General features: G+C 45.9%; 116 protein-coding genes, 2 tRNA genes, 1 other RNA gene and 2 pseudogenes (1 of these 121 cut by a window edge). 76 read left to right on the forward strand and 45 right to left on the reverse strand.

Annotated features, from left to right (window positions below):
• From BOQ04_RS01750 to trxA, 3 genes are all read right to left on the reverse strand, one after another.
• Positions 1 to 196, reverse strand: the 5' portion of a protein-coding gene (locus BOQ04_RS01750; protein ID WP_076023042.1) for a type B 50S ribosomal protein L31. Its footprint begins 152 nt before the window's first position; 196 of the gene's 348 nt are visible here — the first part of the coding sequence; its start codon is at positions 194 to 196; its stop codon lies beyond the left edge, outside the window.
• A gap of 153 nt (positions 197 to 349) precedes the next feature.
• Positions 350 to 1612 carry a transcription termination factor Rho gene (gene rho / locus BOQ04_RS01755; protein ID WP_076023043.1) on the reverse strand — a complete coding sequence of 421 codons (1263 nt, stop codon included), beginning with the start codon at positions 1610 to 1612 and terminating at the stop codon, positions 350 to 352.
• A 235-nt stretch (positions 1613 to 1847) separates the two neighbouring features.
• Positions 1848 to 2174, reverse strand: a complete 327-nt coding sequence (gene trxA, locus BOQ04_RS01760) for a thioredoxin TrxA (protein WP_076023044.1) — start codon at positions 2172 to 2174, stop codon at positions 1848 to 1850.
• A gap of 132 nt (positions 2175 to 2306) precedes the next feature.
• On the opposite strand from trxA, the gene BOQ04_RS01765 reads away from it, so the two are divergent.
• The 8 genes from BOQ04_RS01765 to BOQ04_RS10975 all read left to right on the forward strand — a co-directional run bounded on the left by BOQ04_RS01765 (position 2307) and on the right by BOQ04_RS10975 (position 13271).
• Entirely contained in the window at positions 2307 to 5288 is a 2982-nt protein-coding gene (locus BOQ04_RS01765; protein WP_076023172.1) for a PD-(D/E)XK nuclease family protein, read from the forward strand.
• Between the two features lie 35 nt (positions 5289 to 5323).
• A complete protein-coding gene (locus BOQ04_RS01770; protein WP_076023173.1) occupies positions 5324 to 8887 on the forward strand; it encodes a UvrD-helicase domain-containing protein in 3564 nt (1187 codons plus the stop codon).
• A gap of 82 nt (positions 8888 to 8969) precedes the next feature.
• Positions 8970 to 9773, forward strand: coding sequence for a tetratricopeptide repeat protein (locus tag BOQ04_RS01775; protein WP_076023045.1), 804 nt, complete (start codon positions 8970 to 8972; stop codon positions 9771 to 9773).
• Between the two features lie 88 nt (positions 9774 to 9861).
• On the forward strand, positions 9862 to 10365 hold the full coding sequence (locus BOQ04_RS01780) for a DUF1993 domain-containing protein (RefSeq protein WP_076023046.1): 504 nt from the start codon (positions 9862 to 9864) through the stop codon (positions 10363 to 10365).
• A 278-nt stretch (positions 10366 to 10643) separates the two neighbouring features.
• Positions 10644 to 11201 (forward strand): phasin family protein, encoded by a 558-nt coding sequence (locus BOQ04_RS01785; protein WP_076023047.1) that lies wholly within the window; start codon positions 10644 to 10646, stop codon positions 11199 to 11201.
• 82 nt (positions 11202 to 11283) lie between these two features.
• Positions 11284 to 11781 carry a LexA family protein gene (locus BOQ04_RS01790; RefSeq protein ID WP_198929264.1) on the forward strand — a complete coding sequence of 166 codons (498 nt, stop codon included), beginning with the start codon at positions 11284 to 11286 and terminating at the stop codon, positions 11779 to 11781.
• Positions 11778 to 13091 carry a Y-family DNA polymerase gene (locus BOQ04_RS01795; RefSeq protein ID WP_076023048.1) on the forward strand — a complete coding sequence of 438 codons (1314 nt, stop codon included), beginning with the start codon at positions 11778 to 11780 and terminating at the stop codon, positions 13089 to 13091. The genes BOQ04_RS01790 and BOQ04_RS01795 overlap by 4 nt, the downstream gene beginning before the upstream one ends.
• Before the next feature lie 48 nt (positions 13092 to 13139).
• Entirely contained in the window at positions 13140 to 13271 is a 132-nt protein-coding gene (locus BOQ04_RS10975; protein ID WP_269844380.1) for a hypothetical protein, read from the forward strand.
• Between the two features lie 91 nt (positions 13272 to 13362).
• Here BOQ04_RS10975 and BOQ04_RS01800 read toward each other — a convergent pair whose 3' ends face one another.
• From BOQ04_RS01800 to ffs, 4 genes are all read right to left on the reverse strand, one after another.
• Positions 13363 to 14022, reverse strand: a complete 660-nt coding sequence (locus BOQ04_RS01800) for a putative quorum-sensing-regulated virulence factor (RefSeq protein WP_076023049.1) — start codon at positions 14020 to 14022, stop codon at positions 13363 to 13365.
• A gap of 85 nt (positions 14023 to 14107) precedes the next feature.
• Positions 14108 to 14395: an XRE family transcriptional regulator gene (locus tag BOQ04_RS01805; RefSeq protein ID WP_076023050.1), complete on the reverse strand. Its 288-nt coding sequence runs from the start codon at positions 14393 to 14395 to the stop codon at positions 14108 to 14110.
• Positions 14392 to 14739 (reverse strand): type II toxin-antitoxin system RelE/ParE family toxin, encoded by a 348-nt coding sequence (locus BOQ04_RS01810; protein WP_076023051.1) that lies wholly within the window; start codon positions 14737 to 14739, stop codon positions 14392 to 14394. The genes BOQ04_RS01805 and BOQ04_RS01810 overlap by 4 nt, the downstream gene beginning before the upstream one ends.
• A 143-nt stretch (positions 14740 to 14882) precedes the next feature.
• Positions 14883 to 14981: signal recognition particle sRNA small type (ffs, locus tag BOQ04_RS01815), an RNA gene on the reverse strand.
• A gap of 33 nt (positions 14982 to 15014) precedes the next feature.
• Between ffs and dnaX the strand changes: the two genes are divergently transcribed.
• The 6 genes from dnaX to BOQ04_RS01845 all read left to right on the forward strand — a co-directional run bounded on the left by dnaX (position 15015) and on the right by BOQ04_RS01845 (position 20635).
• The gene (gene dnaX, locus BOQ04_RS01820; RefSeq protein ID WP_076023052.1) at positions 15015 to 16673 is read left to right on the forward strand and encodes a DNA polymerase III subunit gamma/tau; all 1659 of its coding nucleotides are present in this window, start codon (positions 15015 to 15017) and stop codon (positions 16671 to 16673) included.
• A 49-nt stretch (positions 16674 to 16722) separates the two neighbouring features.
• On the forward strand, positions 16723 to 17046 hold the full coding sequence (locus tag BOQ04_RS01825) for a YbaB/EbfC family nucleoid-associated protein (protein WP_076023053.1): 324 nt from the start codon (positions 16723 to 16725) through the stop codon (positions 17044 to 17046).
• The gene (gene recR / locus BOQ04_RS01830; RefSeq protein WP_076023054.1) at positions 17046 to 17669 is read left to right on the forward strand and encodes a recombination mediator RecR; all 624 of its coding nucleotides are present in this window, start codon (positions 17046 to 17048) and stop codon (positions 17667 to 17669) included. Before BOQ04_RS01825 ends, recR begins: the two co-directional genes overlap by 1 nt.
• A 96-nt stretch (positions 17670 to 17765) precedes the next feature.
• Positions 17766 to 18812, forward strand: coding sequence for a phosphate ABC transporter substrate-binding protein PstS (gene pstS, locus BOQ04_RS01835; protein ID WP_076023055.1), 1047 nt, complete (start codon positions 17766 to 17768; stop codon positions 18810 to 18812).
• Position 18813: 1 nt separating this feature from the next.
• The gene (locus tag BOQ04_RS01840) at positions 18814 to 19236 is read left to right on the forward strand and encodes a hypothetical protein (RefSeq protein ID WP_076023056.1); all 423 of its coding nucleotides are present in this window, start codon (positions 18814 to 18816) and stop codon (positions 19234 to 19236) included.
• Positions 19237 to 19354: 118 nt separating this feature from the next.
• Positions 19355 to 20635, forward strand: coding sequence for a carbohydrate porin (locus BOQ04_RS01845; protein WP_076023175.1), 1281 nt, complete (start codon positions 19355 to 19357; stop codon positions 20633 to 20635).
• 18 nt (positions 20636 to 20653) lie between these two features.
• On the opposite strand, the gene BOQ04_RS01850 is transcribed toward BOQ04_RS01845, so the two are convergent.
• Positions 20654 to 22207 (reverse strand): HAMP domain-containing histidine kinase, encoded by a 1554-nt coding sequence (locus BOQ04_RS01850; protein ID WP_076023057.1) that lies wholly within the window; start codon positions 22205 to 22207, stop codon positions 20654 to 20656.
• Between the two features lie 79 nt (positions 22208 to 22286).
• Between BOQ04_RS01850 and BOQ04_RS01855 the strand changes: the two genes are divergently transcribed.
• The 9 genes and pseudogenes from BOQ04_RS01855 (at position 22287) to BOQ04_RS01895 (ending at position 30467) form a co-directional block, all read left to right on the forward strand.
• Positions 22287 to 22898 carry a response regulator transcription factor gene (locus BOQ04_RS01855; RefSeq protein ID WP_076023058.1) on the forward strand — a complete coding sequence of 204 codons (612 nt, stop codon included), beginning with the start codon at positions 22287 to 22289 and terminating at the stop codon, positions 22896 to 22898.
• A gap of 44 nt (positions 22899 to 22942) precedes the next feature.
• Positions 22943 to 23716 carry a 5'/3'-nucleotidase SurE gene (surE, locus tag BOQ04_RS01860; protein ID WP_076023059.1) on the forward strand — a complete coding sequence of 258 codons (774 nt, stop codon included), beginning with the start codon at positions 22943 to 22945 and terminating at the stop codon, positions 23714 to 23716.
• Positions 23717 to 23745: 29 nt separating this feature from the next.
• Positions 23746 to 24369 (forward strand): annotated as a pseudogene (locus tag BOQ04_RS01865) (protein-L-isoaspartate(D-aspartate) O-methyltransferase); the annotation flags it as partial.
• Complete coding sequence (locus tag BOQ04_RS01870) at positions 24366 to 25175, forward strand: LysM peptidoglycan-binding domain-containing M23 family metallopeptidase (RefSeq protein WP_083657466.1); 810 nt, start codon at positions 24366 to 24368, stop codon at positions 25173 to 25175. The pseudogene BOQ04_RS01865 and the gene BOQ04_RS01870, both read left to right, overlap by 4 nt.
• Before the next feature lie 15 nt (positions 25176 to 25190).
• Entirely contained in the window at positions 25191 to 26018 is an 828-nt protein-coding gene (locus tag BOQ04_RS01875; RefSeq protein WP_076023061.1) for a 3'-5' exonuclease, read from the forward strand.
• Positions 26011 to 27468, forward strand: coding sequence for a 23S rRNA (uracil(1939)-C(5))-methyltransferase RlmD (rlmD, locus tag BOQ04_RS01880; protein ID WP_076023062.1), 1458 nt, complete (start codon positions 26011 to 26013; stop codon positions 27466 to 27468). The genes BOQ04_RS01875 and rlmD overlap by 8 nt, the downstream gene beginning before the upstream one ends.
• A 95-nt stretch (positions 27469 to 27563) precedes the next feature.
• Positions 27564 to 28685 (forward strand): NADH:flavin oxidoreductase/NADH oxidase, encoded by a 1122-nt coding sequence (locus BOQ04_RS01885; RefSeq protein WP_076023063.1) that lies wholly within the window; start codon positions 27564 to 27566, stop codon positions 28683 to 28685.
• Between the two features lie 9 nt (positions 28686 to 28694).
• Positions 28695 to 29354, forward strand: coding sequence for a SprT family zinc-dependent metalloprotease (locus BOQ04_RS01890; RefSeq protein ID WP_076023064.1), 660 nt, complete (start codon positions 28695 to 28697; stop codon positions 29352 to 29354).
• 21 nt (positions 29355 to 29375) lie between these two features.
• Positions 29376 to 30467: a tartrate dehydrogenase gene (locus BOQ04_RS01895; protein WP_076023065.1), complete on the forward strand. Its 1092-nt coding sequence runs from the start codon at positions 29376 to 29378 to the stop codon at positions 30465 to 30467.
• An 8-nt stretch (positions 30468 to 30475) separates the two neighbouring features.
• Here BOQ04_RS01895 and dnaQ read toward each other — a convergent pair whose 3' ends face one another.
• The 3 genes from dnaQ to BOQ04_RS01910 all read right to left on the reverse strand — a co-directional run bounded on the left by dnaQ (position 30476) and on the right by BOQ04_RS01910 (position 32549).
• A complete protein-coding gene (gene dnaQ, locus BOQ04_RS01900; protein ID WP_076023066.1) occupies positions 30476 to 31186 on the reverse strand; it encodes a DNA polymerase III subunit epsilon in 711 nt (236 codons plus the stop codon).
• A 73-nt stretch (positions 31187 to 31259) separates the two neighbouring features.
• Complete coding sequence (gene rnhA / locus BOQ04_RS01905; RefSeq protein ID WP_076023067.1) at positions 31260 to 31715, reverse strand: ribonuclease HI; 456 nt, start codon at positions 31713 to 31715, stop codon at positions 31260 to 31262.
• A 21-nt stretch (positions 31716 to 31736) separates the two neighbouring features.
• On the reverse strand, positions 31737 to 32549 hold the full coding sequence (locus tag BOQ04_RS01910; RefSeq protein WP_083657467.1) for a class I SAM-dependent methyltransferase: 813 nt from the start codon (positions 32547 to 32549) through the stop codon (positions 31737 to 31739).
• Between the two features lie 6 nt (positions 32550 to 32555).
• On the opposite strand from BOQ04_RS01910, the gene gloB reads away from it, so the two are divergent.
• From gloB to BOQ04_RS01945, 7 genes are all read left to right on the forward strand, one after another.
• A complete protein-coding gene (gene gloB, locus BOQ04_RS01915; RefSeq protein WP_083657468.1) occupies positions 32556 to 33365 on the forward strand; it encodes a hydroxyacylglutathione hydrolase in 810 nt (269 codons plus the stop codon).
• Positions 33365 to 34807, forward strand: coding sequence for a transglycosylase SLT domain-containing protein (locus tag BOQ04_RS01920; protein ID WP_076023068.1), 1443 nt, complete (start codon positions 33365 to 33367; stop codon positions 34805 to 34807). Before gloB ends, BOQ04_RS01920 begins: the two co-directional genes overlap by 1 nt.
• A gap of 23 nt (positions 34808 to 34830) precedes the next feature.
• Positions 34831 to 36717, forward strand: a complete 1887-nt coding sequence (locus BOQ04_RS01925; protein WP_076023069.1) for a propionate--CoA ligase — start codon at positions 34831 to 34833, stop codon at positions 36715 to 36717.
• A gap of 229 nt (positions 36718 to 36946) precedes the next feature.
• Entirely contained in the window at positions 36947 to 38131 is a 1185-nt protein-coding gene (carA, locus tag BOQ04_RS01930; RefSeq protein WP_076023179.1) for a glutamine-hydrolyzing carbamoyl-phosphate synthase small subunit, read from the forward strand.
• Positions 38131 to 41394: a carbamoyl-phosphate synthase large subunit gene (gene carB, locus BOQ04_RS01935; RefSeq protein ID WP_076023070.1), complete on the forward strand. Its 3264-nt coding sequence runs from the start codon at positions 38131 to 38133 to the stop codon at positions 41392 to 41394. Before carA ends, carB begins: the two co-directional genes overlap by 1 nt.
• A gap of 63 nt (positions 41395 to 41457) precedes the next feature.
• Positions 41458 to 41934, forward strand: coding sequence for a transcription elongation factor GreA (gene greA / locus BOQ04_RS01940; RefSeq protein WP_076023071.1), 477 nt, complete (start codon positions 41458 to 41460; stop codon positions 41932 to 41934).
• Positions 41935 to 41941: 7 nt separating this feature from the next.
• Complete coding sequence (locus tag BOQ04_RS01945; protein ID WP_076023072.1) at positions 41942 to 42430, forward strand: DUF4149 domain-containing protein; 489 nt, start codon at positions 41942 to 41944, stop codon at positions 42428 to 42430.
• 64 nt (positions 42431 to 42494) lie between these two features.
• Here the strand turns inward: BOQ04_RS01945 and BOQ04_RS01950 are convergent, their stop codons facing one another.
• Positions 42495 to 43121 carry a YhbY family RNA-binding protein gene (locus BOQ04_RS01950; RefSeq protein WP_076023073.1) on the reverse strand — a complete coding sequence of 209 codons (627 nt, stop codon included), beginning with the start codon at positions 43119 to 43121 and terminating at the stop codon, positions 42495 to 42497.
• 129 nt (positions 43122 to 43250) lie between these two features.
• Between BOQ04_RS01950 and BOQ04_RS01955 the strand changes: the two genes are divergently transcribed.
• The 11 genes from BOQ04_RS01955 (at position 43251) to phoR (ending at position 54899) form a co-directional block, all read left to right on the forward strand.
• Positions 43251 to 43934: an RlmE family RNA methyltransferase gene (locus tag BOQ04_RS01955; RefSeq protein ID WP_076023074.1), complete on the forward strand. Its 684-nt coding sequence runs from the start codon at positions 43251 to 43253 to the stop codon at positions 43932 to 43934.
• Between the two features lie 125 nt (positions 43935 to 44059).
• Complete coding sequence (gene ftsH / locus BOQ04_RS01960; protein ID WP_076023075.1) at positions 44060 to 45940, forward strand: ATP-dependent zinc metalloprotease FtsH; 1881 nt, start codon at positions 44060 to 44062, stop codon at positions 45938 to 45940.
• 6 nt (positions 45941 to 45946) lie between these two features.
• Positions 45947 to 46798, forward strand: coding sequence for a dihydropteroate synthase (gene folP / locus BOQ04_RS01965; RefSeq protein ID WP_076023180.1), 852 nt, complete (start codon positions 45947 to 45949; stop codon positions 46796 to 46798).
• Between the two features lie 23 nt (positions 46799 to 46821).
• The gene (gene glmM / locus BOQ04_RS01970; RefSeq protein ID WP_076023076.1) at positions 46822 to 48165 is read left to right on the forward strand and encodes a phosphoglucosamine mutase; all 1344 of its coding nucleotides are present in this window, start codon (positions 46822 to 46824) and stop codon (positions 48163 to 48165) included.
• Between the two features lie 122 nt (positions 48166 to 48287).
• Positions 48288 to 49316, forward strand: coding sequence for a phosphate ABC transporter substrate-binding protein PstS (pstS, locus tag BOQ04_RS01975; protein ID WP_076023077.1), 1029 nt, complete (start codon positions 48288 to 48290; stop codon positions 49314 to 49316).
• A 73-nt stretch (positions 49317 to 49389) separates the two neighbouring features.
• A complete protein-coding gene (gene pstC / locus BOQ04_RS01980; protein ID WP_076023078.1) occupies positions 49390 to 50376 on the forward strand; it encodes a phosphate ABC transporter permease subunit PstC in 987 nt (328 codons plus the stop codon).
• Positions 50373 to 51239, forward strand: a complete 867-nt coding sequence (pstA, locus tag BOQ04_RS01985) for a phosphate ABC transporter permease PstA (RefSeq protein WP_076023079.1) — start codon at positions 50373 to 50375, stop codon at positions 51237 to 51239. The genes pstC and pstA overlap by 4 nt, the downstream gene beginning before the upstream one ends.
• A gap of 5 nt (positions 51240 to 51244) precedes the next feature.
• Positions 51245 to 52084 (forward strand): phosphate ABC transporter ATP-binding protein PstB, encoded by an 840-nt coding sequence (gene pstB, locus BOQ04_RS01990; protein ID WP_198929265.1) that lies wholly within the window; start codon positions 51245 to 51247, stop codon positions 52082 to 52084.
• Positions 52085 to 52096: 12 nt separating this feature from the next.
• Positions 52097 to 52804, forward strand: coding sequence for a phosphate signaling complex protein PhoU (phoU, locus tag BOQ04_RS01995; RefSeq protein ID WP_076023080.1), 708 nt, complete (start codon positions 52097 to 52099; stop codon positions 52802 to 52804).
• A 24-nt stretch (positions 52805 to 52828) separates the two neighbouring features.
• On the forward strand, positions 52829 to 53542 hold the full coding sequence (gene phoB, locus BOQ04_RS02000; RefSeq protein WP_076023081.1) for a phosphate regulon transcriptional regulator PhoB: 714 nt from the start codon (positions 52829 to 52831) through the stop codon (positions 53540 to 53542).
• A gap of 58 nt (positions 53543 to 53600) precedes the next feature.
• Positions 53601 to 54899 (forward strand): phosphate regulon sensor histidine kinase PhoR, encoded by a 1299-nt coding sequence (gene phoR / locus BOQ04_RS02005; protein WP_076023082.1) that lies wholly within the window; start codon positions 53601 to 53603, stop codon positions 54897 to 54899.
• A 17-nt stretch (positions 54900 to 54916) separates the two neighbouring features.
• Here the strand turns inward: phoR and BOQ04_RS02010 are convergent, their stop codons facing one another.
• From BOQ04_RS02010 to BOQ04_RS02025, 4 genes are all read right to left on the reverse strand, one after another.
• Positions 54917 to 55120 carry a hypothetical protein gene (locus BOQ04_RS02010; RefSeq protein ID WP_076023083.1) on the reverse strand — a complete coding sequence of 68 codons (204 nt, stop codon included), beginning with the start codon at positions 55118 to 55120 and terminating at the stop codon, positions 54917 to 54919.
• 79 nt (positions 55121 to 55199) lie between these two features.
• A complete protein-coding gene (locus BOQ04_RS02015) occupies positions 55200 to 55682 on the reverse strand; it encodes an MgtC/SapB family protein (protein WP_076023084.1) in 483 nt (160 codons plus the stop codon).
• A gap of 89 nt (positions 55683 to 55771) precedes the next feature.
• Positions 55772 to 56743, reverse strand: coding sequence for a hypothetical protein (locus BOQ04_RS02020; protein ID WP_083657469.1), 972 nt, complete (start codon positions 56741 to 56743; stop codon positions 55772 to 55774).
• On the reverse strand, positions 56744 to 57610 hold the full coding sequence (locus tag BOQ04_RS02025) for a hypothetical protein (RefSeq protein ID WP_076023085.1): 867 nt from the start codon (positions 57608 to 57610) through the stop codon (positions 56744 to 56746).
• 242 nt (positions 57611 to 57852) lie between these two features.
• On the opposite strand from BOQ04_RS02025, the gene BOQ04_RS02030 reads away from it, so the two are divergent.
• From BOQ04_RS02030 to ppx, 6 genes are all read left to right on the forward strand, one after another.
• Entirely contained in the window at positions 57853 to 58035 is a 183-nt protein-coding gene (locus BOQ04_RS02030; protein ID WP_076023086.1) for a hypothetical protein, read from the forward strand.
• 20 nt (positions 58036 to 58055) lie between these two features.
• On the forward strand, positions 58056 to 58559 hold the full coding sequence (locus tag BOQ04_RS02035; RefSeq protein WP_076023087.1) for an arsenate reductase ArsC: 504 nt from the start codon (positions 58056 to 58058) through the stop codon (positions 58557 to 58559).
• 47 nt (positions 58560 to 58606) lie between these two features.
• Complete coding sequence (locus BOQ04_RS02040) at positions 58607 to 60085, forward strand: DUF2252 domain-containing protein (protein ID WP_083657471.1); 1479 nt, start codon at positions 58607 to 58609, stop codon at positions 60083 to 60085.
• A 14-nt stretch (positions 60086 to 60099) separates the two neighbouring features.
• The gene (locus BOQ04_RS02045) at positions 60100 to 60816 is read left to right on the forward strand and encodes an MgtC/SapB family protein (RefSeq protein WP_076023088.1); all 717 of its coding nucleotides are present in this window, start codon (positions 60100 to 60102) and stop codon (positions 60814 to 60816) included.
• 43 nt (positions 60817 to 60859) lie between these two features.
• Positions 60860 to 61072 (forward strand): GDCCVxC domain-containing (seleno)protein, encoded by a 213-nt coding sequence (locus BOQ04_RS11050; RefSeq protein WP_425338947.1) that lies wholly within the window; start codon positions 60860 to 60862, stop codon positions 61070 to 61072.
• A gap of 98 nt (positions 61073 to 61170) precedes the next feature.
• Positions 61171 to 62730 carry an exopolyphosphatase gene (gene ppx, locus BOQ04_RS02055; protein ID WP_076023089.1) on the forward strand — a complete coding sequence of 520 codons (1560 nt, stop codon included), beginning with the start codon at positions 61171 to 61173 and terminating at the stop codon, positions 62728 to 62730.
• A gap of 31 nt (positions 62731 to 62761) precedes the next feature.
• Here ppx and BOQ04_RS02060 read toward each other — a convergent pair whose 3' ends face one another.
• Genes BOQ04_RS02060 through BOQ04_RS02075 form a run of 4 tightly spaced genes read right to left on the reverse strand, consistent with a single transcriptional unit; the run spans position 62762 to position 65954 of the window.
• Positions 62762 to 63694, reverse strand: a complete 933-nt coding sequence (locus BOQ04_RS02060; protein ID WP_342394101.1) for a GNAT family N-acetyltransferase — start codon at positions 63692 to 63694, stop codon at positions 62762 to 62764.
• An 8-nt stretch (positions 63695 to 63702) separates the two neighbouring features.
• A complete protein-coding gene (locus tag BOQ04_RS02065; protein ID WP_076023090.1) occupies positions 63703 to 64107 on the reverse strand; it encodes a diacylglycerol kinase in 405 nt (134 codons plus the stop codon).
• Positions 64108 to 64119: 12 nt separating this feature from the next.
• Positions 64120 to 65148 carry a glycosyltransferase family 4 protein gene (locus BOQ04_RS02070; RefSeq protein WP_076023091.1) on the reverse strand — a complete coding sequence of 343 codons (1029 nt, stop codon included), beginning with the start codon at positions 65146 to 65148 and terminating at the stop codon, positions 64120 to 64122.
• Positions 65145 to 65954: a UDP-2,3-diacylglucosamine diphosphatase gene (locus BOQ04_RS02075; protein ID WP_076023092.1), complete on the reverse strand. Its 810-nt coding sequence runs from the start codon at positions 65952 to 65954 to the stop codon at positions 65145 to 65147. The genes BOQ04_RS02070 and BOQ04_RS02075 overlap by 4 nt, the downstream gene beginning before the upstream one ends.
• A gap of 86 nt (positions 65955 to 66040) precedes the next feature.
• On the opposite strand from BOQ04_RS02075, the gene BOQ04_RS02080 reads away from it, so the two are divergent.
• The 5 genes from BOQ04_RS02080 (at position 66041) to BOQ04_RS02100 (ending at position 69738) form a co-directional block, all read left to right on the forward strand.
• Positions 66041 to 66814, forward strand: coding sequence for a lysophospholipid acyltransferase family protein (locus BOQ04_RS02080; RefSeq protein ID WP_076023093.1), 774 nt, complete (start codon positions 66041 to 66043; stop codon positions 66812 to 66814).
• 77 nt (positions 66815 to 66891) lie between these two features.
• Positions 66892 to 67797, forward strand: a complete 906-nt coding sequence (ppk2, locus tag BOQ04_RS02085; RefSeq protein WP_076023094.1) for a polyphosphate kinase 2 — start codon at positions 66892 to 66894, stop codon at positions 67795 to 67797.
• 32 nt (positions 67798 to 67829) lie between these two features.
• Entirely contained in the window at positions 67830 to 68657 is an 828-nt protein-coding gene (locus tag BOQ04_RS02090) for a CYTH domain-containing protein (protein WP_076023095.1), read from the forward strand.
• 8 nt (positions 68658 to 68665) lie between these two features.
• Positions 68666 to 69217 carry a chromate transporter gene (locus BOQ04_RS02095; RefSeq protein ID WP_076023096.1) on the forward strand — a complete coding sequence of 184 codons (552 nt, stop codon included), beginning with the start codon at positions 68666 to 68668 and terminating at the stop codon, positions 69215 to 69217.
• Complete coding sequence (locus tag BOQ04_RS02100) at positions 69214 to 69738, forward strand: chromate transporter (RefSeq protein ID WP_083657472.1); 525 nt, start codon at positions 69214 to 69216, stop codon at positions 69736 to 69738. Before BOQ04_RS02095 ends, BOQ04_RS02100 begins: the two co-directional genes overlap by 4 nt.
• Here the strand turns inward: BOQ04_RS02100 and BOQ04_RS02105 are convergent.
• Both BOQ04_RS02105 and BOQ04_RS02110 read right to left on the reverse strand, forming a co-directional pair.
• On the reverse strand, positions 69735 to 71798 hold the full coding sequence (locus BOQ04_RS02105) for a TonB-dependent receptor (RefSeq protein WP_076023098.1): 2064 nt from the start codon (positions 71796 to 71798) through the stop codon (positions 69735 to 69737). The genes BOQ04_RS02100 and BOQ04_RS02105 overlap by 4 nt on opposite strands.
• A 77-nt stretch (positions 71799 to 71875) precedes the next feature.
• Entirely contained in the window at positions 71876 to 72244 is a 369-nt protein-coding gene (locus BOQ04_RS02110) for a hypothetical protein (protein WP_076023099.1), read from the reverse strand.
• A 61-nt stretch (positions 72245 to 72305) separates the two neighbouring features.
• On the opposite strand from BOQ04_RS02110, the gene BOQ04_RS02115 reads away from it, so the two are divergent.
• A tRNA-Pro gene (locus BOQ04_RS02115) sits at positions 72306 to 72382 on the forward strand.
• A 39-nt stretch (positions 72383 to 72421) separates the two neighbouring features.
• Positions 72422 to 72498, forward strand: a tRNA-Arg gene (locus BOQ04_RS02120).
• Between the two features lie 330 nt (positions 72499 to 72828).
• On the opposite strand, the gene BOQ04_RS02125 is transcribed toward BOQ04_RS02120, so the two are convergent.
• From BOQ04_RS02125 to BOQ04_RS02140, 4 genes are all read right to left on the reverse strand, one after another.
• A complete protein-coding gene (locus BOQ04_RS02125) occupies positions 72829 to 73986 on the reverse strand; it encodes an HPP family protein (RefSeq protein WP_076023100.1) in 1158 nt (385 codons plus the stop codon).
• 186 nt (positions 73987 to 74172) lie between these two features.
• Positions 74173 to 74583: a group III truncated hemoglobin gene (locus tag BOQ04_RS02130; protein WP_483414144.1), complete on the reverse strand. Its 411-nt coding sequence runs from the start codon at positions 74581 to 74583 to the stop codon at positions 74173 to 74175.
• Complete coding sequence (locus tag BOQ04_RS02135) at positions 74580 to 75008, reverse strand: PAS domain-containing protein (protein ID WP_076023102.1); 429 nt, start codon at positions 75006 to 75008, stop codon at positions 74580 to 74582. The genes BOQ04_RS02130 and BOQ04_RS02135 overlap by 4 nt, the downstream gene beginning before the upstream one ends.
• A 26-nt stretch (positions 75009 to 75034) precedes the next feature.
• On the reverse strand, positions 75035 to 76798 hold the full coding sequence (locus tag BOQ04_RS02140; RefSeq protein WP_076023103.1) for a chloride channel protein: 1764 nt from the start codon (positions 76796 to 76798) through the stop codon (positions 75035 to 75037).
• A gap of 78 nt (positions 76799 to 76876) precedes the next feature.
• Here BOQ04_RS02140 and BOQ04_RS02145 point away from each other — a divergent pair, with 78 nt between their 5' ends.
• Together BOQ04_RS02145 and BOQ04_RS02150 are read left to right on the forward strand one after the other, a co-directional pair.
• Positions 76877 to 77287: a MarR family winged helix-turn-helix transcriptional regulator gene (locus BOQ04_RS02145; protein WP_076023104.1), complete on the forward strand. Its 411-nt coding sequence runs from the start codon at positions 76877 to 76879 to the stop codon at positions 77285 to 77287.
• Between the two features lie 243 nt (positions 77288 to 77530).
• Positions 77531 to 78739, forward strand: a complete 1209-nt coding sequence (locus tag BOQ04_RS02150; protein ID WP_083657475.1) for a tyrosine-type recombinase/integrase — start codon at positions 77531 to 77533, stop codon at positions 78737 to 78739.
• A 61-nt stretch (positions 78740 to 78800) separates the two neighbouring features.
• Here the strand turns inward: BOQ04_RS02150 and BOQ04_RS02155 are convergent, their stop codons facing one another.
• The 3 genes from BOQ04_RS02155 to BOQ04_RS10875 all read right to left on the reverse strand — a co-directional run bounded on the left by BOQ04_RS02155 (position 78801) and on the right by BOQ04_RS10875 (position 81426).
• On the reverse strand, positions 78801 to 79844 hold the full coding sequence (locus BOQ04_RS02155) for a hypothetical protein (protein ID WP_076023105.1): 1044 nt from the start codon (positions 79842 to 79844) through the stop codon (positions 78801 to 78803).
• Positions 79845 to 80094: 250 nt separating this feature from the next.
• Positions 80095 to 80661 (reverse strand): tyrosine-type recombinase/integrase, encoded by a 567-nt coding sequence (locus tag BOQ04_RS02160; protein WP_071467238.1) that lies wholly within the window; start codon positions 80659 to 80661, stop codon positions 80095 to 80097.
• Positions 80662 to 80967: 306 nt separating this feature from the next.
• Positions 80968 to 81426 (reverse strand): hypothetical protein, encoded by a 459-nt coding sequence (locus BOQ04_RS10875; protein ID WP_233126603.1) that lies wholly within the window; start codon positions 81424 to 81426, stop codon positions 80968 to 80970.
• A gap of 343 nt (positions 81427 to 81769) precedes the next feature.
• Between BOQ04_RS10875 and BOQ04_RS02170 the strand changes: the two genes are divergently transcribed.
• Genes BOQ04_RS02170 through BOQ04_RS10780 form a run of 3 tightly spaced genes read left to right on the forward strand, consistent with a single transcriptional unit; the run spans position 81770 to position 82596 of the window.
• The gene (locus tag BOQ04_RS02170; protein WP_342418064.1) at positions 81770 to 82240 is read left to right on the forward strand and encodes a DUF6641 family protein; all 471 of its coding nucleotides are present in this window, start codon (positions 81770 to 81772) and stop codon (positions 82238 to 82240) included.
• A gap of 45 nt (positions 82241 to 82285) precedes the next feature.
• Positions 82286 to 82432 carry a hypothetical protein gene (locus BOQ04_RS10775; RefSeq protein ID WP_189241313.1) on the forward strand — a complete coding sequence of 49 codons (147 nt, stop codon included), beginning with the start codon at positions 82286 to 82288 and terminating at the stop codon, positions 82430 to 82432.
• A 2-nt stretch (positions 82433 to 82434) separates the two neighbouring features.
• Positions 82435 to 82596, forward strand: coding sequence for a hypothetical protein (locus tag BOQ04_RS10780; protein ID WP_189241312.1), 162 nt, complete (start codon positions 82435 to 82437; stop codon positions 82594 to 82596).
• A gap of 6 nt (positions 82597 to 82602) precedes the next feature.
• Here BOQ04_RS10780 and BOQ04_RS02175 read toward each other — a convergent pair whose 3' ends face one another.
• Positions 82603 to 82917 (reverse strand): hypothetical protein, encoded by a 315-nt coding sequence (locus BOQ04_RS02175; protein ID WP_071467235.1) that lies wholly within the window; start codon positions 82915 to 82917, stop codon positions 82603 to 82605.
• Positions 82918 to 83094: 177 nt separating this feature from the next.
• Here BOQ04_RS02175 and BOQ04_RS02180 point away from each other — a divergent pair, with 177 nt between their 5' ends.
• Both BOQ04_RS02180 and BOQ04_RS02185 read left to right on the forward strand, forming a co-directional pair.
• Positions 83095 to 83322, forward strand: coding sequence for a hypothetical protein (locus BOQ04_RS02180; protein ID WP_071467234.1), 228 nt, complete (start codon positions 83095 to 83097; stop codon positions 83320 to 83322).
• A 56-nt stretch (positions 83323 to 83378) separates the two neighbouring features.
• The gene (locus BOQ04_RS02185) at positions 83379 to 83654 is read left to right on the forward strand and encodes a hypothetical protein (protein WP_071467233.1); all 276 of its coding nucleotides are present in this window, start codon (positions 83379 to 83381) and stop codon (positions 83652 to 83654) included.
• 339 nt (positions 83655 to 83993) lie between these two features.
• Here BOQ04_RS02185 and BOQ04_RS02190 read toward each other — a convergent pair whose 3' ends face one another.
• Entirely contained in the window at positions 83994 to 85631 is a 1638-nt protein-coding gene (locus tag BOQ04_RS02190) for an amidohydrolase (RefSeq protein ID WP_076023107.1), read from the reverse strand.
• A gap of 19 nt (positions 85632 to 85650) precedes the next feature.
• Positions 85651 to 86487 (reverse strand): hypothetical protein, encoded by an 837-nt coding sequence (locus tag BOQ04_RS02195; protein ID WP_143742134.1) that lies wholly within the window; start codon positions 86485 to 86487, stop codon positions 85651 to 85653.
• Positions 86488 to 86612: 125 nt separating this feature from the next.
• Between BOQ04_RS02195 and BOQ04_RS02200 the strand changes: the two genes are divergently transcribed.
• The gene (locus BOQ04_RS02200) at positions 86613 to 87131 is read left to right on the forward strand and encodes a hypothetical protein (RefSeq protein ID WP_112204223.1); all 519 of its coding nucleotides are present in this window, start codon (positions 86613 to 86615) and stop codon (positions 87129 to 87131) included.
• 677 nt (positions 87132 to 87808) lie between these two features.
• The gene (locus tag BOQ04_RS02205; RefSeq protein ID WP_076023110.1) at positions 87809 to 88636 is read left to right on the forward strand and encodes a hypothetical protein; all 828 of its coding nucleotides are present in this window, start codon (positions 87809 to 87811) and stop codon (positions 88634 to 88636) included.
• On the opposite strand, the gene BOQ04_RS02210 is transcribed toward BOQ04_RS02205, so the two are convergent.
• A complete protein-coding gene (locus BOQ04_RS02210) occupies positions 88633 to 89349 on the reverse strand; it encodes a response regulator transcription factor (protein ID WP_076023111.1) in 717 nt (238 codons plus the stop codon). The two genes, BOQ04_RS02205 and BOQ04_RS02210, sit on opposite strands and share 4 nt — an antisense overlap.
• A complete protein-coding gene (locus BOQ04_RS02215) occupies positions 89346 to 91250 on the reverse strand; it encodes a sensor histidine kinase (protein WP_076023112.1) in 1905 nt (634 codons plus the stop codon). The genes BOQ04_RS02210 and BOQ04_RS02215 overlap by 4 nt, the downstream gene beginning before the upstream one ends.
• Positions 91251 to 91413: 163 nt before the next feature.
• On the opposite strand from BOQ04_RS02215, the gene BOQ04_RS02220 reads away from it, so the two are divergent.
• The 4 genes from BOQ04_RS02220 to BOQ04_RS02235 all read left to right on the forward strand — a co-directional run bounded on the left by BOQ04_RS02220 (position 91414) and on the right by BOQ04_RS02235 (position 95159).
• The gene (locus BOQ04_RS02220) at positions 91414 to 92202 is read left to right on the forward strand and encodes a hypothetical protein (protein WP_076023113.1); all 789 of its coding nucleotides are present in this window, start codon (positions 91414 to 91416) and stop codon (positions 92200 to 92202) included.
• An 18-nt stretch (positions 92203 to 92220) separates the two neighbouring features.
• A complete protein-coding gene (locus tag BOQ04_RS02225; protein ID WP_143742135.1) occupies positions 92221 to 92646 on the forward strand; it encodes a hypothetical protein in 426 nt (141 codons plus the stop codon).
• A gap of 120 nt (positions 92647 to 92766) precedes the next feature.
• Entirely contained in the window at positions 92767 to 93729 is a 963-nt protein-coding gene (locus BOQ04_RS02230) for a CsgG/HfaB family protein (protein WP_158025469.1), read from the forward strand.
• 221 nt (positions 93730 to 93950) lie between these two features.
• Positions 93951 to 95159, forward strand: a complete 1209-nt coding sequence (locus tag BOQ04_RS02235; protein WP_083657477.1) for a tyrosine-type recombinase/integrase — start codon at positions 93951 to 93953, stop codon at positions 95157 to 95159.
• A gap of 38 nt (positions 95160 to 95197) precedes the next feature.
• Here the strand turns inward: BOQ04_RS02235 and BOQ04_RS02240 are convergent, their stop codons facing one another.
• Positions 95198 to 95476, reverse strand: a complete 279-nt coding sequence (locus BOQ04_RS02240) for a hypothetical protein (RefSeq protein WP_076023116.1) — start codon at positions 95474 to 95476, stop codon at positions 95198 to 95200.
• Positions 95477 to 95626: 150 nt separating this feature from the next.
• On the opposite strand from BOQ04_RS02240, the gene BOQ04_RS02250 reads away from it, so the two are divergent.
• A protein-coding gene (locus BOQ04_RS02250; RefSeq protein ID WP_143742136.1) for an IS3 family transposase occupies positions 95627 to 96762 on the forward strand; the annotation gives its coding sequence in 2 pieces (ribosomal slippage) (positions 95627 to 95888 and positions 95888 to 96762; 1137 coding nt in all).
• A gap of 114 nt (positions 96763 to 96876) precedes the next feature.
• Here BOQ04_RS02250 and BOQ04_RS02255 read toward each other — a convergent pair.
• Complete coding sequence (locus tag BOQ04_RS02255; RefSeq protein ID WP_143742137.1) at positions 96877 to 97191, reverse strand: hypothetical protein; 315 nt, start codon at positions 97189 to 97191, stop codon at positions 96877 to 96879.
• A 38-nt stretch (positions 97192 to 97229) separates the two neighbouring features.
• Here BOQ04_RS02255 and BOQ04_RS10785 point away from each other — a divergent pair, with 38 nt between their 5' ends.
• Together BOQ04_RS10785 and BOQ04_RS02260 are read left to right on the forward strand one after the other, a co-directional pair.
• Positions 97230 to 97400, forward strand: a complete 171-nt coding sequence (locus tag BOQ04_RS10785; RefSeq protein WP_198929266.1) for a hypothetical protein — start codon at positions 97230 to 97232, stop codon at positions 97398 to 97400.
• Positions 97401 to 97536: 136 nt separating this feature from the next.
• A pseudogene (locus BOQ04_RS02260) lies at positions 97537 to 98127 on the forward strand (amidohydrolase family protein); the annotation flags it as partial.
• A 68-nt stretch (positions 98128 to 98195) separates the two neighbouring features.
• Here BOQ04_RS02260 and BOQ04_RS02265 read toward each other — a convergent pair.
• Positions 98196 to 99989, reverse strand: a complete 1794-nt coding sequence (locus tag BOQ04_RS02265) for an amidohydrolase (protein WP_083657478.1) — start codon at positions 99987 to 99989, stop codon at positions 98196 to 98198.
• Between the two features lie 200 nt (positions 99990 to 100189).
• Here BOQ04_RS02265 and BOQ04_RS10790 point away from each other — a divergent pair, with 200 nt between their 5' ends.
• From BOQ04_RS10790 to BOQ04_RS02290, 6 genes are all read left to right on the forward strand, one after another.
• A complete protein-coding gene (locus tag BOQ04_RS10790; RefSeq protein ID WP_198929267.1) occupies positions 100190 to 100414 on the forward strand; it encodes a hypothetical protein in 225 nt (74 codons plus the stop codon).
• A gap of 11 nt (positions 100415 to 100425) precedes the next feature.
• On the forward strand, positions 100426 to 101010 hold the full coding sequence (locus BOQ04_RS02270; RefSeq protein WP_198929268.1) for a hypothetical protein: 585 nt from the start codon (positions 100426 to 100428) through the stop codon (positions 101008 to 101010).
• Positions 101011 to 101027: 17 nt separating this feature from the next.
• Positions 101028 to 101900: a hypothetical protein gene (locus BOQ04_RS02275; RefSeq protein ID WP_083657479.1), complete on the forward strand. Its 873-nt coding sequence runs from the start codon at positions 101028 to 101030 to the stop codon at positions 101898 to 101900.
• Between the two features lie 21 nt (positions 101901 to 101921).
• A complete protein-coding gene (locus tag BOQ04_RS02280) occupies positions 101922 to 103031 on the forward strand; it encodes a linear amide C-N hydrolase (RefSeq protein WP_076023120.1) in 1110 nt (369 codons plus the stop codon).
• 128 nt (positions 103032 to 103159) lie between these two features.
• Positions 103160 to 103357, forward strand: coding sequence for a hypothetical protein (locus BOQ04_RS02285; RefSeq protein WP_076023121.1), 198 nt, complete (start codon positions 103160 to 103162; stop codon positions 103355 to 103357).
• Between the two features lie 81 nt (positions 103358 to 103438).
• The gene (locus BOQ04_RS02290; RefSeq protein ID WP_158025470.1) at positions 103439 to 103936 is read left to right on the forward strand and encodes a PqiC family protein; all 498 of its coding nucleotides are present in this window, start codon (positions 103439 to 103441) and stop codon (positions 103934 to 103936) included.
• Here the strand turns inward: BOQ04_RS02290 and BOQ04_RS02295 are convergent.
• The 8 genes from BOQ04_RS02295 to nirB all read right to left on the reverse strand — a co-directional run bounded on the left by BOQ04_RS02295 (position 103933) and on the right by nirB (position 113503).
• On the reverse strand, positions 103933 to 105189 hold the full coding sequence (locus BOQ04_RS02295; RefSeq protein WP_233126604.1) for a chloride channel protein: 1257 nt from the start codon (positions 105187 to 105189) through the stop codon (positions 103933 to 103935). The two genes, BOQ04_RS02290 and BOQ04_RS02295, sit on opposite strands and share 4 nt — an antisense overlap.
• 91 nt (positions 105190 to 105280) lie before the next feature.
• A complete protein-coding gene (locus BOQ04_RS02300; RefSeq protein ID WP_076023122.1) occupies positions 105281 to 105709 on the reverse strand; it encodes a PAS domain-containing protein in 429 nt (142 codons plus the stop codon).
• Positions 105710 to 105749: 40 nt separating this feature from the next.
• Positions 105750 to 106370 (reverse strand): nitroreductase family protein, encoded by a 621-nt coding sequence (locus tag BOQ04_RS02305; RefSeq protein ID WP_076023123.1) that lies wholly within the window; start codon positions 106368 to 106370, stop codon positions 105750 to 105752.
• On the reverse strand, positions 106336 to 106803 hold the full coding sequence (locus BOQ04_RS02310) for a nuclear transport factor 2 family protein (protein ID WP_420875812.1): 468 nt from the start codon (positions 106801 to 106803) through the stop codon (positions 106336 to 106338). Before BOQ04_RS02310 ends, BOQ04_RS02305 begins: the two co-directional genes overlap by 35 nt.
• 148 nt (positions 106804 to 106951) lie before the next feature.
• Entirely contained in the window at positions 106952 to 107872 is a 921-nt protein-coding gene (ybiB, locus tag BOQ04_RS02315) for a DNA-binding protein YbiB (RefSeq protein ID WP_076023125.1), read from the reverse strand.
• A 7-nt stretch (positions 107873 to 107879) separates the two neighbouring features.
• Positions 107880 to 110720: a nitrate reductase gene (locus BOQ04_RS02320; RefSeq protein WP_076023126.1), complete on the reverse strand. Its 2841-nt coding sequence runs from the start codon at positions 110718 to 110720 to the stop codon at positions 107880 to 107882.
• Positions 110713 to 111060: a nitrite reductase small subunit NirD gene (nirD, locus tag BOQ04_RS02325; protein ID WP_076023127.1), complete on the reverse strand. Its 348-nt coding sequence runs from the start codon at positions 111058 to 111060 to the stop codon at positions 110713 to 110715. The genes BOQ04_RS02320 and nirD overlap by 8 nt, the downstream gene beginning before the upstream one ends.
• Positions 111053 to 113503, reverse strand: coding sequence for a nitrite reductase large subunit NirB (gene nirB / locus BOQ04_RS02330; RefSeq protein WP_076023128.1), 2451 nt, complete (start codon positions 113501 to 113503; stop codon positions 111053 to 111055). The genes nirD and nirB overlap by 8 nt, the downstream gene beginning before the upstream one ends.
• Between the last annotated feature and the right edge of the window lie 33 nt (positions 113504 to 113536).

Below are 113536 nucleotides of genomic sequence, written 5' to 3' on the forward strand. Positions count from 1 at the left end.
CCATAATCTTCTGGGTACCGGTGTAGAAAGGGTGAGATTCAGATGAAGTCTCGATCTTGGCCAATGGATATTCATTGCCATCCTCCCACTTGATTGTCTCTTTAGTGGACATGGTGGAGCGAGTCTTGAAGCTGAAGTTATTAGAAACGTCTACAAAGACGATTTCACGATATTCGGGGTGAATGCCAGGTTTCATTGTTAGTCCTATTAGCGAGCAGCCGTTTAAGTTAATCAAAGGATTAAGCTAAATACTTACCCAAGTTAAAAGCAAATTAGTAAAGCGTTAAAGGCGAAATTATGCCATGAAATCAATGGGAAAGAGCGCTTTTGCTACTTCCCCAAGGGTAAATTAGCCGCCTTTACGCATTAAATCGAAGAATTCACCGTTATTTTTAGTTGATTTGAGCTTATCGACGATAAAGTTCATTGCTTCAATATCATCCATGTCAGCCAATAATTTGCGTAAAACCCAGATTTTTTGTAGGTTTTCCGCTTTAACCAGCAATTCCTCACGGCGGGTACCGGATTTATTGAGGTTAATCGCAGGGTAGACACGGCGTTCAGCCAAACGACGCTCTAGGTGAACTTCCATATTGCCAGTTCCCTTGAACTCCTCATAGATCAAATCATCCATACGGCTACCAGTTTCGATCAAAGCGGTTGCCAAAATCGTGAGGGAGCCGCCTTCCTCAACATTACGTGCCGCGCCGAAGAAGCGTTTTGGGCGTTGCAATGCATTGGAGTCCACACCGCCTGATAGAACTTTTCCTGATGATGGAATTACGGTGTTGTAGGCACGCGCCAAACGGGTAATAGAGTCGAGCAAAATAATCACGTCTTTGCCCATCTCTACCAAGCGCTTGGCTTTTTCGATGACCATCTCAGCAACTTGTACGTGACGCACGGCTGGCTCATCAAAGGTTGAGGCAACTACTTCACCGCGAACCGAGCGCTGCATTTCAGTAACTTCTTCTGGGCGCTCATCCACGAGCAGAACAATCAAAATAGCATCTGGATTGTTGGCAGAGATTGCATGGGCAATATGCTGCATCATCACGGTCTTACCGGATTTGGGTGAGGACACAATCAAACCACGCTGACCAAAACCAATGGGCGAGATCATGTCAATGATGCGGCCAGTTAAATTCTCTTCAGCTTTGATATCACGCTCTAAATGAATAGTGCGATTTGGGTGCAGCGGCGTTAAATTCTCGAACATGATGCGGTTCTTGAGAGCCTCTGGAGCTAAGCCGTTGATCTTGTCCACTTTCACCAAAGCAAAGTAACGCTCGCCATCTTTGGGGGTACGTACTTCACCTTCTACGCTGTCACCAGTGTGCAAGTTAAAGCGGCGAATCTGCGCAGGGGAGATGTAGATATCGTCTGGAGAGGCCATGTAAGAGGCTTCAGGAGAGCGCAAGAAACCAAAGCCGTCAGGCAATACTTCTAATGTGCCATCACCAAAAACAGTCTCACCGCCCTTAGCGCGTTTTTTCAAAATCGCAAACATCAATTCTTGTTTGCGCATCCGTTGGGTATTTTCAATCTCCAAGCTGGCTGCCATTTCAAGCAGGGCGGATACGTGGAGGGCTTTGAGTTCGGTTAATTGCATATGGTTCTCGGGTATTAATTAAAGGTGTAGGTGTGCTGAACGCTTGTTTGGGGATATGGCCGTCATGAAGAAAATCAGACGGATTGGGAAAAACAGAATTTGGGGGATTTTGCTAAAAAGAAGGGGGGTAGATTACTGGAAATTGGGGCACTTCAAGTGCGCTGAATAACTTATTAACGCCATACTACACTAAAAAACCACAGGCTCAACTGGCGAACCTGTGGTCGAGGACTATTTACAGATGACTATCGATAAATGCAGTCAGCTGGGATTTAGCAAGGGCGCCTACTTTTTGAGCGGCAACCGTGCCGTTTTTGAACAAAATCAGAGTAGGAATGCCGCGAATATTGAATTGGGCGGGTACGCCTTGGTTCTCATCAACGTTCATCTTAGCGATTTGGAGCTTGTCACCGTAATCAGCAGAGAGCTCTTCTAGGATAGGGCCAATCATTTTGCAAGGACCGCACCACTCCGCCCAGAAGTCGAGCAACACAGGTTTGTCAGATTTGAGGACGTCCTGCTCGAAAGAGGCGTCAGTTACGTGTTTAATGCCGGCACTCATGAAAATTCCTTATTTAGGCTTATTTAGTTATTGCAATACAACGCTTATATTAGCAATAAGCCACACTTTCTGCCTAAAAATCAAAATTTACCTCAAATAAACTCAAAAGAACCCAAGCTAACCCAAGCCCTCATGTCTGCCCCATTTCCTCAAATCACCCCGCAAGATGGCCCAATTGCCTGGGCAATTACGCCTGATGCTTCTGCTCTGGAGCAGTTGGCAAAGGGAATTTGGGATTGTGCCAAGCAAACGGGGCAGCGTCCCTTGGTCGTCTTGAGTACCGCAGGTCCTCTCATGGGTGTGAGATCGGCCCTGGAGAAGTATCGCCCCCCACTTGGCGAACTGAATCCAAAAAACGCCTTCTTACCGCAAGTGATGAGCTTCAATGATTGGCTTGAGGCGGCGCCAGGCGCTTGGAGATTTCCTAAGAAGCAAACGGATTTAGAGCGTTGGTTAGGTGTCTTTGCTGCTATCCAAAAAGAAAAGGATCTGCGAGTTTGGTTCAAGGCGGAGAGTGAGGCGGGTGCTTGGGGATTGGCGCAAGCCATTATTGAAGCTTGCAACACCTTATCCGAAGCCCTGAGCCCACGTTTGCAAAAACAAATTCATGCGCTCATGGAGCAGGGTGCTCAATTCGCAATCGGTGAGGCTTGGATTGATCAAGTCAAAGAATTGCTTGAGTTGAGCATCTACCAGGTCTATCCGGAGCTATCTCGTAAAGTAGTGGATAGGGAGGCTAAGGTCTTATTAGCATTCTGGCGCTTCATTGCAAGTGCAAGTGATCCAGCCTTTCGTAAACAGTTTGCGATGTTTGCCCACCTTGATGCGGCTGCTCAGGCTCATCGGGCCGGTGAGCTTAGGCCCTTGATTTGGGTTGAGACGGCAGACCCAACGCCAATCGATCAAGAGATCGTGAGTTCACTCTTGCGGCAATATGCGCACTATGCACCCGTAGTTGAAGTCAAAATGAATTGGGAGACAGTGGGTCTTTGGGCTGAAGCGATTGGCGGTGAGATAGCTTGGGCTCAAGCCATAGCAAACGATAAGAAAGCAGACCCTACAAACTGGCGCCTCATTGCCGCAAAGCGCTTTGAAGAATTGGCGTGGGTAGCAGCAAAAGCAATTGAACAACACCTGATTGCGGGCAGGAAAAACATTGCCTTGGTGGCGCAAGATCGCTTAGTTGCTAGAAGAACCCGTGCACTACTTTCTCGGTTTGGTCCTGTATTAAATATCCGCGATGAGACTGGCTGGAAGCTTTCCACCACCCGCGCAGCCGCCGCATTAATCAGTTGGCTGGAATTAATTAAATCGCCCAAAGATGGGCCAACTACCAAAGTTTTATTAGAGTTTTTGAACAATCCATTTTTGGATTTAGAAAACGAGCATTTCCTAAACCGAGAAAAGGGTTCCTGTGTTGGTTTAATTGCCGAGCTTGAAGATATTTTGATTGCCAGTAAAGCAGGTTCTGGATGGAAAACTTTCCATTTGGCGATAGAGGGCGTTGGAGCGAATGCTTTAAAGACCTCAAGTGCCCCACCAAATCCTGCCTTATTCCAGCTGATCCAATTTTTGCGACAGCGTCACTATGAGTGGCTAGCAATCAAGGGTGATTGCAAGAAGGCTTATGAGCTTTTGCAAAAGAATTTAGCCGCTACTGGCATGGCAATTGGTTTGGAGTTTGACGCGGCTGGTAAGCAATTGTTGGAGGTGTTGGAGTCGCTTGATTTGGGTGAGTCAGAGCAGCAAGCAGTGCCGATGCGTTTAGCGGAGTGGCTGAGTTTACTTAGAACGATCCTTGAAAATGCCAGCTATCAAGAGGGTGGCGGAGAAGCGCAAGCCAGTTTGAGTGTATTGCCCCTTAGCTCTACGCGCTTACGCGATTTTGATGCTGTCGTGATGGTTGGTTGTGATGAGCAGCAATTACCTGCGTATTCAGAGCCGCCATTATTTTTCTCGGATGCGCTGAACACTCTGCTCAAGACCTCCACAATTCAATCGCAGTTTGTCCAGCAAGCTCGTGATTTATCTGGCTTACTTGCATCGTGCTCTTACGTCGATCTTCTTTGGCAAAGTACCAGTAAAAACGGCGAGCCACTGCGACCGGCGGCATGGATACAGCGTCTACAAAGTCAAATTCAATGGGAGGCGATGAGTCTGCCACTACCTAGGCACGAGTTTGCGGTTAAACCAATGGCCATGTCGGTTGCACACTTTGAAGAAGATGTGCCATTACCGCTGTCGATGAGTCCCAGTGCATATAAGGCATTACGTGATTGCCCATATCGCTACTACGTTCGTAGTTTGTTGGGTCTGCGTAAAGCCAAAGGTTTGGACGAGGGATTTGATGCCTCTCTAGCCGGCCAAACCTTGCATGCTTTATTGCAACGTTTTTATCAAGCGCTCAAAACCCAAGAGCACACTATGCCAACATTAACAAGGGATATTGAGTTGCGCCGTGCCTGGATGCAAGAGCATTTGTTGATGTATTCGGAGCAAGAGTTTGCGGGGTTGATTGAAGGCGATGCTCGTGTCATGGGTACTTTGCGCGATTGGCAAAAGCAAATTCCGAGTTTTATTGATTGGCAACTCCAGCGCGAGGCCCAAGGTTGGGAGTTTTTGGTGGGTGAGGCCAAAGTAGGTTTTGATTTGCCATTTAAAACGCCTGGGGGCGATCTAAAACATCTCCGAATTGAGGGCTATGCAGACCGTTACGATGTCCAGAGTGAAAATAAGAAGTTAGCTAGCGTGATTGATTACAAAAATCAAAGTTTTGGAAAAGTCAAAAAGCGCGCTGAGCGTCTCTTGGATGATCCGCAATTATTGATCTATGCTAGCGCAGCCAATCAGCGCCATGAGGATCATCGCATGGCCGGTCATGAGGTTGTGAATGCCGAGTGGGTTTCACTAAAGGCTAGTTTAAGTAAAGGCGACGAAAACGCGGTACGCGCTCAAGTAGTGGAAGATTTGTCTGAACAGATGGCGCGCTTTAATGCACAGATCACTGAAGATGTGCAGGCGCTATGGGCTAAAAAACCGATGGCAGCATTTGCACCAGATGGTGTGTGTCAATTCTGTGAAGCCCGTGGTGTTTGCCGCAAGGGGGGCTGGTGAATCCCGAGTTAAACACCTTAGCGGCAAACGATGCAGTGCCAAAGCTGCCATATTCAGCAGCATTAGCTTGTGATCCTCAGCGATCAGTTATCGTTTCGGCCTGTGCCGGCAGCGGCAAGACATGGTTATTGGTTGCGCGCATGATTCGTCTTTTGCTTGATGGTGTTAAGCCACAAGAGATCCTGGCGCTGACCTTTACACGTAAGGCTGCCCAAGAGATGCGTGATCGACTCTATGGCTTGCTCGAGCAATTCTCAAAAGACGATGATGTGCAGTTGCATAAAGAGTTAATTGATCGAGGGGTAGATCCCACTCAAGTTGCTGTCTATTTACCCAAAGCAAGGGTGCTCTACGAGCAAGTATTAGCCAATCCTCAGCCAATCGTGATTGATACCTTTCATGGCTGGTTTGGTCGCTTGCTTGGCTCAGCTCCTGTATCGCTCGGAATTCAACCTGGATTTAGATTGCGTGAAGATGCCAAGCGTTTGCAGGAGGAGTGTCTCAGCGATTGGTGGGGTAATTTAACAGAAGAACTAAAGGTACATTACGACGTGCTACTAAAGCACCTGGGCGCACATGAGACCCAAAAGTTCTTAATGGGCAAAGGTAGTCTCTTTAAACAAAGAGGCGCATGGACTTTTTTTGCGAAAGAGTGCAAAGAACAGGGCTCAACACCGATTGAGCGCTTTAAAAAAACCTTGTTTCGATTAAATGCACCCAATCCACTGCTTGCGCTTTGGGATGCTCCCAATGCCCTCAAAAATTTGGAATTTTTAGCTCTCTGTTTGCAAAATAGCAGCACAAACGATCAAAAGCTGCTTCCTTATCTCTTACCAGCACTTGTCTGTAAAAAGCGCGGTGGCTCAGTCATGGAAGTGGCTGGAATTTTTCAATATACATTTTTGACAAAGGATCCGAAATATCGCGAGAGCAATGACAAGATATTGGGCGACTTAAAAACTTATTTAACAAATGAAGGAATGGCTCATCGGATTGAAGAGCATATTTCCTTTAAGCAAGCTTGGGGCCATGCTTTTGAAGAATACCTGCAATGGCAAGCAGAGCAAGATATTTTTGCTATCAACCAAGCTTGGTTTGCACTGACTGAATCAATGATGGCATTCGCCGAAGCGCAAAAAGAGAATATGCGTGTACGTGACTTTGATGATCTGGAAATTGGGGTCAGCACTTTAATGGCTGACTCTACCAATGCAGCCTATTTGCAGGCGCGCTTAGACGCCAGATATAAACAGATCTTGGTGGATGAATTTCAAGACACCAATCCATTGCAATGGCAAATTTTGCGCTCCTGGTTGGCAGGCTACAGCGAGGGGGACGATAAGCCAAAAGTATTTATTGTGGGTGATCCTAAGCAATCGATCTATCGTTTCCGTCGTGCTGACCCGAGACTCTTCGCAAGTGCCAAACATTATCTCCATTGGGAGTGGGACGCTGTCTACATAGAGCAGGATAAAACCAGGCGCAATGCGCAGGACATCAATGAAGCGGTAAACCGTATTTTTAAGAGTGAGTTACTGCCTGAAAAATATCCTTACTCGCGACAGGAAACTTTATGGACTGCTGGTGATGAGGGCAGGCCACACGAGGATTATGCAAAAGTAGGCGAGGCCTATATCTTGCCTTTGGTGGCTTACGAGCAACCATCGGATGAACAGCGTAGTGGCAGTGCCTTTGATGATCCGATCATCGACCCAGGCAAGACAGTAGCGGATGTTCAGCGTATGCATGAGGGCAAAATGATCGGGCGTTTAATTAACCATCTGCTTGCTACTCGTCAGGTTGCAGATAAAGACGGCGGTAAGGATATTTGGAGAAAGGCTAGGCCAAGTGACTTCTTGTTGCTGGTCAAGCGCCGCAGCTATTTGTCTCAATACGAGAAAGCCCTGCAAGATGCAGGTCTGGCTTATGACAGCTCCCGTCTAGGTGGTTTATTAAACACCCTAGAGGTCGATGACCTGATTGCCTTGCTTACGGTATTCATCTCGCCGCGCCATGATTTACCTTTAGCCCAAGTTCTGAGAAGTCCGATCTTTGGATTTACAGAACAGCAAATGCAAAAACTGGCTATAGCGATGACTACCGAGCGTTATCGTACTTGGTGGGATGCACTGCAAGATAGCGCAGATGAAAAAATACAAAAAGCAGCACGCTTTTTACTGCATTGGCAAGTCTTGAGCGAGCGTTTGCCGGTGCATGATTTGCTCGATCGCATTTACCAAGAGGGTGATGTACGTATTCGTTACGCCGCCATCTGTCATGAGCGTTCACGAGCCCAAGTCTTGGCTAACTTAGATGCTTTCTTGGGGTTGGCTTTGAATCAAGATGGTGGTCAATACCCCAGTCTGAGCCGTTTTATTAATGAGATTAATCTCAAGCGCCGTGGCGATGATGATGAAACCCCTGATGAGGGTGATGTGGATACTACTAGCGAGGACAATTTAGTTGAGCTAGATGAAGATAGCGAGCTATCTATCGAGGAACAGAATCAGCGCGTTCGCTTGATGACGATCCATGGTGCCAAGGGGCTGGAGGCGCCTTTTGTGATTGTCCTTGACTCCAACAATACGGATACCTACGTTGATCACAGCGGAGTCCTCATGGAATGGGCGCCCGAGGAGGCTAGCCCAAGTCATCTTTCCTTATTTACCAATAAAACATTGACTAGTCCTCGCACCGAAATCAACGATGAAGAGAAGAGAATTGGTGAAAACGAAAACTGGAACTTGCTGTATGTGGCAATGACGCGGGCGCGTCAGGGTCTATGGATCAGCGGTGACGCACAAAAGCCAAGCAAAAAGAACCCCGATGGTTTGGATCCATCCTCTTGGTACGGCAAAGCACTTAAAGCAGAACTCCCTCTTTATAAGCTGCCCAATGACATGCCGGTAGAAGAAGGGTTACAAACCTGGAAAATTGCTCAAGCAGAAAAAACAGTAGCAGCAGATACAAATAGACTAGCCAGCGTGGATGATTTTGTGATTCATTGGAGGCCTGCTATCGAGAGTCACGAGCAATTGCTCAAAGATATTGAGGGTGGTGTGACGGCCCAGGTATGTGTCGATGATGATCGGGTCAAAGAGTCTGACCCTGAGATCTTGGAAGAGGGTGTGTACTTTCATAAATTACTGGAGTTCTTGGTGCCGCATTCCGGTAGTACGCAGCAAGACATTGCTATGCCAAGTGAACAAGAAGTGATGAGCTGGTTAGGGGTTGATCAAAGCATTGCTCAAAAAGTCTTAAAGCGCGCACAGACGGTGCTGGATTCTGTAGAGCTGACAACTTATCTCAGGTCGGGTCCATGGATACAGGCCTGGAATGAGCTGGATATTGCCGATGAAAAGGGCAGAAACTTCCGCATAGATCGCTTGGTTGAGTTCGATACATGTTTAGCGATTCTTGACTACAAGTTAACCATTCCAGATATCGATACCGAGAGCTACAGCAAATATCAGGCGCAGCTTGCAAACTACCAAAAAGAGTTGGCACGCATTCGGCCAGATAAGCCCAATAAGGCCTTTTTGATATCAGCTGAGGGCAAAATCAAGCAAATCGGCCAGACCCTTGAAATACCCCATTAAGTCCCCCTATAGTCGGTATTGGATTGAATTCCAAGATCCCTCAAAGTGGGGATAATCAGAAATCACCCCTAAAGGAGTTGCAATGAAGACGTATGGTTTAACTAAATCAGTAGTCAATCTATTTATTGCGAGCGTATTGCTGTGTAGTGGTTTAGCAATGGCAGAGCCCACCTTGCCAGAGGTTTACCAAACCATTGAATCAGGGCAGTTGGCTAAAGCCGATGCCATGATGAAGGAGGTTTTGCAAAATCATCCCAATAGCGCTAAAGCCAATTACATTGCTTCTGAGCTTTACCTGAAGGAAGGTAAGTTAGATGAAGCAAGAAGTGCATTTGCCCGCGCTGAAAATATCGCGCCTGGACTGCCATTTGCGCAGCCTGAGTCAGTCCAGAGATTAAAAGCCCAGCTTACTACTCATAGCGCTTCTGTGCCAATGCAAACAGGTGCAAGTTCTATTTTTGGCAATCCGATCTTTTGGATTTTGATTGCCGTCTTGGTGGGCGGCGTTTTCTTTTTCTTGCGCAAACGCCCTCAGCCCGTTCAGGTCTATAACGCCCCGAGTGCTGGTGCACCAGGCGCATATCCTGGAGCAGGCTATCCCAATGGTCCATACCCTGGTAATCCAGGAATGGGTGGGAGTGGTTTGATGGGTAGCTTAGCAACCGGCGCCGCATTAGGTGCTGGTATGGTTGCCGGCGAAGCCTTGGCCAGCCACCTCATGGGTGGACACCCCAATGCTGGAAATGTGAACTCCGACTTTAATCAGGTAGGTGGTCAAATGCCTGATCAAGCTAACTTCGGTGTCAACGATGCCAGTTCCTGGGATGATGGCGGTGCTAGCTCCTGGGACGACAGCGGCGGCGGCGACTTTATGAGTGATGTGTAATCACTTCACTGCCATGAAGCCAATCAATCAACCTAATTCAATTAACTCAAAGTAACCCAACCAACAGCAACTCAACAGAAAGCAATCCATGTCATTAACCATGTATCAAGCATCAGCACCGCAAATTAAAAAGATGTTACTCAACCTTTCCGCGCTTCTTAAAAAGGGCGAGGCTTTTGCTGCTAGCAAAAACATCAATGAGAGCGTATTGGTGGATGGACGTTTATTCCCTGATATGTTCCCCTTGAGTAAGCAGGTGCAAATTGCCTGCGATCAAGCTAAAGGCGGTATGGCCCGTTTAGCCGGTCTTGAGCCACCGAAGTTTGACGACAATGAAACGACCTTGGCGCAATTGCAAGAGCGTATTGCTCAAACGGTGACATTTTTAGATACGATCAAGCCAGAGCAGATTGATGGTTCAGAAGCCAAAGAGATTAAGTTCTCCATTAAAGAGTGGAACTTCGAGTTTGTAGGTCAGCAGTATCTATTGACTTGGGTTATTCCGAACTTCTATTTCCATGTCACGACGGCTTACAACATCTTGCGTCACAACGGCGTTGAAATTGGTAAGTCAGATTTCTTAGGGGCTTAAAATAAAGTCATGGAACGTTTCACTGAACTAATCGATACGATGAGCCCCTGGTTTTACCGGGCTACTATCTATTTATCGGATAGCTTCTTAGATGATCCCGCTATTTTGGCGTTTGCCTTTTGCTAAAAACCACCTCCGGGTGGTTTTTTCTTGGGTCTAGTGGTATTTCTCTATAAAAAGGCTTGCCAATTGGGAGTAGATTGAATCAGTCTTACTCCTCTCGCATTTCAAGATTGCACAATGCGATTTAGCGCCTTAATTAATCGAAGGGAAGCTTCATGAAATCCAAGCCATTGAATCTCAATGCGACAGCTCAGCAAACTAGGGTGCTTGAAGCATCTAAAGCAATGGGCGCGGTAGCAGCCAGTAAGGCCAAAGAGATTATGAAACTCAATTCGCAAGCTGCTCAAAAAATGACGGCGCTCATTCAAGAGAAGGTCACTGAGTTACTGCAGACCTCTAATCCCAAATCGGTATTCGATATGGTGCACGCGCAAATCTTGCAAGATGCTGCGAAAGAGGTGGTGGAGTATCAAACCGCTGTACTGAAGACCTTGGGCACTGGCAATCAAGAGTTGGTGCAAATTGCCCAAACCATGGTTGAGCAATCCAAAGAAGATCTCATCCACTTTGTCAATGAGGCTACCGAGAATGCCCCGATTGATGCGGCAGGTTTTAACTCCGCCTTTCAGGATCCCTTTAAGGCAGCCCTGCAAAACTTTGAATTGATGCGGGCCGCCATGGCAGACTCTTTTGGCTCTTTTGAGAAGAATGTGGAGAATATGACCGCACTGGCCAAGGCTCCTGCCCAGAAGCGGACAGCCAAAAAGGCCTAAAAACCACACTCCAGGGGCTTTAAAGGAGGGGTAATGCAATAGTGCTTGATATACTGTATGGATATACAGTATATTGGCACTTATGGTACTTATTCCCTCAAATATCACCGCTCCAGAAAGCACTCTAAGCCAGGCTCCACAAGCCTTAGGGGCGCATTTTGATGCTTTTGAGCTCAAGTTACTTAGTCACCGTATTTCCGCTGGATTTCCGAGTCCAGCTGCTGATTATGCAGAAGAGGGTCTGGATCTCAACCGCTACCTTGTAGAAAACAAACCAGCCACCTTTATGTTTACCGTGAAGGGTGATTCGATGATGGGCGCTGGCATTTGTGACGGCGATAAGGTGGTGGTCGATAAGGCCCTCAAGCCAAAACATAAAGACATCGTTGTTGCCGTAGTTGACGATGAGTACACCATTAAGCGTCTGTATCAGTTGCGCGGCCGCATTGAACTTCAACCAGAAAACCCAAACTACCAACCCATCACTTTTAACGAAGGTAGCCAGTTACAAATCTGGGGTGTAGTTGTGGGGGTGGTGCGCAAATACAGTCACGCCAGTAGCCGAGGGAGTCATCAATGAACTCCACCCCAATCATGCCCAACAAAACTGAGCAGCTCTTTGCGTTGGTGGATGTCAATAATTTCTATGTCTCCTGTGAGCGGGTCTTTGCTCCCAAGTTAGAAGCCGTGCCGATGGTCGTGCTCTCCAATAATGATGGCTGCGCAGTAGCGCGCAGTGCTGAGGTAAAAGCGCTTGGTGTGAAGATGGGTACCCCTTGGTTTCAGATGCAAGAGTTGGCGAAGAAGCATGGTATTCAGGCTTGTTCGTCTAACTACACCCTCTATGGCGATATGAGCGAGCGCGTGGTTCAGGTGCTACGCAAGTTCACACCGAACCTAGAGGTTTACAGTATTGATGAAAGCTTTCTGCGGATAGAGACGGTACTTAAGCAGTACGCCAGCCCAGGTGATCTAGGTAGCAAGATCAAACAAACCGTCAAAGACACCACAGGTCTGCCTGTTTGCGTGGGCATTGGCGCGAGCAAAACCTTGGCCAAGTTGGCTAATCATCTGGCTAAGAAGCATGCTCAATTTGCTGGTGTGTGTGATGTTGAAGCCATGCCCAAGGAGGTGCTTTATCAATGGATGACTGAGACTGCAGTGAGTGAAGTCTGGGGCATTGGCAAACAAATGACCAAGAAGCTCAAGGCATTGCAGATCAATACTGTGTTTGATCTTCTGCAGGCCTCCCCACAATTAATGCGTCAACAGTTTGGCGTGGTAATTGAGCGTATTTGCTATGAGTTGCGTGGCGTCTCTTGCTTGGAGTTGGAGGAGGTTGCCCCCGCTAAACAGCAAATCGTTTCATCACGCAGCTTTGGCAGGCCAGTTACCGCCCTAGAGGAGCTGATTGAATCTGTCGCAATGCATGCCGCCAGAGGTGCTGAAAAATTACGCGCTCAGAACTCAGTAACGGGCGCGCTGGTGGTATTTATTCAGACCAATCCATTTAAGCAGAACGAAGAGCAATATCACCGCAGTGTTTCAGTACCGCTGAGCGATCCAAGTGATAACACCTTAATGCTCACGAACGCCGCTATTGCGGGCTTAAAGCAAATCTATAAAAGCGGCTTTCGTTACAAGAAGGCGGGCGTGATGTTCACGCTATTGGCTGATAAACCTACTGTGCAGCAATCATTATTTGAGGATATGGAAGTGAAAGGCAAGTCTGCTGGATTAATGAAAGCCATGGACTCGATTAACACTCGGTTTGGTAAGTCTGTGATTCGTTCTGCAGCCGCCGGCACTAAACAAGACTGGCAAATGCGCTCAGGCAACCGATCACCCAATTACACCACCCGGTGGGATGAATTACCCGTAGTCCAGTAATCAATTAAATAGATAAACGTAGTAACCCAAATTAACTAGGAGAGAAAAATGACTTTACTCAATAACTTCAACGGCATTTCACTCGTACTCATCATGATTTTTTCATATTGCGTAGTTTTAAAAAATACGAGTCGTGGTGAGCGCTCAAAGACATCCTTCTTTGGCAAAAATTACCAATAAGAAAAATGCATTCAAGAATTGCAGTAGCAATAGCAGTGCGCCTAGATGGGGGATAAGGAAATCACGGATTCCTTATTCCCTAGTACAGGCTTTATTTAGCTTCGAGTGCTTTGCGTAAATGTGGCGAGACGTTGTCTTGCCGCAGCATCCACTGCTTGTAGTCAGTCGGCACTTGGCTGATAAGCTCACCCTTGTGCTTGCCAAATGGCATCACCGTCGGAATGCGTGCTTTCTCGGACATTTCCCAAAAGGCTTCCAGAGAAGTGGGGTGTAATTTATCAATAATTTGCGCAACAATCTTCGAGCAGATCCAGACATCGGCTAAGGCGCTATGGGCATTGCGTAATTGTTCTCTGGCGCTACTGCGTTCAAAGTGATAGAGCAGGGCGCTTTGCGTGTGGCTATCAAGCTCAGGCCATAGGCTACGTGCCAAGGCAAGCGTACAAATCCGTTTGACCTCGGGGCTGCCAATGGCGACCCAATCAAAATCAATGTTGTGACCAATCAGGTACTTGGTGCCAGCCGGCAGTCTAAAAGAGCTGCTCGATGGGCAATTGACTAATTCTTCATCCATGATGTGATGCGTAGCTAGAGCACCAAGACTAATTGGCTTGCCTGGGTTGTAACGCTGTACCCAGGGGTTGCCCACTTCAAATGGAGTAAGCGAGATCACATCGAGAGATGCTGCCTCAATAATGACTGCATCGTTCTTATCGGTGGCTTCAACATCAAAAATAATGGCTTGGGGCATAAGTACTCGGTTTGGTAATTTAAAGGCTATTGTGCCTTGATTAACCGGCTTATGCGACTTGAATGAGACAGAGGATCATGAGATCTCAGGCCGCCTTTAATTCAAATTTAATCGTTTTCCCAAGCGCTGTAGCTGCGCGAGCCAATGTAATGAGGGTTAGGCTGGTATCACTCTCATCGAGTAGGCGGTTTAAGGCTGCTCTACTGGTATGCATTTTCTTGGCCATGAGTGTTTTTGTGAGTTTTTGTTTCTGCATCTCTTGTTCAATTTGCCATGTAATAACCCGTTTGACGGCTACCGCAGTGGAGCGTTCAAGAATTGACTCTTCTTTTAAGAAGGAGTCAAAGTTGCTACCAATATGTTTTTTCTTCATGAGTGTCTCCTTAACAACTTAACCCTATTTTTTGCTAAATCCATATCCGACTGAGAGATCTTCTGCTGCTTCTTGATAAATCCGTGAACGAGAACGATGGATTTGCCATCAATAACAAATAACACCCTTGCAATTGCACTTCTTAAGTTGCATCTCACCTCCCAGATATCACTTTCAAGGTGTTTAATCAGAGGCATGCCTAAGGGCCAGCCAAATTGGACGGTTTTAATGTCCTCACCAATACGCTTTTTATCTTCTAGGTTCAATGATTGAAGCCACTGTCGGACCGGCTCATTCCCAGCTTCTGTTTTATAAAAGTAAACCTCAAGGATTGGATTTTTCATCCAATGATCGCATCAATAATGGTACGTATATTACATCAGATATTACTTAATAAGTAACAAGAAAGGGGCGCTTTTGCATCAGTCAGAAGCTTTAAAAGCTGGTAGGTGATGAACGGATGTAATGATTATTGAGATAGGGTAGGGTGGATGAGCCAAACCCCCGGCACTGGCAGAAATTGGGTTTGGCTGCTTCGTTCCCGACCTGACCAGGTTATCCAACCCACCATGCGGGGAGGCCCATCCAATTCTATTTTAGCCTTGTTAGAATGGTGACTATGACATCTTTGGCTTTAGCCCGTTCGTGGCGCCCTAAAACCTTCTCCCAATTGGTAGGACAAGACCATGTGGTCAAAGCCCTGACCCATGCCTTGGATCAAGGGCGACTGCACCATGCTTGGCTCTTTACAGGTACTCGTGGTGTGGGTAAGACGACCATCGCCCGCATTATGGCAAAAGCCCTCAATTGCACCGGGTCGGATGGCTCGGGGAAGATGACCTCAGAGCCCTGTGGCAAATGCCCCGCTTGTCTTGAGATCGACGCAGGCCGCTTTGTTGACTATATTGAAATGGATGCAGCGAGCAACCGTGGTGTTGACGACATTGCTGCACTATTAGAGAAGGCTGCCTACGCACCAAGCAATGCGCGTTACAAGGTGTACATGATTGACGAGGTGCATATGCTCACCAATCACGCCTTTAATGCCATGCTCAAAACACTGGAAGAGCCACCAGAGCACGTCAAATTTATTCTAGCAACTACCGATCCCCAAAAGATCCCAGTCACCATTTTGTCGCGTTGCTTACAGTTCAACCTCAAGCAAATGCCAGTACCGCTCATCGTGGAACATTTAGAAAAAGTACTGGCTGCTGAGAATGTGCAATACCAGGCCAACGCCCTACGTGTATTGGCTAAAGCAGCGCAAGGCTCGATGCGCGATGCCTTATCTTTAACTGACCAAGCGATTGCATATGCGGCCGGTATCGTTTCTGAAGAAGCGGTACGAGGCATGCTGGGCACCCTTGATGATGCTTATCTAGTGCGCATTCTGGATTCTTTGACTGCCAAAGATGGTGCCGCACTGTTAGCAACTGCAAATGAGATGGGCGAGCGCAGTATGTCTTTCTCATTGGCCTTAGCCGATCTGTCAAGTCTCTTGCAAAAGATTGCCGCCGCACAAGTAGTACCCGAGTCTGTATTGGAAGATTGGCCGGAGGCGGGCGATATTCGCCGCTTGGCCCAATCTCTGTCTAGGGAAGAAGTGCAACTCTTCTATCAAATTAGCATCACCAGTCGCCCAGACTTATCGCTCGCACCAGATGAGCAAACTGGTTTTGCGATGACACTCTTGCGGATGTTGGCCTTTCGTCCTGGATCTGAAGCGGTAAGAGCGGGAGGTGGTACTGTGCCTCCGCCCCCATCAGCAACTCCAAGACCAAGCGCTCCAGCGCCTGCTACAAGGCCTGCGCCCACTACTTCAGCTGCCCCACTTGCGCCAACTGTGTCTGCTCCTGCAGCGCCAGCAGCAGCGATGGCAACTGCTCATGCTGCCGATCGTCCCGACTGGCACGCCTTGATGCGTCAGTTGCCAGTGCGCGGTTTAGTGCAGCAATTGGCGTTTCAGACTGAGCTACAGGTTTGGGACGATTCTCCTGCTGGAGTGCGCGCCACGATCGTGACACCCATGCCGCAATTGGCCTCCGAGGCTTCAGTAGGTCGCTTGGCAGATGCCTTAACTGCGCACTTCGGTAAACCTGTAAAGGTACTCGTTGAAAAGGGTGAAGTAGAGGGCAAGACCGTTGCCAAGGTTGATGCGCAAATACATCAAGAGAAGCGCCAGAATGCAGAGCAAATGATTGCTGCTGATCCATTTATTCAGCAACTCGAGAAAGAATTCGGAGCCAAGGTAGTTGGCGGCTCTGTTAAAGCGCTTTAAGTAATGAATCAGTAATACAAAATAAATGAAGAACTAAGGAAAAGAAGCGATGATGAAAGGTGGACTGGCTGGCTTGATGAAACAGGCTCAGCAGATGCAAGAGAAGATGAAGGTAGCGCAAGAGCAATTGGCTGCTCTTGAGGTGACTGGTCAAGCCGCAGGCGGCGTAGTCAAAGTCACCATCTCTGGCAAATACGATATGAAGCGTGTGCAAATTGATCCAGCCGCCATGGATGATCGCGAGATGTTGGAAGACCTCATTGTGACTGCCTATACCGATGCTTTTAAGCAAGTGGAAGCTGCTAGTGCCCAAGTGATGTCTGGTGCTACTGCTGGTATGCCAATGCCCCCTGGATTTAAGTTGCCCTTCTGATGGCGCGTCACGAAGCACCTCAAGATGCACTTGGTCGTTTGATTGAGGCCTTACGCGTATTACCAGGAGTGGGACCAAAGTCTGCGCAACGTATGGCTTTCTACCTACTTCAACATGATCGCAATGGCGCAGCTGTCTTGGCCAAGTCATTGGGTGAAGCGGTCGAGACCGTAGGCCACTGCGCCCGTTGCAATACCTTCTCCGAAACGCACGTATGTGGCACCTGTGCCGATGAGCGTCGTGATCCGTCATTGCTGTGTATTGTTGAAACACCCGCTGACCAGGTGATGGTAGAGCAAACCCTGAGCTTCAAAGGCAATTACTTTGTATTGATGGGCCGCATTTCACCGCTTGATGGCATGGGTCCGAATGAAATTCATTTTGATCGTCTGCTCAATCGCATTGAATCTCCTGATACGGGTGTGCCCGTTCGAGAGGTGGTTCTAGCAACCAATTTCACCAGTGAGGGTGAGGCAACCGCCCATTACATCGGAGAAGTGCTGAAAATTAAGGGCATTAAAGTGACTCGTATCGCCAGAGGTATTCCAGTGGGTGGCGAGCTTGAGTATGTGGATGCGGGTACTTTGGCGCGTGCTTTGATGGATCGCCGTACCGTCGGCTAATTGGTCTGGGCCCGCTATAAATAGAGGTCGAAAAGAAGATGTCACAAATATGACATCGTCTGCATTTATTGTTCCATCTTTAAACAGGTTTTGAGTATGGGCTATTTCTTACGCCTATTCCCTGCGGCTGTATTGCTCCTATCCATGGGGGCCGTTCCTTTTGCTCACGCTGATTCAGAAATCGACGGAGTAGGGGCCACCTTTCCAATGCCCATCATGCAATCTTGGGCAGAGGCTTATCAAAGTCAAAAAAATATCAAGGTGAACTATTTAGGAATCGGTTCTGCTGAAGGCATTAAGCGCATTACTGCGCGCACAGTTGATTTTGCTGTAACTGATATTGGATTGACTCAATCCGAGTTATCTCAAGATGACTTAATGCAATTTCCCTTGGTGGCAGGGGGCATCACTCCAGTAATTCATTTGCCAGGCATTTCATCGGGTCAGTTGCGCCTCACCGGCTCAGTGCTGGCGGATATCTTTTTGGGTAAGGTCACTTATTGGGATGATGTAGCCATTCAAAATCTCAATGCCACCATCTCTTTGCCGCACTTAGCAATTACAGTCATTCATCGCAAAGATGGTTCGGGCACCAGCTTTACCTTTACTGGCTACCTTGCAAAGGTAAGTCCAGAATGGGATCAGCGTTTTGGTATTGGCTCGAGTTTGCAATGGCCGGTAGGTGAGGCAGCAGCAGGTAATAGTGGGATTGCCAAAACTGTTGCACAAACAGAGGGTTCGATTGGCTATGTTGAGTTTCGTTATGCGCAAAAGTCTAAACTGACAACCATCAATCTAATTAACCGCGACGGTAATAATGTTGCCCCAAGCCTCGATACCTTCATGCAAGCCTACAAACAGGCTCACTGGCATAAGGCAAGTTATTATCAGTCCCTGACAGATTTACCCGGCGCCAATAGCTGGCCTATCGTTGCTATGTCTTATGTGCTTATTCATGCGACGCGTAATGAGCGTGAAGATGCGCTACAAACTTTGCATTTCTTGGAATGGATTTATGCCAATGGGGCGCTTGCTGCGCAAGAAGCTAGCTATATTCCCATTACCGATGAAGCGCTTATTCAGGCCTTTGCTGCCCGCTGGAAGCAAGTCAAGGACGAGCAGGGTAACGCCGTTTTGAAATAATATGCAAAGCAAACGCCTATTCTCTCTATTGATGCTCGCTGGTCTATTGATGGCTAGCTTATCGCCATTATTGGTTAATGCAAAAGGGGCGCCAGTCTCACTCAATCTATCGAAGAATTTTAGAAATCTGATCATTCAGGGCGAGCGCTCAGAAATTGTGGCTTGCATGGTGGCCAGTAATCGCTACTTCAAAAATGCACCTGATTTTGCAGAAATGCGCTGGCTCGATTCAACTTCTCAAACGGCTTTAATGCATGAGAAAGAAGTCGATCATCATTTGACTCGCATCATTGCACTGCATGCTGAAGCCATTCCAAATACCAATACCTTCTTTAAACCATGGACGCCAGTCAAGATTGAATGTATTCAGGTGGATGAAGGTGATCCTCAGGTGAAGGTCGCTGTGGCTATAGAGGCTAAGTAAGCCGGTGACTTTATATAAATTACCCCTCTCGCTATTGTGCTTTGCCCTTTGTGCTGCAATCTTGCCAGCTACTGGCTATGCGCAAGTCCAGTTCGCGATAGGCTCCAGTGTGGATGATATGGAAGGCGCCAAGGTAGCAGTAGAAGGCGAAACACCTCCAGCAGATCAGCGTTGGAATATTCACGGGCAGGCAACTTGGGTAGATCAATATCACCCTACCTTTAATGCGCCTTATAGTGGCACGAATAGTTTGACGCCTCACAGCAATAGCGCCGAAACCTTTGATGCGACACTCTATTTAGGGGTGAAGTTATGGGATGGCGGTGAGGCCTACTTCAATCCGGAAATTGACCAAGGCTTTGGCTTAAGCAATACCTTGGGTCTGGCAGGCTTCTCCAGTGCGGAAGCATATAAGGTCGGCAATAACAACCCATACTATCGCACGCCACGGGCATTCATCCGTCAAACTTTTAATTTGGGTGGCGATTTAATTGAGCTCGAAGATCAAGCGAATCAATTGGCCAAAACCATCACATCCAATAATGTGATTATTACTGCTGGTAAGTTCTCGGTGGTTGACATCTTTGATACCAATACCTATGCCCATGACCCAAAAGGAGACTTCTTGAACTGGGCTGGTGTGGATGCGGGCGCATTTGACTATGCGGCGGATTCTTGGGGTTATACCTACGGCGGTGCGATTGAGTGGAATCAAGATTGGTGGACTTTGCGAGCTGGCTACTTTGATCTATCGATTGTTCCAAATAGCGAAAATATTGATATTGGGTTTAAGCAATACGAGTTGGTCACTGAGCTTGAAGAGCGTCATGAAATTGATGGCCATAAAGGCAAATTCAAGGTTTTGGGATTTGTAAACCGCGGCAATATGGGTTCGTATAGCAATGCGGTTGCCTTGGCGCAGCAAACCGGCACGACCCCTGATACTTCATTAGTGAGACGCATGGCTTGGCGTCCTGGGATTGCGTTGAACTTTGAACAAGAGATCAACCCCAGCGTTGGATTATTTGCACGCGCCAGCCAAAATAATGGCGCTCAAGAGGCCTATGAGTTTACTGATATCAATCAGTCAGTCACCGCGGGTCTCTCATTTAAGGGCGATCTTTGGAATAGACCAATGGATAGTATTGGCGTTCAGGGCATCGTGAACGGAATCTCTAAGGAGGCCCAGCAGTATTTTGCAATGGGTGGTCTTGGAGTGCTGGTGGGTGATGGTGCTTTAACTTATGGTTTGGAGCGTATCTCTGAGGTGTATTACAACCTGGGCGTAGCTAAGCACCTCGCTTTTGGATTTGACTACCAGCACGTGGTTAATCCTGCATACAACGCGGCCCGTGGCCCAGTTAATATCTTCGGTATTCGCGTACACGCAGACTTCTAATGGATTGCTTGATGGTTTTTAGTTGGCTAAGGGCAAGCGAACAATAAAGCGAGATCCAGCACCCTCTTTGCTTTGCACCTGAATATCACCTTCGTGCAAAGAGATTGCCATTTTTACTAGATGTAATCCTATGCCAGTACCGCCAATGCCAGTCACGTTACTGCCGCGGTGATAACGCTCAAAGAGTTGTGCCATATCTTTTTCTGGAATACCAATTCCCTTATCCTCAATGGTGATCACAGCAAAATCCCCTGCAGCATAAGCGGTAACACGGATCTCTTTATCGGCATTGGAGTACTTAATCGCATTCGAAATGAGATTGCTAAAGATCAAAAATAAAAGATCTTGGTCGCCAAATACCAACATCGGCTGCTCGTCATAATCAAAGCGAATCTGGCATTGAGGATTGTTTTCTTCGTTGATGCGACACACGTCGGCAATCAGCTTACACGGATCGAGTTTCCTTGGGGCAAAGGGAAGTTGTGATGTGCCATCGTAAAGACTGCTCGAGGTGATGATGTTTTCCATCACCTTGGTTACCCGCTTGACGGAGTTGCGAATCTTATGGGCACGCTCGACAATGTCATGTGAACTAATGGGTTCACGTAACTTAATCAGGCGCTGCGCCTGACCGTCAATAATCGTGAGCGGAGTGCGAAACTCATGGGAGACCATGGAAATAAAGTTACGCTGCAACTCCGTCATCCGCTGCTCAAGATGTAGCTTCTCTTCGAGTGATGAAGCTTGTTCAATCAGTTTGAGTTGGCTCTGAGAGAGGGCAATCGCATTTTTTTGGAAGATCACTACCGCACGACTCATCTCACCGATTTCATCTGGGCGATCAGTGCCCTTAATTTCAATATCGGTTTGATTGGCCGCTAAGGTGCGCATCTTGTCAGCTAGAGCCAGCAAGGGTAGGGCAATCTTAGTGCGGATGTAATACAGTAAATAAGCGATACAAAAAATCGTAACTAAAAATGCCAGCAATATCAGCTTTTGAGCCTGAGAGTAAATATTGGCCGCGTAATCACTGGCGCTACTAGCACCTTTAACGGTCTGGGAGGTGAGGGTGCTCAATGAAGTGCTCGCTGTTGCAAAATCAATCCGAGATTGACCCATATAGAGTTTGCGCGCTTGATCTGCTTTACCGTTTTTATACAGACTTAACACTTCATCTGAAGTCTTTTTATACCTCTCCCAGTCTTGTTCAAACTCCTGAAAGGTCTTTAATTCTGCTGGACCATGTTTCATAGTTTGATACTTCTTTTCTGTCAAAGAAATAATTTCCTTGAGGGTAATAATTTCTTCGCGAGCACTTTTTTCCACGCTAGGATTTTCAGAAAGAATCAGGTTTGCCTCAGCCGCCCGGTAGTCGGAAGTATCGTTATTTAAGTCACCCAGGAAGAGTGTGCTTTGGAGCCAGTGTCCGCGGATATCAGCCGAAGCTTCATTCACCTCATTGAGTTTGCTAAAACTAAAGAGCCCTAGCCCCAGCGTTAAAAAGAAAATAAGCAGAGAAAACAGAATAATTTGCGTTCTGAGGGATCTCTGGACTAACAAGTTAGAATTCACTAGGGCATCACTGAAGTAGGGATTAAGAGGCTGTTTTTACTCACAGGACATCTTAATACACCATAAGTGTTTGGAAAACATGGAAGCAGATAAAAAGACCATCAAAATCCTCTGTATTGAAGATGAGGAAGAGACTGCCAAGTTATTGGAGGAAGATCTTTCTGAGCGGGGCTATGAAGTGGCGCTTGCTTTTAATGGTCAAGATGGCTTAAAAGCCATACTGAATAATTCCCCGGATCTAGTGCTGTGCGATATCGGTATGCCCGTCATGTCGGGTTTAGAGGTTTTGGAGAGACTCACGGCAGTATCCCCTCGATTAATGCACGTTCCCTTTATCTTTTTAACGGCATTGAGTGATCGCGATAGTGAGCTAAAAGGCCGTAAATTAGGCGCTGACGATTACGTTACTAAGCCAATTGACTTTGATGTATTGGCTACGATTATTGAAGCCCGCTTATCGCGGGTCGCCAGAATGGACGTCTGGCCTAAAGAGGTGCAGCTCAATCCGCGAGAAACAGAAGTACTGACATGGTCGGCGCGTGGCAAAACCTCTGATGAAATCGCCTCGATCTTGGGTTTAAGTAAGCGCACAGTTGACTTCCATTTTGATAATGCCCGTACCAAATTAAACGTATCGACCAGAACCCAGGCGGTTGTCAAAGCCATGGCAGGGCGCTTAATTGATGCTTAGCCTACTTTTGATACTTTGCCCTATGAACATAGGATAATCAGGTCATGCACATACTTTTATCAAATGACGATGGCTATCTAGCCCCAGGAATCTTGGCTCTCTATAAAGCCTTACAGCCTTTGGGTCGAGTTACTGTGATTGCGCCTGAGCAAAACCATAGTGGTGCCTCAAATTCTTTAACCTTGTCACGCCCGCTCTCGATTCATCGCGTTGCTGGTGGTGAGCGTGATGGCTTTATGTTTGTGAATGGCACACCAACTGATTGTGTGCATATTGCCATGACAGGTTTCTTAGATGAAAAGCCAGACTTAGTCGTCTCTGGAATTAATCAGGGTGAGAATATGGGCGAAGACGTTCTGTACTCAGGCACTGTCGCCGCTGCGATTGAAGGTGTCATGTTTGGCGTACCAGGTATTGCATTTTCACAAATTGATCGCGGCTGGGATCGCATTGATGACGTCGCTAAGGCAGCTCACGATATCGTTGCTCAAGCATTAGTTTCCCATTTGCCACATACCGATGGCACCGCTCCTTTGCTCAACGTTAACATTCCTAACCGTCCTTATGCTGATTTATATCGTTGGCGTGTCACCCGCTTAGGTACGCGTCATCACTCTCAGCCGGTGGTAATTCAAAAAAGTCCACGGGGTGAAGACATCTATTGGATTGGTCCAGCAGGTGACGCTAAAGACAGTTCTGAGGGAACGGATTTTCATGCAATCGATGATGGTTGCATCTCCATTACGCCAATGCAGTTAGATCTAACGCACCATGCCCGCCTAGCAGCTATGCGTGCCAATGGTTGGGATCGCGGTTGAAACCAGCGGCTGAACGATTTTCTGGGCACCGCCAAGCACTTGCTGCAAAGGTGCTTGCCGCAGGGGTAAAGCATCACAAAACATTGGAAGCCATTGCCACCGTGCCACGCCATGCATTTATGGATGCCGGTTTGCATCCCCAAGCTTACGAAGATTCTGCATTGCCAATTGGGCACCAACAGACTATCTCCAAGCCTTCAGTGGTCGCCCGCATGATTGAGATTTTGCATAAGCCCAGACATTCATTAGGCAAAGTCCTGGAAATTGGCACTGGCTGTGGTTACCAGGCTGCTGTCTTGAGTCTTTTGGCAGAAGAAGTCTATTCCATCGAGCGCATTCGCCCACTACATGATATGGCCAGGGCTAAATTGCGACCTTTTCGGATTAATAACTTGCGCCTGATTTATGGTGATGGCATTTTGGGCCTACCTCAGGCAGCCCCATTTGACGGAATTATTCTGGCTGCTGCTGGTTTAGGCATCCCAGATGCCTTATTAGATCAGTTGGCGATAGGGGGGCGTTTGGTAGCGCCGGTGGTTAAAAACGAAAAAGAGCAGCAATTGGTAATGGTGGAGCGGATGAGTTCCCAGCGCTACCAAAGAACTGTGCTGGACGAGGTCTTTTTTGTCCCCTTACAATCAGGGGTAGTATGAGATTAAACGTCTATTCCATGCCTAAATTGATGCCTAGAGTACTTAGCCTCTTATTTGTAGCGAGCCTACTAGTTTTGGCGAGTGGGTGCTCAGCACCTCGCACTAAACCAGCCAATGTGACTGATCGCACTGCTGGTAGTTCTGATGAACCAGCACCTGCTGGTTATTACCGCGTGAAGAAGGGTGATACCTTGGCGCGTATTGCAATCGATCATGGGCAATCACCAAAGGATGTCATTGCTTGGAATAACCTAGCAAACCCCAATCAAATTGAAATAGGCGATCTGATTTTGATCAAGCCGCCAGCAGGATCTAAACCGGTGGCCAAACCGATTGCTAAGCCAGCGGTAATCAGTGCTCCTGATGCGCCTACACCGAAGGCCAAAGAAATTAGTAAGTCCGACGCTAAGGCAGACGTGGCGTCAGAGGCCGTTGTGGCAGAGCCCGGCATTCGCTTGTCTCAACCCGCTAAGGGCTCTGTTACTGGAGCCTATTCTGAGACCAATAAAGGTATCGATATAGCCGGTAAGTTAGGTGATCCAGTGCTGGCAGCTTCAGGCGGTAAAGTCGTTTATGCCGGTAATAGTTTGCGCGGTTACGGTAACTTGGTCATTGTTAAGCATGACAACACCTATTTAACAGCCTATGCCCACAACAGCAAACTCTTGGTGAAAGAGGGTGATACTGTGACTAAGGGTCAAAAGATTGCCGAGATGGGTGATACCGATGCGAATGCAGTCAAATTGCATTTTGAGTTGCGTGTGAATGGCAAGCCGGTTAATCCTCAACCATACCTACAACAATAAGTAGCGGATGTTGAATTGGCATTAGCAACAGCGCTTGTATTTGATATTGAGACTATTCCTGATGTAGCGGGATTGCGTCGTCTGGAGGATTTTCCAGCATCCGTGTCAGATGCGGAAGTTGCTGAAAAAGCAATGGCCGCTCGAGTCGCTAAGACTGGTAGTGAATTTCTTCCTCTCTACTTGCAACGTATTGTGGCGATTTCTTGTGTGATTCGTCGCACGACCAAAGAAGGTGCTCCACAAATTAAAGTCGGCACGCTCGGTACGCCCGAAGATGATGAAAAGGTGCTCATCCAAGCCTTCTTCGATCTGATTGAAAGGTACACCCCCCAACTGGTTTCCTGGAACGGTAGTGGCTTTGATTTACCGGTGCTGCATTACCGCGCACTTGTAAACCATATACAAGCACCGCGCTATTGGGAAATGGGTGAGAGTCACGAAAACGATAGCCGTGAATTTAAGTGGAATAACTACATCAGTCGTTATCACATGCGCCATCTGGATTTGATGGATCTCTTAGCCAAATTTAACGGCAGAGCCAATGCCCCTTTGGATAGTTTGGCTAAGCTCTGTGGTTTTCCGGGAAAGATGGGAATGGATGGTAGTCAAGTTTGGCCGGCTTTTCAGGATGGCAAGATTGATGATATTCGCCGTTATTGCGAAACTGATGTGGTTAATACTTATTTGATGTATTGCCGCTTTCAGTTATTACGCGGTGGTTTCTCTTTAAAGGAATACCAGGATGAAATTGCCTTTGTCAAAGCCTACCTAGAACAAGAATCCAAAGAGCCTCATGGCTCACAATGGCAAGAATACCTTTTGGGCTTTACTCCTGATGCGTAGAGAAGAAAAGCCAGTCAATATTGAAGTGCTTGAGCCAATCCGCGTTGAAGCCCTCGATTTAGATGCCCAAGGAATTGCACGCCTGGTGCCAAATGAGGAAGAGGCGGTGCAAGGCCATAGCGGCAAAGTCATTTTTATACAAGGTGCGTTACCGACTGAGTTGGTGAGTTACACCATCACGCGTGATAAAGCGCGTTTTAGCAAAGCCAAGGTCAGGCAAATTATCAAACCAGCAGTCTTTCGTGCGCAGCCCAAGTGTGCTGCCTTTGGGGTGTGTGGCGGTTGCACTATGCAGCATTTAGATATGCGCGCGCAAATTGCGATGAAGCAACGCGTCTTAGAAGATGATCTGAGCCATCTTGCCAAAGTAAAGCCTGAAGAAATTCTCCGGCCGATGGGCGGTCCTGCTTGGGAGTATCGCCATCGTGCCCGCTTAAGTGCAGTCAACCGCTCGATTAAAAAAGGTACGGTATTGATTGGCTTTCATGAGGGAAAGAGCGGCTATGTTGCTGACATGCTCGCCTGTGAAATCCTTCCCAAACATGTCTCTGATTTATTGCCAAAGATGCGCACGCTCGTAATGGGTTTATCCATTGTCGATCGCATGCCGCAAATTGAAATCGCCGTTGGCGAGCCTGAGGACCCCCATTCTGATGATCCAATGAAAGCTCGGCCAGTAACTGCTTTAGTGTTTCGTAATCTACAGCCCTTAACGCCAGCCGATGAGCAATTGCTAAAAGACTTTGCCGATGAACATCATGTATGGATTTGGCTTCAACCCAAGGGCATTGAAACAGTTGCTCCATTCTATCCATTGACCGGTAAGCTTTGTTATCGCCTACCTGAGTTTGCAATCGAGATGCCGTTTAAGCCAGCGGATTTCACGCAAGTCAATCACATGATGAATCGTGCGCTCGTCAGTAAAGCCATTCGCTTGTTAGAGATCAAGCCAGAGCACCGTGTCTTAGATCTCTTTTGCGGTATTGGTAATTTCACCTTACCTTTAGCAAGACGGGCTCGCAGCGTCTTGGGTATTGAAGGTCTAGCAAGCTTAACTGTGCGCGCCAAAAACAATGCCGAGCACAATGGCCTCGTAGACAAAGTGAGCTTCATGCAAAGTGATTTATTTGAAGTAACAACAGAGACGATTGCATCTTGGGGCAAAGCAGAGCGCTGGTTGATGGATCCACCTCGCGAGGGCGCGATGGAGATATGTAAGTCTTTAGCCTTACTGCATCAAATTTCTGCTCAGCCAGCAAATGCGCATTTAAATGAGTTAATGCCAGAGCGCATTGTGTATGTCTCATGCAATCCCAAAACACTGGCTCGCGATGCCGAGATTTTGTGTCACCAAGCCGCTTACACTCTGAAGGGTGCGGGGATTGTCAATATGTTCCCCCATACCTCACACGTAGAATCAATTGCCATCTTTCAGAAGACCCTTGTTTAAAGGCCTCTAGAGCCAATTCTGCACGTATTAGCTGTCTCGTTTATGCTCTTGTTTTACGACATTCACCCCCCATTTCAAGTTATAAAGGTATCTAAATGAGTTTGCTTTTCTCCGAATACACCCTAGGTTCACCAAGAGGACCTTTAACTTTGGCCAACCGCATTGTGGTTGCCCCAATGTGCCAATACTCAGCTGTCAATGGAGAGGCCCAAGACTGGCATCTAATGCATTGGGCCAACTTGCTCAATAGCGGTGCTGCGCTGTTCATTATTGAAGCTACCGGCGTGGTGCCAGAAGGTCGTATTACTCCAGCATGTTTGGGTTTGTGGGATGACCGCACTGAAGCGGCTTTAAAAGATAAGTTAATGCGTGCTCGCCAGCTTGCACCAGTCACTCCAGTGTTTATTCAGTTGGCCCATGCCGGACGCAAAGCCTCGAGTGCTACCCCTTGGAATGGTGGACAGTTATTGCCAGTAGAGAAGGGCGGCTGGGAAACTGTTGCCCCATCTGCTATCGCTCAGTTAGATGGCGAGCGCCTTCCTCACGAGTTATCCAAAGAAGAACTCCAAGGCTTGATTTTGGCATTCGTAGAATCGGCTGTGCGCGCAGATCGCATTGGTGTGGATGGTATCGAATTACATGGTGCCCATGGTTATCTCTTGCATCAATTCTTGTCACCCATTGCCAACCAACGCACCGATGAATATGGTGGTTCATTTGAGAACCGCATTCGTTTTCCGTTGGAATTATTCAAGGCTGTAAGAGCGGCATATCAAGGTGTTCTAGGCGTTCGCATCTCAGCAAGCGATTGGATTGAAGGTGGCTGGACTCCTGAAGAGACGGCTGATTTTGCTGTGCAACTGAAAGCAGTTGGCTGTGATTTTGTGCACATCTCTTCGGCAGGTATTTCTCCAAAGCAAAAAATTGCAGTTGGTCCAAATTACCAAGTACCTTTTGCCAAAATTGTTAAAGAAAAATCTGGCTTGCCAACCATGACTGTGGGATTAATCACAGATCCACAACAAGCGGAAGATATTTTGCAAAAAGGTGATGCTGATTTAATCGCCTTAGCGCGCGCATTCTTGTACAACCCACGTTGGGGCTGGCAAGCTGCTACTGCTCTAGGGGGTGTAGTGAACTCCAATGAGCGTTACTGGCGTTGCTTGCCACGCGAAGCCCAAGCCATATTTGGTGATGTCAAAATCGGTCAGCGTTAATAGGAATTTATGAAGCAACATTCATTAAGAGAGGCCTGGCTAGAAGATGCTGTCCGGCATTTAGAGCCCATCTTTTCCAAAGCGGGATATGCCATCCCACCAGTGCGCGTTTCTTGTGGATTCCCGGCATCGAGTAGCCCCAGAACTACCCTGGGTCAATGCTGGCCTCGTGAGCGCTCAGGTGGTGGGGTCAATGAGATTTTTATTTCCCCAAAATTAGATGAGCCCGTGCAATTGTTAGACACTTTGGTGCATGAGTTATGTCACGCTGTAGATGATTGCTTTAGTGGCCATGGTGCTGACTTTAAAGGAATTGCACAAACTGTGGGCCTGGAAGGCCCTGCACGGATGGCGCATGCTACTGAAGAATTGACTGTGAAGTTAATGATGATTAGTCAAGAATTGGGCCCTTATCCGCATCAAGCGATTGTGTTCCCGCCACCCCGCCCAAGTAATGCCAGTCGCAATAAAGCCAAGTGCGGCCAATGTGGCTATGAAGTGACTTTATTAAAACGTTGGGCAACTTACGGTGCGCCTATATGTCCCAAGGACAATATTCGCATGCAAGAGACTGAGCCCGAAACAATTGAGAACACTACCGAGCACGATAGCGAAAGTATTAAAGACACTAAATCTACCAGGGATGAAATCCGTCGGGCTATTAGCTAATTCTTAAAAAATAAACCCAATATGAACATACAAAAAATCGTCAAGAACCCAAAAATTGCTGTTATTCCAGGTGATGGTATTGGTAAAGAGGTGATACCAGAAGGTCTGCGTGCTTTAGAGGCTGTAAATAGTCAATTTAATATCGGTATGCAGTTTGATCATTTTGATTTTGCAAGCTGTGACTATTACCTCAAGCATGGCAAGATGATGCCCGATGATTGGTTTGAGACGCTGATGCAGTACGACGCCATCTTCTTTGGTGCGGTAGGGATGCCTAGCGTTCTACCGGATCATATTTCTTTATGGGGTAGCCTCATTCAGTTCCGTCGTTGCTTTGACCAATACGTTAATTTGCGTCCGGTGCGTTTATTGCCTGGTGTGCCATGCCCACTAGCGAATCGTAAGCCGGGCGATATCGATTTCTTTGTCGTACGCGAAAACACTGAAGGTGAGTATTCTTCTCTTGGTGGAAAAATGTTCCCCGACACAGATCGTGAATTCGTGGTGCAAGAATCTGTATTTACACGACATGGCGTCGATCGTATTTTGCAGTATGCATATGATTTGGCGCAAAGTCGCCCTAAAAAGCACCTCACTTCCGCCACTAAATCCAATGGCATTGCAATCACCATGCCATATTGGGATGAGCGCGTTGAAGAAATGGCTAAGCGGTACGCTGATGTGCGCACTGACAAGTATCACATCGATATATTGGCGGCTCACTTTGTCATGAATCCCGATCGCTTTGATGTAGTCGTTGCCAGTAATTTATTTGGCGACATTCTCTCGGATTTGGGTCCTGCCTGTACGGGGACGATTGCAGTAGCGCCATCAGGCAGCATTAACCCAGAGGGTAAGTTCCCCTCTTTGTTCGAGCCAGTGCACGGTTCAGCACCTGATATCTATGGTCAGATGATTGCTAATCCGATCGGGCAGATTTGGAGTGCGTCGATGATGTTGGATCACTTGGGTTACCCGGAGGCGGGTAAGACAATTTTCAAGGCAATTGAGTCTGTATTGGCTGAAGGTCCAGCGAATTCACCTTTAACGCCAGATTTGGGTGGAAAAGGAAAAACCGATGATCTAGGTAAGGCAATCGCAGCAGCGATTTAAGATTTGCTTTAACTAGCTAGACTTGAAGAACTCCATACGGGGTCCTTTTTGCTTGCCTTAGCAATTTCAGCGAGAATCTTTTCATGTAGCCGGCAATCTTCTGCGCTTGCGCTCATGAGCTTGAGATTGGTCGGCAGTGGTTTGGTATGACCAGAGGCATCAGTGCCTACCGTGTAGTCAATCAGATCAATCGATAGGTCTTCTTGGCCACGCGTCATCGCTACATAAACTTCAGCAAGTAGCTGGGCATCTAATAAAGCGCCGTGCAAAGTGCGGTGCTGATTGCTAATAGCAAAGCGCTCACAAAGTGCATCCAAGGAATTGCGCTTGCCTGGGAACATCTGCCGGGCATCGAGCAGGGTGTCGGTAATCTTGGCGGCTAGCCCCCTAAATGCAGGGCGCTTGAGTAGGGCGAACTCATTGTCTAAAAAACCCAAGTCGAACGCTGCGTTATGAATGACGATTTCTGCCCCATCCACAAATTCAATCAGCTGTTCAACAATATTGGCAAAGACCGGCTTATCAGAAAGAAATTCTCGTGACAGACCGTGAACCGCATAGGCGCCTGCATCAATATCGCGCTCTGGATTGATGTAGTGATGAAAGGTGCGATCTGTTAGGCGTCTTCCGATCATTTCTACGCAGCCGATTTCAATAATACGATCGCCAGTGGCGGGATTCAGACCCGTGGTCTCGGTATCCAGAATAACTTGACGCATGATTGATTTGCCTAGTGGAGGGTAGAGTATTGCTTCATCGATTGGATGAATTTTCTCACAGCAGGGCTCTTGCCTATGGAAGAAATTCTTCAACACCTTTATTGGCCAGTTGGTCGGCTAATTCGTTGCCTGGGTGGCCATTGTGACCTCGTACCCAATGCCAGGAGATGGTGTGATCTGGAAGCAGGGAATCTAACTCTTGCCATAAATCCGCATTTTTAACGGGGTCTTTGCTGGCCGTTTTCCAGCCCCGTTTTTTCCAGCCCTCAAGCCATTCGGTCACGCCCTTTTGCACATACTGTGAGTCGGTCCATAGTTCTACGGAGCTGCGTTGTTTAAGGGCCCGCAGTGCATGAATCACGGCACTAATTTCCATACGGTTATTAGTAGTTAGTTCGGCCCCGCCATGAATATGCTTTTCATGTCCGCCAGAGCGCAAGACCGCACCCCAGCCTCCGGGCCCAGGATTGCCCTTGCAAGCACCGTCGGTATAAATAATGATGTGGGGGAGGGTTTTGGTATCAGTCATGTGGTGTGCGATTTATGGTGCTTACTGTACTTTGTCTGGTGGTGACTTGAGTTGATTGCGTTCGGTGGCAGGACTCAGTTGCGGCATGACCGACAAACGCTTAGGTTGGATCTGCCCAATGAGGCGCACCCCTTGGTGGCGCTTAATCGCCGAAACCAAAAACACTGCACCAAAAATAGGCCACCAGCGGTTACCCATTTTTTCTAAAAAATCCATGCGCGCCATGCTGGCCTCCCCTTTTAAGGGTAGTTTGTAACAGCCAAAATGACCACGATCTAAGGAAAAATTCAATAACTGCAACCAGTCTTTGATGCGGAGTAAATTGATAAATTGCCCATCCCTGGGGAGATAGGGTGAGCCAATTAAGCGACTGAGGTATTGGCGCCCACCCCAAAGGCTGGCGGGATTAAATCCGGAAATAATCAAACGGCCCTCGGGGCGCAATACCCGGTCAGCCTCGCGCAGAATTTGATGGGGGTCTGCGGCAAATTCTAAGACGTGCGGTAAAACCAATAAATCAATACTTTCACTGGCAAATGGAAGTTCAGTAGGGTTTCCTTCAATTAAATGCCAGTGAAAACGTTTGGCCAACTCTTGATGATCATGCTCATGAATGAGTAGGGCATGCAGGGGCATCCGATTCTCGGATAGGGCGTTGATTTGGGGTAAACCGATTTGGACGGCATAAAAACCAAAGACATCAGCGACGATTTGGTCAAAACAGCGTTGCTCCCAGGCCAGTACATACTTTCCAGGGGGGGATTGCAGCCATTTTTCCCATGAGCTCCATGGTGGTGCGGGCAACTGGGAAGGGGTTGAAGGGATTGGTATCATCGGTCTATGGTGAAGAATACTTTATTGCAAGTTTGGCCCATTCCGGCCTTTGATGACAACTACATTTGGTGCATCCATGATGGCCATTCTGCACTCGTGGTCGATCCAGGCGATGCCACCCCAGTTTTGCAGTATCTGAGCGATCAGAAGCTGACATTAAAAGGAATTTTGATTACCCATCACCATGCCGATCATACAGGCGGGATTTTGCAGCTTCTAGCCGCGCTTGACCCCAAGGTTCCAGTATACGGACCAGCAACCATTGACATTCCTGGAAGAACCCATGCTTTGATGGAGGGTGACAAGATTGAGATTGCAGCACCTCGTATTACTTTTTCCGTTAATGAAGTTCCTGGGCACACCCTGAGTCACATTGCATACTTTGCCAATATGCAGGCTAACGTAGTTGAGCCCATGCTGTTTTGTGGTGACACCTTATTCGCTTCTGGGTGTGGTCGATTGTTTGAGGGCACGCCAACGCAAATGACGCAGTCGCTTGCCAAGTTTGCGGCTTTGCCAAAAAATACCCTGGTCTATTGCACACATGAGTACACCTTATCAAACATCCGTTTTGCCTTAGCGGTAGAGCCAAACAATATCAATCTTATTACTTGGGCGGAGACTGCCGCCGCATTGCGTCAACAACACCTACCAACCTTACCGACAACCATTGGGCAGGAATTGCAAGTCAACCCCTTTATGCGCTGCGATCAAGCAGAAGTCATTGCAGTAGCAAAAAATATTTCCGGCGAGAAAGACTTGCCTACTCCTGCCCATGTGTTGGCGGTGATTCGGGCTTGGAAAGATCGCTTCTGATGCGTTTGGTCTATGCGGCAATCCTGATTGCCGCCTTTCTGTCTGGTTGTGCCAGTACGGGTGATTGGTCCTCAGATACGCCGACTAAAACCAATCCGCGTGCTTCTAAAGCGGCGCGCGTCAACCTGAAGAAGCAATCGGTTAGCACTATCTACGCACCATCCAGTAATTTATGGATTCGCATTCGGGATGGCTTTGAGATGGAGCCCTCTAATAGCCCTTGGGAGGGCGAGCAACTGCGTTTGCTTACTGCGAAACCAGAGTACGTTAATCGTTCGATGGCTCGTTCATCGCGCTATTTGTTTTACATTGTGCAAGAGGTCAATGCCCGCGGCATGCCAACGGAAATTGCGCTACTTCCTTTTGTGGAGAGCGCCTTTAATCCACAGGCAAAATCGGGCGCTAAAGCTATGGGTATCTGGCAATTTATGCCGGCAACCGGTAAAGATTTTCAGCTGACTCAAAATATCTTTCGGGATGAGCGGCGTGATGTACTGCAGTCAACTGATGCGGCGCTTGATTACTTGCAGCGCTTGCACGATCAATTTGGAACCTGGGAGCTTGCTTTAGCGGCATATAACTGGGGTGCCGGAAATATTGCTAAGGCACAGAAAAAAAACTTGGCCGCGGGGCTTCCAACTGACTATGAAAGCTTGCAGTTGCCTAAGGAAACCCGTAATTACGTACCCAAGCTGATGGCATATCGACAGATCGTGCTTGATCCAGGGGCTTATGGTGTCACCCTGCCCGATTTGGAGAATCACCCTTATTTTGTGGCGGTAGATGTTGGCAGTGATATTGATGTGGCACTTGTGATTAAGTTGGCGGAAATTCCTGCTGAAGAGTTTCATGTGCTCAATCCGTCTTTTAATAAGCCGGTGATCTTGAGTGCAGCTGGTCAACAAATTTTGTTGCCTTTTGGTCATGCCGAAATCTTTCAGGAAAATCTGAAGAATTATTCCAGGCCTTTATCGTCTTGGACAGCAGTGCAGGTGGGTAAGACCGAGAGCGCTGATCAAACAGCCAAAACCTTAGGGGTTGATCCTGATGTCTTGCGTGATGTAAATGGCATTCCGAAAGGCATGCGCATTAAAGCAGGCTCTACCGTGATCATTCCTAGAAATAGTCGGCGCTTAGGCGATATTTCAGCAAATCTGGCTGACAATGCCAGCTTGAGTCTGGAGAAGCCACCTCCACCGCCCCCTCCAACACCGAAGTGCAGCAAGCCAACCAAGGGAGCAAAAGGCTCTAAAGCGGCTAAGGATTTGAAGTGCACCCCTCCAAAGTCGTATAAAGATGCCTCTAAAGTGGTCTCTAAGGGTAATTCTTCGGTAAAAACTGCCTCCACTCAGCATAAATCCGAATCGACAGTAGTTGCAAAATCTGCGAAAAATGGTAATGCAAAGCCATCCACCAAGAAGGAGGCTAGCAAAACTCAATAAATTTTTTTCTCATTAGGTTGACTATGTCATACAAAGCAGAACACGAGCGCTCCATTAAAGACCCTGACGGCTTTTGGGGTGAGCAAGCCAAACTGATTCATTGGGAAAAACCTTTTGATCATGTTCTGAGCTACGACAAGCCACCATTTGCAAAATGGTTTGAAGGAGGCTTAACCAATCTTTGTTACAACGCAGTCGATCGTCATCTCCAAGATCGTCCTGATCAGATTGCTCTAGTTGCTGTTTCAACTGAAACCAATCAAGAAAAAACTTACACATTTAAAGAGCTCTATGAAGAAGTGAATCGGATGGCTGCGATTTATAAGGCCAACGGTATCGGCAAGGGTGATCGTGTTCTGATTTATATGCCCATGATTGCTGAGGCCAGCTTTGCCATTTTGGCTTGCGCTCGGATTGGTGCAATTCATTCAGTGGTATTTGGCGGGTTTGCTTCACACAGCCTAGCTTCTCGGATCGATGATGCTAAACCAAAATTGATTGTGACTGCTGAAGCAGGCGCACGTGGGGGCAAAGCAGTTCCTTATAAGCCTTTGCTCGATGAGGCAATTTCTCTAGCAACTTATAAGCCAGAAAAAGTCTTGATTGTGAATCGCGGTTTAACTGAGTTCGCCACTGTTGCTGGACGTGATTTAGATTACGCGACTGAACGTCAAAAGCATCTCAATGAACTTGTGCCGATAGAGTGGGTTGATGCTACGCATACCTCGTACATCTTGTATACCTCTGGTACAACAGGCAAACCCAAAGGAGTGCAGCGTGACACTGGGGGGTATGCGGTAGCGTTGGCTGCTTCCATGAAACATATCTTTTGCGGCAATCCTGGCGAAACAATGTTTACTACCTCCGATATCGGCTGGGTAGTAGGTCATAGCTACATCATCTATGGCCCTTTGCTTAACGGTATGGCAACCATCATGTATGAAGGCACGCCGTTACGTCCGGATGCGGGTATTTGGTGGGAACTTGTTGAGAAATACAAAGTGTCAGTGATGTTCTCTGCGCCAACAGCTGTACGCGTATTGAAGAAGCAAGATCCCGCTTTCTTAACCAAATATGATTTGTCCAGTCTGCGTGCCTTGTTCTTGGCTGGTGAGCCTTTGGATGAGCCAACGGCAACATGGATTCATGGTGCAATCAATAAACCCATTGTCGATAATTACTGGCAAACAGAAACTGGTTGGCCAATGCTCGCTATTCAACGCGGTGTGGAGGTCATGCCGCATAAATTTGGCTCTCCAGGCGTGCCATCGTTTGGCTACAACATGAAGTTGCTTGATGATGCGACCTCTGCTGAGTTGGGCCCAAATCAAAAGGGTGTGATTGCAATCGAAGGCCCGTTGCCACCCGGCTGTATGCAAACTGTTTGGGGTGATGACAAACGTTACATCAGTGCTTATTGGGAGACCATTCCAGGTAAGCTAATCTACTCAACCTTTGACTGGGGCATTAAGGATGAAGATGGTTACTTCTTTATCTTGGGCCGTACCGATGACGTGATTAACGTGGCCGGGCATCGCTTAGGCACTCGCGAGATTGAAGAAAGTATTTCCAGTCACCCAAATGTTTCGGAGGTGGCAGTTGTTGGTATTGAAGACAAGCTGAAAGGGCAAGCAGCAATTGCCTTTGTCATTCCAAAAGATTCATCCAATTTCAGCACCCTAGAGGCGGAGTGCATGAAAACCGTCGATGGTCAGTTGGGCGCGATTGCGCGCCCTGGTCGCGTGTATGTGGTCAATGCCTTGCCGAAGACCCGCTCAGGCAAGATCGTGCGTCGAGCCCTGCAAGCTGTTGCGGAGGGGCGTGACCCGGGCGATATTAGCACCATGGAAGATCAAGCTGTTTTGGCGCAAATTAAGGGGATTATTGAGCAAAATCCAAGTAAATCTTAAGAAAAGCCCCCCTTTAGCTTGATAGTGTAGGAGGCATATCACCCGCTAGGCCTCTAGCGTTAGGGATCGAGGGTTTTGAATGGCAAAAATGGTATCATTTGGGCATTCGAAACTTATTAATTACCCTAGCGCTTAAAGACACTCACCTCCCGCACAAACAGTCCTGGGTTGGTCTTTTTGGGGTTGTTGAGCGTCGGATGGAGCAGGGACTGGAGATGGTTTGTCACCCTTGCTTCCTTCTTTTCCCCCAGCTGTCTTGGCTTTAGCCGACGGCACTCTTTTCCCTGGTTTTAGTATTGGTGCCGCTGGTCATACCAGTGGTGAAGTGGTTTTCAATACCGCACTGACCGGCTATCAAGAAATCATTACCGATCCAAGTTATTCGCGTCAAATTGTGACCTTGACCTATCCACACATAGGAAACGTCGGTGTCAATACGCAAGATGCTGAATCCGACCAAATTCATGCGGCAGGTTTGGTGGTGAAAGACCTCTCTAGACGCGTTTCCAACTTCCGCTCAGAAAGCAGTCTAGATAACTATCTGACTAATGCTGGTGTTCTCGGTATTGCTGGCATTGATACGCGCAAGCTCACCCGCATCCTGCGTGACAAAGGCGCTCAATCAGGCGCCATCGTGGCAGGTAAGATAGGTGATGATGTACAAGCCCTTGGAAAACAGGCTCTTGAGCTAGCAAAAGCATTTCCTGGAATGGCTGGCCTTGATCTTGCTAAGGTGGTTACCACTAAAACTGCGTACCCATGGCGCGAAGCCGAATGGGAATTGCATGGCGCGGATGGCAAACCTGCCTACAAGACTGTAGATCAAAGCAAGCCGCTTAAAAAAGTGGTGGCCTATGACTTTGGTGTGAAGCGCAATATTTTGCGCATGCTTGCAGAACGTGGTTGTGAGTTAACAGTAGTGCCTGCACAAACCTCGGCAGCCGAAGTGTTGGCGATGAACCCCGATGGCGTGTTCCTCTCAAATGGTCCTGGCGATCCTGGTCCTTGTGATTACGCAATTGCTGCCGTTAAAGAAATAATTGAAAAGGGTGTTCCTACCTTTGGAATTTGCCTGGGACATCAAATCATGGGCTTGGCCGCTGGCGCTAAAACCTTGAAGATGAAGTTTGGCCATCATGGTGCCAATCACCCTGTCAAGGATTTGGATACTGGGCGCGTCGCCATTACCTCGCAAAATCATGGTTTTGCAGTGGACGCCAACACCTTGCCGAGTAATGTACGTGTGACTCACGTTTCCTTATTTGATGGATCTTTGCAAGGTCTTGCTTGGACAGACAAGCCGGCTTTGTGTTTTCAAGGGCATCCTGAAGCATCACCAGGACCGCATGATATTGCCTATTTATTTGATCGTTTTGTGGCGCTGATGAATGCTACTAAGAAGGAGGGCAAATAATGCCTAAGCGTAGCGACATTAAGAGTATTTTAATTATCGGTGCCGGTCCGATTGTGATCGGACAAGCTTGTGAATTTGACTACTCAGGTGCGCAGGCTTGCAAAGCCTTGCGTGATGAAGGTTACAAAGTCATCTTGGTTAATAGTAATCCGGCAACCATCATGACTGACCCAGAGATGGCCGATGTTACTTATATCGAGCCAATTACATGGGAAGTAGTAGAGCGCATCATTGCCGTTGAAAAACCAGATGCAATACTGCCAACGATGGGCGGTCAAACTGCGTTGAACTGTGCTCTAGATTTGCATCGTCATGGTGTACTTAAAAAATATGGTTGCGAGCTCATTGGCGCTTCACCAGAAGCAATCGATAAAGCAGAAGATCGCCAGAAATTTAAAGATGCCATGACCAAGATTGGTCTAGGTTCTGCAAAATCAGGCATTGCGCATTCGATGGACGAGGCGCACGAGGTGCAACAACGCATCCAGAAAGAGGCTGGTAGCTCCGGTTTTCCAGTAGTGATTCGTCCATCATTCACTATGGGTGGATCAGGCGGCGGCATTGCTTATAACCGCGAAGAATTTGAAGAGATCTGCAAGCGTGGTCTCGATTTATCTCCGACCCGCGAACTGTTGATTGAAGAGTCTTTGTTGGGTTGGAAAGAGTTCGAGATGGAAGTGGTGCGTGACCGCGCAGATAACTGCATTATCGTTTGCTCGATTGAAAACTTAGATCCAATGGGCGTGCACACCGGCGACTCGATTACAGTAGCCCCAGCACAAACTTTGACTGACAAAGAATATCAATTGATGCGCAATGCCTCGATTGCAGTCTTGCGTGAAATTGGTGTAGATACAGGCGGTTCGAACGTGCAGTTTTCGATTAATCCGGTGGATGGTCGCATGATCGTGATTGAGATGAACCCTCGGGTTTCACGCTCATCTGCCTTGGCATCCAAGGCTACTGGTTTTCCAATTGCAAAGATCGCAGCTAAATTAGCAGTGGGTTATACCCTGGATGAATTAAAGAACGACATTACGGGCGGAGCAACTCCGGCGTCATTTGAGCCTTCAATCGATTATGTGGTTACGAAGATTCCGCGTTTTGCTTTTGAGAAATTTCCACAAGCAGATTCACGTTTGACTACGCAAATGAAATCCGTTGGTGAAGTAATGGCGATTGGCCGTACTTTCCAAGAATCTTTCCAAAAAGCCTTACGTGGCCTGGAAGTTGGCGTGGATGGTTTGGATGAAGTTTCTACCGACCTAGATGACATCATTGCTGAAATCAATGAGCCTGGCCCAGATCGTATTTGGTATCTTGCGGATGCATTCCGTATGGGTATGGGCTTGGATGAGATTTATAGCGAAACCAAAGTAGATCCATGGTTCCTAGAACAAATCGAAGAACTCATCACCATCGAAACTGAATTAAAGCAACGCAAGATCGATAGTCTCTCAGCTCCTGAATTGCGCTTTATTAAGCAAAAGGGTTTTTCAGATCGTCGCCTGGCAAGGCTATTGGGCGTAGATGCTTCCTCGGTACGTGCTGCACGCCATCGCTTAAAAGTGGTACCAGTCTATAAACGGGTGGATACCTGCGCAGCTGAATTCTCAACGAACACCGCTTATTTGTATTCCACCTATGAAGCTGAGCATGGTGAGTGCGAATCAGAGCCAACGAATCGTGACAAGATCATGGTCCTTGGCGGTGGTCCTAACCGTATTGGTCAAGGTATTGAGTTTGACTATTGCTGCGTTCATGCTGCTTTGGCAATGCGCGATGATGGTTATGAAACCATTATGGTGAACTGCAACCCTGAAACAGTCTCAACTGATTACGATACCTCCGATCGCTTGTATTTTGAGCCATTGACCTTGGAAGATGTCTTAGAGATTGTTGCTAAAGAAAAGCCAAAAGGCGTGATCGTGCAATACGGTGGACAGACTCCATTGAAGTTGGCTTTGGATCTCGAGGCAAATGGTGTGCCAATTATTGGTACATCACCAGACATGATTGATGCAGCAGAAGATCGCGAGCGCTTTCAAAAGTTACTGCATGAATTAAATCTGCGTCAGCCGCCAAATCGAACCGCTCGCGCAGAAGATGAAGCTCTCAAGCTTGCTGATGAAATTGGCTATCCATTGGTGGTGCGTCCTTCCTATGTATTAGGTGGCCGTGCTATGGAAATCGTCCATGATGGACGCGATCTTGAGCGGTATATGCGTGAAGCTGTCAAGGTTTCTCATGACTCACCAGTGCTGCTCGATCGTTTTTTAAATGATGCAATTGAGTGTGATGTGGATTGCATTAGCGATGGTGAGGAAGTGTTCATCGGTGGGGTAATGGAGCATATTGAGCAGGCCGGGGTTCACTCTGGCGATTCAGCATGTTCATTGCCGCCATACTCACTCTCAGATGAAACGGTTGCAGAGATCAAGCGTCAAACTACCGCCATGGCCAAAGGCCTTAATGTTGTTGGCTTGATGAACGTACAGTTTGCTATTCAAAATGTTGATGGCAAAGATGTTATCTATGTACTTGAGGTGAACCCACGTGCTTCACGTACAGTGCCATTTGTTTCTAAAGCCACTGGTTTGCAATTGGCGAAGATCGCTGCACGTTGTATGGTTGGGCAAACTCTTAAGCAGCAGGGTATTCAGGCTGAAGTGAAGCCTGCTTACTTCTCAGTTAAAGAAGCCGTTTTCCCCTTCAATAAATTCCCAGGGATTGATCCGATTCTTGGGCCAGAAATGCGTTCTACTGGTGAAGTCATGGGTGTTGGGAAAACCTTTGGTGAGGCACTCTTTAAATCTCAATTGGGCGCTGGTATCAAGTTACCTGAGAGTGGTACTGTTTTATTAACAGTAAAAGATAGCGATAAGCCAAAGGCAGTTGAAGTGGCCAAGTTATTACACCAATTGGGCTTCCCTATCGTTGCGACTAAGGGTACTGCCGCGGCCATTGAGGCTGCTGGTTTGCCAGTGCGTGTTGTCAACAAGGTAAAAGATGGTCGTCCGCATATTGTTGATCTCATCAAGAATGGCGAGATCTCTTTGGTCTTTACTACCGTAGATGAAACCCGTACTGCCATTGCTGATTCTCGCTCTATTCGTACCAGCGCTCAGGCGCAGGGTGTGACTTACTACACCACGATTAGTGCAGCCAGGGCTGTAATGGATGGCTTATTGGCTTCGCAAAATGGTAACAAGCAGTTGCTGGAAGTTTATTCAATACAAAACTTACATCGGTCGCTTAATTAATCTAAAATTAACTTTTACACGCAATTTCTAAAAAGATTTGCATATTTAAGTTAGGTTAGTTGCATGAGCACAATTCCGATTACTAAGCGCGGTGCAGAACTTCTGAAAGAAGAGCTGCACCGCCTCAAGCACGTTGAGCGTCCAGCCGTCATTTTGGCTATTGCAGAAGCTCGTGCACAAGGCGATCTCTCTGAGAATGCTGAATATGATGCTGCTAAAGAAAAGCAAGGCTTTATCGAAGGTCGTATTCAGGAGTTAGAGGGTAAGTTATCTGCCGCGCAAATTATTGATCCCGCTGCTTTGGATGTGAGCGGTCGGATTGTGTTTGGCGCTACAGTGGATTTGGAAGACCTGGAAGATGGTACTAAATTGACCTACCAGATTGTTGGTGATGATGAGGCTGATATTGCTAGTAGCAAAATCTCCATTAGCTCTCCAATTGCACGCGCATTGATTAGTAAAGAAGAGGGTGACGTAGTGGTTGTTCAGGCTCCCGCCGGTAGTCGTGAAGTTGAAATCTTAGCAGTGCGTTATATCTAATTTCTGGATGAGCAAACTACTGCAAACTGACAATCTACAACGGGTTTTTACCTTGGTCTCCGGTTTATGGATTGGGGCTTTGATTGCGGTTGGGTTTTTAGTAACCCCAGTCATATTTTCAACTTTGGGTGATCGTCAGGTTGCCGGTGTTGTTGCTGGCCACATTTTCAAGGTGCTAGCTATTGGCAGCGTGAGTCTGAGTGTGATCTTAATGATTTTGGCTAATCTTCTAGTGAGTCGTGGACTAAATGCATTTCGCCTGACTCGCTGGGCATTGCTGGTGATGTTGGCTTGCGCGTTTGCGGAGGCCTACATCATTATTCCCTGGATGGATTCATTGCGCGATGAAGCGATTGGTATTGGAATGTCCGTCATAGAATCTGCATGGGCTGATCTCTTCACTCGTTTGCACAAAATCTCGAGCATCTTATTTATTGCACAAAGCATCTTAGGGCTTTTCTTGATTTGGCGTTCCACTAAACCTCAATCCCAATAAGCAGTCGAGAATAGAAAATAAAAAACGCCGATCAACGGCGTTTTTGTTTTAGAGTACATTCGTTTTATGAGCCAAGAGACTTCTTCTTGGTGCTGCTCATACGTACCTTACGTTTTTTGATTGGGGCAGGAGCGGCCACTGCTTTGCGATAGCCTGGTGAGGACCAGCCAATTTTGGATTCAGCGGCATCTGCACGCAATGTCCGCTTCTTAGGAGCAGTAGCCTTCACAGCAGCAGCTCTCTCAAAGGGGGATTTATTTGAAGCTGAGCGGCGATCTGAACGCTCTGATGAGCTAGTACGTACACCCGCTTTAGGGGCTGCACGATTTGGTTGACGCTTAGTGCGAGGCGCTTGCAAGGTCTTCTTAGATTGCTTGCTAGATCTGCCTAAATTAAGGAGGGCGGCATCAACAACATCTTTTGGTCTCCAGAGCACCAGTAATTTGCCAATATGCTGAACTGGTGCTGCATCTAGCTTGTCGCAGAGCTCTTCATAGATGGCAATGCGAGCTTCACGGTCATCGCCAAAAACGCGAACCTTGATGAGTCCATGGTGTCCAATGGCAGATTTAGCTTCTTTAATTACTGCTGGAGTGAGGCCGTCGCCACCAACCATGACAACCGGATCTAGATCATGCGCTTCGCCTTTGAGGGCTTTGCGCTGGGCAGGGGTAATAGTAAGTGCAGTCATGGTCTCGATGATAGAGCATTAAAAGCCTTAAATAAGACAGCAATCGCCAATTTAGGCTGTTTTAGGTCGATTCTTTTTGCCTAAAGGCGCAGAAACAAGGAAAATAGACCTCGAAAGTGGGTAAGTGTTGTGGCAAAGAATAAATTCAATAAAAGTTGGTTGCAGGATCATCTGCAAGATCCTTACGTCAAGATGGCTCAAAAAGAGGGCTATCGTGCGAGAGCGGTTTACAAGCTGAGCGAGATCGATGAGCAAGAGCATTTGATCAAGGCGGGCATGACGGTGGTTGACTTGGGGAGCGCTCCAGGTAGCTGGTGTCAGTACGCTCGCAATCGCCTAACTGAGCTTGGTAAAGGCAATCCCAAAATAGAATCCGGTAAACCCGATGGCATCATCATTGCAATCGATATTTTGCCGATGGAAGATATTGCAGATGTGAGCTTTATCCAAGGTGATTTCCGGGAAGATGAAGGTTTGCGGGCTCTTGAGGCTCTGTTGCCTCGGGATGCTGATGGGAAGGTAGATCTAGTCCTTTCTGATATGGCTCCAAACCTTTCCGGAGTAGGCGTAGCGGATGCTGCCCGTATGGCTTTCTTGGCAGAAATTGCGCTGGATTTTGCATTGGCCCATCTAAAGCCCGAGGGTGCTTTGTTGATCAAATGTTTCAATGGCAGCGGCTATAGCCAAATTGTGGAGTCTTTTAAGAAGGTCTTTAGGAATGTCACCTCTAAAAAGCCTAAGGCCTCCAGAGCGCGTTCATCAGAAATTTTTCTCTTGGGACGGAACTTGAAACCCCTTAAAAACACTCAATAACCCCCCAATTACAAGGGTTTATTAAATATATATGCCATTAGGCCTTGAAAAAGCCTAGTAGTAGAATCAAATACTTAGCTATAGATAAGCTTTTACTCCCGGATTAATCCGGCAAAGGTCTCGGTTTGAACAGCAATATGTTCCAAAAAATTGGTGTGTGGCTCATTGTGGGCCTGGTGCTCTTTACGGTTTTTAAGCAGTTTGATAAGCCGAAGGATCAGAATCAGGTCACGTATTCTCAATTCATGGATGATGCCAAAGCCGGCAAAGTCAAGCGAGTAGACGTGCAAGGCCGCACATTACAAGTTACACCCGCTGATGGTGCTAAGTACTCCATCATTTCTCCAGGTGATATTTGGATGGTAGGGGACTTGATGAAGTATGGAGTTCAGGTAACCGGAAAGGCAGAGGATGAGCCTAATATGTTGGTTTCTGCTCTGTACTACCTTGGACCTACTTTATTAATTATTGGTTTCTGGTTCTTCATGATGCGTCAGATGCAGGGTGGCGGCAAAGGCGGCGCATTCTCTTTTGGTAAATCTAAAGCACGTCTGATTGATGAGAACAGCAACACCGTAACATTTGCAGATGTTGCTGGTTGCGATGAGGCAAAAGAAGAAGTCTCTGAACTGGTTGACTTCTTAAAAGACCCTCAAAAGTTTCAGAAGCTTGGCGGACGCATTCCGCATGGCGTTTTACTAGTGGGTCCGCCAGGTACTGGTAAGACCTTGTTGGCGCGCGCGATTGCTGGTGAAGCTAAGGTACCTTTCTTCTCTATTTCTGGTTCAGACTTTGTCGAGATGTTCGTGGGTGTTGGTGCATCGCGTGTGCGCGATATGTTTGAGAACGCCAAGAAAAACTCCCCTTGTATTATTTTTATTGACGAGATTGATGCGGTCGGTCGTCATCGTGGCGCAGGTATGGGCGGCGGTAATGATGAGCGTGAGCAAACACTCAATCAGATGCTCGTTGAGATGGATGGTTTTGAAAGTAATAGCGGTGTGATTGTGGTTGCCGCTACCAACCGTTCAGATGTCCTGGATAAGGCTTTATTGCGCCCAGGTCGCTTTGACCGTCAAGTACATGTTGGTTTGCCAGACATTCGTGGTCGCGAGCAAATTTTGCAAGTGCACATGCGTAAGGTTCCAATCAGCCCTGACGTGGATGCGGCGGTATTGGCTCGTGGCACTCCAGGTTTCTCCGGTGCGGACTTGGCTAATCTAGTGAATGAATCTGCTTTGTTTGCTGCCCGTCGCAATAAGCGCGCGGTTGACATGAAAGATTTTGAAGACGCTAAAGACAAGATTTACATGGGTCCAGAGCGCAAATCGGCTGTGATGCGCGAAGAGGAGCGCCGCAATACGGCTTATCACGAGTCTGGTCACGCAGTGGTTGCCAAGGTTTTACCAAAGGCAGATCCAGTGCATAAAGTAACGATCATGCCTCGCGGTATGGCGCTGGGTGTTACTTGGCAATTGCCTGAGTTTGATCGTGTCAATCTGTACAAAGATCGCATGTTGGAGGAGTTAGCTATTTTGTTTGGTGGCCGAGCTGCCGAAGAGGTCTTCTTGCACTCCATGAGCACTGGTGCATCTAATGATTTTGAGCGTGCTACCAAAATGGCGCGCGATATGGTGACTCGCTACGGTATGAGTGATAGCTTAGGAACAATGGTTTATGTTGATACCGAATCGGAAAGTATCTTTGGTCGCAATAGTACCAAGACTGTTTCTGAATTGACTCAACAAAAAGTTGACGCAGAGATCCGTTCTTTGATTGATAGTCAGTATGCATTGGCTAAATCGATTCTTGAGCAAAATCGCGATAAGGTTGAGGCCATGGTTGTGGCCTTAATGGAGTGGGAAACCATTGATGCTGATCAGATCAATGACATTATGGAAGGTCGCCCACCGCGCGCACCATTACCACCAGCTGCAACTACTTTCGGTAATTCTGCGGGTGGTGCGCCAGATGCAGCACCTGGTAATGCTCCCGCTACTGCTTAAGTGCTGATGAGTAAAGATCTCTCGCCCGCGACATGGTGTTGCGGGCGTTTTCTTTTTGACTTTGAGAAACAAACCAAGCCTTTGGTGATGGGCATTCTCAATGCTACCCCTGATTCTTTCTCAGATGGTGGTCAGTTCAGAACACCACAAGATGCTATTGCTCAAGCTGCCCTGATGATAGAAAACGAGGTGGACATCATCGACATTGGTGGCGAATCTACTCGTCCTGGTGCCCAGCCCGTTTCCTTGCAAGAAGAACTCGATCGCGTACTCCCAGTAATAGAGGCTCTTAAAGATTGTGGTGTGGCTTTATCGATTGATACTTATAAAGCTGAGACGATGCGTCAAGCCTTGCTTGCAGGAGTGGATTGCGTCAATGATATTTGGGCGCTTAGGCAAGAGGGTGCATTGGAGGCTGTTTCTGAAAATCTAAATTGTGGTGTGATCCTCATGCATATGCAGCGCGACCCACTTACAATGCAATTTAATCCTGAGTATCAAGATGTGGTGTCTGAGGTTGCAGCATTTCTAAGTGAGCGTGCAGAACAATTGGTGACAACCGGGATTGATGCAAATCGTATTGCGATTGATCCAGGTTTTGGTTTTGGTAAAAGCTTGGAGCACAACTTAGCTATGCTGGCGCAGTTTGAGGCGTTCTCCAATTTGGGCTATCCCCCCTTGGCAGGTATTTCTCGAAAATCGATGTTGGGTAAAGTCACTGGTCGCCAGACCAATGAACGCATTCCTACGAGTATTGCTGCAGCTGTTTTGGCTGCAGATCGTGGGGCTAAGATAGTGCGGGTGCATGATGTTCCCCAAACCGTCGACGCCTTAAAGCTCTGGGAAGCGATCCAGTAATAGTCAGTTTTATAATCAAATCCATGAAAAAACAATACTTTGGTACTGACGGCATTCGCGGCGAAGTGGGGCAATTTCCGATTGTTCCTGAGTTCATCATGCGCCTTGGCTATGCCGCTGGAAAAGTATTGAGCAAAGATGCTAAACCCGGTCAACGTAGCAAAGTATTGATTGGTAAAGATACCCGTGTTTCGGGCTACTTGCTAGAGGCTGCACTAGAGGCCGGATTTGCTGCTGCGGGTATGGATGTGATGTTGTGCGGTCCAATGCCAACCCCTGGAGTGGCCTACCTAACTAAAGCATTACGTCTATCTGCTGGTGTAGTCATTTCGGCTTCGCATAATCCTTATCAAGATAACGGGATTAAATTTTTCTCAGCTAAAGGCGATAAATTATCTGATGCTCTTGAGCTTGCCATTGAGAAAGAGTTAAACAAACCCATGGGTTGTGTTAACTCAGAAGAATTGGGTAAGGCTTTTCGTTTGGATGATGCCGCCGGTCGTTATATTGAGTTTTGTAAATCTACCTTTCCTGGGGACTTGAATCTCAAGGGATTGAAATTGGTGGTTGATTGCGCCAATGGCGCCGCATATCACACAGCCCCACATGTATTTCATGAGCTTGGCGCTGAAGTGATCTCGATTGGTATTAGCCCAGATGGCCGCAATATTAATGATGGCTTTGGCGCTACTGCACCTGCAGCTTTGATTGCCAAGGTAAAAGAGGTAGGTGCTGATTTGGGTATTGCGTTAGATGGTGACGCCGATCGACTGCAAATGGTAGATGCCTCCGGCAGACTCTTTAATGGCGATGAATTGCTCTATGTGCTTGCGAAAGATCGTCTTGAGCGCGGTTTTGAGCTGGGTGGGGTGGTTGGAACCTTAATGACCAATTTAGCCGTTGAGAATGCAATCAAAGCCTTGGGAATCTGTTTTGAGCGCGCTAATGTGGGCGATCGCTACGTTCTTGAGTTGCTCAAGCAAAAGAACTGGCTGATTGGTGGAGAAGGATCTGGTCACTTACTTTGCTTAGATCAGCATTCCACTGGAGATGGCACGATTGCTGCCTTGCAGGTGCTGGCCGCCATGAGTCAGCAAAAGAAGACTTTAGTCGAACTCCTAGATTCAGTCAGTCTCTTCCCTCAGGTCCTCTTGAACGTCAAATTCAAGTCGGGATATGACTGGAAGGGTGACCAAGCCCTTATTCAACAGATTGCTCGAGTGGAGGCAGACCTCAAAGGTAGGGGTAGGGTCTTAATACGCGCTTCTGGAACAGAGCCTGTTTTGCGGGTTATGGTGGAGACAGCCGATGGCGATATCGCTATGAGTGCTGCCAAAAGTATTGCTCATTTAGTACCCACTTTATAAAATCTAAGTATTTGTATTTAAAGGTTTATTTTCCATAAACCAGATGTTGTCATAAAAGGGTCACACACCATACGTATCGTCTCGGTATCGCATTCTTTTGTTACACCTTTAAGGACAACACCATGAAACTTGTTTTCAAAAAAGCCCTAGTTGCGGGTGCGGTTGCAGTAGCCATGAGCACCTCTGCATTTGCTGCTGAGATGACTGGCGCAGGCTCTTCCTTCATCTATCCAGTTTTAGCCAAATGGGCTGAGGCATATAAGGCAAAAACAGGCAACAGCTTGAACTACCAATCGATTGGTTCTGGTGGTGGTATTAAACAAATCAAAGCCAAGACAGTCGACTTCGGTGCAACCGATGCCCCAATGAGTTTCGGAGAGCTTGAGGCGGGTGGCATGGTTCAGTTCCCTGCCATTATCGGCGGCGTAGTTCCTGTAGTAAATATTGAAGGTATCAAGCCAGGCCAATTGAAATTGTCTAGCGATGTTCTCTCGGATATTTTCTTGGGCACAATTACCAACTGGAACGACAAGCGTATTGCGTTGTTGAACCCAGGTTTGACAATTCCTGCTGGCGATATCACAGTGGTAAGTCGTGCGGATGGTTCAGGAACTACTGCAATCTTTACAAATTACCTCACTAAAGTAAATGCTGGCTGGAAAGAAAAAGTCGGTTTTGGTGCAGCGGTGAAATGGCCTGCAGCATCTACAGTTAGCGGCAAGGGTAATGAAGGTGTTGCGGCTAACGTTTCTCGGATTAAGAACTCAATCGGTTACGTTGAATTTGCTTATGCCAAGAAAAACAACATGAGCGTGACTCAGATGAGAAACGCCGCTGACAAGTTTGTTTCTCCAAATGCCGCATCTTTCGCTGCCGCTTCTGCCGGTACAGATTGGTCTAAGTTCCCAGGTATGGAAACTTTCATCACTAATGCCCCCGGTGCTGGTGCTTGGCCAATCACTGGCGCAACTTTTGTAGTGCTGTACAAAAAGCCAGAGAACAAAAACTCAGCAGCTGAAGTGTTGAAGTTCTTTGACTATGGATTTACCAATGGTAAGCAAATGGCTGCAGATTTGGACTATGTGCCGATGCCAGATGCAACTACCAACTTCATTCGTAAGAATGTTTGGTCACAAGTTCAGGTTAAGTAATTCTTAGATAAATCGCAGCAGGCCCCAATACACATTGGGGCCATTTTGCTTAACAGATACCTTTAAAGACATAATGGAATCTTCTTTTTCAGCGGGTTTGCCCTCGGCTAAGGCAGTCAAAATTGCCCGAATTCAACGAATCCAAGACTTCTTGTTCCATAGGACAACGCAGTTTTTTTCTTTGACTGTATTGTTTGCTTTGATGGGAATCATCATTTCCTTATTTATCAATGCATGGCCCGCTTTAAGTGAGTTTGGCATTGGATTTTTCTTTAGCGATGAGTGGGATATTATCGGCGGCCAGTTTGGCGGCTTGATTGCCATTTACGGTACATTAGTTTCATCCTTGGTTGCTTTATTGATTGCTGTGCCTCTGAGTTTTGGTATTGCAGTTTTCTTGACAGAAATCTGCCATTCCAGCCTAAAGCGTCCTTTGGGGATTGCAATTGAACTCTTGGCTGCGGTGCCATCGATCATTTATGGCATGTTCGGCTTATTTATTTTTGCGCCAATTTTTGGTGACTATATTGAGCCGGCGCTGCAAGCTACCTTAGGTAAGATTCCACTGATTGGTATTCTGTTTTCTGGCCCAACGAATGGTATTGGTATGTTGTGTGCCGGTTTGATTTTGGCAATGATGATTCTGCCTTTCATTGCCTCTGTGATGCGCGATGTATTTGAAATCGTGCCACCGGTATTAAAAGAATCCGCTTATGGCATTGGTTGCACCACTTGGGAGGTAGTCCGTAGAATCGTTCTACCCTATACCAAAGCAGGTGTGATCGGCGGTGTGATGTTGGGACTGGGCAGGGCGCTCGGGGAAACCATGGCCGTGACCTTTGTAATTGGTAATGCAAGACGAATCTCTCCCTCACTATTTGCTCCTGGCAGCTCCATTGCTTCTACCTTGGCCAACCAATTCGGAGAGGCTGAAGCGGGCTTGCATTTCTCTTCATTATTCGCCCTTGGTTTAGCTCTGTTCTTTATTACCTTCGTGGTGTTAGCGCTAGCTAAATGGATGTTGATTCGCATGGAGAAAAGCCAAGGATTGAAATCATGAGTCAAGCAATCAATATCGATAAAGCAGTATTTGCGCGTCGCAAGCGCGCCAATAAAATTGGTTTAGCTCTTTCCATGTTCGCCATGGTATTGGGCATGGTCTTTTTAATCTGGATTCTGGCAGTGCTGTTTATTAAAGGTTTTTCTGCGATTAACCTGAATTTATTTACGCAGAGTACTCCAGCGCCTGGATCTGAGGGCGGTGGCCTGGCCAATGCCATTGTTGGCAGCTTAATGCTAATTGTGAGCTGTACCCTTATTAGCACCCCCGTGGGAGTGTTGGCTGGTCTGTATTTATCGGAGTACGGTGATCGCAGTAAGGTTGCATCGGTTACTCGTTTCGTAACTGACATTATGTTATCGGCCCCATCTATTGTGATTGGCTTGTTTGTTTACGCTTTAGTGGTCGCTCAAGTAAAACACTTCTCGGGCTGGGCTGGCACGATTGCCTTGGCCTTAATTGCAGTCCCAGTGGTAGTTCGCACCACTGAAAATATGTTGCGACTAGTGCCGGGCAGTTTGCGCGAAGCTGCTTATGCTCTCGGTGCACCTAAGTGGAAAGTGGCCTTCATGATCACCTTGCGCGCTGCACAAAGCGGCATCATGACCGGTATATTGCTGGCTTTGGCACGCGTTAGTGGCGAAACTGCACCATTACTCTTTACTGCTTTAAGCAATCAATTCTTCTCTACGAATATGAATGCACCGATGGCTAATTTGCCGGTGGTGATATTCCAATTTGCAATGAGCCCCTACGATAACTGGGTCAGCCTTGCATGGGGTGGCTCACTCCTAATTACTTTTGCTGTTTTAGGGCTCAACATCTTGGCGCGAGTGGTCTTTCGTGAGAAGGTGCAGGGATGAGTAATATGAAAACTAATTTTGATTTAAATCAGATCGACCGTCTTGGGGGTAGTGTGAACGTGGAAAATAATCAGCAACCACAATCAGAAATTCGTAATGCATTAGAAGTGCGTGATTTGAATTTCTTTTATGGCTCCTTTCAGGGTCTAAAGAACATTAATTTAAATATTGAGGAAGGCAAGGTAACTGCCTTTATTGGACCCTCGGGTTGCGGTAAATCTACTTTGCTCAGAACACTCAATCGTATGTATGACCTGTATCCAGGTCAGCGCGCTGAAGGCGAAATCAACTTCTATGGTCAAAATATCCTAGAGCAGGGTCAAGACCTCAATTTATTGCGCTCCCGAATTGGGATGGTTTTCCAGAAGCCAACTCCATTCCCAATGTCTATTTATGAAAACATTGCATTTGGTGTGCGCTTATATGAAAAGCTTTCTCGCTCAGAGATGGATGAGCGCGTAGAGTGGGCCTTGAATAAAGCGGCTCTTTGGACTGAGGCCAAAGACAAGTTGAACCAAAGTGGTTTATCGCTCTCAGGTGGCCAGCAACAGCGTCTTTGTATTGCTCGTGGTGTAGCGGTCAAGCCATCAGTGATTTTGCTCGATGAGCCGACTTCTGCATTGGATCCAATTTCAACTGGAAAAATCGAAGAGCTTATTAATGAGCTCAAGCATGAGTACACGATTGCCATCGTTACTCATAATATGCAGCAGGCTGCGCGCGTATCCGATTACACTGCCTATATGTACTTGGGCAGCTTGATTGAGTACGGCAAAACAGATGAAATTTTCATCAAGCCTCAGCGCAAAGAAACAGAAGACTATATTACCGGCCGCTTCGGTTAATTGGAGACAGTAATGCCAGATAAACACCTATCATCCCAATTTGACGCTGACTTAAACGCCTTGTCTAGCCGCTTGTTAGAAATGGGCGGCTTGGTAGAGTCGCAAATAGCAACCGCTATGCGTGCCTTTACGCAGATGGATATAGATACTTGCAACATCGTGATTGAGAACGAGAAGCTAGTAAACGATATGGAAATCCAAATCGACATGCTCTGCACTGAAGTGATTGCACGTCGCCAACCTGTTTCTCGTGATTTACGTTTAGTAATGGCGGTATCCAAAGCCATTACCAATCTTGAGCGCGCAGGCGATGAGGCTGAGCGCGTTGCTAAACGCACTAAGCGCTTGATTGAAGCTGGTGCAATTAATAACATCAACGTTGCAGAGATTCGTTTATCGGGTCAAATGGCCATTTCTTTATTGCGCAGAAGCTTGGATGCTTTTGCACGCCTAGATACCATTGCAGCAGCAGAAGTGGTTGAAGAAGACCGCCAAATTGATGAAGAATTCCGCGGTTTTGTACGCAAACTGATTACTTATATGTCAGAAGATCCGCATTTGATTTCTATTGGCTTAGACATGTTGACAATAGCAAAGGCAATTGAGCGTATTGGTGACCATGCTAAAAATATTGCTGAGTTCGTGATCTATATTGTTAAGGGTTCTGATGTGCGTCATATTCCGCATGCGGATTTGGTGCGCGAAGCCAATAAGATTTAACTGATTACTTAATTGAGCCAACCGATGACTCATCGCATATTAATTGTTGAAGATGAGCCCTCCATTGCGGAGCTAATCGCCATCAACTTATCTCATGCTGGATTTGAGGTGGAAAAGGCCATGCAAACTGAGATTGCATTGGTTAGTATGCGCGAGCAATTGCCCAGCCTGGTGATTTTGGATTGGATGCTGCCTGGTAAATCAGGTGTTCAGTTTGCCAAGGAGTTGCGTGCTAATGAGCGCACCCGTTCTTTGCCAATTTTGATGCTCACGGCCAAGAGTGAAGAGGCAGATAAGGTGCTTGGCCTTGATTCTGGTGCAGATGATTACGTAACCAAACCTTTCTCTCCCAAAGAGTTGGTGGCTCGTGTAAACGCTTTATTGCGCCGTCAAACCCCATCTCAGGAGTCAGGCCCGCTGGCTGTAGGCCCGATACGCTTAGATCCAGTTTCCCACCGTGCCACTGCCGTATGGCCAAACGAACAGCCCAAGATTATTCCATTAGGGCCGACTGAATATCGCCTATTGCAGTTTTTGATGTCCAATCCAGAGCGTGTGCACTCTAGAACCAATTTATTGGATCAAGTATGGGGTAGTGAGGTTTATATTGAGGAGCGTACTGTAGACGTCCATATCAAGCGTTTAAGAGCTGCTTTGGCACCCGTCGATTGCGATCGATTTATTGAAACGGTCCGGGGCAGTGGCTATCGCATTACCAAAACCCCAACTCACACCTAATCTGGCCCTTCATACCGGTTTTTTCTACTGTTTTACACAGATGCTCTAAGATTGCTGCATGCTCTCTGCCTTAACCCGTTTTTTTCTAATTATTTGTCTGGCCCTTGTAGTTGCCTCTGTCACCCTTCCTAATTTTGGTGCTAGTTGGGCAATTTGCTCAAGTCTGGCTATTTTGGCGGTGCCACTGGTCTATTCCTACGTCAATTTGGCGCGCCTGAGAGCCTACGCATTGGATAACAACATTGAAAATATGCCTCTACCCAGCGGGTTTTGGGAGGAGGTTTTTTTTCGTCTCCAACGTTTGGTCTCAAACTTAAAGCAGCAAATTCGGACAATTGAAAAACAGCACGAGCGCTTTATCGAAGCTTTTCAGGCTTCACCGAACGGCATTGTGATGCTTGATGATCAAGATCAAATTGAGTGGTGTAACTCCATTTCTGAGCGGTTCTTTGGTTTGATTTTTAAGCGGGATGTGATGCAACGAATTAACTTCTTAATTCGTAGGCCAGAGTTTGTCCAATATTTGGCCAAGCGTGAATTTGACGAGCCCCTATTGCTGGAGCGTATGGGCGTGAATAGCAGTCTGAGTTTGATGCTACAGGCCTTTCCCTTTGGTGAAAAAAGACATTTACTGTTGATTCAAGACGTCACAGACTTACAAAAAGCGGATGCGATGCGCCGCGACTTTGTGGCTAATGTATCCCATGAAATGAGAACTCCAATTACGGTATTAATGGGTTTTCTTGAAACAGTGCAATCTCTCAATTTGGAGAAAGCACAGCAAGATCAATATTTTGAAATGATGATGGCTCAAGCTAAGCGTATGAAGAGCTTGGTTGAAGACCTATTGACTTTGGCCAACTTAGAGGCAAATACCTTGCCAGCGCCGATGAATGTCGTTCAAGCTCAAACCCTCATGGCCCTGCTGAAGAATGATGCTGAGGCGCTATCGCAAGGCAGGCATGCATTTCATTTTGAAACTAAATCATCTATGAATTTGGTTGGAGATGAACGTGAGTTGTTATCAGCGTTTAGCAACTTAGTCTCAAACGCTATTCGCTATACCCCAGATGTGGGCTCGATCAACGTCAAATGGCAGGTGGATGCTCAAGGGCAAGGGGAGTTCTCGGTTACGGATTCAGGCCCTGGGATTGCCTCAGAACATCTGTCACGTCTTACAGAACGTTTCTATAGGGTGGATCGGAGTAGGTCAAGAGATACCGGGGGGACTGGCTTAGGCTTGGCGATTGTGAAGCACATTGCCAGTCGCCATCAAGCCCAACTTCATATTGAAAGCACGCCTGGGAAAGGTAGTTCTTTTGCGATTCGCTTCCCAAAAGAACGGGTTACTGAATAGCTAAATTAGCTCAGTAATTAATCCTTTTTCTTTTTCTTTTTCTTCTTTTTGGATTCTTTAGGCAGCTTATCTGCTGCGCCATTAGCATACAAGCACCAGACTTTGATCTCTTCAAGCAGCTCATTGAGATCATCGTAGGCTAATTTTTTGAAGTCCTCTAGACTGATAGACCCAGATTCTTGTAGTTGCTTTACAGCGTCTTCGTAATCGTATTTGCTCATGACTTAGCTTGTAAAAGTATCAATACCGCGAATCCTACCAAACTAATATGACAAAACCCCTTTTTTGAGGTTTTGATACTTAGCTATCCTGATTGGTGGGTGGGATTTCTGATCCCTGATGGATGCCTGAAAGCCTGGTTGCTAAACGTTCTAGTGGCCCACCGATCAGAAGGGTGATCAAAATAGCGCCCACCGAAAGGCCCCCTAAAATGTATTCACCAGCCCCAAAGGCCGCCCCAATCAAAGCGCAGGCCCACAGGCTTGCCGCCGTTGTTAAACCATGAATCCGTTGTGAATTTCGCTCCCGGATAATAACGCCTGCACCCAAGAAGCCTAATCCAGTAATGAGGCCTTGTAGAACGCGGCTAACAGATTGCGCATCATCATGCGCCAATTGGGCAATCAACAATACTGCAGTGGCTGATCCTATGGAGACCAGGGAGTGGGTGCGTATCCCTGCGGACTTATGATGCAGCCAGCGATTTACCCCGAGAATAATCCCGGCAATCAGGGCACAGCCTAGCCTAAGCCCAATAGTCGAATAAATGTCCCAGTCTTGCATCTTAGATCCCGGTGAGAATAATTCCTGATGGATGCTCTCAGTGTATTCCAGGTGGATATCGTTACAAGCGGATAGGCACTTGAATGCGTTTAATCTGCCTGAATATTCTCTTTAATCAGCAGTGGATGGAATCCATAGGGATTTGCCTCCTTGGGATTTATCTCAATTTCTACAGCTTGAACTTGATCTGATCCCATCACCTCGAGGCGATATACATTCTCCAGGGTTCGTTTTTGATTATTAAGCAGTGGCTGGTCAATTTTCAAGCGATGACTATCGCCATGAATGAGCAGGATGGGCAAGTTAGTGCTACCCGCTAGACTACTGAAGAGCTCAAGAGTGTCACGGTAACCGCTACTTCGACTAGTTGCTTGATCTGGGGAATAAAACATATCCGCCTGAAATGCAAAAATAATGCCTACATATTTTTTCTGTTGCGCTTGGTCGAAGGCGTATTCGATCCAGGCAAGATTCGCAGCATTACGTTTTTTATATTCCTCATCGGAGCTTGCATTGCGACGGAAATTATTGTTGGAGCCTGGTAAATGTATGCTAACAAACAAAAAATCGTTTTTCACCCAAAGGGAGTTTTCAACAAAAGTAGTAAATGCAGGCATCACATCACCTTGACGTGTTAAGACCAACTTTTGTTTGCCAAAACTCAGCTTATTAGAAAATTGATGAGAGCGAATGTAATCTAAGCGCTCTATGGGGTCATAAGAGCCCGCTTGAGGTCGGTGACAGTCGGTCCACTCATTGTCACCAATGCTATATATCAATGGTTTTTGAAAGGTATTGAAGTAATTTGAGATCTTCTGGACATATTCGTCAGAGCAGGGGGTGGAACCTGATTTTGTATCGCCAACAAAAATACTAAATGATGGATTTTCAGAATTAATTTTTCCAATTAAACGCTCGTATCGCACAAAATCACCAGGCAATGTATAGGGCATGTCTCCTAGTGCGACAAAGCGAAACGATTGCGCATGAACTGAGTTGAAAAAAATACAGCAAAGGAGAAGGATCCCTCCCGCAGTACGTTGAAAGAATGGTGTATTCATCTAAAACCTCCATGTAACGCCAACTTCTGTTCGAGTGGTATTGGCTCCTGATCCAGAAGTCACAATGCCAAAATTAGCTGCACTACGCATATAGGATAAGCCAATATCAATCGCTTCTATTGGAGAAAAAATGGCCGCTACTAGACCGTAATTACTTAAGTATTGTTCTGTAGTGGGTGGATTAGTAGTAAGACCCATGTCCAGTGCTAGACGGATTCCTGGACTTACAGTCCAGACTGGTGCAATTGAAAAAAACAGTATGTTGGTTCTGTTGGGGTCTGTATTCTGACCGGTAGGGTAATTCGTGTTGTAGCTTGCTTTTGCATAGGCTACATTAGCGTGAATTTCCACTGCATTCCAATAGACTGACCCAATAAGGGTGGCACCATAATTGAGGGCGCTATAGCCTAGGCCAGCCACTTGCTGTGATGGTGTGCTTGGCAAACGAACACTTGGTTTAATTGCTAGTGCCCAGTCGCCATCCTCACTTTCTGCGAAGCGCCATTTCATTGCCACAGCCGAATTGGAGACTGGGGAGAATGCCCCCTTTGGCTGAGCATATACCGCGCTACCGATTGAAGCCTCTATGTTATCGCCAATACCCCTTGTGTAGGTCACTGGATAAGCATGTGCATATTGCGTGTCCACATAATCTTGATCGGGGATGGGTAAATCAACCGCGTTTAATGCGTTACTGTCATGCTGGTTAGTAGTAAATGAATAGATCTCAACTTGATTCCCATCCTTTTTTACTGTTCCTGCATCATCGGTGTTTAAGGGTTCAAAGGCCAGACTATAGCCGGGGATGATTGCCAGGGAGATTAGGGCGTAGTGAAGTCTGACATGCATATCTAGGATTATCTTCATTTACCAAAATAGCACCTACAAATGACGTATTAAAGAATTTGAGTATGGGAAAAGTAATTAAATTGTCATGTTTGATGGCTATATTGGGTTCATCAGTCATGCACTGATCACGATAAAGCGCTCCTCCTTTTTAAGCCCACTTTGCTGGGCTTTTTTCTTTTTTATTCGTTATTAATCAAACTGAAATAAACGCCCAGTAGCATCTAACTATCCGACTAACTGATGAGTTCAAGGAGAGATGGATGAATACCCCTCTAAAAAAAGACTGGGTTGATCTTTTGGAGAAGGCAGCCCTCAAGTTAAGATCACCTGCGCCAGATTTAAAAGAGCAATTTGTTCAATCAAAAGGGTGGACCACAAATCGCCAAGAAAAATCTTTTTTGGTTGATACTAAATTTGCTTTAAAGTTAGATGAAATAATTTAACGTTTTACCCATTTTATTGAATGAGCCCTACCTACAATATTCTCTTTTTGTGCACCGGAAATTCAGCAAGATCTATTCTTGCTGAAGCGCTTGCAACCACCCTAAGTCATGGTCGATTTATTGGATTTTCCGCAGGCTCAAAGCCGACGGGCGTTGTCAATCCGATTGCGCTCAAATTAATTGAGCAAATGGGCTATCCGCTTGAATTGGTGCGTAGTAAAAGTTGGGATGAGCTAGGTAGAGAGGGGGCTCCTCATATGGACTTTATTATTACTCTTTGTGATTCAGCTGCTGGAGAAGAGTGTCCATACTGGCTTGGCCATCCTGCAACAGCGCATTGGGGTCTACCTGATCCGGCAGCAGTTCAAGGTAGCGAGGAAGATCGGTTAGCTGCTTTTAAGGCCGTAGAAATGGGTCTGCGCAATCGAATTGAATTATTACTCGATTTGCCGGTCGATAAGCTTGATCATCTAGAGCTGAAGACGCATCTTCATCATATCCACGAGGGATTTAAGTTTAACTAAGCTTACCCGTTGTAGTATAGGGAAAAAGATTTCCCTCTGGAGTGGTAATGCCTCAAAAAAAGAATGCAACTCTTGCTGCTGTAAAGCCTCATTTAAAAGATAAAAAATTTGCCGTTCTGCACTCCGTAGAGTCTTTTAAAGATCCCCGCCCCAGTATCAAAAAACGGATGCAAGATGGTAGGGCACTGCGCAAAGTAGTAAGCTTGGATGCCCAAGGATTGTATACACCCCCAAAACATCGCATCGATCCCATTACCATTTTGGAACGTCAAGCTCAATCTCGGATTACCGCTTTAATGCCAATCCGTTACGAGCGCATGCTGCAATCACCATATACCTTTTATCGTGGTGGCGCTGCAATCATGGCTCAGGATTTAGCCAATCAACCAACTACTAATATCACTGTACAACTTTGTGGGGATATGCACGTTTCCAACTTTGGTTTTTTTGGAACCGCCGAGCATCGTCTCGTTTTTGGAATTAATGATTTTGATGAAACATTGCCAGGAAGCTGGGAGTGGGATATCAAGCGTTTGGTTGCCAGCGCGATTATTGCCTGTAGAAGCATTGGTGGTGACCAGAAGACTTGCAAGCTTCTAGTCCAGCAGATTAGCGGGGAATATCAAGCTCAGATGGCGCGATATGCGCAAATGCCCTACCTCGATCTAGCGCAGCAATTTATTGGTGAAAAGGATGTGCGCAAGTACTTTAGTAAGTCGCATCAAAAAAAGCTCAATGCCTATCTGAAGTTAACCAAGGCGCAGAGTAATGTACAGATTTTAGAAAAACTCACCACATTAGTGGGTAAGGATCGAAAGTTAATTAATAATCCACCGCTGATTGAGCACTTTGATAAAAAGACGCATGGCATACCTTTAATTAATCTAATTGATAGGGCACTCTTAAATTACTCGAGTAGTCTGCTGGCTGATAGAAAGATTTTATTTCAGCGCTACTCATTAAAAGATTTTGCTCGCAAGGTGGTGGGTGTTGGTAGTGTTGGGACTAATTGTATGGTGATGTATTTTGAAGGCGATAGTGAAAATGACGCCTTATTTTTGCAATATAAAGAAGCCCAAAAATCAGTTCTTACTCCTTACTTGGGCGAGTCTATTTACGCTGATATGGGTAGGCGGGTAGTAGCCGGACAACGCTTATTACAAGGCGCCCCCGATATCTTTTTGAATTACGGGGCAGTGGCATTTGACATTGACAAGATGCAGGGCTTTTATATGCGCCAGCTGCGTGATATGAAGGGCGGTATTGTGATTGGCGGTCCTAATGGTGTGTCGCTGAAGAATTTTCCTGACTATGCCAAATTATTTGGTTGGGCTTTGGCTTTGGGGCATGCACGTTCAGGTGATGCAGCAATGATTTCCGGGTATTGCGGTAAATCTAAGCAGTTTGGCGAGGCGATGTATTCCTTTGCGAAGGCATATGCTAAGCAAAATGATGCTGACTATGCGCTATTCTGCAAGGCAGTCAAAAGTGGTCGCCTGCAGGTGGCCAAGAAAAATACAATTTAGGTGGGAAGCTTTTCATGGAAGCGTTGAACAATATCAACTTAGCCTCTTTAATTGATACCTCGATTAGCTTGAGCGCTGCCTTTGTGTTGGGCGGCCTCATTGGTTTAGAGCGTCAATTTCGGCAGCGTACAGCTGGCCTTCGGACAAATATTCTTGTGGCATTAGGGGCTGCCATCTTTGTGGATGCTGCTAATCGCTTAACAGGTCATGAGGGTGCTGTGCATGTCATGGCATATGTTGTTTCTGGGATTGGATTTCTGGGTGCCGGGGTCATCATGCGTGAAGAGGGTAATGTGCGCGGTATCAATACTGCAGCTACCTTATGGGGTTCTGGGGCAGTAGGGGCTTGCGCGGGTGCTGACTTGCTCTTGGAGGCGTGCTTAGGAACAATTTTTGTGCTTGCTGCCAATACCTTATTGCGTCCAGTGGTTACCTTGATTAATAAACAGCCATTGGATATGGAGTCCGTAGAGGTAACGAATTCCATTTACATCATTGCGCCCAAGCATGCCCAGAAGATCGCACTTAAGCAATTTATTGAAAAGCTCGAGTCAGCTGGCTATCAGACACAAGATGTCGAGGTGCATCAATTTGGCGCAGATGACGTGGAGATACAAGCGGTCTTAACGGACAGCGCAGTCGAAGGCGCACAAATGGACGCTTTGATTGAAGAAATAAGTAATATGGATTATGTGACCCAGGCCTATTGGAGTCCAAGTACCACTGATTAAATCCTGACTTATTTTTGCCATATTGACAGTGCAAAATGCCAGTGTGAAAAACCATATTGAAAATCAGCACTCAACTATTACGTGCCCCCATTGCCAAGCACAAGAGACCTTAGAAATTGCAGGCAATTCCTCGCATTATTTGCATCGCTGCAAGGCTTGTAGCGGCATTCTGAAGACCAAGTCAGGAGATTGCTGCATTTTTTGCAGTTTTGGCAATGTAGATTGTTCTCGTTCCGAGCAAAATTTAGCGTCTTAAGTATTTCCCAGTAGACTAGCTTCTTTTTAACGAATATGTCATCGTTCTTACATAAAATAGACATATTCATTTAAGCGCTTGTTTTAACGGGAAACACCTTGGCAATCAATCACCCAGATTTATATTCCCAATCCGCTGATTTGGTAGCGGCAGTGGATTTAGGCTCGAATAGCTTTCGGATGCTGGTAGCCCAGGCTGTCAATACGCCATCTGGCACTCAATTAAGACCCATTGATACCTTGCGTGAGTCAGTCCGCTTAGCTGCTGGTTTAACTGATAACAAGCTACTCGGTAACGATGCCTATCAGCGTGGTTTAACCGCCATTCGTCGTTTTGGCGAGCGTATTCGGGGCTTTGATCCATCCAAGGTGCGTGCCGTTGCTACTAACACGCTGCGCGTGGCTAAAAATGCCCAGCAATTTGTGAAGGACGCTGAAGAGGCGCTTGGGTTTCCGATTGAGGTGATTGCTGGGGTCGAAGAGGCGCGCCTGATTTATATTGGCGCAGCGCATGAGGTATCGGCGGTGCAGGGTAACCGTCTGGTGGTAGATATCGGTGGCGGCTCGACTGAGCTCATTATTGGTAGAGGCTACGAGCCTAAATTAATGGAGAGTTTGTACATTGGCTGCGTATCTCACAGTATGCGTTTTTTCCCCAATGGCAATATTGATGCGCATGCCTTCAAGGAGGCTGAACTTGCAGCCCGTAGGGAGATTCAGGTTATCGCAGGCTCTTACTTAAAGAGCGGTTGGAAACAGGTGATCGGGTCCTCAGGCACGGCTCGTGCATTGGCAGAATTGATTACGAACAACTTTAGTGATGAGCCTGAGCCGCTCACCATGGGGCGCGTGAATGGATCGAGTGGATTAATTACGCGCGATGGCCTAAAGGCCATGAAAAAGCATCTCCTCAAGTACGAGCATATTAGCCAAGTTGAGTTGGACGGCTTAAAAGAAGACCGCAGAGGTGTTTGGCCGGGCGGCCTAGCCATTATGTTGGCGGTATTTGATGAGCTAGGCATTGAAAGCATGGAAGTCACTGATGCCGCCTTGCGGGTTGGCGTACTGTATGACCTCTTGGGCCGCTCCCAACATCACGATATGCGTTATGTCACTGTCGAGCAGTTCATGCAACGCTATTCAGTGGATCGAGAGCAGGCTGATCGGGTTGGTAAATTGGCTGGAGAATTTTTAGCGCAATTGCCAAAGCCTGATGTCGAGGATCGGGCTGACAATATTGCCTTATTACAGTGGGCCGCCAATCTTCATGAGATTGGTTTATCCATTTCTCATAATGGATATCACAAGCACTCAGCTTATATTGCCGGTCATGCGGATATGCCTGGATTTTCTAAGAACGACCAGGCACGGCTCTCGGCCTTATTGATTGGGCATGCTGGTAAATTAGGTAAGCTAGCCAATAACAGCAGTTTTAATGACTGGCGTATGCTCTTTTGCCTGCGCTTGGCACAGGTCTTATGTCGCGGCAGGAGTGATACAAGTCTGCCTAGGGTAAAAGTTTCTGAGCACGGCGGCTCTTACTTGGTGACGCTCTCAGAAGACTGGATTAAAGAGCATCCTTTGACTGAATTTAGCCTGCAAAAAGAAGCGGCCGAATGGGAACGCATCGGCCGAACTTATCGCTTGGGTCTGAAGTAATCATTTGATTACTTCGAGGATGTATAGGCGCTTAGAGCCCTAAAAAATGCTTAGCGTAGCGTGGATTAATATCCGAGAGACGCAGCATCGTTAGTAAATCAGCAGTATTAAAGTCAGGATCCCAGGCTGGAGCGCTACAGATCTTTGCGCCTAATTTGAGATAGCCCTTAATCAATGGCGGCGGCTCCACCTCAAGACCGCCATTCAGGCGATCTAATGGCAAAGGTAAGCGTGGAAAGGCATGGTTTTCAATGGGAGCCATTTGATCATTGCCTAGCGAGTTATATAGGCTAGCAGCAAAGTGGCCGCCATCAGCCATTGGAATGCTTGCGCAACCAAGCATGATTTCATAGTCATGCTTTTGCATGTACTGCGCCAAACCACTCCACAAAGACATAATGACTGCGCCAGAGCGGTAATCTGCATGAACACAGGATCTGCCCAGCTCAACCATCTTAGGACGTAAGTGATTAAGGCGAACCAAGTCAAACTCCGCATCCGAGTAAAGGCGACCAATTTCTTGGGCTTTATGCGGTGGCAGCACGCGATAAGTTCCTACCACTTTGAGAGTTTCTTGATCGCGAATCAATAAATGGTCGCAATAGGCATCGAATTCGTCGACATCTAAATTCTCTGGGTGGGCAGGAAGGTGGGCACCCATTTCTTCGGCAAATACCTTATAGCGCAAACGTTGCGCTTCTTTAATTTCATCAGCGTTACTGGCCCAAGTAATCAGGAAGCCAGCTTTTTTGACTTTTTTAACTTGTTGATCGATTGGCGCGACTTCATGGGACGTCAATTCAGCGCGAGTCTTCAAGGCAAACTTTTTGCCAAATAGTTTTTTGGCAACTTTTTTAGAAAATAATTTCTTGAGTGGATTTGCTTTTGCTTTCTTTTGTTTTTTCTCATCTACTCGAGCAGAGAAAATATCAAAAGCAGCTAATGGGTTAGGAATATCTGACATAGAGAGCCTTACAAATTAAATAAAAGGGGAATACACACAATTGCCCAAAACAGCATTGCGATTACAAGGGCGAGCATGACTGCGGCAGAACCATAATCTTTGGCGCGTTTAGAAAGGTCGTGATGTTCAAAAGAAATGCGATCGATTGCAGCCTCCACGCTAGAGTTGAGAAGCTCAACCACCAAAACTAACACCAAGGAGGCAATCAATACCATTTTTTCCAAAGGGCGCACTGGAAGAGCTAGTGCAATGGGGCTAAAGATGCATAACAAGAGGAGCTCTTGTCGAAAAGCACTCTCTTCTTTAAATGCGTACACCATCCCAGACCATGAGTTCTTAGCCGCGTGCCATGCGCGGGTCAGGCCCCGATTGCCCTTATGCGGATTTTGATCGATGTGATATTTGGTATTCAAAATCAGGTCGATTTACGCTAATGCTGTGAGGTGCACATCTGGAGAGGGCACCGGTCTGAGATGATTGGCAAATTGCTCAGAAGCTGCTCTCCAAGAAAACTTCTCTGCATGTGCGCGGGCAACTTCACGAGGGATTTTGAGTGCCTGTAAGCAAGCTTCCCGTAAGTCTTCATTCATTGCCCCGGCAGGGGAGTTGCCAAGGACATCAATTGGACCGGTTACCGGATAGGCTGCTACTGGTGTACCACATGCCATCGCTTCAAGTAGCACTAAGCCAAAGGTATCGGTTTTGCTTGGAAAAACAAATACATCCGCTGCTGCATATACCTTAGCCAATTCTTCTTGCTGAAGAACGCCAAGGTAGTTCACCTCAGGATATTTTTCTTTAATACCAGCCATGGCTGGCCCATCACCCACAACCCATTTTGATCCGGGTAAATCAATTTCTAAGAACGCATTGATATTCTTTTCAACCGCAACCCGACCTACATACAAGAAAATCGGGTGTGCCGTATTGAGGGCTTTGGATTCTTGTACTTTGAAAATCTTGAGATCGACTCCACGTGACCATAGGACAACATTAGTAAAGCCGTATTTTTCAAGATCTTGTTTTACAACAATCGTTGGTGCCATCACAGCCATTGAAGGACCGTGGAACCAGCGCAAGAAAGCATAAGTGAGGCCAAGTGGAATGCCTGTGCGAGCCTTAACGTACTCTGGGAAACGGGTGTGATATGCGGTGGAGAAGGGCAGTTTATTTCTGACTGCATAGGCGCGGGCTGAAAGGCCCAACGGGCCTTCTGTAGCAATATGCATGGCATCAGGCGCGAACTCTTTAATCTTTTTCGCAACCAGCTTGCCTGGAAACAATGAAAGTGAAATATCTGGATACGTAGGACATGGAATAGTTTTGAACTCTTGCGGCGTAATCATCTGCACTTCGTGACCCATCCCAATGAGCTCGGCACGCGTTTGCTTCAGGGTTCTGACAACACCATTGACTTGAGGTTCCCAAGCGTCGGTAATGATCATGATCTTCATAATGTGGCCTCTTTAATGAATAGTTCAGCAGCAGGTAGGTTGCGAGTCTCTAATGCTTCTAAGGGCTCGCCTTTAATATGGGGCCAGTGAATAATTTTGAGTTCGCCGGTTTGCGTTTCTACTAAGGCGGTCAGACTCTCGACCCAATCGCCGTCATTGCAGTACAGCAAGCCATCGATTTCGCGAATCTCTGCTTTATGGATGTGTCCACAGACCACGCCATCACAACCACGCAGCCTGGCTTCACGCGCCATGATGTGCTCAAAGTCCGCGATGTAACTTACCGCATTCTTCACTTGGTGCTTGAGGTATTGGGATAGAGACCAATACTGCAAACCCATCCGAATGCGAATCATATTGAAGTAACGATTGATGTACAGAATGAAGGAATACAGCGTATCGCCCACATAGGCGAGCCATTTGGCATATTGCATGACGCCATCAAATAAGTCGCCATGAGTAACCCAGAGCTTCTTGCCATCAAGAGTGGTGTGGATTACCTCTTCAACCACCTTGACATCGCCAAAGGACATTCCAAAGAACTGGCGAGCACTTTCGTCATGGTTGCCGGGAACGTAGATGACCTCTGTGCCTTTACGGGCTTTGCGTAATAGCTTTTGGACAACATCGTTGTGTGCCTGAGGCCAGTAAAATGATTTCTTCAGCCTCCAGCCATCGATAATGTCGCCAACTAGGTAAAATCGATCGGCATCGTTATGCCGCAAGAAATCGAGGAGGTAGTTTGCCTGACACCCTGATGTTCCTAGGTGTACGTCTGAAATCCAGATAGCTCTGTAATGCATCATGAGTTGTTATTAGGCCTGTGGCTTGTGTAAAGATCATGACAATTTAATGTCAGTTTTGTGACTCAATTTATGTTTATCATCTTTAAATGAATGAGCAAAAACCACTTCAAGCAGAGCAGATCTCATTTTTTCGCTTGCTGGGGTCATGGAGCCGAATTGGAGTCCATGTATTGGCGGGCATTTTTACGCTGTGTTTTATATTCCCATGGATTGATGCCCAGTCAAAAAAAAGACATATACAAAAGTGGTCGGCTCACTTATTGGCTATTTTTGAGATTGAGCTTAAGGTATATGGTGGGCAATTACTCCCCAAAAGCCCTTATTTATTGGTAGCAAATCATATTTCCTGGTTAGACATTCATGCGATCAATTCATATCACCCCCTCCGATTTGTTGCAAAGTCAGAGGTAGCAGGCTGGCCTATTTTTGGTTGGATGGCAAAGCAATTAGGTACTGTCTTTGTTCGGCGCGAAAGTGCGCGTCATGCTAGAGCGGTAGTGGGGGAGATTGCACAGGTTTTGCAGAAAGATTCTATTTGCATCTTTCCGGAAGGAACATCTAGTCTCGGAAATATGGTGTTGCCATTTAGGCCTAATTTATTTGAGGCTGCTCTAGTTGCTCAGGTGCCGTTATATCCTCTGGCGATACGCTATGTATCGAGAGTAACGGGAGAAAAAACGACCATACCGGCATTTGTAGGTGATATGGGGCTCTTGGAGTCGATGGTTCAGGTTCTTAAAAATCCCCGATTGGGTGTGGAATTACATTTTTTACCACCCATTAGCCCCACCGATGAAGATGCATTGGATCGAAAGCAATTAGCGCTCTATAGCCAGGAGTGCATCTCCCGACAGATCTAATAGCGCCTTAATTGGTAACAAAATTGACATATGCCTACGATACAAATGAAAATAGGTAATTCGTATTAAGGACTGCAATGACCTCAAAGCATACAGAGATGGCCGAATGGTATCGGCGTGCTCAAGAAGAAATTTTAGATAGCATGGATGAAGAGCTCGAAATGGAGCTCGATGATGATCGTCTTGCCATTGATGGCGAGTCTGGATCAAGCATGCCTCGCCAAGAGTACTTTAAAGAGCTTTTCCGCTTGCAAGGCGAGTTAGTTAAGCTCCAAGACTGGGTGGTGGCAAATAAGGTCAAGGTAGCCGTTTTGTTTGAGGGTCGAGATTCAGCGGGTAAGGGCGGCGCAATCAAGCGCATTACCCAAAGACTGAATCCCCGGGTTTGTAAGGTAGTCGCCTTACCAGCACCCAATGAGCGTGAAAAAACCCAGTGGTATTTTCAGCGTTATATTTCACATTTACCGGCAGGCGGAGAAATTGTTCTTTTTGACCGCAGTTGGTACAACCGTGCAGGTGTTGAAAAGGTAATGGGTTTTTGTACCGATGAAGAGTACGAAGAATTCCTGAAAACCGTGCCTGATTTAGAGCGCATGATGATTAATTCAGGGATTATCCTCATTAAGTATTGGTTCTCCATTTCGGATGAAGAGCAGTACAACCGCTTTATGATGCGTATTCATGATCCATTAAAGCAATGGAAATTGAGTCCAATGGATTTGGAAGCGCGTCGCTTATGGGAGGCCTACACCAAGGCTAAAGAGACGATGCTTGAGCGCACCCATATTCCTGAGGCGCCATGGTGGGTTGTGGCCGCCAATGACAAGAAAAAGGCACGTTTAAATTGCATCACTCATTTGCTCAGTCAGATTCCCTATCAAGAGATTGAGCACCCGGTCATTACCTTGCCTGCCCGCGTCCACAATCCGGACTACCTTCGTGGCCCCGTACCCCCCGAGATGTATGTGCCGGAGGTTTATTAGTGGTAATCTCTTTGTAATACAGAGAGAACGCCATGAAATTACACCCCTCAATTACTAACCGGGAATTTAAGTTGCTGATCAAGCCCCAGGGCTTGGATCGGCGTTCGCAAATTGAGAAACTAAGTCAACAAATTCTCAACTTTTGCCATAAAAACAAGGTTGAGTTTTTCCACCTCGATAATGCGACTACAGGTCTTCGCAATATCTATTTTTGGGATACACCGGGGGAGCATTTTCGGCAAAATAATATTATTTTGCGCGTAAGAGAATCACGTCAAAATGTATGGGTTGATGACTTTTGCGAAGTCACTTTGAAGTGTAGAACGCATGACCTTGAAGACTCCTTCAAATTTGATCCAAAGCCTAAGAAAAAAATTAAAGCTCGCCTGAGGCTAAAAGAAGAGATATTACGAGGCGATGGGCTTGGCACAAAGCGACTTATCTATTCAAATAACGCCATTCTTGATGCAGTACCCCTGGATAATATTTTTGAGCGGACGCATGCCAGCCTGACAGAATTTTTCCCTACGCTCAAAAAAATATTGATTGATAAAAAAACGCCCATTCGTATTGTGGGTGGTAGTACTAACAAAATTCTGGAAGCCTGCTTACCCTTGGGTAACTTGCAATTCGGCGCTGGTGTGCAAGCGCATTGCGATATTGCCATTTGGATGAAAAGCGTTGGAGAGCCAATTGTTGGCGAGTTAGCCTTTTCATATCGTGTCAATGATGAAAATCGCGAGGCCATTAAGGCGCACAAAAGGGCTGATAAATTTTTTAAGAATCTACAAATTGAGCTTAAAGATTGGCTAGAAATTGGCAGCACGAAGACTGCGCTGGTATACGGTAAGCCAGAGTAGGCTTTCTTATGGCAGATAAAAAAAGCGGTGCAAACCTTTGGGATATCTTTCTGCAATTTCTGATCATTGGCGCCATTAGTTTTGGTGGCGGTATTATTGCCTATGAACGTATTCTTTTAGTTGAAAAGCGCAAATGGTTAAACGCTGATGAATTCATGGCCTACTTGGCGATTAGTCAAACCATGCCAGGCTTAAATTCAGTGAATCTAGCAGTGCTTACAGGGGATTTCCTGCGAGGTGTTACGGGCTCAGTGTGCGCAGTCCTGGGCTTACTTCTCCCTGGATCGGCATTTATTCTCGGTATTGGTATTTTATATTCCAGTAATTCGAATCATCCTATGGCCAATATCATTTTGGCGGGAATAGCGGCGGCTGCGACTGGTTTATTGGCAGCCATCACCTACCGCATAGGTGGCGATCACTGGCGGCACATGAAGTCTTTGGCGATTGTGCTGGCAACCTTTGTATTGATGAGTCTATTTAAGCTTTCCCTTCTGGCGGTGCTTGCAATCATGGCTCCGATTGCGCTGTATGTGTATCGTCCTGGTAAATCAATATGAATATATTGCTTCAGCTGGGGCTGAACTTTGTCTTGCTTTCACTTTTGGCGGTGGGTGGCGGAACGGCAGTTTTACCTGAGATGCAAAGTATTTTGTATGCGCATTTTGGCCTAGACCATACCCAGTTTGTTCATATGTACAGTATCGGTCAGCTGGCTCCTGGCCCCAATATGTTGATGGTGCTGATCATTGGCTATCAAATCGCTGGCTTGGCCGGAGCAGGCATAGTTTTGCTGGCATTCTTTCTGCCATCGAGTATTTTGTGTTTTTATGTTGGCCGTTTGTGGGTGCGAATAGGGGAGAGTCCTTGGCGCCGTGCAGTACAAAATGCTTTAGAGCCCATCTCAGTCGGACTCATGGCATCGGGTGTTTATGCCGTTGGCAAGGCTTCGATTGTTAGCTCGCTAACTGCTGGACTGGCGCTGATTACCCTCTATCTTATTTTGCGTACCAAAATTAACCCTGTCATTGTGATTCTGGGCTCGGGTTTGGTGGCAACCCTCATCACCAAGTTCCTTTAAAAAGCAGCTCGAACCCCAATCATGGCGCTGCGACCCGGTTGGGGTGCGTATAAGCGTACCGTCTCTGGCGTTGTGGCATAACGAATATCTTGATTCAATAAGTTTGTCAGACGCAGATAGCCTGTCCAAGAGATGCTGTTAATTCTTTCAGTGTATGACACGCCTGCATTGAGTAGGTTGTAGCTCGGCGTGGGGCCAATCTCAAAGCTAGCTAAGCGCGTCTGCTCAAAAGCATGGATGTAAGTAGCATTCATTTTCCATTGATTTACTTGTTGGGCAATTTCAGCCCCTAAGCGTGGGGCTGGTTGCAGGGGTAAATTACCGCCACTATTAAAAGTCCCTTGAGAGGCGTCACCAAATAGGCGAGTGCCAACGCCATTTTGCTGCCAGTTGTAGGTTAATTCTCCTTCAACCCCTTTAATGGTGGCATTTGCTTGTTGGGAGACTACTACTGGATAGTTGGTATATCCATCACCAGAGGCTGTATTTCCAGTGTAGAAGCCATAAATGTAGTTACTGAACTGATTTTGATAGATGTTGGCTTTACCTTGGATGAGTCCACTTGTTTTTTGTATACCCAATTCAATGTTGTGCGAAGTCTCTATTTGTAAATTGGAATTACCCACTATGTATGTGGCGGTAGCATCGTGTGGACCGAAGGCGTAAAGCTCGGGTGCACTTGGTGCCCTTTGTGAAACGGTGTAGGCTGCAGCTAGTCCATAGCCTTTAGTCACTTCGTAAATAGTTCCCAAAGAGTAGGAGCCCAAATTAAACTGACGGTTAATTAATGAAGGTGGGCTATAAGTAGAAATCGAGTCGGCGTAAACGCTGGCCTGATTGGGGTTCTGGGTAACATAGTTGTAGCGCAAACCAAGACTATTTTTAAAGTCACCAAAATTACCTTGCTCCACCCAAAATAGCGCATTGGAATTGGTGACTGTTTGCGGAACGATATCTGCATTGCCACTAGCGATATCGGTTGCCGTTAGTTTGGCGGTAGAGGATTGCAAGCCAACACTACCTTTCCAGCCCATCCAGGATTGATGATCTAGTACCGCGCGTAATTCTGTTGCATCATTTACCCAATTAGTTTGCGGCACGCCGTTGTTATCAAATTCATTGTGCATGTAATGGCTATTAGAGATGCTGAATTTGAAAGCGCTAAAACCATCCATAGGATCGCGGGTTTCATGCTGCAAATCATAGCGATTTTGCGATTGGTTAATAAATCCGCCATCAGCAGTAGGAACGCCATAGTCATGATTAAGGCGCAATAGTGAGACCCCGGTATAACCATGATCACCAATATAAGAAGCGCCCAGCCCTAAGTTATTCTCATTATTAAAGGAGAAGGGTAGCTTGCTAGAGTAGGGCACATTTTGCGGAACGCCGGGGCTGATTGCCCAGTTAGCATTCGGCCCACCTTGCTCTGCGTAGCCAGGGATTTGATAGTTATTGGCATTGCTAATGGCGGTATCAATATGAAAGGCAATTGGTCCGGTGGATGTATCGACTACTGCGCTGGCGGTCTTGTCTTGATTGACGGTTTCATAGCTCGTATTTACTGACCCCGTTGGCTCCCCTGGGAGGGAGGTGGCAATGCGATCATTAATCACATTGACCAAGCCGCCGCTCGAGCCAGACCCATACATCAATGCAGATGCGCCGCGTAGGATTTCAATTTGACGCGTACTTTGTAAGGGGTTGGCGGTAGCATGATCTGCCGAAATACTCGATACGTCACTCACCGATAGGCCATTTTCTAAAATCTGTACCCGCGCACCTTCGAGCCCACGAATGACTGGTCTGGAAGCGCCCGCTCCAAATCCGGTTGCAGAAACCCCCAGTTCATTGGAGAGGGTGGCGCCCAGGTTGTTACCCAGCTTATTTTGCAACTCATCGCCTGACAAAACTTTGCTCGGGCTCATAAGATTATTTTCGGAGATGGCGTTCGATTCAATCACTAAGCCGCCATTCGGATCTTCCGCTCTTGCGGAGTAAGGAAGGCTTACGCCCAAAGCGCTTAATAAAGCCAATTGATAGGGGATTCTAAATTTCATACTTCACTCTTAAAACTATTGAACTATTTCAACAGGTAAATGCACATAAATTCGCTAATAAGGCGAGGGCAATGTAATTAAAGAGTGATGCTGGGGGGAGCTCGAGATTGATAGGGTGAGGCAAGAGCCTGGAAAACCGTTACCACTAAGAGCGGGGTAAAAGTGCCTGAATAAGAAAGCTCCCCGATAGAAGATTGAACATCTGGCGCAATAAAACTGGCGAGGGTTAAGGCATCAAATAAATGGCAATCGGCTGCAGCATGAGATATGCCAAAGGAAGTGCGATCGCCAGTGTTGAACTCTAAATTAACGCCCTGGAAGCCGGCATGCGAAACGCTATGTGCAAAGCCTAAATACTGGGTGCCCAAGAGGCTAAATAGCAAAAAGCCAAGAGCGATTAACGCTCGCGTTTGCTTGCTAACTTTGCCGTTAAAAAGGGTGCTCATGGGCCTGAATATTACAGGATTTGGCCCTCAGCAACATGTCGGTGTACAATATCTATTCCGTCGGAGTGTAGCGCAGCCTGGTAGCGCACCTGCTTTGGGAGCAGGGGGTCCAAGGTTCGAATCCTTGTACTCCGACCACTTTCTCAAGTTTCACCATTTAGTCCCAGTACACACATACTGCCTATAGCTCAGCTGGATAGAGCAACGCCCTTCTAAGGCGTAGGTCGCACGTTCGAATCGTGCTGGGCAGGCCAAAATTTCATATTAGTTCATATAAAAGTAGGCTTGTTGATTGTGTTCGATTGTGGCTGATCATGATCAAGCTTGAGTAGCTTTGGGTTCTCCTTGGGTCTAGCGTGGCGGATCCAGGCAGACTATCGGCGACCCTGCGACTGGGACAGGCTAGATAGAATTTTGACCCTGGCGATTTAGTGTCGGTTCGACCCGACTTTCGAGCGTCCGGTTACGTGACGGTCAGGTGGCTCTTATGGAGTGCCTTGGGGATTCTCAGAGTGGTTAATTGGTTGTGGCTGGGTGCCTCATAAATTTTTGAGCACCAGCTTTTTAATTTATCCACTACTTTTTTATTCCATCGAGCTATGAATTGCCCTGACAAAATCTGACTGTGTGATCATGCCTGCTAATTTCTGGTGTTCGTCAATAACTGGAAGGTGATGATGGCCATCGCCTTCAAATATCGTAACTAAATCGAGAAGATTGCGATTCGTGCTGATAACTCGAACAGTTTTTTGCATAACTTGCCCAACAGCATTTGGGTAGGCGTCAGATAGCTTGACTGAGGCCCTGCTAAAACTCTGGCGCATAAAACCTTGTAGGCGCTGCCCAAAAGTTTTATCAAAATCAACTGCTGCATATTTTAAAAAATGTTCTAAGGTGATAATTCCAACTATTCGATCATTTCTATCAACCACTGGTAGTGATTTAATGTGATTTTTTCTTATCCTTATCCAAGCCTCCTCCAGAGGGGTTGCCATTTCAACGGAGATGACTGGAGAGCTCATGATGGCGGAACAAGTAATGGACTTTAACTTTTGTTGGTATGCATGTAATTCAACATCGCGAATAATATTTGCTAAGTCCCCTGGATTGATGTCAATGAATTCTTTGTATTTCGCTAGCACTTGAGCGATGGCATTCTTATCCTCAATTAAGCTCATTGTTTCAGCGGATGGGGATTTGCTGGATATGTTGCCAGGAGATTTTTCCGTATGGGGGTATTGTTTTCCTGTGATACGGTTATAAAAGATGCCGGCTAGTACAAGCAATAGGGAATCCATCAGCACTGGAAATAAAGCAAACCTATAGGTAACGATATGTCCTAGTATCGCGCTAAGTGCTGTAGCTGCCGCAGGAGCATGTAAGCACTTGAAAAAAAGCATGCCTAAAATAGATACGCCAATCGCTATCGGTATACCAAGTCTAGGGTCAGGTATCAGGATTGCGCAGGTAACGCCTACAAGTGCAGAAACTATATTCCCGCCAATGACTGCTTTTGGTTGCGCCATTGGACTGGATGGAAGAACGAAAACAAGTAGTGCGCTTGCCCCCAAGGAGGCCATTGCCCATTCATTAATTTCGGTGTATTCGCTTGCAAATTTGGCTATAAAGGCAACGAACCCACCGCCAACGATTCCGCCAATAGCAGAGCGGAAATGTTCAGACCACGGAACATGTGGGTTTTTATTTTGCGCCATTTGTTTCAAAATTTGCTTAAAGCTCATCATCAACTCCAAAAAATTAAATAAGTAGGCTTCATCAATATTGGTGAAAATTACTGGTTAGTACTTTTTTTGACCAACCTGGACTCGCTTATTTTAAAAGCAATTGCCAATTTCAACATACCCATGATGTCTTGGTTGGGCGCCTACTTTTATGGGCAGCATGTTTACCTATGAGATTACTTTTAATTATTTCCCCATTAAGCGATCATTTTGGGTTAATAAATTCTCACCAATCATTTCCACTCGTGAAAACCATTTTTCGTCTAAGTCAGCTTTAATATGAGAGCTAATAACCGTTCTAAATAGTTGCTTCCAGTCCTCTAGCAGCTCTGCATTAAAAGCGGCAGAAAAATGCTTCCCGACAGGATCATATCGGTAGGATTTCTGTGGTTGTCCACCCAATGCTACCCACCAAAAATGAGCAATCCTATCTTTGTGGTTTGGCCAATCATCTACGGATGAGAATGGTTTAGCCAAGGTTGGATGTGTTTGAACAAGGCTGTAGAAGACATCAACAACTCTATCTATTGATATTTTTCCGATTTGATCGGCAAGGGTAACCTGATTGCTCGGTTTATTTATGACGATGGAGATTATTTGTTTGCACCCTCTAACTCAAGTATTCTTTTCCGTAAATTTCGTTCATCAGAAAATCGAGCGGTGTCATCTCGAATGACGGCTGCCACGCCAACTGTTTTCTTCTCAGCATCAAAAATCATTGATACCGTAAATGCAATCGATAAAGGGCGTCCAGATTTATGTGTAGCTGGCACAGCAAGCAATTTATCTCCATAGCTGGTAGTTCTCGTTTCCATGGAGTGGTTATATCCATCGTTATGACGTTTCCGTAGCCGTTCTGGAATGATGAGATCCAAGCTTTGACCAAGAGCCTCGGATTGCGTAAACCCAAATATACGCTCGGCTGCTGGGTTCCAGTATACAATCGTGCCTTGAGCATCAGAAATGACCATGCCATCGCCAAGAGAATGCACTAATTCTTTGAAATTGATATGTAGGTCCATTTGACCAATATCCTTCGCTTAGTTGATTAAATAGCTTTTTTGGGTGATAAGTGGCGAGTAACCTCGCTTGCTTCTTTTAATCTTTGTGAATGAGCCGACAAGAGATCACTCCGGGTAATAATTCCAAGCATGCAATTTGAGTCGGTATCTTTTGTAACAATTATCCTGCCTGTATCATGTTTTAGCATCTGATCAGCAACCTCTCTTGCGGTATGGCTTTCTGGAATTGTTAGTGGGCTTCGAGCAATCAAATCGCCAATAGAGGCGTCTGGAGGGATCGCTGATTTCATTAAGTCTTTGCGGGTTACGACACCAACGACATCATTGCTCTTATTTAACACTGGATACCCTTGGTGTTGTGCTTCTGTAGATTCTTGCGCTAGCCAGGTCCGCACTTCGCCAACCAATTGAGAGCTTTGCAAAGAAATAACATCTTGACTGCTGATTTCTCCAGCTGTAATTCGCTCAAGGTAGTCTGCGCTATATTCGGACGGCACTCTAACACCGCGCCGAATCAATTTTTCGCTCATGATAGTATTTCGCATTATTAACGCCGATACAAGATACGCAGCCGTACAGCCTCCAAGCAAAGGAAGTAAGCCATGGGGCTGCAAAGTAGTTTCAAATGCAAATACAACGGATGCAAGTAGAGCGCGAGAGGCGCCGGCAAATAGGGCCGCCATTCCAACCAAAGCGGCGATGCGAGGATCTAAATTAAGCCAAGGTAGCCAATGGACAATGGCTAAGCCATAGATTGCACCCAAGGCACTTCCAATTGTAAAGAGGGGTGCTAGTGTACCGCCGGATGTCCCGCTTCCCAGGGCAATAGACCAAGAAATAAATTTTAGAAAACAGAGGGTAATTAGTGCATCTATTGCTAATTGCCCATTAAGTATGGAGGCAATATTTTCATAGCCAACACCAAGCGTATGGGGATTAATATAGCCAATAATGCCAACTGCAAGACCGCCTAATGCGGGCCACCACATCCAGTGGATAGGTAGTTTCTCGAAAATATCTTCAATGCTGTAAATGGATTTACTAATCCAAATACTAATCAAGCCAATTAAGCCACCCAGAATGGTGTACGCAATAATTGCCCCAATACCAGGGATGGCAAAATTGGACATGGCAAATATTGCACCATCACCTTCCAGTTGGTAGCGGATACTAGTTGCGGTTACTGTGGCCAATGCAACTGGTACAAGTGAGCGAGCGCGGCGCTCAAAGAGAAGTAACTCTATTGCTAGCAGCACTGCAGAAACGGGCGCTGCAAATATTGCAGCCATTCCTGCTGCTGCACCAGCAGCTAACAATACCTTGCGCTCATCAGCTGTAACGTGAATTAGTTGACCCAATACAGACCCTAGCGCTCCACCTGTGGCAATAATCGGGCCTTCTGCGCCAAATGGACCACCAGTGCCAATTGCAATGGCGGAAGAGAGTGGTTTAAGCCAAGTAATGCGGGCGGGAATTCGGCTTTCATTGCGTAGAACTTGTTCCATCGCTTCAGGGATGCCGTGACCGCGAATAGCTTTAGAGCCCCACCTTGCCATACCGCCAACAATTAACCCTCCAATCATTGGTATGGGAATCACCCATAACCCTAGATGATTGGCTGCGGGACTAATAAATGATGTGCTGAGTCGCCCATAAAAAGTGATATTAGTTATTAATCCAATTAATTCAATAAGAGCATGCGCTGTAAATGCCGACACAACCCCCAAAACGATACACAAACCGCTAATCCACAGTATTCGTTGATTCAATAATTTTGGTTGATTTCGCACTCTTGCCCCTTAAGATTCTTTCAATTATATCATAATATGATGTAATAATTTAGGGACGAGATAGGCTATTCTTAAACTATGAAAAAATTTAAGTATGAAGCGCTATCAGAGTTTCGCTATCAGTTAAGAAGGTTTCTTCATTTCAGCGAAGAGGCTGTTAAATCGGAGGGTTTAACCCCTCTACAGTACTTATTACTTTTGCACGTTAGAGGTTTTCCTGGGCGTGACTGGGCAACGGTGGGGGAGATTGCCGAAAGGTTGCAGATTAAGCATCACGGCACCGTTGCCTTGCTTACAAGATGCGAGGGCCTTAAATTGGTAGAGCGAAGAAAGAGTGACGTAGACCGCCGCCAAGTAGAGGTGCATCTACTGCCCGAGGGTGAACATCGACTTAAGCGTTTAGTATCATTGCACGAGGCTGAATTAGGTTCTTTGAAGAATGTTTTTCAGGTAGCGCAAATTACAGCCTTCAATAATGAGGATGGATGACATCAGGAAACCTCGAGCGTTTCATTTAACTCTTTTGATTGTTTTCCATTAAGGCTATGGCCGCTTATGGGTCGATCTCTGCCTGCAATACTCAATTTAGGTGAAGGTCTGCTGTGTGATAAGCAACAGTCCATCACAGCCCTGATCCCGAAGTGTCAGGTATAACGGACCGTAAATAATTCAGGTCGCCCAAACGTAAATCTGAAATTAAGCTAACAAGTGTCGTGTTTCGAGACACTTGTAATGAATAATTTATCCCTATTATTTTCCACTGCTACCACTGATGAAGAGCCCATCAAACTGCTTGATGGTGCCATCACCCTCTATAAAAGACCCCATAGTCACCAATGGCAATGCCGTTTTAAGCTGTCTACGGGTGCTTGGCATTCCGCCAGTACTGGATCTGATCAAGTAGCTGAAGCCACCACCCAAGCAATTGCCATATATGAAACCGTTAAGGTCAAGCTAGCCAGCGATCTAGCCATTAAGACACGAACCTTTCGCCAGCTAGCCGCGCAAGAACTAGCTGCTGCTGCGCGAGTGGTCCAAGCCAATCCTAATAAACGTACTCATGCGGACTATATTCATATCTATACCAAGTACCTGATCCCGTTCTTTGGTAATTACCAGATTAATGACATTACCCAAGAAGTAGTTGATGACTATGCGGCTTGGCGCATATCTCAGATGGGTAAGGATCCCAAGTCTTATACGCAAAGGCGCCATGCTGGCTTATATAAGCGGGTGATTGAACGGGCTAGGGCTCAGGGTTTAATTCACCAGCAACGAACTATTCCATTATTAGAAGTAGCCGGAGATAAACCTGAAGCCAGACCAGCCTTTAATCAACAAGAGGTCAGTTACTTATTGGAATACATGCGGGACTGGGAGCGTTTTGGGCGTAATCAACGCAGTAACCATATGCGTAGACTTTGCCGCGTGTATGTGGAGTTCTTGTTAGGCACAGGCATTAGGCAGGGCACCGAAAGCATGCCAATCCGCTGGAAATCGTTGCAATGGCACTGGATAGGTGAGCAGCGGTATTTAAGAGTTTGGGTATCAGGTAAGACCGGCCCTAGGTATCTGATTGCCAAGCATTTTGTGGTTGAGGCCTTAGAGCGATTAATTGCTTGGCAGGCTTTACCTTATCCGAACCTAGATTCTGTTATTGAAGCCAAGCTAGATCGCAGGGTATTCGTGTTTCCGGAGGGGGATGCTCCTCATAGTCTAGATAGTGTGTTTGAGAGGCTCATGGTTGAATCTGGTTTATTCAAAGATGCTACTGGCAAGAATAGAACCTTATATAGCCTGCGTCATACCTATGCCACATTCGCACTAGCTGAAGGTGTTGATATACACACCCTAGCTAGGCAAATGGGCACTTCGACTTTAATGATTGAGCGTCATTACTCAAAACTTACTCCTATGATGGCAGCTGAGAAGTTAGCTTAAAACTGTTCCAAATGGAACAAACTACAAAATAACGGCTACCCCTGCAGTGGTAGCGGTCGTCTTAAACAGTAATTACGGTGCCTTGAGCTGGATTGACTGTACGCTCTGCCACTTTATAAGCGGCATTGGCCTCGGCGCCTAAGTCCCAAAGATCAGGTTTGAGATCAATGCCTTTGCTCTTTTGTTTGATCTGCTCGTAGCGTTGATCGCGACGAGCTTTAACAAACTCCGCAGCCTCCTTGTTGATCACAAACTTGATTGGCAAGCGAGCAGAGATCTCCGCCAACGCTTTTTCCATGGCACGCCAATCAGTGTCATCGGGTTTTTTGGTAAATAAGAGCTTGGCAAATACATAACCAGCGTTTTTACTATCAAAGCTTAAGGGTTCTTCAATCCTGTTGATGTCCTTTGTGCTTTTGACCAGCTCATCTAGCTTTGCGCCTGTTAGCTTATTTAATGCATACCCCTTTGTCACACATTCCTCAAACGTATCTGCTGGAATTTGAGTAATCAAGTAGATATTGGTCCAACTTGCTGGCAGTTGATCCACATATTGAATAAAGCGTGGATATACCCGACCAATTGCAGAAAACTTGCGAACAGTACTGCTGTAGTCCTTAAGTCCGACTTCTTCGCAAAAAGTTTTAAATTGAAACTTATCTAGCGATTGCTCTGCCTCATAAACCACACGGCACATCTCTAAAGTGCTACGAGCAGTTTTCTCAACACCAGCTTTAAACGCAGTTACATACTCTTTGCGCTCTTTTGGGATGATTGCTGTTGTCTCTGCTGTGGCAGCCTCTACGCTGAGCTTACGCTCATATTGCACTAATCCAGTGTTTGCTTTGGATTTTTCCAACTTCACTTTATCCAAAATCGCTTGCACTCGCACCGCCTTTTCCTGCTCAGCTTGGGTAGGTTGCGGTGCTTGAGCAGGTTTTTCTTCACCCTCTACTTCAAATACCTCATCAAAGGTGGAAGTATCTTCTGTCAGCACATTCGCATTCATGCCACGAATATCGATAGAAGGTATTGCTACTTCAGTTGCCGCAGTACTTACTACATTATTAGCGGATTGGTTATTCACTGCAATTGCGTTTTCCATTTTTAAAGCTCCTTAAAAATCAACTTAGCGGTAATGGCGAAAGTGCCTTGGTTTTGCTTTGTTGATGGAGTCAGTATATTTTTTTTCGTATTTTTCGCGCAAATTTGAGCGTTGTTTTATTTCCTTGACACAAAAATACGAAAAATCTAAGCCATATAAATAAAGGCTTTGCAGGCGATTTTAATTTTTCAGAAAAATCACTACATTTTTGTAATTAAGAAAATATAGTGATTTAATTCTTAGCCATAGATCAAATTAATTCCATCGCATTGCGACACATTTCAGGGTTGGCATCAATATACTTTTGCGTTACTGCAATCGAACGATGACCTGCAATCTCAGCTAAGACTCTCACACCGATTCCTTTTTGTGCGAGTGAAGTGATCATCGAGCGTCTTCCCGAATGGCTGCTGGCACCACTGATACCAGCACCTTTGTAAAGTGAAAAGAACCAGACGCACAAGCCATTGGGCGTAAATTTGAGCTTATTGCCCGTATGGAAGAAGTGAATTGTTGGGTCTTTGATGTGTCTAGTGCGTAAATAAGCCTCTAGTTCAGCTTTGAGCTTGGTAGAGATAAAGACAGTACGGGGATGCCCGCCTTTGGTTTGCGCTGCCGATAGCTTTACTTCATTTTTGATGGTGCCATCCTCGTTAACTACATCACCCATCTTTAGTGAGGCGATTTCGGCGACACGCATTCCAGTTAAAAAACTGGTGAGGATGATGGCGCGATTGCGCTCGGGGTATTTCTTGGTACTGGCAAACCGCAGTACTTGATCTAGTTCTGCTTGGGTTAGGGTTTTTGCTTGAGCCATTTGTTATTACCTTTCATAAATAAAAAAGCTCATATAAGTGTGTTTTCTTATTGCAAATAAAGCGACCGAAAGCTTTTTAATAAAGATCTTCCAAGAATCAATGACTTAGCAATTAGGGTTAAGAAAAGTGTGATTTTCTTAACCTTGCTTTGCTTTAAATATTTATGTCTTTTGTCGTCTTTAGACGACGAATTTGGGCAGTAGCTCAAAAAAGCCCTACACGCTATTTGACTGGCGTCCAGCAGCTAGGCGCTGTGATACTCGAAGATCAGTGCTTGTAGGGCTTTTTTGAGGGGTTTTGCATAATTACTGCTTGGTGTTTAAATCCACATTGGTAGCAACAAATACAGGCTTATTGGCACCTATAGCCTTGCAGTGATGGGCTTTTAAGTCCCATTCATCCTTTGTTCCATTTAGAACATCATCAATTTCAATATGGACTTCACCTGTTGATTGCAAATAGATGCAATATCCATCAACCAGTTCTTTAGATTTGGTTAAAGGCTCGTAATGCACAATCCACGACATCACCAAGTCTGGTGTGTTGCCAATACCGCAGGCATCCAATTTCTTAAGTGTTCTGATTTGATCATCCGTTTTGGCAGTATGTTGAAATTGTTCATAGTCATAAAAGTCCACTAGATACTTTTGGTTTGGATTATGAAGCTCCACAGAGCCGTTATAGATGGCTCGTCTAAATAATCCCTTGCCAAATAGGGTGTTGTACTTCTCGTTGATAAAGCCTCTGATTGCGATTTCTCTCATTTATTTTCTCCTTGAGTTCTCGTTGCTAGTTGCTTTGTTGGTTACAAGAGAGATCAGAAGAGATCAGTTGCAGTAAAAGTCGCAGATCTCAAAAGAGGAGTTACGAAGTTGTGTTGCTTAGTCAGAGTTACTCATTTGCCACTACGAGTAACTTAATAGCAACTACTCAAACTCAACTTTGCAACTTCTTTTTCTTTATGCGACATCTACTTTGTAACCAAGCAACTCGCAAAAATATTTATGACTGCCACAGAAAAACCATATTTTTTCTATCCAAAATGAGCCGTTTTCCACTAATAGCCAAAAAGAGGTCGACCAAAATACTTGATTGAAAACAAACTGCTTGTGCCCATTAACAAACAAGGAGAAAGCAATGAGCACATTAAGTACATTGAAGTTAGTAGCAGTTAAAAAACCAACCCATATGCCAGCGATTGTTGTGCGCCGTCATAAATTAGCAAAGAAGCTTTGGGAGCAGATCCAAATGGCCAAAAGCCAAATGGACGGAACCCCGTTTGTTGTTACCAAGTTCAAGACTATTAAAGACAAAGAAACAGGCCTGCGTAAGCAAGTAGAAATGCCCAAGAGATTAAAGCCTTGGTGGTTTCAATCAGAACAAGGCAAAGTCTGCGTTTCAGTCAAATACGGAAGTTGGACTATTGAGCTGGCAAAAGGCAAACCCAGTGTGGAAGTAGCAAGCGGAGCAGAACTTGTAAAAGCATTGGAGTCAATTAAGACGGCTGTTGAAGCTGGTGAGCTTGACGCTCAAATAGAAACTGCAAGTGCAAGCTTGAGGAGTGGATTTAAGCGATAGCAACATAAGCGTCCAGCTACTAGACGCTGGACGCTAAATACTTGTATGAAAAGATATAAGGCAACAGTCAATGCGGCGGGGATGTGGGTAGAAACCATTCTCTATGCACAGAATCAAGCCCAAGCATATGCACTCTTCAAGGCAATCTTCGGGAGCGGTAATGTTCCACATCAACCTCTACAGATTGGTTAACTATGAGATTCGATGAAATTGCTCCGCAAAAGCCACTAAGCCCAGAACAAGCTAGGCTTAAATCAATGAAGGATCGTGTAAAGCGTGATCAAACGGCTGTCAAGGCTGAGCGGGCTAGGCAAAAGATTAAGGCAGGGCAGAAAGCCCTAACTCAGTTAAGTTGAGTTGGATTAAATCCGTCGCGCAGTTCTAGCGGCATCCTTGTTTGTGTAGGTATAGCCACCCCAGTACTCTTCATCATCATACTCAGACACAACCAAGGCTATTGCAATTGCTTGAGTTGCTGCCTTGAGCCAATTGCAGTCTGCAAAGTTTTTAGCTGCTTCCAACTCTTTTGCTTCCCAAGGGGGAATCATCCCATATTCATAATTTAAATAATATTCAGCCTCTGCAATCAGTAAGCGTGTGGCTTCCTGATTATTTTCATAACCTCGAGTAAGTTTGAGATCTAGTTTTTCGAGTTTCTCCAGGATGTCATTAAACATGCTTACTTTCCTTATGAATTGTAGTGATAACGGTATTAATGCATTCTAGGCTACCTGTATTGAACTTTTTTAAGGGATATTGGATCAATAAAAATATTTTCAGATTTTAGGTAAAAGAGCCTGCAAAGTAAGGATTTATTCCTTATAGTTAATAAATCAAATTTCAATGGGTGGACTATGGAAAAGTATAAAAATCTGAGTTGTAACTCAAGTATTGATGCATTTGAGCTTGCGGATGGTTCGATCACCATATTATTTGATGATGGCTGGCTGTATCAGTATTCAAGCGTAAAGGCTGGTAGCGCAAATATTGCTCAAATGAAATTGTTGGCAAAAAACGGCCAGGGCCTCAATAGTTACATTATTAAAAACGTAAGAAAACTTTACGACAAAAAGTGGAGGTGATTGAGAGTATCGCTAAACCATCTTGAACTCATAGATTACTTATAAAGGTCTCATATATGGCATTACCCCCAATTCTTGATGATCTGATTCGATACTGTCAGGTTAAAGGCTTTCCAATGGAGAAAGTTACTGAATTTGTAGATCAGTGGGAATGTAGTGATGACCCAGGCTCTTTAGTGGCCATCCCCATCCCTTGCCCAGAGTGCTTTATGAATAATGTCAAAGATTCAAGAGGACTTTATCAACTAGGATTAGATCAGGCTGAGCAGCAATATATGAAGTGCCATACCTGTAAAGTTAAGATTCCAGTCACTGATGAGGATGATATTTAGATCTTCTCAACTGTCACTTAACAGGACACCATTTAGTGTCGGTTTAACCGACTCCACACCTGCGGATGCCACACACCACACGGTCAGTTCCACATGATTCCACGGATCTCGGTGCGTATCGAACACCTGATCTTGTAAGGCTTATGTCATTGTTTCTGCTATTGATTTTGCTCATTTTTTAAGCTTCTAAGGCGTAGGTCGCACGTTCGAATCGTGCTGGGCAGGCCAAATTCTCCTAATCAATAGTGTTTCAAGCCTTTTCATTGCGCCTAGTTGGTTTGATGATTGCTATGAACTTTAGAGAATACCCCCGTCGATGAATCCGACGCATTCTTAAGCCTACTCGACATTCCTGGAGTAAATCACTTTGCCATTTTTGATAGTGTTGACCACCTTAATATCTTTGATTGCATCTGGATCAATCGTTAAAGGATTTTGATCCAACTCCACTAAATCTGCCAACATGCCAGGCAGGATCTTACCCTTCGTATTCTCCTCGCGATACACATAAGCAGCATTACATGTGAACGCCTGCAATGCTAGGTAAGGATCCATCTTTTCCTGAGTACCCAATGTTTTTCCAGACATTGTTTTGCGATTGACTGCACTCCAAATGGTAAATAAGCAATCTGGCCCAGAAGAGGGGACATCATTATGGATGCCGACTACTATCCCTTTGTTATGTGCTGTCACCATGGGGCAAAAATGATCGGCGCGTTCTTCGCCAACGATATCTAAATAGATATCTCCATACAACCATATATGATTGGATAAAGTAATGGCAATAATATGATTGGCTTTGTAGTCGTCAAGCTGATCTTCCCTTGCAAAAAATGAATGGGAGATAGTCGAGCGGCGATCTTCCGTAATCCCGGTTTCCGCAATTGCTTTTTTAATGGCGGCTAGGGCCATATCAATGCCTGCATCACCATTGCTGTAGCAAAAGAATGGGATATTTTTTTCGTAGGCCAGCTTAGTGTAGTGATCAACCTGATCTTGCGTGTAGTAAGCCATACCCCGCCAGCCATCCGGGAAGCCTGTAGTATCGCTGTAGGGTTTAGAGAGGTAAGCAAGCTTGAGCTGCGGCCCTCCATCTGTTGACATCAATATGCCTGCAACCTTAAAGCCTCGATCAACGTTGCTGTAGGCACCAAAGGAATAGTTGGGATTCCCTTTTAGTAGGGTGTCTACCGTATCGCTCATTGGGAGGGCAATTAAATCAATTGAAATAACACCGCTATCAGATGCGAGACGCATCAATTGAATGTCTTCAGGACTGGCTTGATAGTGCTGGGCAGTCGTAGTGCCATAGGAGGCATAAATTTTCTCTGCGCTTTGATAAGTCTTAAAAGTGAGATCCTGAGAAAATTGGCCATAAGCCGCCGCTACTGCGTTCAGATAGGGTAGCCCAATAATGATGCCCGTCATTTGATGAGTAGTGGGATCAACTACGATCGTGCCAGACTCAACTTTAGTATCTGCAGTAATACCTAGTTTTTTTAGGCCCGCTGTATTAAATAAGCCCGCTAGTGTGGAAATGTTTTGAACAAGTACCGGCGTATCTGGAAAAGCAGCATCTAAATCAGCAATGGTTAAGGGCCCGTCTTTCATCAAGCCATCCATGTACTCAGCTGCGATCAACCATCCATTTAGAAGCTTGCCGTCTTTTTTCAGTTGTGCAATCAACTCGGGTCTACTACGTGGAGGATTGTCAGCAAAGTAGCCAACATTCAAACTTAATGTTTGTTGAGCAAACAAACCAAAGTGCCCCCAAGTGTCAATAAATCCCGGAGTTAGGGTATGTCCTTGTAAGTCATGCATCTTGACATCTGGGCTCGCTAAATCGCTTGCTTCTTGTTTGTTACCAGTGAAAGCAATTTTTCCATCTGTCACCAATACCGCTTCAACATACTCAGGTTGATCGCCAGCCATGGTCAAAATATTGCCGTTGAAGTAGAGGGTTTGATTTGATGTCATGAGGTTTCTTTAAAAGGTATTAATGTGAAAAAGCATATGTAAGCCCGATGCGCCCACCCCAACCTTGCGCGCCACCTTGGTTGGTATTGACGGTGTAATAACGAGCACCGATTGTAAAAAGCAGAGGGAGGTCACCCACTTCAATCAATTTGCTGCCCATTAAATTGATTGGATAGGCGTGAGCACCAGTATCAATATTCGTGATCGATTCACAATCAAGAGTAATGTTCCCATATCTTTTGGTGATGTAGGTGATAAAAGGTTGAAATCCAACATTATTGGCACTAGGGCCATTGAGTGGCATTGCTCCAAGGCCAAACGATTGGTATGCATAAGCACCCACAATCCAATCCTCGCTTCGATGAATGGCACCCATGCTGTATCCCACAGCATTTTGTGAGCTCCCATACATGGCGGGCATATTGGTGCCGATCTGTACCATTGGACCAAAACCAAATGAGTTTTTTAGTCTAGTCTCATTGGATTCGGTAAAAAAACTTTCAATAATGACTGGTTTAAATCCCGAGCTAGAGTAACCATCGAAATTATTGAAGGATTGATAGGTGATCTGGGGATGCACTACATAGCTGTAGTCAGAATTAATACGATAAGGAAGCCAGGGCTCTATTTGGGTGTATTGAGTTGAGCCTTGATGTCCTAGGCCTACTTTTTGGTCAAAGTTGATATAAATTGGTACTGAGGCGACATCATCCTGAGCTTGTAATTGCCGTTCAGTAGAAATAAGCCGTTCTTTTCCCGGGGTGAGTGTGTCGAAAAATGTATTTGCATCTTGAGCGAGCGCAAGCTTGAAGTTAGACAACATCAGGACGGTCAGTAGTGCTTTGAATTGATGCATCTGCATGATGTTTAAGGTAGGGCTTCGCAGACTTGAAGGATCAAAATTATTCTAATAATAAGGTATTATCAAAAAAAATTGCAGTAGATTTAGCTATGTAATTCCCTGTTTTGAACGGATCTTATATGAAATTTAGCTTTTTAGGACACATGAAGGAAATGTTAAGGGAGCTGCCAATAGTAGCTACCTACCTATCACTCTGGTTTATTGCGATTACTTTTTATAATCAAGCTGCCGTTCATATGCCAGAAAAAGGAATTGAGTCCTATGGGTTTGCGGTGATTCAGGCCTTGGTGATGTCAAAAATCATGCTCACCGTAGAAATGATTGTTCCTGTTGGAGTGATATTCAACCCTAAGGTGAAATTCACTATTTATTTAGCAGTTTTAGTTCGTACAACCCTCGCATCTATCGTTGCTCTTCTGCTGCGTTACTCTGCTGCTGGAGCAGAGGGCTTTTTTAAACATGAGGGATTTATTGAATCCATGCGAAATTTTTGTGATGGGGACATTGCCCATATTTTGGCGCTAACATGTTTCTATTGGCTGATTATCTTGCCCTATATCGCTTATCGCTTTCTTTTGCATCTTGCAGGCAAAAATGACTTGGCATCATATTTATTGGAAAAAAGATCCCAGAATTAATTTCTTAAAGATTGTTTAAATTCCTTAACGATATTTATTAAGACCTTAGTGGCCTCATGAGCGTCACGTAACGCGACACTATTTAGTGTCGGTTCGACCGACTCCACACCTGCGGATGCCACACACCACACGGTCAGTTCCACATGATTCCACGGATCTCGGTGCGTATCGAACACCTGATCTTGTAAGGCTTATGTCATTGTCTAAGCTATTGTTTTTGCTCATTTTTAAAGCTTCTAAGGCGTAGGTCGCACGTTCGAATCGTGCTGGGCAGGCCACTTATCTACCATTTATTGTCATTCTAGGCTTGTTTCAGGCTGGTTAATTGTGCTCAATTGGCTCAATCATGGCCAGAGCTTGGCCGGTGTTAGTGAGTGGCCTTGGGTCTAGCGTGGAGAATCCTGGGGCACTATGTACTCAGGATGACCTCATAAGGCTCGGGGCAAAGCTTTTAGTATATGTTTGACCCGACTTTAAGGTGTCCTGTTACGTGACGGTCAGGCGGCTCTTATAAAGAACCTTGCGGACGCTCGAGGCAGGGTAATTAGAGGTATTTGAGGGGCAGAGAACGGCCAGGAGCAGTCTGTCGCCGGAAGCCCATAAGCAGTCAGATAAGAGAGCTATTAGCCTGGCAGGTTATAGTTATTAATATTATTTTGTTACCACTCTAAAAGCACATGTGTCGACCTTCAAAGATTTGGCTATGCCTACTGGCTGCATGGACCTGCCTAAGTTTTGCACAGAGCAGTGAGACTTCCCCGTACCGACCTTCTTTCTTTTTAAGCCCATATCAAGTTGAATGGGACTCAAATATTGATAATATCCGTACGAATTACACCATCAATTCTCCTGTTTTAAAGAATTCTGCGAACTCAATCAATAATAACTATGCGCAGAAAATTGCAATCGGATTGCCTGATAATTACTCGGTAGGTATTTCAGATCTATATGTTCAGTCTATCGTCTCTAATCCTTTGAATATCAACGCGGCTACACCTGGGTTTAAGAATCCTGTTGTATCGGCCGCCAAAATATGGACTATTAATAGCGATGTTTTATTAAAAGCACTTGGAAGTGTTCAGCCCAATTTGGGAGTTAAGGCTGGCGTTAGCACCTATAACCTGGGGATCTCCGCAATTTTTATTGGCCCTAATGACTGGCAAACAAGTCTTGGCATTAATGAAACAACGAATGATGCTGACTATGGCGGCGCTCCCACGCTATCTGGGACAATTTCTAAGCAAATTGGTTTATATGTAATTAATGCTACGGCTGGCGTTACACATTTTCCATCGATCTTAATGACTACTGGGTATGCATCATCATCTTATCTATATTCAGGCACTTTGGAGCTTAGTCGCCAACTGACTGATCAGCTTTGGCTAGGCGCAAGTTACAGCATTGGAAGCAATCAATACACCTACACCCAAAATTTTATGAGCATTCCTTTTAACAACAGAACGCTATATAACTCAGTTGGCGCAAGCCTAAAGGTACTTTTCTAGCTGTTAACAATAGATAGGGGTAGGCATAGCTGATAGCCTGTGCCCCAAACGGATCGTATGATACGGCTCTCTGCCCCACTCAACATAGGTTGAATTTTCTTTCTCAATCTACTGATGATATTTTCCAAGGAACGCTTTGTCATCGCCTCGGACATTAATTGTTCGGAGAGTATTTCGCAAATGCTTTCTGACTCTAGGCAATGATTGGGCGCTTGGGATAGTGTCGACAATAAGAGGGACTCAGCAGCTAATAAGGGGATCTTAGACTCTCCATTTGGCGGGATGAGTTGACCTGATTGGAGTTGCAAGATCCAGCCAGAAGGTGTTGATTCCACAACCCGTCTTGATAGGCCATGAATTGCGGCTAATAATTCCTGGGATGGGGTTGGCTTGGGAAGGTAAATATCTGCGCCATGCTCATAACTCTTGATGCGGTCAGCCAATGCGGTACGTGCCGTGAGTATTACAATGCCAATTTTTGGATGTGTTTTTCGAACAGACTGCGCAATTTCCAAACCTGACTGTCCTGGTAAGTTCAGGTCTAAAATAATGATGTCTAAAACCTCCATAAGTAGAAGGTCATTTAAACCAAGGCTATTGTTCGCCTCATAGACTTTTAATTGATGTGCTTGTAAAAATTGACTTAATTCTTCACGCAAAATGGCATCATCTTCAACAATCGCAATCTTTATTGGATTTGACGACTTGTTCATGCTGGTAGCTCTACAAGAAAAGTGATTTCATTAGTAATATAGCGATATTCAATTGTTCCGCCAAGAACATGACAAAGCTCTTTGCAGATATAAAGCCCTAAACCAGAACCCCTGGTTTTTTGGGCCAGGGGATGGCGATAGAAACGCTCAAATACAGATTTTGGATCTGGTGCCAAGCCTGGATGAATGGTATTGGTAATCGAAATACAAATCCTAGGCTCAGTATTTCCAGTCAATTCCTCGGCCATGACTTTAAGCGTGGTCTTAGCTGGTGAGTATTTCAAACCATTCTCGATGAGGTTACTCAGAATAATTTGTAAAAACTGCGGATCTGATCGAATGCTCAGATGGTCATCTACATTGAAATCTACTGCTTGTTTGCCTTGGCGGTTTTCAATGAGAGCAGAAAGCATGCCCTTAATATTGACTTCTTCTAGTCTTAACGGAAATGTTTTTTGATCTATTAGATTCATTAAGCTGCAGCGCTCAATAATGGCATCCATATTTAGTATCGACTGGTTAATATTGCGTAAACGTTGCCGGTCATTAGGGTTGCTCGTATTAATAGATTGGCCAAGTGTATCAACCGCTAGACTAATTGAGGCTAAGGGATTTTTTAATTCATGGGCGAGCATATCAATAAGTGTTGTGCGCTCCTTGAGGAGTTTGGTCTCAAACTCGGATCTTAGGCGAGTTTCTGTTAGCGCCGATTTCACCTCTACTAACTCTTTGCGGACCAGGCGATTTTGATAAACAATAATCGAGAGCATCACAAGAGGACTGACAAAGTCAGTGATGCGAGCTAGATAAACAGGGGTCTGGGTATAGCCCTGTAATGGGAATAGTACCGCTATCACGGCTAAAAGAATCAGGACAATGGATATGCAAAATCCGGCAATTAAAACAATTTGAAATGATTTTTCTATATGAGGCGTTTTGGTGATGGCAATAATTTGAGCTACCGGTGCAATGAGGATGCCGATCAGCATGAGGGGGTTGGAGATATTATTTTTCTCAGCGCCAACCAGCAATAAGCAGGCAACTACCAAAATGTAAATCGTCCAACAAGAGGGCTTGTACCAACCCGGAGTTTTGTAGGGTAATAGAAAAGCTTGGGATACCCAAACCCATAACCCTAGCCTTAGGCAAAGCGCCCAATTAAATATGAGCCCATTAAGTAGAGGCTCTTGCTTGAATATATAAAGCGCCAAAATGCCACTTCCAGCAAGCGTGCATAAGATGAGATTGGCTACAGAGACCCCAAATCTTGCCATAACGGCACTTGGATTTAGGCCAAAGCTCACGATTGAAAAAACCAGGATGGCAAAGAGGATGCCAACTTGAGCGCCAATGCCCAGAAGTCGCTCTGAAACTTGTATTCCAGAACTTGGCCAGGAAGACGCTGAAATTACTATGTGAGTTAGGCTGGAGGCATCGATTTTGAGATAGTAAGTATTGTGGTTTTCTGGAGTGGGAGACGCAATGAAGAGGTGTGCACCAATATCCCTATGGGACCCATCATTAGCTAATCGGCTGCCTGCTTTTTGAGATGTCCAGCCTTTACTGGTGAGTTGAAAGAGTTCAATTTTTTTTAAGAAATAAGGCCCCACCCGAATGGCAAAAGCAGCTCTATCGATTGGTTGATCAAAAATTTGTACTCGTATCCAGCGGGGCGACTCGGCAAGACCGGAATTTAAGGGGGAGTAATTGGGCTGGTAATCGCATTGAATAGCCTGCTCAATTGTTACTGGCGCAGTCTTTGCTTGACAGTAATCAATACGGTAATTTGGAGTACTAAGACTACCAGCAGTTGCTTCTGCAGCAATCACCAAGCAGGCTGCCACTGCGAATAAGTAGCAAAGCAGGTATTTGCTTATATTCCAGATTGATCCCTTTTTCATGGGACCTAGTTTATTTCATAAAAACAACATTTTCGACCCCATTGAAAAAGGAATTCATATTTATGGAGCTGAATGAGAGGAAGTGAGAGGAACATAAATGATGTTCCTGTAAAAAGACAAACAACGTAAGTGGTTTATGTATCGCCAAACTTAAAGGGTCAAATTGAAAAAAAATCAAGCAATTACCAGCGTAGCGGCCTTACTGATGCTATTAAGTATTGGAATAGCGAACGCTGACAGTAATAGTAATTATTCAGGTTTAGTCACTAATGTAACGGATCAAGTGACGGATTTACTCTCTGCTGCATCCTATCAGGGCGGAAATATCAGTAATATTGCAATTAATACAGCGGATATTAAGTCTAGAGTAGATATTACGGGTGCAAATATCACCACTGGTGGTTCGGGTGCATCCGCCTGGGCAACCTCTACTCAAACTTTAACCAGCTCACAGTCGAATACAAATGATTTAAGCAATCAATTTTCTCAGAGCAAAATAAATCAATTGAGTGGGGCTGGGAACTCTAGTACAACGAATAATATTGCTTCTACTGCTTCTACTGCAAGTGCCAATATCACCGCTACTGCAATTGATAACAACTTTAGTGCAACATCTATTGGTGCCATGAATAGTGGCAATATCGATATTACTCAGGCTAGCACGAATGGCAAGGCAGGGAACCTTAGCATTGAAGGTCTTAGTCTTGATTCGCATAGCCAGTCAGTTTCGGCTGGTCAATTAGAGCTACTTAACGGATATGCAACTTTTAATCCAAGCGTAGCAAATTTAGCTATCAATACGAGTGCTATTTCATCTGAAGTTAAGGTAAATGCATCATCTGATATCAGTTTGGCGAATACAAGCATATCCGCTGCTTCTGTTGGAGCAATGAACACTGGGAATATTACAGTTACAGCACCAACACCTGCCGTATCAACTGGTCATCATTAATATTGTTTAGTGAGCCTCATGAAAAAAGCACGTCACATATCATGTCTAGGTTTCTTGCTGACCTTAGTTCTGGTGAGTATGGCGCAAGCTGTTTTTGCAGCTGGTGCTTCAAATGATTGGAATAATTCCTGGGGCTCAAGCCTAGACTCTTCCGCAAGAGCTGTGATGATTCAGCAGGCTAATGCTATTGCACTACGGGAGTCTGATTACTATGGTAGTTTTGGCCCTGCCACCTCAAACTATGTGAATTCTGGAAACAGTAGCTATGTTAATAACTCCACAAATAATTCACAAACAAGTAATACCAATCCTCTCACATACAGCACGACTTCTGTAGGAGTAATGAATTCTCCAACTGCTACCATTAATGGAAATAATAGTAGTTTGAATACTACAAACTCTACGAGTAGTAGTGGTGGCATGCAGAGCACAATTAGTCATTAGTTCTTACAACGGTCTTCAATGACGGGGAAAAGGCCATGTTACCTAATAACGCTCTTTGTGGCAGTCTTGCTATCGGGCTGTCAGGGCTATTCAATTATCACTACTACACGTAATGAGGATGTGCCCTTAGTAAAAGGCCCTCCCATAAGAGATATCGTAACTCCATTCGATAGGGCTCTAATATGTCTTCGTCCTAAGGTTAATAAAAATATTACTTTTTCAGTCGGGGCAGTTCTTGATCAAACTGGCAAGGAGCAGTTAACTGATGGAGGGCTCGGAAAATTTGTGACTCAAGGGGCTGGTGATATGTTGCAATCTGCCCTTTATGAGGGTGGTGTAAGCCTTTTAAACCGGAGGGATCCCAGAGTCCTTGAGGCCGAATTGAAGTGGGGTTTGCAAGACCAAAGACGGATTATTCCGTCGGATTACTTCATTACTGGGAGTATTAATAGTTTAGACATCATGCCTGGTGGTGGAGTTCAAACTGAAATTGGTGGCATGGGCCCCACGTATAGTCAAATGCGAATGTTGGTGGGGATTGATTTAGCCCTAACAAGTTCGAAAACTAGTCAAATTATTGCTAATGTAGCATTACAAAAACAAATCTTTGCTACGGACTTTAATGTTGCAATGGGGAATTTTATAGGGGTGACCTTATTCAATGTTAACGCCGGATATAAAGAGCGGGAAGCAATCCATTTCGCATTAAGGCAGATGATTAATTTGGCAACCTTTGAATTATTAACTCAAATTATGAATCCTAGAGATTACTCAGATTGTAGAAAGTTGATTGACAAAGTCTCCGACGGCTCCATTGAGAATACAAAAACTGCCAAACTTTCATATGAGTATGAGCAAAGCTTGATTGCAGTAGCCAACACCAAAGAGTCAAATGTAAAATCTTTTACACCGCCAGAGCAAAATCAGGATTTGAGTGACCAATCCATTCAGAGGGCAGTCTCTCCGAATGCATATAACCCGAGTAATAGTGCAAATCAGCCTAATAAGGCGCTAACTCCCGATGGTTCAGGCGGGACTGATTTTTTATTAAATAAGCAGGAAATCATACAATTTTCAAAGTAAGTTTGTAGTATTGATTGAGCTAGAAAAAATAAAAACCAAGGTCGCCTATGGGTCGTATTGAGTCTGCCATTAGCAAGTAGGGTGATGGCTGCTTTGCATCAGCATTGACCATTCGCACCCTTTGAAGTCTTGGTGTCGGTTTAACCGACTCTAAATCATTCAGGTCGCCCAAACGTAAATCTGAAATTAAGCTACAAGTGTCACGTAACGAGACGCTTGTAATGAATAATTTATCCCTGTTGTTTGCTTCTACTATCGCTGAAGAGCCAATCAAACTCCTTGATGGCCTTCTGACCCTCTATAAAAGACCTAATAGTCACCAGTGGCAATGTCGATTTAAGCTCTCTACAGGGGCTTGGCATTCCGCTAGCACGGGATCAGATCAGATTGCCGAAGCCACCACCCAAGCCATCGCCATTTACGAAACTGTGAAGGTCAAGCTAGCCAGTGATCTAGCCATTAAGTCCAAGACCTTTCGTCAATTAGCCACGCAAGAGCTTGCTGCAGCTGCCCGAATAGTCAATGCCAATCCCAATAAACGTACTCATGTTGATTACATTCATATCTACACCAAGTACCTTATTCCATTTTTTGGCGCCTATCAAATTAATGACATTACCCAGGAAGTAGTAGATGACTATGCGGCTTGGCGCAGATCTCAGATGGGTAAGGATCCAAAGTCTTATACACAAAGGCGCCATGCTGGTCTATATAAGCGTGTAATAGAGCGAGCCAGGGATCAGGGATTAATTCACCGGCATCGAACCATTCCATTGTTGGAGGTTGCTGCCGATAGGGCAGAGATCAGGCCAGCCTTTAGCCACCAAGAGATCAATTACTTGCTGGAATACATGCGGGACTGGGAGCGTTTTGGCCGTAATCAACGCAGTAACCACATGCGTAGACTTTGCCGGGTTTATGTGGAGTTCTTGCTGGGCGCAGGGATACGGCAGGGCACTGAGAGTATGCCAATCCGCTGGAAGTCTCTGCAGTGGCATTGGATAGGTGAGCAGTGCTACTTAAGAGTCTGGGTATCGGGCAAAACTGGGCCTAGGTATCTGATTGCCCGACATTTTGTGATTGAAGCTTTAGAGCGGCTAATTGCTTGGCAGGCTTTGCCTTATGCCAATCTCGATGCAGTGATTGAAGCCAAGTTAGACCGAAAGGTATTTGTGTTTCCCGAAGGGGATGCCCCTCATAGCCTAGATAGCGTGTTCGAACGCTTAATGGTTGAATCGGGTTTGTTTAAGGATGCCGCTGGTAAGAATAGGACCTTATATAACCTACGTCATACTTATGCCACATTTAGATTGGAAGAAGGAGTTGATATTCATACGCTAGCAAAGCAAATGGGAACCAGCGTAGGGATGATTGAGCGCCATTACAGCAAACTAACCCCAATGCTTAGTGCAGAAAGATTGGCAGGGTAGATCATGTAGTGTCGGTTTTACCCGACGCTACATCTTGCTTAGCCACATGCCTTGAGGGTGATTAAGTGGGTTTCGTGTTTTTCTCTTACCTCTTGGTTAACACTCATCACAATGTCGGAAAAAATACTTCGAGCTGAACCTCTGCCAGCTTGAACTACTTGATCAAGAACGGCATCGGGCGGCGCTGGTAAGCCGGCATTCTCATATACTCGAGGCAAGATAGGCCGCCAGTCGTTAATAGGTGGAACATTCATATCAATTAAAACTGATCGATTCTGAATGCCTTTATCAATCTGATCCAAGTTATTGCTAGTCATAATGAATATGACATCCTTTCGATTCATGATCGATTTGAAACCAGCTTGAGCGGCAGGGGTTAAAACATCTGTAGTATCCCCTTAGATTCGTACATTTAAGAAGTTGAGTTTTCTGTTGTTTATGGCAGTATTTACAACAGGAGAATCAATATGAAGAAGTCACGATTTACAGAGACCCAAATCGTTGGGATTTTGAAAGAAGCCGAGGGCGGGATTGCGATGGCAGACATATTGCGCACGCATGGGATTAGTGGCGCCACCTTTTATAAGTGGCGATCTAAATACGGCGGCCTAGAAGCTTCTGAGCTCAAACGGGTTAAGGAGCTAGAGCAGCAGCTATCAGAATATAAAACGATGGTTGCTGAACTGACCCACGATAACCGAGCGCTAAAGAACCTTATCGAAAAAAAGCTCTAGCGCCAACCGGTAAAAGAGAGGCAGTCGATTACCTGGTTGGCGAAGAAGCAGTACCCATTACTAGAGCTTGCGCTCACATGGGGCTAGCTAGGTCATCGTATTACGAGCGCCCAGCAAGTAGGGCTAAAGCTGATGAGCCCGTCATTGAGGTGCTTAATCAGGTGGTCGCCAAGAATGGTCGCTGGGGTTTTAGATTGTGCTTTGATTGGATGCGCAACCATGGCTATGAATGGAATCACAAGCGGGTATGGCGTATTACGACCAAAGGAAGTCCCTTTAGGGGCAAGGAGATGGGCTTGAACTTACCCAGAAGAACTAAGAAGCGTATCCCCAAGATGCCAAGGGTTCCACTTGTTGCCCCGACCGAAGCCAACTCGATGTGGGCGCTCGATTTTATGTATGACACGCTGCATTACGGCAGACCTTTTAGGACCCTCAATGTCATTGATGAATCTAATCGCGAGATCTTGGCTATTGAAATTGATATTAGCCTGCCAGCAGCCAGAGTAGTGCGAACCCTAGAGCAATTGGAAGAGATCCATGGCCTACCTCAGGCGATACGCCTGGACAACGGGAGTGAACTTCGGTCTGCTGTCTTTATGGGTTGGTGTGAATCTAAAGGGATTGAACTCAAATTTATCCAACCCGGAAAGCCACAGCAAAATGCATTTATTGAACGATTTAATAAAACCTACCGTCATGAGGTACTCAATGCATACTTATTTGAAAACCTCAGGGAGGTACGTGAAATTACAGAAAACTGGATCACGATTTATAACGAAGAAAGACCACACAGTTCCCTTGGCAGAATATCGCCTAGAGACTATCGAGCAAAGGCAGAAAACAACACTTTAGGAATGTCGGCTTGACGGGGGATACTACAGTCTTAAGCGGGTAAGTTACTTATTTGAGATTAGTCACCCCGATGTCCGTAAATGGACCTTGGCCTATCAAGCACATGGCCATAGTGGTCTTATTCCCAGCTACCAACCATTGGCTGCAGTGGTGAGCTTCCCGCTACCGTAATTTCCAACAGCAAACTTTTGATTGTTTTTATGGATATAGATATTTGAGCAGTAGTTATTGGAGTCATCACTCAAAATCAACTCTAAATAGGCTTCATTGCTATTGGTCGCATATCGCTCAGTCAGGCTCGATGATGGCATCAACTTAGAATTCTTATTGGCAAGCTCTCGTATCAAATCCATTGGATTATTTACTAGAGATAGATACTCCGAATGCAAGTCAGGATTGTTAATCGCTAACTCATAAACGGTAATGTTGTGCAATGTATGCAATATCTGAGCCCTCCGAAAGGTACTTTGATAAATGCTATATGCGTTTTAACGAAATTACCACTAAACCTCCAATTAAGCCCTTAAGTCCAGAGCAAGCTAGACTGAAGTCAATGAAGGATCGCGTAAAGCGTGATCAAGAAGCTGTTAAAGCAGAGCGGGCTAGGCAGAAGATTAAAGCAGGGCAGCAAGCTCTAACTCAGTTAAGTTGAGTTGGATTAAATCCGTCGCGCAGTTCTAGCGGCATCCTTGTTTGTGTAGGTATAGCCACCCCAGTACTCTTCGTCATCGTACTTAGACACATCCAAGGCTATTTCAATTGCTTGAGTTGGCACTGATCACCGTTGGCGTGTGGAACACTTAGGCGCTGCCCGCGCGGATCAATTTAAGCGTGCAGAAAGTCTGGGTGTCACTGTTTCACTAGCTCCATTCCAATATATCTATTGGGGTGATTTATTAGATGGCACGATGTTTGTACTTGAACTGGGATCAGAATGGCAGCGTGTTGGTGATGCCTTTAAGGCGAACATCCATACTACGTTCCATAATGATGGTTCGGTATCTCCACCGGATACCTTAAGAAACATTCAGCATATGGTGACCCACACAACCGATTCTGGAAAAGTGCATGGTGCTGATCAAGCGGTCACTATGGAACAAGCATTGAAGGCCTCCACTATCAATGGTGCATATCAACTCAAGCGTGATAATGAAATTGGCTCACTTGAAGTGGGTAAATATGCTGACTTAGTAGAGCTTTCGGCAGACCTGACTGCTGTGAAGCCTGAAGAAATTACTGCCAAAGTGAAGGTGCAGGGCGCTTGGCTTGGCGGCAAGAAAATTGATACCGCTAAGTTCTTAGAGGAGATTAAAGCAATTGATCCAACCGAACACCAAGACTTAGCGGGCGCTGCTTTGAAAGTGGTGCATAGTCATTAAGTGAGATGTGACCTAAGCAACTAAAACCACCTTCGGGTGGTTTCTCTTTGTCTCTTTTGCGGCAAGCACTAATTTATTGGTCTTGGATGTTTTGTCTCTGATACGGGCACGACTTTGCCGCCTAATACCGTGGCTACGATGGGGACATCTTTGATCTTAGCTGCTGGTACAGTCTGAGGATCATCATCTAGAACGGTAAAGTCTGCAAATTTACCGGCCTCAATGGTTCCAACCTTATCCTCAACCCCCAATGTAAGTGCGGCGTTAATCGTGATCATCTTCATCGCCTCATGGGCAGAGACTGCTTCTGCGGGCGCCCAAATTTTTCCATCGTTGTAGACATCCTTGCGGGTAACGGCCGACCAAACTTCCCGAAGTGGAACTGGCGCTGATACAGGGGCATCGGAGTGGATTGAGGTAATCACGCCGGCATGCACGAGCGTTCCAAGGCGGGTTGCATAGGAGGCGCGATCGAAGCCTAATGCGGTGTACTCTAATTGTGCTCTCTCTGAGATATAGGACATATTGGCACTCACTACTGCACCAAGCGCTTTGATTTTCATGACCATAGCGGTAGATGGAATGCCAAAGTGATTGACTGTAAAACGGTGATCAAATCGAGGCTTTTGATCCTGAAGTAGTTGTAATGCGTTCAAGGTATTTTGATTGCCTACATCTCCATTGCTATGAATATGAATATGAAAGCCAGCATTCCACCAAGGCTTCATTGCATCTGCAAAATCTTGCGCACTTTTAAAGTTTGATGCACCGATAGTGCCATTGGTGTAGCTTGGATGTTCCATGCGCATGGTTTCAGGTAGGTAGCCTTCATCGCTATAAAACTTGACCCCTTGAAAAATTAAGCGGTCGTTGTCTTGTTGCTGTAAGTTACTCGCCTCTTGAATCGCTTGAGCACCATACTTTTGGATGAAAGGATCCGCATAGACAACCGGAACTATGCGTAAGTCACCAGCGGGAGAGGTGGTGAATGCCTTAATGGCCTTAGTTTCCGCTTCAATACTCAGAGTCCCAAAAGCCAGGTCTCCTGAAGTAGTGATGCCGCCTTGCTGCATTAAATCATTAATGTAGAGGTAAGCGTTCGGAATTTCATTTGGTTTGAGAATATCTTTACCAGCAACACTGAGAATGTAAGTGATGGCTGGTATCTCCAAAAATTGACCGTTCAATTGGCCATCCTTATCAAGACCAACGCCTTTAATATTTTTTACTTTTTCAGGTGTGATTTGATAATGCGCGATTGCAGCGCTATTGAGATACATGTTGTGGCCAGAGTTGTCCCACACAATAATAGGGCGCGTTGTAGATGCTTGATCAAGCAATTGGCGATCGGGCGTCTTGCCCATTGCTGTTACATCGTAACCCCACGCCAATAGCGTTTGGCCTGGATCTTTGATGGCAAGCGAGTATTTTTTTAATTGATCTATCGCTGCTTGTAAATTAGGTACGCCTGGAAAGGCTGGTCCCCATGGGTTTGGCATGGGGGAGGGTGTTAATAAGGGTTGATTAAATAGTATGCCTGCGAGCAAAGGGTGTGCGTGCGCCTCAATAAAACCAGGGTAGATCACCTTATTTGCAAACTGTCTATTAATGGAGGTGGGGTAGCGATCAGTCCACGGCTTCATTTCCTCTAAAGTGCCAACGGACAGAATTCGACCATCTGCAACGGCAATTGCAGTCGCGCTTGGTATAGCTGGATCCATAGTGACTACCTTCTTGGCTAAAAAGACAGTCACATTCGAGATGTGTGGTGAAGAGGGGGGTTCTAGTAATTGGGTGGCAGATACAGCGCTTGATAGAAGGCTGGCTGCAGCCAGATAAATCAATTTAGATTTAAAACCCACGTGTACACCCCTTGAAATGATTTATTGAAGAATTTTTTTGCTTCATGCTGATGCATGCACTCCTCTTGAGAATATAAAGGATTTGTTGTTTTTTGAGTCGTCAAAAAAGACTATCTAGTAGGTATTTCTCCTAGTTGAGCCCCAAACGTCACTCATCATCTTTATTATGGGACTTTTGTAAGTTAATTATAGGATTTAGTATGCTGCGGCTTCTCAGAGTTTTATTTGCATTTTTATCGCTCGCCGTCATTTGCGCATCACTTGCTCGTGCTGAGGATGTGAGTCCAATACCTCAGGTTGCCGATCAATGGCGTTTTTCAGTTACTCCATATGCTTGGCTGCCGTCTATTAATTCGACCCTAAGCTACAAGGATCGATATATTGATACGGCCCATGTCACACCAATAATATTATTAGCAACCTGAAGTCCGGTGGAATGATCGCGGGTGAAGCTCATTATGGCAACTGGGGGATCATGGGCGACATGGTGTCTGCTACTTTACAAAAAGATGGTTCATTTCCAGTATCTCCGGCACCTGGCATGGTTGTAAGTGTGTCTGACAAAGCGACGGTTCAAGCAACGATTGTGACGGGCGCGGCAACCTATACTTTTTTGAATAATCAAGATGCTTATGTCGATGGATTGCTTGGTGTTCGATGGGTTGGAATGACCGCTACTCTCGGACTGGCTGCGAGTTTTGGTGGCCCACTTCAACAGGTCGTAGATTCAAAAGCAATGTCTACAGCAGATCCTATAGTTGGCTTTAAAGGCCGTTATCGGATTGCCGACTCAACTTGGTACATCCCTTTTTATGCTGATATTGGTAGCGGTGGTGGCACTACTAATCTCACTTGGCAGGCGATGCTGGGTGTTGGTACCACTATTAATAAATGGATAGACGTGTCCTTGGTGTACCGTAATTTGTACTACGACATGGATAGCTCAAAAACTAATGGTGCAGGCCTCTTGCAGAAAACGACCTTCCAAGGCCCGCAACTATCTGCAACATTTAATTTCTAAAAATACAAACAATTGCTATGAATAAATATTCCCAAGCCCTTGCTGTTGCATTATTGACGACCAGTCTGAGCGGTGCTGTTTTGGCTGCCGATGTGACTGTTCAGGCTACAGATGTGCAAAGCCTTAATTCCGTTGCAATGGCTAAACCGGCAGTAGATAAAGAAGATGTGGCTAAAAAATTAGCAAATCCAATTGCCAATATGATTTCTGTACCGCTGCAGTATGAGTTCAGCCGTGGCTTAGGTAAAAATCAAGGCGGTTCTGAGCAAACAGCCCTGTTACAACCAGTAGCCCCCTTTAATCTGGGTGGAGGTGATACCTTCATTGTGCGTCCGATCATCGCTGGGGTGAGGGAAGTCAGTATTGAAGGTGCCAATGGCCATCCTTATTCTGGCTATGGAATTGCTAGCGTTACCTTGGAATCCTTTTATGCCCCAGAAACAGGTTCCTCATGGGTTTGGGGTGTTGGACCTTATGCCCAATCACCATCAGGTAATAGCGGTCATTTTGGTTCACAGCAAACTGGAGCGGGTGTAACAGCAATTGCTCTTAATCGCGATGGTCCGTGGACTTATGGCCTCCTGGCATATCAATCATGGAGTGTAGGCGGCAATCCAATGTATGGCACTCAAAATGCACTCTTTGGTGAACCATTTATTGCCTATACGACTAAAAGCGCTTGGACCTTTTCATCCAACATGGAGGCTAACTACAACTATGATGCGCATCGCACGACTAATCCACTTTATGCAGGCGTTTCCAAAGTTGAGGTATTTGATGGTGTGCCAGTCTCCTTTGCCGCTGGTCCGATCTATTATGTAAGCAATGCGCCTGGAGGTCCTTCAGGTTGGGGTGCACGTGCAACAATCACACTGGTAATTCTTAAATAATTTCAATTCCGAGGAAAAATAATGAATGCAAGAATGATGAAAAAAATAGTGGCAGGCTCTTTATCGCTTGCCTTGGTATTCACACCATTGCTTGGCAATGCCTGTACTAGCTTCATGCTCAAAGCCAATGATGGCGGCTTTGTTTATGGCCGCACAATGGAATTTGGCTTAGCCCTCAAATCCCAATTAATGGTGATTCCACGTAACTTGCATATGCTTGGCGTAGGCGTTGATGGCAAACCCGGAACGGGTCTGAATTGGGATGCAAAGTATGCCGTTGCTGGTATGAATGGCTTGCATTTGCCAGTCTTGCTTGATGGTATGAATGAGAAGGGTCTTGTTGGGGGCTTACTCAATGCTCCTAATACAGCCCAGTTCCAAGCCGTAGCTCCAGCTGATTCAGCAAATAGCATTAGTTCTGCTCAAATCCTTACATACGCTTTAACGAGCTTTGCAACAGTTGAGGAAGCAAGGGCTGGCTTCGAGAAGATCAAGGTGAATCGCTCAACGATTCCACAGTTTCACAATGAGACCGCTCCGGTACGCATGACTTTGCATGATGCCAATGGTAAGAGTCTTGTGATTGAGTACATCAAAGGCCAATTGGTGATGACTGACAATCCAACTACGGTCATGACAAATGACCCAGTCTTTCGTGACCAGTTAAACAATATCGGTAACTATGCTAACTTATCTAGCATGGAGCGTCCGGCCTTAGTTATTAACGGTGCTAGCTATGGCCCACCCAGCTCAGGTAGCGGTTTGCATGGCTTGCCCGGCGACTATGAGAGTCCAAGTCGCTTTATTCGTGCGCTGTTTCTATCTAGCTCTGCTCCCACAAACTATTCCACCACTCAGCAGCTCAATACTGCATGGCATATCTTAGGTAGCTTTGACATTCCGCCAGGTGCCATTACATTGCCAGCAACCAATGCCTACGGTGGTGGTGCAGGTGGAGTTGAAACTACCGAATGGACTATTGTTGGCGATATGAAAAATAGGGTCTATTACATTAAGATGTTTGGTAATACGAATGTACAGGCGTTTGATCTGAAAAAGATTGATGTCAATGCCAAGGATATTAAGTACTACGAAGTAAATATTCCACAGACCTATATTCAGATTAACTAAGGCAGTTGATATTGAAGCGCTTCATTTTTAATGGCATTTAGTTTGTTCGCCTATAACGATGCAGCGCTTTAATTTCACACAAATAAACCACCTCCAGGTGGTTTTTTGTTATCAGTAAAGGGCTTCAAATGACTACTCATTTTCAAAATCCAATTTTAAAGAATGTAAATAGCATGACTGCAAGTGATTCTCCATTACAGACTGATCTTCGGGATTCTTTGCGCTCTTTAACCAAGGCTGCCGATTCCTTAAAAACACTATCTGATATGCTCGATCAACAACCGCAGTCATTGCTGTTTGGTAAACCATCCCAAGGAGCGAAATAATGCGTTTACTTTTAATAGCGGCTTTTCTGACTCTTGCACTCAGTGCCTGTAGTACATCACCTTCAAGCAAATATTATTTTTTTGAGTGCTGAGCCTATTGCTGCAGCACCAGCAAAGGCGAATGATGTGCGTATAGTTGTTGGTCCTATTACTGTGCCCGCCTTAAATGATCGACCTCAACTAATCAGCCAAACTGGTAAAAATGAGGTGCAAATAAATGAGTACCATCGTTGGGCTGGCTCCCTCAATAGCAATATTAGCCGCATCATTACTGCAAATATCGCGCAAGACTTGGGCGCTCCAAATGTCTGGAGTTTTTCACAAAGCACGCCAACAAAATACGATTATCAGGTTTTTATAGACGTTCAAACGCTAGAGAGTAAGCCTGGGGATGAGGTAATCGTTGATGCATTGTGGACAATTAAATCAACAAAAGCAGGTCATAATGAACCCACAGTCGGTCGAACCTTGGTGCATGAATCTGTAGCTGGCGAGGGATTTAATGCTTTGGTTGCCGCTCAAAGCCGGGCGTTTGCTAAGGTCAGTAAAGATATTGCTCTCTCAGGTGCCCTTCGTTAATGCAGCTTACTCTGATTTAATCTGGGAAGTTTGGATAGCTGCATTTTGGCAAGAGTGGGATAGAGTGGTCTACTGATCATTCTGGAAATTGCGCCTGCAATTAAGGCGCTCGCCATTAGGCTTAAGACCAGGCCGTGACCATCAATCATTTCCATCACAATGATGAATGAGGTGAGGGGGGCCTGAGTCACTGCAGCTAAAAATCCCGCCATACCGATCGCAATAAAGATTTGCGCATGAGGTAGAGAAAGAGTGGTTGAGATCGCGTTACCAATTCCGCCGCCAATGGCGAGTGATGGCGCGAATATCCCTGCAGGAACGCCCGACCAGGTGCTGAGCCATGTCGCAATCATTTTGAAGGGTACAAATAAATAGCTCGTGGACTCAGAGCCAGCAATAATTGCTTGGGTGTGGGTATAACCCGTTCCGTAAGTATCGCCATTACTGAGAAGTCCGATTGCGGCAACGATCAGCCCGCAAGCTCCCGCAAATAGCAGTGGGGATTTGATGCGAAAGTAGCCTAGAAGACCCTTGTTAAAACGCAAGGAGGCAATGATGATTTTTGAGAATAGCCCACCCAGGATCCCGCTAACTAGAATCACTAAAGTAGCTGGCCAAATCAGTAGTAGATTGAAGTCGCTCACATGGATTACCCCAAAGTAAGTGTAATTACCATCAATTGAGATACCCATGAGCCCGGCCAATACGATGGATGCAATCATGAGGCCATTACTGCGTTGCTCCAAGGACTTGGAGAGTTCTTCGATACAAAACATCACGCCTCCAAGTGGCGTATTGAAGGCTGCTGCTATACCTGCTGCACCCCCAGCCATGATAAGTGAGGCTTCTGATATCTGGGCGGTAGAAGGTAGCCAGCGTCGCGCATTACGCATGATGCCTGCTGCAATTTGCACCGAAGGCCCTTCTCTGCCAAGTGATAGGCCTGCCAGCAAGCCTCCTGCAGTCAAAATGACTTTAAAAAAACTCAGCCTTAAGGAGACAAACTGATTTCTCTGTGAAACGGGGCATTTTGGATCAAGCGCTGCGATCACTTGTGGGATGCCCGAGCCTGCCGAACCAGGCGCAAATTTACGAGTTAGATAAACAATCGCAACAGTGCAAAGCGGAGTCCAGATTAATGGCAGCCAAAAAGATTGAGATTGAAAATGTAAGAAGTAAGCAAAGGCAAGCTCTGCAAGTTTTGTAAAGCCCACAATCGTTAAGCCAGCTAATGCTGCGTAAGCTAGAACCATTGTTCTGCCTGCCCATAAACCCCAATTAAGAAATTCTTTTTTTAGGGTGATTAGAAAGCGAGCGTAGATCAATTTTTTCTCAAGAACGACATTATTTAATTGCGCTCTCAAGCTCCATGATGCGTTTGTGCAGCGCACGTTCCTCTGTGAAGCGAGCTGTGTCATCCCTAATAATGGCTGCTACTGCAGAAGCTTTACTATGCTCATCAAAGATCATGGAAACCGTAAAAGCAATGGATAGGGGGCTACCTGATTTATGTAAGGCAGGAACGGTTAATAATTTATCACCATAGCGAGTGGTACCTGTTTCCATGGAGTGGTCGTAACCTTCGTTGTGACGGGCTCTTAAGCGTTCAGGAATAATTAGATCCAAGGTTTTCCCTAGCGCCTCGGATTCGGTAAAGCCAAATATCCTCTCGGCAGCTGGATTCCAGTAAATAATTACACCTTTAGCGTCTGAGATGACAACGCCATCGCCAATTGAGCGAACTAGTACTTCAAAATTAATATTTGTACTCATAAAAATTGTTGTTTTCTAAGATGATCGATTTTCGGAATGCTTAAAAGATACTGCTGTACTGGCTGACATTCGGCCTCTCTACAATGGGCTTATGTGAAGCAATGGTCCCAATTGTAATAAAGCAAAGCGGCTCTTCCTCGGTCTGCAACGAGAAGAGGTTTCGTAATTTCTCGCTATAAAGCGCTTTGCCACTAGATAGACCTGATCCAAACCCAAGTGCATTTGCCATTAAAAGCATATTCTGAATAGCGCAACCAGCTGAGATTATCTTTTCTTGCTTGGGGATCGCATCAAGCCGGTTGTCTAGTTTTATGGTGGCCAAAAATAACAGGGGGCCGCGAAATGCCTTTTCTTTGGCCTCCAATATCTGCGCCGGGCTTGCTGACGCGTCTCTCTCAATCAAGGCATCTGCAAATACAGCCCCTAATAGCTGACGACTAGCTTCACTTACTTCATAAAAGTGCCAGGGGGTAATTCGGCCGTGATCTGGCGCTGCGCTAGCTGCGCTGATGATTTCAGCTTTTTGTTCTGGCGAGGGGCCGGGAGTGACCAGCCTTTTTGGAGAAATATGCTGACGGCTGTGAATAAAGGTTTTCGCAAGATCATTCACGTTGCCCACCTCATTCTTAAAAGCCAAAGTCACTAAGGCTGGGATGATCATCCGGTCTTCTACCCAAAGGCCAAAAGAATTTACGATCTGATTCTTTGATTGGCAGATCATTGATGCTGGCAAAGCGCCGCATCATGAAACCATGCTCATTAAATTCCCAGTTTTCATTACCAAAGCTACGTGTCCAGTTACCTGAATCATCGTGGCATTCATAGGCAAAGCGAACGGCGATCCGATTATCTGTAAAAGCCCAAAGTTCCTTAATGAGTCGGTAATCCAATTCTTTAGCCCATTTGCGTTTTAGAAATTCTTTAACCTGTTCGCGTCCTTTGGGAAATTCTGCGCGGTTTCTCCACACAGTATCTTCCGTGTAAACCAGGGATACCTTAACTGAGTCACGCGTATTCCATGCATCTTCAGCCAAGCGGATCTTCTTAATGGCGGTTTCTTTGGTAAATGGTGGGAGGGGTGCTTTTTGTTCCAAATTGGCTCCGATCTTTTGTTACCCATAAGGATATACCGAGATATGCCTAAAGTAGCCTTCAAAATCTTATTTTGGTGTATTTATACCTCAATGAATTACATTCCCTTTTTTCGAGTTAGTAAAAAGATTTAGTAAACGATCAATGGTTTTAACATGGACTTAGGCGACCCCCGGCGTGAATGGTGATGTAGTTTGCTTGCTTCAGGATGGATTGAGGGCAGGGCAGTTTACCCAGGAGAATTTCCGAAGTAATGTGCGCAGTTAAATTAGCATTAATCTCTCCAAAAGGATTGTTATCGCTAAAGCGCTCCTCTTGGCTGCTATAAGTACTGCCATCGGCAGCTAAAAAATGTAATTCTGGCAAGCGTTGCAGGGAGGCAGTTGGCTCGCCTTCGTTACCTCTCATTAAAATCGCATTCGCCGATTTCAGTTGGAAGTATTCCTTGAGTTTTGCGGGGTACTCAGGATGAGTGTAGTTTGATATTTGCCAACTATTGTGTATCGTTGGATTAATCAGTTTAGCTAGAACATGTCCAGTATTGCGCAATCCAATCTGCTCGCGTATATCAAGGAGTCTTTGCAGCGCTGGCGAAATGACTTTAAGTGGGCAAAAGATGGGAAGCTGGGCACCAATGAATAAGCCAAGATCTTTCGTATGATGAAGGATGGGCCAACCGAGAGAGTGAAATATTTCATAGGTGGTCACTCTGGCCTGGTCATGCTCGATACCCTGGACCAGAACAGTCAGACCTTTTGCCGCAATTAGACCTGCTAATAATGGCGTCAGGTTCGCTTGTTTTCTGGCGCCGTTATAACTTGGTAGCACAATGGTTGGTCTGGTCCCGGTATCTAGCAGGGTGAGTTCGGGCAGAAGGGCATCCATGAATCCCATTAATTCCGAGGCTGACTCCCCTTTGATGCGCATTGCAATACAGAATGCACCTAGCTCTAAATCACTGACCTGGCCCGAAATGATGAGGGAGAAAGCTTCTTGGGATTGCTCGCGAGTGAGGTCACCAGAACCCTTGCTCCCCCTACCGACTATTTTTAGAAATTGTGTGATGCTCATTGCAAGATTATGCAGCGAGTTCAGCTTTTAGATGCAAGGTAATAATTTGCTTAATTTCCGGCTTACAGGAACCGCAGTTAGTGCCGCATTGGGTATTGGTTTGTAAAATAGCCAATGCTTGGTCGGGATTGGTGCCAGTTGGCATCTCTTCTAGAGATGCAGTTATTGTCTCTGCCGTTACGTTATAACAGTTGCAAATTGCCTTGCCTCTGGGTTTTAGTTCAACAGGGGCTTTGCTGACCGGAAGAAGCAGGGATCGACCAAGACTTTTAGCGTCTAGTCCTCGTTCAAGGTATTCCCTAAGCCATTCGGTGCTAGCTAGGCTGTCAATTGAGCCAGTCAACATGGCAGAGAGTACGGTTTCTTTTGCACGCACCAGACGCACAACACCTCTGCGTTTATCTTGATAACGCATGACAGGGTCAGGCGATGCATCATTGAGTTGAAATTGGAGCATTACCTGAGTCAAGCCCAAGCTTGCAAGTGACTCAGGTTCTTCTGCGGGATCGCAATGGTGTGCCGCTTTAAATGAGACTCCGATGAATTCACCATCTTGCTCTCTACCGAATAATACACATTGCGCAGAATCAAATTCACCCAAGGTCTTTCGCAGTGAATTTTGAATCGCAAATGCCACATTTTTTGAAAAGAGACCAAATGCCACTAGGCGCCACGGTAAATTGGTCGGCAAAATTTTGATGGCAGAATGCTTTAATTCTGGTTGACCTGATACTGGATCAATAGCGCCGCAGGTAAGACCATTAACGCCTCGACCGGCTGTCTTACCGGCACAACCCGAAATAAATTCAGAGCCCCAGTGCATTGCGATGAAGGCTTGGGATGACGCGATATCTTCAGAAATCTTTACTGGAAATATTTCACTTCCACGTCTGCTGGTGACATGCACTAAAGAGCCGTTTTCTAAATTCATGCGTCCCGCGTCTTTTGGCGAGATTTCAATGCAGGGCTCGGGAGAGTGCGCATAGAGCGTTCCAACCGTCCCCGTTCTACTCATGCCGTGCCATTGATCTCTGAGGCGTCCGGTATTTAATGCAAAAGGGTAGCGTGCATCCACAGCTTCCACGGTTGCCTTATACGGCGCAGCAATAAAGCGGGCTTTCTTATTTTTGGTTGGAAAGATTCCATCGGCATACAATCTTTTTTTGCCAGCATTCGATCCGATTGGCATCGGCCATTGTTGTGGGCCACACTCCTCCAGAATGGCGTAGCTCAGGCCGGTGATATCTAAATCGCGTCCTTGAGTGCTCGCCCGATGCTCATTCCAAATATCCTCTGGCGTGAGATAGGGGAAGAGGGTTTCTACCCCATCCCTTTTGGTATTCGGTAAGAGCGGTTCTAATGCCCTCGCAACATCAAGCGCAATTTGCCAATCATGCTTAGAGGATTCGTATGGAGCAATTGCGGGGTTGACTCTTGAAATTCTGCGCTCCGAGTTTGTGACGGTGCCAGTTTTCTCGGCCCAGGTTGTTGCTGGTAATAAGACATCTGCATACAGTGTCGTTGCTGTATTGGCATAAGCATCTTGGACCACTACAAATTTAGCCTTGCTTAAACCTTCATGCACCACATTAAGATCAGGCATCGATTGGGCGGGGTTGGTACACACAATCCAAATAGCTTTAAGTTCCCCGTTACGCAGCGCTTCGAACATAGGAATAGCACTGAGGCCAGGCTTTTCGGGGACCGAGTGAACTCCCCATAGGTCGGCTACCTCTTGACGATGTTCTGGGTTAGACAAATCTCTATGTGCTGATAGTAGGTTGGCCAAACCACCAACCTCACGGCCTCCCATGGCATTAGGTTGGCCAGTCAAAGAGAAGGGGCCTGCGCCTGGCTTGCCAATTTGCCCTGTGGCCAAATGTAAATTTACTAAGGCGGCATTTTTAGCTGTTCCGGATGCGGATTGATTTAATCCCTGGCAATACATTGAAAGAGTTGCGCCAGATCTTGCGAACCATTCACTCGCAAGATAAAGATCCTTTTCCTTGATCCCGCAAATTCCAGCAACCGCTTTGGGTGTGAAATCCCTCACCAAATCTTTTAAGACGTCAAATCCTTCGGTAAACGATGCAATATAAGATTCATCTAGCCACTTTTCCCAAAGCATAATGTGAAGCATGCCGTGATATAGCGCAACATCAGTGCCCGGTTGGATTTGTAGGTAAAGGTCTGCTTCCTTAGCGGTATCAGTTCTTCTGGGATCAACAACAATCACTTTCATATTCGGATTGTTTTTGCGGGCATCCTCGAGGCGCCTATACAAAATAGGGTGTGCAAACGCTGTATTTGAACCAGTAATAAAAATGGTTGATGCAACATCAATATCTTCATAAGAACAAGGCGGGGCATCCATGCCCAAGGTTTGCTTATAGCCAGCAACTGCACTAGACATGCAGAGACGAGAGTTCGTATCAATATTATTTGCGCCAATTAAGCCCTTCATGAGCTTATTAAATACGTAATAGTCCTCGGTCAGTAGTTGCCCTGAAACATAAATTCCAACAGACTCGGGGCCATGCTCTTTAATAATCTCCGCAAATCGATTGGCGATAGTTTGGGTTGCCTTACTCCATGAAACATCGGCAGGAATCGCACCTCGCTCTTGCCGGATAGCTGGTTGACCTAGGCGAGCCTGTTTTTGTAACTCTGGATTAGCAGTTAAATGTAGGGTTGAACCCTTGCTACAGAGTCTTCCAAAATTGGCGGGATGATCAGGGTCGCCGCGTACACCAATTACTTCAGCCTTGCTGCTATGATTATCTGCAGTCTCAATAATTACCCCGCAGCCAACACCACAATAACAGCAGGTGCTTTTAACCTCAGCCATGACTAGTTTGGATTTCCTTGCGATTAAGCCATACGACACCAGATTCTACTTTCACTGCAAAGGATTTAGAGCAACCTTCGTCTGGAGCGGCGGCGCAACCAGTAGTTAAATCGATATTCCACGAATGAAGAGGGCAGGTGACTGATTTGCCATGAACAATGCCTTGGGATAATGGGCCCCCTTTATGGGGGCATTCATCCAAGACTGCAAAAACTTCATCTTCGGTATTTCGGAAAATAGCAATTTTTCCTGCTGGTACTTGTATCACGCGCGCACCCAATACTGGTATATCTTCAACCGTTATGATTTTCTGCCATTGTGAAGCTTGAGAATTAGACATTACCTACCTCCACAATTGGAATTGTTTTAAATTGACGGATATCCACGCCAGCACGCTCAAAATCCTTCCATGGATCTGGGGCATCCTTCAAATCAAAGAGTAATCTTTCATAAAGCGCTTTGCGATTTTCCGCATCATCAACTACTTTTTGTTTGATGTATTCCATACCAACGCGCGCTAAATAATGAACCGTTCGATCAAGGTACCAAGCCTCTTCGCGATATAGCTGCAGGAAGGCTCCCGAATATTCTCGAACCTCTTCATCGCTTTTAACTTTACAGAGAAATTCTGCAACTTCCGTTTTAATGCCGCCATTACCTGCAATATAAATTTCCCAGCCGGAATCAACACCAATAATGCCTACGTCTTTGATGCCTGCCTCGGCACAATTTCTTGGGCACCCCGAGACTGCAAGCTTAACCTTGTGTGGGGCATACATCCCAAATAGCATGCGCTCGAGTTCTACACCCATTTTCATGGATGATTGAGTGCCAAAGCGGCAATGTTCATCGCCCACACAGGTTTTTACGGTGCGAATAGATTTACCATAAGCATGACCAGAAGGCATATCAAGCTCCTTCCAGACTGCCGGCAAATCATCTTTCTTGATCCCCAGGAGGTCAATGCGTTGACCTCCTGTTACTTTGACTGTTGGCACATTATATTTTTCTGCAACATCGGCGATGCGTCGCAGTTCTGAGGGGGTGGTTAGTCCACCAAACATTCTAGGTACCACTGAATAAGTCCCATCTTTTTGAATATTGGCGTGGGCGCGCTCATTGATGAAGCGTGATTGTGGGTCATCAATTGCTTCGTGAGGCCATGTGGAGATTAGGTAGTAGTTCAATGCAGGTCTACAAGTAGCGCAACCATTTGGAGTTCTCCAGTCGAGCTTTTCACGGACCTGCTCCTGAGAAATCAGGCGATCTGAGTGAATGGCTGAGCGGATCTCGTCATGAGAGAGATCAGAGCAGCCGCAGATGGATTTCTTCTTGGGGGTGGCCGAGTAATCAGTGCCCAGAACATTCATCAATACTTGCTCAACAAGCCCGGTGCATGAACCGCAAGAGCTGCTGGCTTTGGTGCACTTCTTCACTTCATCAAGTGTGAATAAGCCTTGTTCACGAATAGCTTTAACTATGGTCCCCTTGCTTACACCATTACAGCCACAGATTTCGTCTTCATCGGTCATGCCTGCTGCTTTATTGTGACCTTGGTGCCCGACATCGCCAATATTTGATTCTCCAAACATCAAGCTGTCTCGAATTTCAGCAACGCTTTGTTCATCACGCATTAGCTTGAAGTACCAGGTGCTATCTGCAGTATCGCCAAACATACAGGCGCCTATGAGGCGATCGTCTTTGAGCACCAATTTTTTATAAACACCACCAATTGGGTCTGCGAGCGTAATTTCTTCTGTGCCTTCACCACCCATAAAATTTCCAGCGGAGAATAGATCTACCCCGGTCACCTTTAATTTGGTAGAGGTAACCGATCCCTCGTAGCGGCCAATTCCGAGTTCGGCCAAATGGTTTGCGCATACCTTGGCTTGCTCAAAAAGCGGAGCAACTAAACCATAGGCAGTCCCGCGATGGCTTGCACATTCACCCACTGCGTAAACCCGTGGATCATAAGTTTGTAAGGTGTCGTTGACAACAATGCCTCGATTGCAATGTAGACCGGCCGATTCGGCGAGTGCAGTATTGGGTTTAATGCCAGCTGCCATCACCACTAAATCCGCTGGAATCTCAAGGCCGCCTTTAAAGCGAATCGAACCAACGCGATCGCCAGCCGCATTGGGCAAAATTGCTTCCGTAGAGGTCTTTAGCAAGAACCGCAAGCCTTTTTCTTCCAATGATTTTTGCAATAAATCAGCTGCAGTTTTATCGAGCTGTCTCTCCATTAACCAATCAGCAAGATGAATGACTGTCACACTCATGCCTCGAAGTGCTAGTCCATTAGCAGCCTCTAATCCCAATAATCCGCCGCCAATGACTACGGCATTTTTGTATTTAGTGGCCACCTCGATCATCTCATTGGTATCTTTGATGTCGCGATAGGCAATCACGCCAGGTAGATCGTTGCCAGGTACAGGCAGAATGAAAGGGAGGGAGCCTGTGGCTATCAGAAGGCGGTCATAGGATTCAATCGTGCCATCATCTGCGGTAACAGTTCGCTCCTTGCGATCGATCTTGGTAATTTTTTTGCCAAGGTGTAAATGGATATGATTGTCTTTGTACCAATCAAGCTCATTGAGAACAATTTGCTCTAAGGTTTGTTCTCCAGCTAAAACGGGAGAAAGCAGGATGCGGTTGTAGTTTGGGTAAGATTCTGCGCCAAAAATGGTGATGTCATAGAGCTCTGGGTCGAGCTTTAATAACTCTTCGATGGTTCTGACGCCCGCCATTCCATTGCCAATCATCACTAACTTTTGTTTTTTCACGGTCGTCCGCTGCCTATCTCAGTTCAATTGAAG

Source organism: Polynucleobacter sphagniphilus (assembly GCF_001953355.1).
Taxonomy (GTDB): domain Bacteria; phylum Pseudomonadota; class Gammaproteobacteria; order Burkholderiales; family Burkholderiaceae; genus Polynucleobacter; species Polynucleobacter sphagniphilus.

What these genes read in the sequence shown, in the direction of transcription:
- BOQ04_RS02090 (WP_076023095.1), top strand. Translation starts at nt 67,830, where the DNA reads ATGAAATTACACCCCTCAATTACTAACCGGGAATTTAAGTTGCTGATC.
- phoB (WP_076023081.1), top strand. Translation starts at nt 52,829, where the DNA reads ATGACTCATCGCATATTAATTGTTGAAGATGAGCCCTCCATTGCGGAG.
- BOQ04_RS01825 (WP_076023053.1), top strand. Translation starts at nt 16,723, where the DNA reads ATGATGAAAGGTGGACTGGCTGGCTTGATGAAACAGGCTCAGCAGATG.
- BOQ04_RS02190 (WP_076023107.1), bottom strand. Translation starts at nt 85,631, where the DNA reads ATGACATCAAATCAAACCCTCTACTTCAACGGCAATATTTTGACCATG.
- BOQ04_RS02145 (WP_076023104.1), top strand. Translation starts at nt 76,877, where the DNA reads ATGAAAAAATTTAAGTATGAAGCGCTATCAGAGTTTCGCTATCAGTTA.
- BOQ04_RS02185 (WP_071467233.1), top strand. Translation starts at nt 83,379, where the DNA reads ATGGCATTACCCCCAATTCTTGATGATCTGATTCGATACTGTCAGGTT.
- BOQ04_RS02225 (WP_143742135.1), top strand. Translation starts at nt 92,221, where the DNA reads ATGAAAAAAGCACGTCACATATCATGTCTAGGTTTCTTGCTGACCTTA.
- BOQ04_RS02015 (WP_076023084.1), bottom strand. Translation starts at nt 55,682, where the DNA reads ATGCAAGACTGGGACATTTATTCGACTATTGGGCTTAGGCTAGGCTGT.
- BOQ04_RS10785 (WP_198929266.1), top strand. Translation starts at nt 97,230, where the DNA reads ATGCGTTTTAACGAAATTACCACTAAACCTCCAATTAAGCCCTTAAGT.
- BOQ04_RS01945 (WP_076023072.1), top strand. Translation starts at nt 41,942, where the DNA reads ATGAGCAAACTACTGCAAACTGACAATCTACAACGGGTTTTTACCTTG.
- BOQ04_RS02045 (WP_076023088.1), top strand. Translation starts at nt 60,100, where the DNA reads ATGGAAGCGTTGAACAATATCAACTTAGCCTCTTTAATTGATACCTCG.
- BOQ04_RS10790 (WP_198929267.1), top strand. Translation starts at nt 100,190, where the DNA reads ATGCTGCGGCTTCTCAGAGTTTTATTTGCATTTTTATCGCTCGCCGTC.
- BOQ04_RS01780 (WP_076023046.1), top strand. Translation starts at nt 9,862, where the DNA reads ATGTCATTAACCATGTATCAAGCATCAGCACCGCAAATTAAAAAGATG.
- BOQ04_RS02010 (WP_076023083.1), bottom strand. Translation starts at nt 55,120, where the DNA reads ATGAGCAAATACGATTACGAAGACGCTGTAAAGCAACTACAAGAATCT.
- BOQ04_RS02135 (WP_076023102.1), bottom strand. Translation starts at nt 75,008, where the DNA reads ATGGACCTACATATCAATTTCAAAGAATTAGTGCATTCTCTTGGCGAT.
- BOQ04_RS01845 (WP_076023175.1), top strand. Translation starts at nt 19,355, where the DNA reads ATGGAAGGCGCCAAGGTAGCAGTAGAAGGCGAAACACCTCCAGCAGAT.
- BOQ04_RS02240 (WP_076023116.1), bottom strand. Translation starts at nt 95,476, where the DNA reads ATGACTAGCAATAACTTGGATCAGATTGATAAAGGCATTCAGAATCGA.
- BOQ04_RS02320 (WP_076023126.1), bottom strand. Translation starts at nt 110,720, where the DNA reads ATGGCTGAGGTTAAAAGCACCTGCTGTTATTGTGGTGTTGGCTGCGGG.
- BOQ04_RS10875 (WP_233126603.1), bottom strand. Translation starts at nt 81,426, where the DNA reads ATGAGAGAAATCGCAATCAGAGGCTTTATCAACGAGAAGTACAACACC.
- BOQ04_RS02040 (WP_083657471.1), top strand. Translation starts at nt 58,607, where the DNA reads ATGCCTCAAAAAAAGAATGCAACTCTTGCTGCTGTAAAGCCTCATTTA.
- pstS (WP_076023077.1), top strand. Translation starts at nt 48,288, where the DNA reads ATGAAACTTGTTTTCAAAAAAGCCCTAGTTGCGGGTGCGGTTGCAGTA.
- BOQ04_RS02295 (WP_233126604.1), bottom strand. Translation starts at nt 105,189, where the DNA reads ATGGTTCTAGCTTACGCAGCATTAGCTGGCTTAACGATTGTGGGCTTT.
- BOQ04_RS01810 (WP_076023051.1), bottom strand. Translation starts at nt 14,739, where the DNA reads ATGAAAAATCCAATCCTTGAGGTTTACTTTTATAAAACAGAAGCTGGG.
- BOQ04_RS02210 (WP_076023111.1), bottom strand. Translation starts at nt 89,349, where the DNA reads ATGAACAAGTCGTCAAATCCAATAAAGATTGCGATTGTTGAAGATGAT.
- BOQ04_RS10780 (WP_189241312.1), top strand. Translation starts at nt 82,435, where the DNA reads ATGAGATTCGATGAAATTGCTCCGCAAAAGCCACTAAGCCCAGAACAA.
- rho (WP_076023043.1), bottom strand. Translation starts at nt 1,612, where the DNA reads ATGCAATTAACCGAACTCAAAGCCCTCCACGTATCCGCCCTGCTTGAA.
- BOQ04_RS02095 (WP_076023096.1), top strand. Translation starts at nt 68,666, where the DNA reads ATGGCAGATAAAAAAAGCGGTGCAAACCTTTGGGATATCTTTCTGCAA.
- folP (WP_076023180.1), top strand. Translation starts at nt 45,947, where the DNA reads ATGAGTAAAGATCTCTCGCCCGCGACATGGTGTTGCGGGCGTTTTCTT.
- dnaX (WP_076023052.1), top strand. Translation starts at nt 15,015, where the DNA reads ATGACATCTTTGGCTTTAGCCCGTTCGTGGCGCCCTAAAACCTTCTCC.
- BOQ04_RS02205 (WP_076023110.1), top strand. Translation starts at nt 87,809, where the DNA reads ATGTGTCGACCTTCAAAGATTTGGCTATGCCTACTGGCTGCATGGACC.
- BOQ04_RS02070 (WP_076023091.1), bottom strand. Translation starts at nt 65,148, where the DNA reads ATGAAGATCATGATCATTACCGACGCTTGGGAACCTCAAGTCAATGGT.
- BOQ04_RS02200 (WP_112204223.1), top strand. Translation starts at nt 86,613, where the DNA reads ATGAAATTTAGCTTTTTAGGACACATGAAGGAAATGTTAAGGGAGCTG.
- greA (WP_076023071.1), top strand. Translation starts at nt 41,458, where the DNA reads ATGAGCACAATTCCGATTACTAAGCGCGGTGCAGAACTTCTGAAAGAA.
- BOQ04_RS01855 (WP_076023058.1), top strand. Translation starts at nt 22,287, where the DNA reads ATGGAAGCAGATAAAAAGACCATCAAAATCCTCTGTATTGAAGATGAG.
- BOQ04_RS02080 (WP_076023093.1), top strand. Translation starts at nt 66,041, where the DNA reads ATGAATGAGCAAAAACCACTTCAAGCAGAGCAGATCTCATTTTTTCGC.
- BOQ04_RS02180 (WP_071467234.1), top strand. Translation starts at nt 83,095, where the DNA reads ATGGAAAAGTATAAAAATCTGAGTTGTAACTCAAGTATTGATGCATTT.
- BOQ04_RS02075 (WP_076023092.1), bottom strand. Translation starts at nt 65,954, where the DNA reads ATGATGCATTACAGAGCTATCTGGATTTCAGACGTACACCTAGGAACA.
- BOQ04_RS01950 (WP_076023073.1), bottom strand. Translation starts at nt 43,121, where the DNA reads ATGACTGCACTTACTATTACCCCTGCCCAGCGCAAAGCCCTCAAAGGC.
- BOQ04_RS02160 (WP_071467238.1), bottom strand. Translation starts at nt 80,661, where the DNA reads ATGGCTCAAGCAAAAACCCTAACCCAAGCAGAACTAGATCAAGTACTG.
- trxA (WP_076023044.1), bottom strand. Translation starts at nt 2,174, where the DNA reads ATGAGTGCCGGCATTAAACACGTAACTGACGCCTCTTTCGAGCAGGAC.
- BOQ04_RS01765 (WP_076023172.1), top strand. Translation starts at nt 2,307, where the DNA reads ATGTCTGCCCCATTTCCTCAAATCACCCCGCAAGATGGCCCAATTGCC.
- carB (WP_076023070.1), top strand. Translation starts at nt 38,131, where the DNA reads ATGCCTAAGCGTAGCGACATTAAGAGTATTTTAATTATCGGTGCCGGT.
- BOQ04_RS01840 (WP_076023056.1), top strand. Translation starts at nt 18,814, where the DNA reads ATGCAAAGCAAACGCCTATTCTCTCTATTGATGCTCGCTGGTCTATTG.
- BOQ04_RS02105 (WP_076023098.1), bottom strand. Translation starts at nt 71,798, where the DNA reads ATGAAATTTAGAATCCCCTATCAATTGGCTTTATTAAGCGCTTTGGGC.
- BOQ04_RS01870 (WP_083657466.1), top strand. Translation starts at nt 24,366, where the DNA reads ATGAGATTAAACGTCTATTCCATGCCTAAATTGATGCCTAGAGTACTT.
- BOQ04_RS01775 (WP_076023045.1), top strand. Translation starts at nt 8,970, where the DNA reads ATGAAGACGTATGGTTTAACTAAATCAGTAGTCAATCTATTTATTGCG.
- glmM (WP_076023076.1), top strand. Translation starts at nt 46,822, where the DNA reads ATGAAAAAACAATACTTTGGTACTGACGGCATTCGCGGCGAAGTGGGG.
- BOQ04_RS01920 (WP_076023068.1), top strand. Translation starts at nt 33,365, where the DNA reads ATGCGTTTGGTCTATGCGGCAATCCTGATTGCCGCCTTTCTGTCTGGT.
- BOQ04_RS02155 (WP_076023105.1), bottom strand. Translation starts at nt 79,844, where the DNA reads ATGGAAAACGCAATTGCAGTGAATAACCAATCCGCTAATAATGTAGTA.
- BOQ04_RS10975 (WP_269844380.1), top strand. Translation starts at nt 13,140, where the DNA reads ATGACTTTACTCAATAACTTCAACGGCATTTCACTCGTACTCATCATG.
- BOQ04_RS02020 (WP_083657469.1), bottom strand. Translation starts at nt 56,743, where the DNA reads ATGAATACACCATTCTTTCAACGTACTGCGGGAGGGATCCTTCTCCTT.
- BOQ04_RS01890 (WP_076023064.1), top strand. Translation starts at nt 28,695, where the DNA reads ATGAAGCAACATTCATTAAGAGAGGCCTGGCTAGAAGATGCTGTCCGG.
- pstA (WP_076023079.1), top strand. Translation starts at nt 50,373, where the DNA reads ATGAGTCAAGCAATCAATATCGATAAAGCAGTATTTGCGCGTCGCAAG.
- gloB (WP_083657468.1), top strand. Translation starts at nt 32,556, where the DNA reads ATGGTGAAGAATACTTTATTGCAAGTTTGGCCCATTCCGGCCTTTGAT.
- nirD (WP_076023127.1), bottom strand. Translation starts at nt 111,060, where the DNA reads ATGTCTAATTCTCAAGCTTCACAATGGCAGAAAATCATAACGGTTGAA.
- rlmD (WP_076023062.1), top strand. Translation starts at nt 26,011, where the DNA reads ATGCGTAGAGAAGAAAAGCCAGTCAATATTGAAGTGCTTGAGCCAATC.
- BOQ04_RS01805 (WP_076023050.1), bottom strand. Translation starts at nt 14,395, where the DNA reads ATGAAGAAAAAACATATTGGTAGCAACTTTGACTCCTTCTTAAAAGAA.
- BOQ04_RS02305 (WP_076023123.1), bottom strand. Translation starts at nt 106,370, where the DNA reads ATGATCATCCCAGCCTTAGTGACTTTGGCTTTTAAGAATGAGGTGGGC.
- BOQ04_RS02285 (WP_076023121.1), top strand. Translation starts at nt 103,160, where the DNA reads ATGACTACTCATTTTCAAAATCCAATTTTAAAGAATGTAAATAGCATG.
- BOQ04_RS02035 (WP_076023087.1), top strand. Translation starts at nt 58,056, where the DNA reads ATGAGCCCTACCTACAATATTCTCTTTTTGTGCACCGGAAATTCAGCA.
- pstB (WP_198929265.1), top strand. Translation starts at nt 51,245, where the DNA reads ATGAAAACTAATTTTGATTTAAATCAGATCGACCGTCTTGGGGGTAGT.
- BOQ04_RS01790 (WP_198929264.1), top strand. Translation starts at nt 11,284, where the DNA reads ATGGTACTTATTCCCTCAAATATCACCGCTCCAGAAAGCACTCTAAGC.
- BOQ04_RS02235 (WP_083657477.1), top strand. Translation starts at nt 93,951, where the DNA reads ATGAATAATTTATCCCTGTTGTTTGCTTCTACTATCGCTGAAGAGCCA.
- BOQ04_RS01800 (WP_076023049.1), bottom strand. Translation starts at nt 14,022, where the DNA reads ATGCCCCAAGCCATTATTTTTGATGTTGAAGCCACCGATAAGAACGAT.
- BOQ04_RS10775 (WP_189241313.1), top strand. Translation starts at nt 82,286, where the DNA reads ATGAAAAGATATAAGGCAACAGTCAATGCGGCGGGGATGTGGGTAGAA.
- phoR (WP_076023082.1), top strand. Translation starts at nt 53,601, where the DNA reads ATGCTCTCTGCCTTAACCCGTTTTTTTCTAATTATTTGTCTGGCCCTT.
- BOQ04_RS02300 (WP_076023122.1), bottom strand. Translation starts at nt 105,709, where the DNA reads ATGAGTACAAATATTAATTTTGAAGTACTAGTTCGCTCAATTGGCGAT.
- BOQ04_RS02215 (WP_076023112.1), bottom strand. Translation starts at nt 91,250, where the DNA reads ATGAAAAAGGGATCAATCTGGAATATAAGCAAATACCTGCTTTGCTAC.
- BOQ04_RS02030 (WP_076023086.1), top strand. Translation starts at nt 57,853, where the DNA reads ATGAATACCCCTCTAAAAAAAGACTGGGTTGATCTTTTGGAGAAGGCA.
- BOQ04_RS02025 (WP_076023085.1), bottom strand. Translation starts at nt 57,610, where the DNA reads ATGAAGATAATCCTAGATATGCATGTCAGACTTCACTACGCCCTAATC.
- BOQ04_RS02195 (WP_143742134.1), bottom strand. Translation starts at nt 86,487, where the DNA reads ATGCATCAATTCAAAGCACTACTGACCGTCCTGATGTTGTCTAACTTC.
- BOQ04_RS02280 (WP_076023120.1), top strand. Translation starts at nt 101,922, where the DNA reads ATGAATGCAAGAATGATGAAAAAAATAGTGGCAGGCTCTTTATCGCTT.
- BOQ04_RS02150 (WP_083657475.1), top strand. Translation starts at nt 77,531, where the DNA reads ATGAATAATTTATCCCTATTATTTTCCACTGCTACCACTGATGAAGAG.
- BOQ04_RS02060 (WP_342394101.1), bottom strand. Translation starts at nt 63,694, where the DNA reads ATGTCAGATATTCCTAACCCATTAGCTGCTTTTGATATTTTCTCTGCT.
- rnhA (WP_076023067.1), bottom strand. Translation starts at nt 31,715, where the DNA reads ATGACTGATACCAAAACCCTCCCCCACATCATTATTTATACCGACGGT.
- ppk2 (WP_076023094.1), top strand. Translation starts at nt 66,892, where the DNA reads ATGACCTCAAAGCATACAGAGATGGCCGAATGGTATCGGCGTGCTCAA.
- pstC (WP_076023078.1), top strand. Translation starts at nt 49,390, where the DNA reads ATGGAATCTTCTTTTTCAGCGGGTTTGCCCTCGGCTAAGGCAGTCAAA.
- BOQ04_RS02270 (WP_198929268.1), top strand. Translation starts at nt 100,426, where the DNA reads ATGATCGCGGGTGAAGCTCATTATGGCAACTGGGGGATCATGGGCGAC.
- ybiB (WP_076023125.1), bottom strand. Translation starts at nt 107,872, where the DNA reads ATGAGCATCACACAATTTCTAAAAATAGTCGGTAGGGGGAGCAAGGGT.
- recR (WP_076023054.1), top strand. Translation starts at nt 17,046, where the DNA reads ATGGCGCGTCACGAAGCACCTCAAGATGCACTTGGTCGTTTGATTGAG.
- dnaQ (WP_076023066.1), bottom strand. Translation starts at nt 31,186, where the DNA reads ATGCGTCAAGTTATTCTGGATACCGAGACCACGGGTCTGAATCCCGCC.
- BOQ04_RS01785 (WP_076023047.1), top strand. Translation starts at nt 10,644, where the DNA reads ATGAAATCCAAGCCATTGAATCTCAATGCGACAGCTCAGCAAACTAGG.
- BOQ04_RS01885 (WP_076023063.1), top strand. Translation starts at nt 27,564, where the DNA reads ATGAGTTTGCTTTTCTCCGAATACACCCTAGGTTCACCAAGAGGACCT.
- BOQ04_RS02175 (WP_071467235.1), bottom strand. Translation starts at nt 82,917, where the DNA reads ATGTTTAATGACATCCTGGAGAAACTCGAAAAACTAGATCTCAAACTT.
- BOQ04_RS02110 (WP_076023099.1), bottom strand. Translation starts at nt 72,244, where the DNA reads ATGAGCACCCTTTTTAACGGCAAAGTTAGCAAGCAAACGCGAGCGTTA.
- BOQ04_RS01795 (WP_076023048.1), top strand. Translation starts at nt 11,778, where the DNA reads ATGAACTCCACCCCAATCATGCCCAACAAAACTGAGCAGCTCTTTGCG.
- phoU (WP_076023080.1), top strand. Translation starts at nt 52,097, where the DNA reads ATGCCAGATAAACACCTATCATCCCAATTTGACGCTGACTTAAACGCC.
- BOQ04_RS01910 (WP_083657467.1), bottom strand. Translation starts at nt 32,549, where the DNA reads ATGATACCAATCCCTTCAACCCCTTCCCAGTTGCCCGCACCACCATGG.
- surE (WP_076023059.1), top strand. Translation starts at nt 22,943, where the DNA reads ATGCACATACTTTTATCAAATGACGATGGCTATCTAGCCCCAGGAATC.
- BOQ04_RS01895 (WP_076023065.1), top strand. Translation starts at nt 29,376, where the DNA reads ATGAACATACAAAAAATCGTCAAGAACCCAAAAATTGCTGTTATTCCA.
- BOQ04_RS02125 (WP_076023100.1), bottom strand. Translation starts at nt 73,986, where the DNA reads ATGAGCTTTAAGCAAATTTTGAAACAAATGGCGCAAAATAAAAACCCA.
- BOQ04_RS02275 (WP_083657479.1), top strand. Translation starts at nt 101,028, where the DNA reads ATGAATAAATATTCCCAAGCCCTTGCTGTTGCATTATTGACGACCAGT.
- pstS (WP_076023055.1), top strand. Translation starts at nt 17,766, where the DNA reads ATGGGCTATTTCTTACGCCTATTCCCTGCGGCTGTATTGCTCCTATCC.
- BOQ04_RS01925 (WP_076023069.1), top strand. Translation starts at nt 34,831, where the DNA reads ATGTCATACAAAGCAGAACACGAGCGCTCCATTAAAGACCCTGACGGC.
- BOQ04_RS02100 (WP_083657472.1), top strand. Translation starts at nt 69,214, where the DNA reads ATGAATATATTGCTTCAGCTGGGGCTGAACTTTGTCTTGCTTTCACTT.